The following is a 115343-nucleotide window of genomic DNA, read 5'->3' as shown; positions in this document are numbered from 1 at the left end:
ATATGACAACAGTTTGATAGAAACCCCGAATATTGATAGAATTGCCGAAATGGGCATGTTGTTCACCAATGCCAGTGTCACTAACTCTATTTGTGCTCCATCCCGAGCAACAATTCTAACAGGAAAACACTCTCATGTAAACGGAAAAGTGGACAATGTATCCCCTTTCGACACCACTAACGTTACCTTTCCTCAGTTATTGCAAAAAGCAGGGTATCAAACTGCCATGTTTGGCAAGTTGCACTTTGGCAACAACCCAAAAGGATTTGATCAGTTTAAAATACTACCGGGACAAGGTGCTTACTATAACCCCGATTTTATCACCAAAAATGAAGGAGAAATCAATGTTAAAGGCTATGTAACCGACATAGTTACGGACATGACCCTTGATTGGCTGGACAACGAACGCCAAGCAGATAAACCCTTTATGCTGATGTACCTACACAAAGCCCCGCACCGCTCTTGGTTTATGGCGGAAAGACACATGCAAGAATACACTCAAAAAACCTTTGAAGAACCCGCAACTTTGTTTGATGACCATGAAGGGATGCCCGCCGCCAAGGTTGCCCAAATGAAAATTGACGGCAATATGGGCTGGGCCAACGATAGCAAACTATACCCCGAAGTTATGGATCAATTAGGTTTGGAAGAAGTTATTGGTTTTGACAAGCTTAGGTTCGAGAATGCTTTAGGAAGAATGGATTCCACCCAACGAGCCAATTTTGATGCAGCCTACGAAAAAGTAGCCAAAGAATTTGTAGAGGAATACCCCAGCATGTCGGATAAAGACCTTGCCAAATGGCGTTACCAACGCTACATGCAAGATTATCTGGGCACCATAAAATCAGTTGATGAGAATGTTGGCCGCGTTCTGGATTATTTGGAAGCCAATGACATGATGGAAAATACCATTATCGTGTACACCTCGGACCAAGGATTTTATTTAGGAGAACATGGTTGGTTCGATAAAAGATTTGTTTACGACGAAAGTTTAAAAACACCGCTATTGGTTTCATGGCCAAATAGGATCAAACCAGGAAGCGTATCCGATGAACTTGTTCAGAACTTGGATTTTGCACAAACATTTCTCGATGTGGCAGGGGCTCCCCAGCCTAGCGATATGCAAGGAAAAAGTTTGGTTCCCGTACTAACCGGCGATTTGGACAATTGGGAAAGAGATGCTGTATATTATCATTATTACGAACATCCTTCGGAACATAATGTAAACAGACATTATGCAGTCATCACAAAAGATTACAAATTGATACACTACTATTTTGACCTTGATTATTGGGAATTGATCGACAGAAAAAAAGACCCTTTGGAACAACATAATTATTACGATGACCCGGCCTATGCCGAAATTCAAAAGGACTTGCACCAAAAGCTTGATGCCTTGCGAGAACAATACGGTGATTCCACGGCACTGAGCCAACAATACATAGATGAATTTATGCCACTTGCAAAAGAAGGCAAAGTATATGGTGTTGAAGATGATATTTTGAAACCCATTATTGAGAAATGGGAAAGTTCCAAGGAGAAAGACTGATCCCAATACAAAACGTTGCAAAATTTATTTTCATACCTTTTCAACCTTAACCGAATCAAACCTTAAAAAATCATGCATATAAAACCGTTGGGAACAATCTTCCTTCTTGGATTGCTCTTTGTCGTTTCCTGTCAAAAAAAATCATCAAAACCAACCGAAACCCCTGTAACAATCGAATTGGACTCGGCCTACCTCAACAACGAGGTTACTGAAGCTGAAAATATGGGCTCTATTCAACTTGCAGACGGGCTCCAACTCAACCTTTGGGCTCCCGATACCCTTGCCCCCGACCCTATCGCTATGGATATCGATGCACAGGGCCGCATCTTTTTTACCCGGACCAACCGCCAAAAAAACTCAGAATTTGATATTCGTGGTTATAGGCACTGGATGACCGCTTCCAACAGTTTTGAAACAGTAGCCGACCGAAAGGCATTTTTGCACGAAACCTTTGCTCCCGAAAAAAGTGAAGAAAATTCATGGCTGACCGACCTCAACAACGATGGCAGTCACGATTGGAGGGACTTAGCTGTAGAAGAGGAAGAAGTATGGCGCTTGGAAGATACCAACAACGATGGGCTTGCAGAGAAAGCAACTCGGGTAGTACACAATTTCCACACCGAAGTAACCGATGTAGCAAACGCTTTGGCCGTAGATGGTGAAAACTTGTTCGTCGGGGTCGCCCCAGATATGTGGCGTATGGAAGATACCAACGGTGATGAGGTTTTTGACACCAAAACCTCTCTTGCTACTGGGTTTGGGGTTCATATTGGGTTTGGCGGCCATGGTATGTCCGGTGCAATAATGGGCCCCGATGGCAAACTCTATTGGGGCATAGGCGACATTGGAGCCAACATTACCGACAAAGAGGGGAATCGGTATCCCTATTCCAATCAAGGCGTTATTGTACGTAGCAATCCAGATGGGTCCGATTTTGAGGTTTTTGCCCATGGTCTTCGTAACACCCATGAGTTTGTTTTTGACAAGTATGGCAATATTATTTCTTCTGATAATGATGGAGATCACCAAGGTGAAAGTGAACGTTTGGTTCATATTGTTGAAGGTTCCGATGCGGGATGGCGCTCCAACTGGCAATATGGCAAATACACCGACCCAAAAAACAACGACTATAAGGTTTGGATGGACGAAAAACTATACTTGCCCAGATGGGAAGGGCAGGCTGCCCATATTATCCCTCCTATTATGAATTATCACAACGGTCCTACGGGAATGCTATTTAACCCAGGAACCGCTTTGGGTTCGGATTGGGTGGATAAATTCTTTTTGGTCGAGTTTGTGGGCGACCCATCGCTATCGCATATTTGGTCTTTTGACCTTAAACCAAAAGGAGCCTCGTTCGAACTCGATTCCGAAGTGGACATGTTGAGCGGCATTTTGCCTACCGCCATAAAATTTGGCCCCGATGGAGCCCTTTATCTTGCCGATTGGATCAACGGTTGGAACACAAAAAATTCAGGCCGGGTTTGGAAACTGGATGTAACCGATTCGGAAAACGATTTGGCTGAAGAACGGGCTGAAACCCAAAAATGGATGACCACGGACTTTGCTGGGCTGGACAATGATGAACTCGTGGAATTGCTACGCTATCCAGATATGCGCATCCGTCAAAAAGCACAATTTGAATTGGCTAAAAGCACCTTTTGGGGCCATCGTAAATTAAAACAGGTTGCTCAAGAAGACGAAAATCAATTGGCCCGAATTCATGCAATCTGGGGAATAGGTCAACAAGCTGGAAAAGATACAGATAAAGCAGACCTTTTGGTGGAGCTTTTGAATGATGATGACCCAGAAATCATTGCACAAAGTTTAAAAGTTTTGGGAGACGTGCGTCATTCTGAAGGAAGTGATAAAATGATAGCCCTACTTGATTCCGAAAACCCACGGGTACAGTTTTTTGCTGCTCAAGCATTGGGAAGAATCAAAGTGGAGAATGCCGTTCAACCCCTATTGGATATGTTGGCGGAAAATGCTGATGAGGATGTTTATTTGCGTCACGTTGGAGTTTTGGCTCTATCAAGAATTGGAAAGTACCAACCTTTGGTTGAGTTGGCCAATAGCGAAAACCGTTCCTTGAAAATCGCTTCGGTTTTGACTCTTCGCCGAATGAAACGCCCAGAAGTAGCTATATTCCTGAGGGATAGTGATGAATTTATCGTTACCGAAGCTGCACGAGCCATAAACGATGATAAGGGAATTAAAGAAGCACTTGCAGATTTGGCCGCACTCTTGGAAAATCCAAAATTCAGTTCCGAACCGCTAATGCGACGCGTTATCAATGCCTCCCTCAGAGTAGGTGGCGAAAAGCAGTTGGATAATTTGATCAACTACGCCAAGAACGAGAATATCCCTTCGGAATTACGCGGTGAGGCCTTGGCCGCGCTGAGTACATGGTCCTCTCCATCGGTAATGGATCGTGTGGACGGGTATCATTTGGGAGCAAAAGAAAGACCTTTGGAGCCCATTCAAAATAAAGTAACGGGAAGTATGTCAGATTTTTTGTCTGATGAAAACCCAGAGGTATTGGTAGGGGCACTAAAACTATTGTCCGCCTTGCAATTAAAGGGGCATGAAGACCGATTGATTCAGCTCCTACGCACCCATGCTTCGCCTGAAGCCAGGGCTGAAGCGTTAACCGCATTGGGCAATACAGCTTATGAACAGTTGGCACGAGCAATGCGTATGGGCATGAGCGATGAAAACGCACAAGTAAGACGAACCGCCGTAACTTTAATAGGTGAACTTTCGTTGACAAAAGAAGAATTGCCAAGCATTGTAAACCCCATATTCAGCAAAGGTGGTGTTGGCGAACAACAAGCACTGTTAGAAGTCTTGGCAGAGATGCCCATTGAAAAAAGCGAAGTGGTACTTTCTGACTTATTGAATCAGGCTGCTCGTGGTGGTATTGATGAAGCTGTTATGCTCGATTTGATAGAAGCCGCCTCCGACAACAACTCCGAGATGCTTAAAAATGAACTTGCCTCATTAAAAAGTCAAGGCTATGGCACCGATGCTTATGCCGAAACCCTGTACGGAGGAAGCTGGTGGGCCGGACAAAGTGTTTTTGTTAGCAACCCAACGGCCCAATGTGTTCGCTGTCATGCAGTAAAAGGCTCAGGCGGCCAAGTAGGCCCTCCCATGGACGATATCGGCAGCAGATTGACCCGTGAGCAAATTTTGGAAGCTTTGATCGAACCTTCCAAGCGAATTGCTCCAGGTTACGGAAGCGTAGTGTTGACCTTGACCAACGGACAAGAGGTTACAGGACTATTGGTAGAAGAGAACGAAGAGGGACTGGTTCTCCGCACTTCGGATGCTGAACCTTTAGAAGTGGCCCATTCTCGAATTCAAAAGAGAAGAAACTTGCCGTCGGGCATGCCTGCCATGGGCAAAATGATCAGTAAGCGTGAATTACGTGATTTAATAGAATATTTGAGCAATCTTAAAACTGAGGGGTAATCCAACCCTAAAAACGATAAAAAGGTCTAATATGAAGAAAATCGACATGTTAGACCTTTTTTGTTTAGGTTGGTGAACTCATCTATTTATTACCATGCTTTTTTTAAAAAACATTGCCCAATGCATTGCTCATTTTTTTCCAGCCAGAAGCGTTTTTACGCAGTTTTGGCTTAGCTTGTTCAATATGAATAAACCTCCCAGTTGTATTGCTAGCTGAAGTGCTGCATGGGTCAGGGAAACTATTGATAAATCTCCCTTGTGTATTGGTAAAGCCCCTTAATCGAGTCCAATCCGTATCAATATGGGCAATTTTAAAAGTCAAGGTTTTATCCTCATCCAAAAGAGCATCCCTGATCAAGGAGGCATAATCTGTGTCTGGGGTTTCCGTAGTTCCATTGCTCATTATAACATCGGGATCTCCATCATCCTTGCCAAAACCATGCAATTGTACAAATATCGTATTTGGCAACGTTGTAGCTATAACCTCGGTCGCTTCTTGAAAAGCTGAGTTTGTATTATGTGCCATGTCAGAAATACGGTAGGCCCCATTTGACCCACAAGCGGAAGTTGTTCCGGAACATTCCGACCTTTCGGTGCTATTGCACCTGTGCGTACCGCTTAAAAGAAGTGCTTTGGCCACATTGTTCCTAAAGGAATATACTGCCTCAAAACCCGTATTGGTATCGTACTTAATGTGGGGAGCCATCAATACCAAATCTTCCTTGTTAGGTGTTTTGCTAAAAACATAGATGCCCCAATAATTGGATTGCGAACTGTATTCGGCCAATACATAGAACACTTGGTTTGGTGATAAATCGGTATCTGTAAATTCCGTAATTTGATAATTGAAATCAACAGCTTTGGAAACAGCATCTGAAATATTGTCGCTCAACAGATCGTCGATGACCTGGTTCCACAAATCCAAATCATTATCAGTGGGTATTTCATAACTGTTTTCGCCACTGCCCGGTACATTATTTATCAAATTTTGCAGGTACGTATCAATATTTCCCGATGCATATTGTAGTTCTGCCTCAATTGCACTGACTGTTGTTACCTTCAAAGCTTCACTTAATGAGGATTTGTTTCCTGCCGCATCGTTTGCCAGTACCTGATACTCGTACATCTTGCCTGGCTCTAAATTGTTCAACACGTAAGATGTTTGACCGGAACTTGCCAAATAACTACCATTTTGGTAAAGAGAATAATTTTTAACCCCTACATTATCGGAAGCAGCATCCCAGTTCAATTCCACCGAGGTTTGTGTTATATTATCGCCCGTTAAGCCAGTAGGGGCCGATGGGGCTTGTATATCTGTTTCTACAGAGGTGTCGTCGTTGCTACCCTCACTTGAAGAGCAGGCTACAAACAACATTAAAACCATGATGATGATTTCCTTTCCGAAGGAAAAACCTGTTATAAAATTTATAGTTTTCATTTTTGTTTCTTTTTGGAAGTACCCATTGATTTTTCACCAATGAATTTTTCATTTCCTTGGCTATTTTTTCAACATTCTTCCGTTTAGTTTTTCTGTGAATTCACCTTCCTCTATGGATAGTTTTCCATTTATGATGCTATATATCAACCCTTCAGAAAGCTGAAACGCATCCAAATAGTTTGCTTTATCCGTAAAGGCATTTGGATCAAAAATTATAATATCGGCGTAGTTGCCTTCTTGAAGAGTTCCCCGTTTTGGAAGTTTTAGGATTTTGGCTGTTTTTGAGCTACTTTGATTAATAAAAGAAGCTAAATCCAATACATTGTCCTCTTTAACAAACTTGCGGTATTTATAAGGAAAAGTCCCATATTTTCTAGGATGCCCCGAACCTCCATCCGAACCTGTTACCACCCATGGTTGGACCATAAAGTTTTCAATATCGTACGGGTTCATGTTGAACGAGGCTATTTTAATGTAACCCAGTTTTAAAATATCGAAAACAGCTTCTTCGGGCTTCTTTTTCAAATCTTGGGCTATTTCCAACAGATTTTTTCCCTGAAGCAAGGTGTCCGGTGCTTGTATGATAAGTAATTTCTCCGGTCCTCCCCTTCTTGCTATATTGGTTTGGGTCTGTTCCAAAATCTTACTCTTTAACCCTGTATCATTAAAACGTATCAACAGGGAATCCTTTCCTCCACTTTCTGCCCATCGGGGAACCACGGCAGCCTTTAAACTTGTGGCGGAGGCATTATACGGGTATTGGTTGGCTGTAACATGAATTCCTTTGTCCTGTGCTTCTTCAACAATTTTGATGATGGAATCGCTTTGTTTCCAAACATCTACACCCAAACATTTTATATGGGAAATATGCACGGGAATATTTGCCCTTTCCCCTATTTCGATGGTTTCTTGCACTGCTGGTATCAATCCAATGGAATAGGTGCTTTCATCTCTCATATGGGTGTCATAAATGCCATTGTTCTTGGCCACAACCTCTGCCAATGCCACAACTTCGTCTGTTGTTGAATAACTACCCGGTGCATAAAACAATCCTGTGGACATGCCAAATGCTCCTGCATTCAACTCTTGCTGCATTAATTGCTGCATTTTAACGAGTTCTTCTTTAGAAGCTTCGCGATCACTTTCCCCCATTACTTGTTTTCTAATGGTTCCGTGACCGACCAGCGTAACTACATTGGTGCCCACACCTAGTTCTTGGCACTTGTCCCGGTATTCGGCTAAAGGATAAGGGCTACTTCCATCGTTACCCACGGTTACGGTTGTTACCCCTTGAAAAAGAAAGGGTTTGTTATGTGAGTGTTCGGAATTGTCCAAATCGTTAGTGGCATGTGTATGCGGGTCAATAAAGCCGGGAGAGACAATAAGTCCTTTTGCATCTATTGTTTTGACAGCGACCACCTCTTTATCATTTTGATGACCGACCCAAACAATTGTATCGCCTTTTATCGCTATGGAAAGTGATTGGGACATTGCCTCGATTCCGTCGTAGACTTCGCCGTTTACAATCAAAATATCCGCTTCTATTTTGCTCTTGCCGTTACATGCTGCCAAAAGGGCAACAAGAACAAGGAGACCTATGATTTTTCTTTCCATAATGATGTTTTTCTTTATTGAATGTCAACCCCAAAAAACGGGGTTGACATTTTTAATGCACATGAGAACAAAGTTATTCCCAAAGATCAATCAAAAAATGACATTAATCTTCAGATTCGTATATAATCACATTGTCAATATCAAAAGACTCCGGGGTTGCCCCAGATTGTATTTGAATCACCAACTGATAGGAACGGACTCCTTTTAGATAACCACTATTGATTTCATACCACTGACCAGCTACAGCTTCAACATCATCGCTAAAGATGCTAGCCAATTCAAGAACTTCTGTACCCGAATCTGTGACAATATTGGCATAGGCATGTAAGCCGTCCAATTCTTCCCAGCTTGAATCTCCAAAAAACACCTGAAAAGAAACCCCTGAGTTTTCTTGCCCTTCTGGAACCTCAACGGTATCAAAAGTGATACGGATGGCCCCATCCGCGTCTTCTGAATGAAATCCTTGTGTTCCATCTGGGTATGCTTCGTAGTCTTCCAACAGCGAGAAAACCCCGATACGCTCTGCCGAAAAGCCCAAACTACTGCTACTTATATCGGTAATGGCTATGTATTCGGAATCAAAACCAAGTTCATTATCCACGCCGTTGCCCTCCGCAATGTAATCTACATAAGGAGGTACTCCTCCATTGATCAAATCCAAGGTTTCATCGTTACTTCCATTTCGGTCGTAAGTAGCGTCTTCTGCTCCAATGGGAACTTCTTCAAATGAGGTTCCCCTGATTTTTTTACCAGCGGGTTGAAAAAAGGATATGGAAAATTCCATGGCCTGGTTTGGAAAATATAGTTTGGACCTATCCGTGGTGTCACCTCCTTCGTTATCATTGTTATCATTTAAATCTGGAGAGGCACCGCTAAAGGTCCCATTCGGACTGGTTACCGTTCCCACAAAGGACATGGTGGACCCCAGTTCGATGTCATCCTCAGTCAGACCGAGCGCATCAATAATATCACTGATGGAAAGTTCCAATTGATAAGGAAACTCTGTTACTGTGATGATATCCTCTGCTGTTGCATCTCCGTAGGTCACGGAGAGGGAATAACTTATTGCGTTCCCATTGGAGTCCACCAATTGTGCACTGATTACATCGGAATCCAAGCTGAGCACGCTATAGCTGAGTTCGGGAGTTTCGTCGAACGATACAAACCCTCCTCGATCGGTAATATCTTCGAGCGTATTGTTCTCTTTGGAACAGCCTATCAAAAATAACAGTCCCAATAGAAATTGTATGCTTATATTATTTTTCATAATAGAAATCGTTTTGCTGTTTATTTAATGAAACTATCAGGGTTGGTGTCCCAGAATACCTTGTCATAGTTATTTTTCTGTTCAAGGGACAGATTTCGCTGTACTTCCAACCTGGATAATGGAAAACTTCTTGGAAATACGGGATTGTCATCATCTATGGGCACCTGCATGTCGGATGGATATCCCGTTCTTCGGTAGAAGTTATAAGACTCTATGGAGTTTCCGTAAGCGGCCAAATAGTATTCCTTCATTACAATATCCAATCGTGCCTCATCGGTGGTGGCATTTGAATAATCCTGTATGACCTCATCTACATAGGCGTCCACATCGGCAGCTGTGGGTTGAAGATCAGAGGTTACCCCTCCGAATGCCATTACTTTGGACATGGAGTTGCGAATTCCAGTCTCAAGCAATGTTACAGGGTCGTCATTGGTTCCAAGGGTCAATGCTGCTTCGGCACGCAAAAAGCTAACATATGAAGAGGTCAATAAGGGCAGGATTCCCGCTCCGCCCAAATTATCGGTAGTGCTGGGTGCGCCAACGAATTGGTCCTCATCAAAGCTGCCACCGCCCGGGTAAACCCCGTAAACGGTTCTCAGCAGATTGTCCCCTCTTCCTACGCGGCTTTCCCCATGGTCGTAGCCCCAATATTGGTCGCCAATGTAGCAATAATCTACGTCCGGATCTCCTTGACAAGGTAGGTACGGAGGTCCACTGAAAGGATCTTCGTTGGACTGTCTGTAGAGGTAATAACGAATCCTTGGATCTGGATTGTTTTTGGATTCCTTGAGCTGGTACATAAAATAGTTCCCGATATATTGGTCAAAACCGCTCACATAGGCTCTTTGAAAGTACAGATGTCTACTTTCCGGTTCCTGTACGGTACTATAGGACCATTGAAAATCCTCTTCGCCCGAATCAATCAAGTTTTGAGACAATAGGGCATTGATTTCGGCTTGTATATCCACTATGCCTATATTGGTACTTGCCAGTCTTGCTTGTACGAGCATTCTCAGCTTTAAGGAATTTGCAAAGGCTATCCATTTGTCTTTATCACTTTGATAAAAAAGATCAGTAGAAAAGTCAAAGTTGGCCTCTTGAATCTGTGTAATGGCTTCATCAATATCACCGAGTACCATTTGATAGAGCTCTGCTCCACCATCGAGTTCGGGATTGGGGTACTCTGCATTGTTCACGGCCTGTGAATACGGTATTGCGCCAAGATAATCCACCATGGTCACGGTCATATAGCCCATCAAGAGCTTGGCGATACCGCTATGGAAGAGCAGGGTTTCATCATCCTCCGCCAGTGCCTCAATAGTCCGTACATTGTTCAATGCCTCATAATAGGTATCCCATTCTTTACTGGTATCCCCATCCATAACACTGGTAGGGACCACATCTCCGTAGGTGTCGGTCATGGCTTCATATCTCATCACATCATCCGTGTTGACGATCATCCATTTCATGTAATGCTGGAAGAGGTACTGTACCTCGTTGAGCATGTATTCCGGGTCCGCACTATCGGGTGTCAGATAATTGGGGTTCTCCTGTAGGTCGAAATCTGAGACCTCGCAACCCATAAAGAGCAGTAAGGCCAGTGTGCTTATACTAAAGTATCTTACTATATTTTGCATGTTATTTCTTTTTAGGTACGATTAAAATGTTGCGGTTATGCCCAATGCAATCCTTCTGGTGGAAGGGACTGTACTGTTTCCTTCCAGTCCATCACTTTCTGGATCATAATTGGTATACCTTGGGAAATTCGGTGCCCTGTACCATAGGTTTCTTCCAGAAAGGGTAAAGTTGATGCTCTTAAAGGGGAGTGATTGTCCTTTTTGTGTTGTTAAGGTATACCCCAAAGAAACCTCCCGTATCCTAAATATGGAAGTATCCCACATGGCAAGGTCATTGGCATTGTAGTAATTGGAATACGATATCCTACCGGGATTCATTTGAAAGGTGTTGGGAATCTCGTTCCCATTTGCATCCAACAGTGGCTCTCCGGTGGCATCGTCCGCCAGATATCCGGGTATTACAAAAGCACCATCTCTATCCTCGGTATCCCTAGTGACCCCTCGCTGTAACATGTTCCTTACGGCCGTTGAATATATTTCGCCTCCATGTCTGTACTCAATTTGGGCAGATAGCCTAAAGCCTTTGTAGCTAAAGGAATTTATGTTGGTGAGTCGCCAATCGGCATTGGGATCTCCGATGACCTTATCATCAAACCCGACATCGCTACTGGTAATCACTTCACCTACCCTTGTACTGGAACCGTTTCCACTTATAAGCAGGTTCCCATTGTCATCTCTAAGGGCATAATCCCCCATGATAACTCCAAAAGGCTGACCCTCTACAGCAAACCTGTCGTCCGTAGAGCTAAGGTTGATGTTGGCCCCCGTGTCTGTAGTCTTGACAACTAAAGATTCGTCCGCGGTGAAAATATTGCGGAAATTCCATTGAAAATTATCGTTCTTGAACAAATCTATGCCGAGGTCAATTTCAACACCTTTATTATCAACTCTACCTAGGTTGATATACTGCGTGTCAAAACCTGAAGACCCTGCCAAGGGCGCACCTACAATCTGATCTTCGGAAATTCGTTTGTAAACGGAAGCCTCCAAGGTCAATCTATTGTTGAACATATTGGTCTCCAATCCAAGCTCGAACTCACGGTGCAGCTCTGGTGCCAGATCTGGATTAGCATACCTTGTACTGTACCTATTGGTTACCGGGTACGACCCATCGGCAGCTGCAAATCTGAGGTTATCTATCACCAAGGTTCCCCTGGTCCTGTATGCACTCGGATACCCTGAAGAGGTTGCATAAGCCCCCCTGATCTTTAAAAAATTGATTACATTCCCCCCAAAATCAAAGGCAGAGGTCGGCACAAAAGATAGGGACGCCCCTGGATAGAATAGGGATTGATTGGCTTTTTCGACCGTACTCCCCCAATCGTTTCTTCCCGACAGTGTTGCATATAAGTAGCGCTTGTAAGCGAACTGGAACTGTCCAAAAACACCGGCTAAATTCTCATCTTCCGACTCGTATTCCGCTTCGGTGGTAACGTAATTACTGGGTCTTAAAAAACCATACACCACCTGTCCATCGGAATCCGATGACCGACTCTGGTACCTCGTTATTCTGGAGTTTGCCCCAATCTGTGCCTCCAAATTTAGGTCTTCCGTAATATTCTTATCAAACCCAAGTATTACGGTCTGGTTGACATCCACATCTCTTTCGCTATCCAAACGCAGGTATCCAATTTTAAAAGTATTGTCGTCGTATCCTCCTTTATTGGAGTATTCAAAACCACTAAAATGCCTACTATCATAACCTGCTCTGTAAGTCAGATTAAAGTCATCGCTCAATTTGTAATTGGCATTGACGGTACCGTAGACGTGTTCGACAATATCGTTGGTCCCGGTATTGTGCAACATCCACAACGGATTTGTATCATTTCTGTAATACACGGATTCCCCGGTCAATGGATTCTGATAGGGAAGCTCGGTCAAATCAATCCATCGAGGCTGATAGTACACTACATTGAAAATACTTTCACCGTAAACCCTATTTACTTTTCGTGACGAATAGTTAAGGGTAGCGCTAAGGTCCAACTTGTCGGATATCTGGGCACGCCCTCCGACACTGATATTAAACCTTTTTAAATCGTTATGATCTATAATTCCTTTTTCATCCGTATAGCCAGCGGTAATATTGAAACCGACCTTTTCCTGCGATGTGGCCACGGTCAATGAATGTGTTGTCCCGATCCCTGTCCTGAATATATTCCGAACATTATCCGGTTTGGCGGAAATGTTCATAGTTGCGCCTTCGTATTGTGGAAAAATATCGCTCAAAGGAGCATACGGATGGTCAATTGTACCGATATCCGAAAATGCAGGACCCCAATTGGAAAGGTAAGTAGGCTGGAACTCGCCCTCTCCTCCGTTGGAATATGTATTCTGAAATTCCGGCAATTGTGATACCGTATTGGTATACACGGTAGTAGAATAACTAGCCGTAGTCTTTGCCTGTCCCGTTCTAGCAGAGCCACTTTTGGTCTGGATCAGGATAACCCCGTTCCTACCCTCGCTACCATAAAGTACGGAAGCATTGAAACCTTTGAGTATGCTCATACTTTCAATATCGTTGGGGTTGATGTCCCTTAACAATCCATTGAAAGGTACATCGTTTACCACGATCAAAGGGTTGTTGGAGCCGGTTATCGATACATTTCCACGTATTCGTATAGGGGAATCGGAACCGGTCTGTCCATCGGCGGGAGTAATGACCACACCCGCAATCTTACCTTGTAGAGTCCTTGCCAAATCCGCTTCGGGACGCTGCTCGACCTCTTCTGATTTTACTTGTGAAATGGCATAACCCAAGGCTTTTTTGGATTTTTTGATACCTTGAGCAGTAATCACGACCTCTTCCAAGGCTTGTGCCGTTTCTTTCATTACAACGTCTATCGTAGCTTGGTCACCTACTTTTACCTCCTGTGTCTCGAACCCCATATGCATAAATTGGAGCACGTTTTCCGGATAAGGCACGGTAATGCTGTAGTTACCATCAAAATCCGTTGTGGCCCCCTTGGTGGTTCCTTTGATCAGAACGGTTACATTGACCAACGGGAAGCCTTCTTGGTCGGTAACTGTACCGGAAACGTTGATCTGTGATCGTCGGTTGCGTGAATCCGCCTTTTTCACCATTATGGTGTTGTCCGTTGTCAGAACAACATTCAAGTTTCCGGGCTCCAAACTTTTTTTGAGCAATCTATTGGTGCTTATCCTTCCTCTTTTTACAGGAATGGTAGGATAATCATCAAACATTCCAACCTCGTAGATAAAACTATAATCGGTCTGACTCATTATAAGGTCAAAGACTTCATCTACCGTCATGGATTTATCAAACTCTATTTTAATGCTAGAGTTCTGCGAAACGAGGTCGTTTGGGGTGAAGCTAAATACAGTTAGACAACATAAAAAAATAAATGTTCTCATAAGTAGTAGTAGAAGTTGGCTCCTGATCAGAAATCCAACTTTTGTTAGTTTAGTTTTCATAAATTTGATTGTTATTAGTTAGTTTCTAAACAATTAATTAATAATGGTATAAAGGGGATGGTGTTATTTAACTTTGGCGAGTATAGCCCATCCCCACTTTTTAGGTTTTTCTCTTCATTGGCAAGTTTTTGTTATTGAGTTTTCTTGAGTTATCATCTACATTTATTTTAAAATCACAGTTTTATCCTTTATTTCATAGCTATCCAAAGAGCTGGACATGATTACGGAAAGTACATCTTCAATACTTTGATTTTTTCTCAACACTCCTTTGAACTTTTTGTTTTCCAAGGATTTATTTTCAAAAACCACTTCCATATCATACCATCTGGAAAGTGTTTTCATAATATCCTTCAATGGTTTTTTCTTGAAGCTAAAAACACCTCTTTTCCAAGAGGTTTCAGAAAGTACATCTACTTCAGAAACTGTTATGGCACCCGTTGTTGTGTCCAGTCTCGATTGTTCACCCGGTATTATTTTCAATGTTTTCTCTTCATGCTTTACCGCAACTTTTCCTTCGACCAAGGTGGTAAACACATCGTGCTCGTCCTTATAAGCCTTTATATTGAATTGTGTTCCCAAAACCTGTATTTCCTGTTTCTTATGGAACACTTTAAAGTCCATTCCTTGGTGTTCGGTACTCGATGAAACATCAAAATAGGCCTCTCCATAAACCAAATGAACTACTCTACTCTTTCCTTTTATAAAATGCACGGGGTACTTTAATTTGGATTCTGAGTTTAACGAAACAACAGTCCCGTCCGAAAGGGTGAGCGAAAATTGCCCACCCCTGGGTACGGTCAAATAATTATATGCAACTTCTTTTATGTGTTCCTCTTTAGAGGAGTAAACTATTTGGTCCTCTTTTGCACTTAAGGTTTGTGTTTTGTAATCAGCTCCTTTGCCCAGGGTAACGTTCTCTCCATCTTCCAACGTAAGAACAGCAGTGTTTTTGCCTGGTTGTATTTTATTGTTTACAATGGTTGGGGCCACAGGAGTGGAGGGTTCCTTCGAAGTCAGCATCCTGTCCTTAAAAACAAACGTTGCCACAGCCAAACCAATAATTACGGCCGCATATTTAAATACTTTAAAGTAATTGGGCTTAGTCCTTGTGTTTTTGATTTGATCTAAAAGCTCATCATTATACTCAAATGATTTTTTAGCATTTATATAATGGTTGATTTCAACAAACTCATTGAAATAATCAAGATTTTCCTCCGATTTCAACCAATCCAACAATTCTGTGGATTCTTCCTCCGAAATCCTGTTTTCAATTAATTTTAGAAGTAATTTATCAACCTTAGTTTGATTCATATTTAATAATTATTTAATCTTATGACGTGGGAAGCTTTTAATCCCCCCCTTCAAAAACCAAAAAGTTTTAATTTTTTATCACTTTTTCAAAAAAGAGCTCCTTTTGCAACATAAAAATGAAATATTCCTAATAAAATCTCTAAAAAAGGGGGATAAAAGAACCTTTGAGCATATTTATTCGGAGTACTACAAGAAGTTATGTGTTTTCTTGCTCAGTTATTGCCATGATCGCACCATTATCGAGGATGTTGTACAAGATGTGTTCCTTAATCTTTGGACAAAAAGAAAGAGCATAAACATTACATCGTCCTTAAATGCATTTTTGTACAGGGCCGCATATAATAAGTTGATGGATAAATACCGCCACTTAAAACTCAAGAACGATATGTTATCCTCTTACTACTATACTGCCGTGATGCTCGCTTCGGATGTGGATTCCGAAATATCCCAAAAAAAAGTAAAATTGTTGGAAACCTGTATGGAGGAACTTCCCGATAGATGTAAAGAAGTTTTTTATGCAGATAAAATTCAAGGTTTTAACTATAGAGAGCTTTCAGAAAAGTTCCAAATTTCCCTAAAAACGGTGGAAGGGCACATTTCGAGGGCATATAGAATTTTAAAGGAATGTATGCAATTGGACAAAAGTAATTAGGAAGCAAATAGCTCATCTCGAAACATTCGCCATAATTTTTAAATTAATTTAATACAAACCCTTATCCCTTTCCCAACAAGCATCAGTATCTTTAAGGAAGTATAGTTGCTAACCTTAAAATACTCCAGATATGAAAAAAATTCTTTTCCTAACAGGTGATTTTGCCGAGGATTACGAGACCATGGTCCCTTTTCAAATGCTTTTGATGGTAGGTTACGAAGTGCATGCCGTATGCCCCGATAAGAAAAAGGGCGAGACCATTAAAACCGCTATTCACGATTTTGAAGGCGACCAGACCTACACCGAAAAACCAGGCCATAATTTCGCCTTGAATTACAGTTTTTCCGACGTAGACCCATCCGACTACGCAGGATTGGTCATTGCTGGTGGTCGTGCTCCAGAATATCTTCGCCTAAACCAGAAGGTGTTGGACGTCGTCAAGCATTTCTTTGATGAAAACAAACCCGTAGCCGCTGTTTGTCATGGTATCCAAATTCTAACTGCAGCAGGAGTGGTAAAAGGTCGAAAGCTTACCGCATACCCCGCTGTTGGACCAGAAGTAACCGTAGCGGGTGGCGAGTTTCAAGACATTCCTGTGGACGGAGCCTATGTGGACGGTAACTTGGTAACATCCCCTGCATGGCCTGCACACCCGGCCTTTATTCGTGAGTTTTTAAAAGTGATGGGAGCCAAAATATCCATCTAAAATTAATCCATTAAAATAATTACGGACGGTATTACCAAAATTATGTTTGGCAATGCCGTCTTTTTTAATGCATTCTGGAAAGCTGGTTATCTATTAAACGGTTTCTCTAAATTTGTTATCAGAACTTAATCTACATGAAATTGAGATTGTTTCTATCGCAACCCTTTTATTATTTCGATAGTTCACGGAACAAATGGATATATATCCTTAGCTCCACCCTTTTTGTTTTTATCTTTCTAGTTCTGTTTCAACCCTACGGTATTTCCGAAGAAGTAAACAATCCGATAAATTCCAACCCAGAGATTTTACTTTTCTTTTTTTCCATTTCCGTAAGCACTTTTGTAGGGTTATCGCTTTCGCAGTTTGTTTTGAGACCGCTATTGTTTAAAAATAGTATGAGCAACGGTAGTTATGCTTTATGGTTGCTATTGGAGGCTTTAATCATTACTTCGATAATGTTTTGTCTCTCACTTGTAATCCCCGATTTGGGAGACGATTTTGAAATTGAACTGGATCTATTGTTCCAATTGCGAAACTATTTTCGATGTCTTATCACCTTGTTGTTCCCATTTTTTGGCAGCTTGGTTTTTGTACTGGTCCAAAAAATGAATTTTGAAATAAAGGAACTCAGTCATCAAATAAAACATTACGCCGATCACTTTACCTCGGAACAAAAAGCAGAAACCGTTCACTTGAAAGATGAAAATGGGCAAGTGGATTTTTCTGGCGAGCTAGATAAGATACTATATCTGGAATCGAGCAATCAATATGTGCTGATTCATTATTTGGACAAAAACAAGATCAAAAAGCACATCATTCGAAACCGAATGAAAGCTATTTTGGAGCAGAGCAAAGGCCTTTCCTTTCAAAGGTGCCATCGCTCCTTCGCCATTAATCTGCTAAACGTAAAATACATGTCCAAAAACAACGATAAAGAGTTTCTTGTCATCGACACGGATCCTGTTATCCAAATTCCAGTTTCAAGATCTTACCTCAAAAAAATAAAGGAGGAACTTACATCGGTTTAAAATTTAACCTAAAATTATGTTCCATCGTTTGACGTTTCACTCCATTTTGCCCGTAATTCACTCCAAAATGGCAAAAAGACCATCATTTTTACCAGACCCATGTTTTCTTTGCCAACAAATTAATCGAATTATCCTAAAATAAATTTAATATCATTAGTCATCAATCAACTATGAAGAACAAATTGCTAACCTACTTACTCCTGTTGCTAGGTTTTACGGTTATGGCACAGGAAAAATACACCCTACGTGGCACCGTAAAAGATAACGAGAATGGCGAAACGCTTATTGGAGCATCTGTTTATTTACAAGGAACTGAATACGGTGCCATAACCAACGAATATGGCTTTTATTCGCTTACCGCACCTGCAGGCTCCTATAAATTGTTCATTACTTACATTGGTTACGAGGCTATCGTCCAAGAGGTTGACTTAAATTCCGACCAAACCATTGATTTGGAGCTCTCCCCAAATGCAACCGCCTTGGATGAAATCGTTGTGTCGGCTGACGATACCGAAAAAATAAACCTAAAAACACCCCAAATGGGCGTGGCCCAACTAAAAACCCAGACCATTAAGGAAATACCTGCCGTTTTGGGCGAGGTGGATGTAATCAAATCCATTCAGATGCTGCCAGGCGTATCTAACAACGGCGAAGGCAGTACAGGTTTCCATGTTCGGGGCGGAGCTGCTGATCAAAATTTGGTGCTGTTGGATGAGGCCATCATCTACAACACCTCCCACTTTTTTGGTTTTTTCTCGGTATTCAATGCAGATGCCATCAAAGATGTAAAATTGTACAAAGGAGACATACCTGCCGAATTTGGCGGAAGGGTATCTTCCGTGTTGGATGTTCGTCAAAAAGATGGAAACAGTAAAAACTTTGCCCTCAGTGGCGGTATTGGTATTGTTTCGAGCAGGTTAACGGCAGAAACACCTATTTTCAAAAATAAGGGGTCGATTCTAGTTGCGGGAAGAACATCTTACGCCCATTTGTTTATGAAGTTCATAGATGATCTGAAAGATGATAAGCTAGCTTTTTACGATCTCAATCTAAAGGCCAATTACGAAATCAATCAAAACAACAGAATCTATCTTTCTGGATACTTTGGTAGGGATGAATTTATTTTGGCCAACCTGATAACAAACAATTATGGGAACGCAACTGGAAACCTTAGATGGAACCATATTTTCAATGATCGCCTCTTTGCAAACCTCTCCCTGATCTATAGCCAATATGATTATAGGATAGTTTTGGATTTTATTGGCCTGGATTGGGTCGCCGATATCGAAAATTACAATCTAAAATACGGGCTCAACTACTATGTGAACGATAAGTTCAAGCTCAACTTTGGAATAAGCAGCATTCTGTACGATCTAAATCCTGGCGAAGTAACACCCTCCAACGAGACTTCTTCCATCAACTATTTAAAGTTAGATCAAAAAAGAGCATTGGAATCTGCGGCCTACATTGGTGCCGAAAACGAAGTTACCGACAAACTTACCGTACAATACGGGCTGCGACTCAGTCATTTTTCAAGGTTGGGCGGTCAAAGCATCAATCAGTACGCAAACGACCTGCCCGTGGTCTACAACGAGGAACTCGGCATTTACGAAGCTGGCGAAGTGGTCGGGGAAACATCTTACGACAAAAACGAGAGCATTAAAACCTATGCGCAGCTCGAACCCCGATTGGCACTCTCCTATCAACTTAACGATATTTCATCCGTAAAAGCTGGTTACACCCGATCTGCGCAATACCTCCATCTTCTGTCCAACACAACCGCAGTAACCCCTTTGGATGTTTGGACACCCAGTGGAACTTTCATAAAACCACAACTGTCCAACCAATACTCGATGGGTTATTACAGGACTTTTGCCGACCAAAAGTACAGTCTTGAAGTAGAAACGTACTACAAGAACATTGACAACCGCATTGACTATATCGATGGCTCCAACCTCATTGGAAACAATACCATTGAAACAGAAATCCTTAACGGAGAGGCCCGTTCCTACGGAATGGAACTGTTGTTGCGAAAAAACACGGGTAAATTAACAGGATGGCTGGGCTATACCCTATCCAAATCTGAACAACGCACGCTGGGCGGCCGTGCAGGAGGGTTGGGCATTAACGATGGGAATTGGTACAACGCACCCTATGACCGCACCCACGATATTTCCTTGACCGCAACCTATAAATTGAATGAAAAGTGGAAATTCAGTTCCAATTTTGTGTTCCAAACAGGTCGCCCCGTTACTTACCCCAACGGACAGTATGAATACGAAGACCTGTCCATAGCTAGCTATTCCAACAGAAATGCAGATAGATTGCCCGCCTATCACCGATTGGATATATCGGCCATTTACACGCCAAACAGGAAACCCGATAAAAAATGGAAAGGCGAATGGGTTTTTGGTATTTACAACGCCTACAACCGCAGAAATGCTGCATCAATCACGTTTGGACAAAATTGGCAAACAGGTCAGAATGAAGCAACCCGCACAGCCATTTTCGGTATAATGCCAGCGATTTCCTACAACTTCAAATTTTAATACCATGAAAAATTATATATCCCTCATACTCATAACATTGTTAGTGCTTACTTCTTGTACCGATGTGGTTGAAATTGATGTTCCAACAGCAGAAGCAAGATTGGTGGTCGAAGCCTCCTTGGATTGGGAAAAAGGCACCGATGGAAACATTCAATCCATTGAATTGCGTACCTCCACCCCCTATTTTGATTTGGATTCCGATACTGCTGTGGATGGAGCCCAAGTAAGCGTGACCGATTTGGACTCTGGAGATGAATTGCTGTTTGAAGGACAAGGAAATGGCCTATACACAACCTCTAATTTTATTCCAGTTTTGTACCATCAGTACCAACTAGAAATCATTTATGACAATGAAACCTATTTGGCCACGGAAACTTTATACCCCGTTAGTGACATTAAATCGCTTACCCAATCCACCGATGGTGGTTTTGATGATGAATTTTTGGAACTGAATCTCTATTTTGATGATCCTGAGGAAGAAGAAAACTTTTATCTGATCAGATACCAAGAAGAAGGCGATCCATTTCCTGATCTAGAAGACCAATCTGATGAATTTACCAACGGCAACGAACAGCACGACTTTTACGAAAAGGACGATGATGAGGACAACAATGAACAACCTTTTGAGCCCGGCGATACGGTTTTTGTGGATCTATATGGAATTTCGGAACAGTATTACAACTACATACGCTTGCTGATAGAACAATATTATAGCGCAGGTGATCCATTTGGCGCCGTGCCCGCACCTATTAAAGGGAATTGTATCAACCAAGACAATCCAGATAATTTTGCCTACGGATATTTTAGGGTAACACAGGTTTCAAGAAGCTCCTACACATTTCAATAAAGCCCAAAACAATGCAGTATTATTTAGTAGTTTTACGTAAAACGCCCATTTTTTGAGGCAAGAACCACTAATTTTAAGAGATGGGAACATCAAAAGATCTCAAAATACGATGCTGGATAGATATTGACGGGAAAAAGTTTTTTGGTACTGGACGAGCGCAATTACTGGTGTTAATTGACAAAAATGGTTCTCTGTCCAAAGCAGCCAAGGAAATGGGGATGTCCTATCGTAAAGCTTGGGCCATGGTGGAAGATATGAACCAACGGGGGCAACAACCTTACGTGGAACTTCACAAAGGTGGAGCCCAAGGCGGTGGTGCCGAATTAACGGAGACTGGTAAAAAAGTATTGTCCACTTTCCAAAAAATGAACGATAAAATCACTCAGACCGTACAGCAACATACAGATGAAATGTTGGGTTTGATTTAAATCTTGATTCCAAATCCGTGCAACAGAATCAGTCGAAAACCCACGTAAAGGACCAAAATACTGGTGAGCACACCCAAAAACTTAAGGTTGAACTTTTTGTTGGATAGGTAAGAACCGATACTCCCTCCTATTACTACGGCAACGATAAGTTGAAGCATCAATTCATTGTTCAGCTTGAAAGTGCCCGCCACATTGAGGCCAATCAAGCCCGAAATGGAATTTACCAAGATAAAAACAGAGGCCAATGAAGCAATAGTTCTAGGGTTGGCCCATTTTAAAAGATTCAATACGGGCGACAGGAAAATACCTCCTCCTATCCCAGATATGCCCGAGAGCAAGCCTATACTCCCTCCCAACAAGAGTTTTTTAGGATTGGAAAACTCCTTGGTGTCCATTTTTTTCTTTACAAAACGCAATAGCATGAAAATACCTGCCAAAACCAAGGCACTACCCAATATTAAAAAGAAAGAAGTTCTGGAAAGTCGTAACTGCGCTCCGAGATAGGCCAATGGAATACTTGCCGCCAGAAAAGGCCAAAACTTTTTTAGATTAAATACGCGATTCTTGATAAAAAACAGCGTTCCAATCGTGACCACACAGATATTTAAAACCAATGCCGTGGAGCGGATTTCGTGAAAATCCGTCAAGAAAAGACTTAAAATAGCCAAATAACTCGACCCGCCCCCAAATCCGACCGAGCTATAAAACAACGCAATTAGAAAAAAGACAATGGGCAGATATTCAACGCTCATCGATTAAGATATTAGCATACATTTTATCAGGTCACCTTCTGCAAGCTTCTCTCCTTCATCAACAAAAGCAAGTGCGTTTCCTTTGGCCATGGATTGGATCATGGAAGAGCCTTGACCGTCCAAAACTTCTACTTTTCCATCCACAACAGCAGCTTTTAAAAAAGAGGGACGTCCAAAACGGTTTTCGTAAGCATGCTTTATCGGAAATTGATAGGTCAGCAAACCAGTTTTTGAATACCCCGATAATTTTTGAAGCAACTGAAGTACATACACATAAAAGCAGGTAAGCGAAGATGCTGGATTTCCTGGCAAGGCAAATACAAATTGATTTTCCTTTCTTCCAAAATAAAGCGGTTTCCCTGGTTTTTGAAACACCTTGTAAAACAACTCATTAACCCCATTATCTTCGAGGGATTGTTTTACAAAATCGTAATCGCCGACCGAAATTCCGCCAGAGATAATCAGTACATCGCAAGACTCCAACGCAGTTTTGATACCGGTTTTTGTGGCCTCAAAATCATCTTTTATCTCCGTTTTTTGATGATGCTGAAATCCAAATTGCTGAAGTGCCCCAGAAATCGCGTAGCTGTTGGATTCGTATATCTGCCCTTCTGACTTTGGCTGCCCAGGTTTCACGAGCTCATTCCCCGTAGTGATGATATTGATTTGTGGTTTGGAAAAGACTTCCAATTGCGACAAACCCAAACTGCCCATTAAAGCCAAGGAAGGCGGGTTTAATACGTGGCCCTTTTCAAACACTGGTTGTCCTTCGGTCAACTGACCGCCCTTTTTTCGGATGTTCTGACCAATTTTGGGCATTTCATCAAGAAACAACGTGCGCTCTTTAACCGAGGTTTTCTCCTGCATCATTACGGCAGAAGTATTTTGGGGAACTTTGGCTCCCGTAAAAATGCGAACGGCTTCGCCATCATTCATCAAAATTTCCTTGGAATCACCTGCAGTTACTTCTCCCACTAATTTGTATTCCTGATATAGTCCGCGCAGGGCATAACCATCCATCGCGGAATTATCAAACTCGGGCACATCAAAAGGTGATACGATGTCTTTTGAAAGCGCATAGCCAAGTGCCTCTTCAAGTGGCTTTGTTTCACTTTTTAAAGTGATTTTTTGGTCTTTAATAATGCGGAGTGCTTCCTCAATTGTAACCATTAGCCTCCTATTGAAATCATTGAACGGTTTTGCTCGTAGTGGTCGGCGTCCATTTTAACATCCATGCCATCACGGGAATGTTTTTTCGATTTAATGGACTCCAAAATGGTGCTTTCAATCTTTTCCCCATTACGAAAAGGTGTCAATAAATCGGTTTCTGAATTCGCGAACAGACAATTTTTCATTTTGCCATCGGCCGTTAAACGAATACGGTTGCATTCATCACAAAACGGATTGGTAATCGTACTCACAATGCCAAAACTGCCTTTGTGTCCCTTTACCCTAAAGTTGGTGGAAGTGCTGTGTTTTGGATTGTCAAGGGTCTCGATTTCCCCGAACTTATCACCAACGGTCTTTAAGATTTCTTCTTTGGAAACTCCTTTGCTCCAGTCCCATTTATTGCCCTTGAAGGGCATAAACTCAATGAACTTGGGTGTAATCTTTTTATCCTTGGTCAATTCGATAAAATCATTGATTTCCTTGTCGTTCACACCTTTGATCAACACGATATTGAGCTTGATGTCCATATCCATATCCAAGGCCATATTTAGATTTCGCATAATGCGCTCGTAATAATCCCGCTTGGTAATAAATACGGATTTCGCTTTGTCCAGCGTATCCAGACTGAAATTGATTTTGCGCAGGCCGATTTTATCGAACAGGTCCAAATATTTGTCCAGTATGATTCCGTTGGTGGTCAATTTTAGGGTTACGCCCAATTTGGCCAACTCTTCGACCAAATAGCCGAAATTCTTACGAACCAAAGGTTCACCGCCTGTCAACCGCACCGTATCCACGCCCAAATCCCGAAATGTCCGTGTCATTTCAATGATTTCCTCCAGCGTCATGATACTTGGTTTTTCCATCAACTCAATGCCTTCTTCGGGCATGCAGTAAAAGCACCGCAAGTTGCATCGGTCCGTCAACGAAATGCGCAGATAGGTATGTGGCCTACCAAAATTGTCTACTATTTGTGGTTTTTTGTCAATCATGTCTTTTTCCTTCTATCACTTTAAATGCGTGCAGCACGTGGGGAAAAATCGCATCCATCGATTCCGCCGCTCCTTTGGTGGAACCCGGCAGTGCCAGAATGAGTTTGCCGTCCTTGATGCCCGCGATGGAACGCGAGAACATCGCATATGGCATCCGATTTTGCCCGTAGCTTCGCATTTGTTCTTCTACTCCTTTTAGTTTGATGTCCAACATAGGTTCCAAGGTCTGTGGAGTGACATCCCGTGGCCCCACACCCGTACCTCCCGTAAAAATCAACAAATCCGCAGTAGTGTGTTCCACTTTTTTGATGATTTCCTCAGCTTCATCGGGAATTATGCTTTTTTGGGATGCTACTCCCAAAGCCTTCAATTTTTCGATAATTGCCTCTCCTGCCTTGTCCTCACCTTTTCCTTTGGAAATGGTATCGGAACAAACAACAACATCGGCCGTCAACCCTTCCGAATTGATTTTGAAAGAGGATTTTCCTCCTTTTTTCGATTTGAGGCGAATGGTGCTGATTTCAACCTTTTTGTCAATCGGTTTGAGCATATCGTACATGGTAAGAGCCACAACACTGGCGCCATGCATTGCCTCCACTTCTACCCCTGTTTTGTAAATGGTCTTTACCGTCATCGAAATGATGATGTCCAAACCATCGATTTTATAATCGATACCCGTGTATTCAATGGGCAAGGGATGACAATCGGGCAAAAGGTCCGGCGTTTTTTTGACGCCCAACAAACCAGCGGCCTTGGCCATTTCAAACACATTCCCTTTGGGAACTTCATTGTTTTGTAACGCATCAATCGTAGCCTGACTACTCGTTTTCACGATAGCTTCCGCGGTTGCTTCCCGCAAGGTGGTCACTTTATGTGTAATGTCTACCATTTACTTGTTTACTTTCCATTGATGGGTTTCGTCCTCAAAAATCTCTTTGCCGAATACAGGCACTTTCGCCTTTATCTCCTCTACAAAAAAGTTGGTGGCCTCTATGGCTATTTTTCGATGTGCCGATGATGTGAACACGAACAGGCACAACTCTCCTACCTTCACTTTGCCCAAACTGTGATACACATGGGCACAGGTAATGTCGAACTTGGCAAAAGCCGCTTCGCGAATTTCGTGGAACACTTTCTCGGCCATTTCTTCATAAGCTGTATAATCGATGGCTGTCACGGTTTTGCCTTCCACTTCGTCGGCCCTGATCTGTCCCAAAAAAATACTGTGTGCACCAATATTCGTCTTGCTTTGGTGGTTGGCCACCGAATTGGCTATTTTTTCGGGAGGAATCGCTCCTTGTACAAATACTTTTTTTGGTTTCTTCTTATCCATCAATAATTGTTTCTATGCCGCCTTCCACATTTTTCAAATTGTGAAAGCCAAATTCATTTTTAAGTATTTCTATGGCGTTCTTACTTCGCTTTCCTGACTGGCAGAACACAAAAACTTCCTGATTGTTCGGTATCTCTTGGTAGCGTGATGTCAAATCATTCAAAGGAATACTCAGTACTTTTTTGCCTTTTGGTTTGGGCTGCTCGAACACTTCGCGTACATCAAGATACCACTGCTCTTTATTTTTTAAATCGCAATCAATGTAAACAGGGGATATCCCGTTCTTGCGAATTTTTTCCACTTCTTCGGGGCGMTTGTTTATGTTGATGGTCTGCTCACTGGCCTGCATCATGTTGATAAACTTTAGCTTACCGGATAGTACCTTACCGGCCCCAAAAATAATCTTAAGGACTTCAGCTGCCTGCAGCGTTCCCAAAATGCCAGGCAACACGCCCAACACCCCTGTGGCCTCACAGCTGATGTTCTGTCTCGTACTTTTCGGAAATACACAGCGATACGTAGGTCCATTCTGGTAATTGAAGACTGACAATTGCCCCTCATTCTTATAAATGGAGGCAAAAACCCAAGGTTTATCAGTCAATATGCACGCATCATTGATAAGGTACTTGGTTTCAAAATTGTCCGTACCATCCAAAACAACATCGTATTGATTGATGATGCTTTGGGCATTTTCAAAGGTCAACGGCTCTTCATAAACCTCAAACTGTACCTCGCTGTTCTGTTTTTCCAAACGTTCCTTGGCAACAACGGCCTTTGACCTTCCTACATCCGATTCTTGAAACAAAACCTGTCTATGCAGATTGGACATATCGACTTTATCATGGTCCATCAAACCTATTTTACCTACTCCAGCACCTGCCAAATACATGGCAGCAGGACAGCCCAGTCCCCCAACACCAACTAGCAATACTTTGGCATGGCGAAGCTTTTTTTGGCCTTCCGGCCCAACTTCCGTGAGTTTTATTTGTCTGTCGTATCTACTCATCCTCCTGCGAACGGTGGCAACAAGGCCACTTCGTCTCCGTCCTTTATCGTTATTTTATCATCCAAATTTTGGTTTACGGCTATCTGTACGGACTCTTTGTCCGCTATAGCCAAGCCGTTCAAGCATTGTGCCTTTAGTTCTGACGCGGTAAGTACTCCATTGAGTTCCAAAACCTCTTCGGACTTATCGGCAGCTTCCGCTACCAGACCAAAATATTTAACGGTCACTTTCATTCTTCCATTTGTTTTAGTTGCTGAACATCTTCTTGGGTATCCACATCAAAACCGCCCTTTTTAAAGGTTTCCGTACAGTAATTAAAATCTTCTAACCGAGTTAGTTTCTTAGCCCCTTCGTCTCCCACCAATTCCAACAACAATGGAAATGCTTCCTTACTAAAAATGGTTGGCACTCCAATATTATCCCCATATTGGGAATAGGTCGCTTTTGGATGTTGCGTAAGTTGGGTATGCACCAGTTTGATTAAGTTGGCGCGTTCCAAAAAGGGTTGGTCGGAAACCAAAAACAAAACATGGTCCAATCCTTCTTCCTCTGCCATCGCAGCTTCCAGCCCAACCTTGATGCTAGATGCCATTCCTTGCTCCCAATGGGTATTAACGACCACTTTAAAGTCGTTGGAATCAATTTTATCGATAATTTCCTCCCGCTTGGCGCCCAGAACCAAGATCTTGGTCTGGAAACCTAGTAAGTCCACTTTGTCCATGGTATGGTCCAAAAGTGTTTTTCCTTTGAATTCCACCAACTGCTTGGGTCGCCCCAAACGCGTGGAGCCACCTGCTGCCAATACAACCACCGCTATGTTTTCTTCTGCACTCAAAGGGTTATTTTTTGAAATTGATTCTGTTTTGTATCGTGAATCGGCTCGGTTTTTTGCTTTAAAGGTCGAGCTCCTTTGTTGGTCAGTACACTTTGTATTTCTGCCAAAATGGACAATCCGATTTCGGCGGGCGTCTCCGCCCCTATTTCCAATCCTACGGGTGCATTAATCTTGGCCAAATCCGCTTTCGATACTTCTACCCCTTCATCTGCCAGCTCGTTGAGCATGCGCTCGTATTTTTTCAATGGTCCCAAAATACCAATGTATGGTGTCTCCGGATTCCCAAGAAGCAATTTGAGCACTGACAAATCGTAACTATAATTATGGCTCATTAGCACAAAACAGGTTCGGTTATCTATATTGATGTTCTCCAGTGTTTCTTCTGGCTTGGTTACAATGACTTGGCAAGACCCCACAAAACGTTCTTTGTTGGCGTGTGTGGGGCGCCCATCCGCCACGGTTACCTTCCATCCGAGCATATCGGCTTGTTGTGCCAAAATTTGGGCATCGTTCCCTGCCCCTACCAAAACCAATTTTACTGGTGGTTGATGCATCTGAACAAACACATAAAGCTTATCGCCATCCAACTCTACCTCTCCAAAACAGGGATTTTCTTTTTCAACTACTTCTGTTCCTTTCAAAAGCAAGGCTTTTTGCAAATTATCAGGTATTTGCTTACCTGCAACGGCTCCTTTTCCATCAGCAATCAAAATGGTCCCAAGCTGTTTCTGGGTTTTATCCAAATCAAAAACAATTGAAATGGACGTCGGGACTTCTTGTTCGGCAACGACTTTCAAAAGCTCGCAAGGATTATTTGAATCCGTATAATCCATTGGCTCAAAAAGCACCTGAATGATGCCGTTGCAGCCCAACTGAGCTCCGATTACCGCATCATCCTCATCACTAGTATCATAGGTTACCAATTTGTTTTCTTGTCTATCCAATGCAAAAAGAGCTTTTCGGAGCGCATCGCCCTCCAAGCAACCTCCACTGATAGCTCCTGTGATGTTTCCGTATTCATCCACCAACATCCGTGCGCCGGCTCTACGGTACGATGAACCCTCAACGTGCACCACGGTAGCCAAAATACACCGTATGTCTTGTGCTTTAAGCTCCTGATATTTTTTTATGATAACATCCAACTCCCTCATACAGTGATGCTTTTTAGTTGGTTGACGGCTTTTTTGATTTCAAACACGGCTTTTTCAATCTGCTCTGGAGAAGTGTTTTGCCCTGTGCTGATGCGCAGACTGGCCAAAGCCATCTCATCTTCGACTCCCATCGCCTTTAACACGTGGGATGGGTTCACCTGATTCGAGGTGCAGGCGGAACCGCGGGAAACAGCCAAGTTGTTCAAATAACGAAGTAACTTGCTGCCATCCACACCTTTGAATGATACATTTGTGGTATTTGGCAACCGCTCTTCATTTTGGCAATTGATGGTTGCTCCTTCAATGGTCAAAAGTTCTTGCTCCAGTAGGTTTTGAAGGGTTGTTAGTTTTTGATGATTTTCTTCCAAGCTGGTTTGCGCAATGCTGCAGGCTTCGCCAAAACCAACAATCCCAGGAACATTTAAAGTACCTGGTCGGGTTCCTTTTTCGTGCTTTCCGCCAAAAAGATGTTTATCAATGGAGATATTATTGCTTTTGTTTAAATAAAGTGCACCAACACCTTTGGGTCCATACAGTTTATGTGAAGAAAAAACAGCCATGTCGATTCCCAAATTTTGTAAATCGACTGGAATTTTGCCCACTGCCTGCGTTATATCGGACATTACAGCTACGTTTTGGGAATGCGCTATTTCGGTTATGGTTTTTAAAGGATGAATCAAGCCAGTTTCATTATTGGCCAACATCAAGGAAACCAAAATTGTAGACGACTTTATAACTTCCTGCAATTCACCCAAATCAATGTTTCCTTGCCTGTCCACATCCAAATAAGTGACTTCAAAACCATCTGACTCCAACGCTTCCAGTGTATCGAGTACCGCTTTGTGCTCCGTTTTGCAAGAAATGATATGATTCCCCTTGCCCCTATTCTTTCTACAAAATCCGAACAAGGCCAAATTGGCCGCCTCCGTAGCACCCGAGGTGAAAGTGAGTTCCGTTGGTCTACAACTCACAAGCCTTGCCACCTGTTCTCGCGCCGTTTCTACAGCGTCATCGGCATACCAACCAAAAGAATGGTCACTACTTGCATTGCCAAAATACTCGGTAAAATACGGCAGCATAGCTTCAACCACCTTTGGGTCGGCAGGTGTGGTTGCATTATAATCCAGATATATTTTTTCCGTTAGCGACAAATTACAATCGTTATGTTTGTGTGTGCATAACGCAATTTAATAAGAATGAATCAGTATTCACCTATGTTTTTCAAACCATTTAAGAAATAAAATCAAATAAATTTTTTGGTAGTTAAGCTATTTATCGTAATATTGCAATGAATAAATTAAACTGATGGGTCTTACCAAAACAGAAATATTTACCGATAAGCAAAACCAGATTGCTCAGTATGCAAAGGTACTGGGCCATCCTGCACGAGTTGCCATTTTACAGTATTTGTACAAATTGAATGCCTGTGTTTGTGGAGATTTGGTAAATGAAATCGGTTTGGCACAACCTACCATTTCCCAACATTTAAAGGAATTGAAGCATCTAGGTTTGATTAAGGGAAACGTTGAAGGCACCAGTGTTTGTTATTGTATTGATGCCGACAACTGGAAGAAAATGAAGACAGTTATGTCCGAGTTTTTGGACCAAGACCTCAATCAAAAAGAGTGTTGCTAAAAAAATTTGAAACAATTAATCGTAATATTACAATAAACAGAGATAGTTATGAAGTTAGAAGAAGTTAAATCAACATTGTCCGAATTGGACACTATAGCGTTCCAATTGCCCAACGGAGATTTGGTTCCGAACCATTTTCACGTGACCGAGGTTGGAAAAATCACAAAGCACTTTATTGATTGTGGTGGCACTGTGCGGAATGAGGAAGTTGTCAATTTTCAGCTTTGGAACGCGAATGACTACGACCACAGACTTCATCCTGAAAAGTTGGTCCACATCATTGAACTGTCTCAAAAAACATTGGATATAGGTGATTTGGAGGTTGAAGTGGAGTATCAAGGTCAGACCATCGAAAAATTTGCTCTTGATTTTGATGGCACCAACTTTCTGTTGACCACCAAACAAACGGATTGTTTGGCGAAGGATAAATGTGGGGTTCCGGCAGAAAAACCCAAAGTAAAATTATCCGGGTTGCAAAGCTCCGAATGTTGCACGCCTGGCAGTGGTTGTTGCTAACCTTAATCAACATATATTATGTCACAATACAAGGTTTTGAACGATTTTATCTCAACGCTTGAAACAGCATCCATTTCAAAAGAAAGAAAAGAAACTTTATCATCCCTTGTGGAGTACATTCAGGGAAAAGTTGATGACAGGGAATCCATCCAGCTTAATTTTATATGCACACACAACTCCAGACGCAGCCATTTGTCCCAAATTTGGGCTCAAACCATGGCGCATCATTTTGGGATTGAGCATGTGAGTTGCTATTCTGGGGGAACGGAGGCAACCGCCCTATTTCCAATGGTGGCTTCTACCTTGGCGAATACAGGTTTTGAAGTGCTGACGCTTTCCGAAGGAAAAAACCCCGTTTATGGAATCAAGTTTGCGGAAAACGAACATCCCGTAATCTGTTTTTCCAAACGGATGGATGATGATTTCAACCCAAAATCTGATTTTGCAGCTATTATGACCTGTTCGCAAGCTGATGAAGGCTGCCCGTTTGTTCCCGGGGCCGAAAAATGGATTCCCATCACCTACGAAGACCCAAAGGCTTTTGACAATACCCCTCAACAAGCTGAGAAATATAGTGAGCGTAGTACACAAATTGCCACTGAAATGTTTTATGTCTTTTCCCAAATTCAGAACTAATGGCCATCAAAAAATTAAGCTTTTTAGATAAAAACCTGACGCTTTGGATTTTTGTAGCCATGGCTCTCGGAGTCGGGATTGGTTACTTTTTTCCCGATTTTCCCGATTTTGTCAATTCCTTTAGCAGTGGCACCACCAACATTCCAATTGCCATTGGGTTGATCTTGATGATGTACCCGCCTTTGGCCAAAGTGAAATATTCTTTGTTGCCCAAAGTATTCAAAAACACCAAAATTTTGTCCATTTCCCTTCTTTTGAATTGGATTATAGGGCCTATTTTAATGTTTGCTTTGGCCATTATCTTTTTAAGGGATTATCCAGACTACATGGTCGGGCTTATTTTAATTGGTTTGGCCCGTTGTATTGCCATGGTGCTGGTCTGGAACGATTTGGCTGAAGGCAGCAGCGAATATGGGGCTGGGTTGGTGGCGCTCAATAGTATTTTTCAAGTTTTTGCTTACAGTTTTTATGCTTGGATTTTCATCACCATTCTTCCACCCTATTTTGGATTTGAAGGAGCCATAGTCGATATTTCCATAGGGACCATTGCTGAAAGCGTAGCTATTTATCTTGGAATTCCTTTTTTGATGGGCATTTTGAGTCGTCAAATTCTAGTAAAACTAAAGGGAGAGACTTGGTATACCGAAAAGTTTATTCCCACCATTTCGCCAATGACCTTGATTGCCCTGTTGTTCACAATTGTAATCATGTTTTCGTTGAAAGGTGAATTGATTGTGCAAATACCTATGGATGTGCTGATTATAGCAGTTCCTCTTTTGGTCTATTTTGCTTTGATGTTCATTATCGGTTTCTTCACCACAAAAGCGATGGGCGCTGAGTACGACAAAACAGCCTCCGTAGCCTTCACGGCTGCCGGAAATAATTTTGAATTAGCCATCGCCGTTGCCATTGCCGTATTTGGATTGAATTCTGGACAAGCTTTTGCCGGGGTCATTGGGCCTTTGGTGGAAGTGCCTGCGCTGATTTTATTGGTAAAAGTGTCTTTTTGGTTCCGAAAGAAATATTTTAAGCTAAATAAAGCGAAGGCATAGGCAAAATACGATTTCAAAAATTCGAAGAGTTTAGTAACTTCAGCCTTGCAAAAAAATTAACACAAACTAAACGCATTATGGTTAGAGGAGTTACCTTTCTAGGAATTTTGGCATTACTGTTGTTGTCCTGCAATTCAAAAAAGAACGATACCCAGCGTGAACTTGGCTTGGTTTACAATGTTTTAAGGGATTTTGACATTGAGAATTATGAGATTTTTTCAATGAACCTCGATGGGTCCAACAAAAAGAACATTACAGACCTGTACCCTGTGGATTGGACCTATTATTCCTACGGAGACACCTTATACTTTATTTCCGATAGAGGAGCCTGCAAACGTTGCTACTTTTTGTACAAGAGCAATTTTAAGGGCGAAAACGTTCAAAAAGTCAACAACTTGGAGCTGGCCGATAGTTGGATGAGCAGCAGAAAGGACGGCACCGAGCTTATCGTAAAGCCAAAATTGATTACGGAATCGACCTTTTATGTTCTAAATCAAGAAGGTGAAATCATAGATCGACTGGACACAAAGCTTCCTTTTGCAGCGGACCCCTTGTTTGTAAATGATGGAAAGCAGGTCGTTTTTAGAGGAGGAAAAACGGTCCGTAAAGAAATCAACGGCTTCGACGAAGAGCTTTACATTATTGATGCGGATGGCAAAAACAGAAAGCAACTTACCCACTACCCCGAAAAAGATACAACAGCAGGTAAATATGAATACAGGGCGGGTGCCCCAAAACTCCATCCTACAGAAAACTTTGTGTCGTACCAAAGCAAGCAAAATGGAAAATACAGCTTATATGCCGTTAGTTTGGATGGAAGCAAAACATGGAAACTAACGGAAAACGAGCAAAACGAAGGATGGCACGATTGGAGTCCCGATGGCAAATGGCTAACCGTTGAACTTTTCGACGATGAACAATCACAGTTTCATATTGGTTTAATGAATTGGGAAACCAAGGAAATGGAAATTTTAACCGACACCACCTTTCAATATCAACAAGCTCCCCACTTTATCTACAAAAATTAATGTTGCGGGATAAAGCATTCCTCATAAGGTTTTAAAGCGCTTTTTACCGAAAAAAATACTTTTTTTAATTAAAAAGTAGGGTTTTTTAACCTTTGGTTGTTTTATACATATAAAATCAGAACAGGGATAGTTATGCCCTGAAAAATTTAAAAACCCCATACTATGAGAACAAAGTTTTTTTTTAGTTTACTAATGGCAATGGCTCTAATAATAATGAGCTGTTCAGACGGTAACGGTGAAGGATCTGGAAGTGCTGAAGACACTGGCACATTATCCGTACAATTGACAGATGCCCCATTTCCTTACGAACTAATGGCCGAGGCCAATGTTACCGTATACAAAGTTGAAGCTCGCCTTGTGGACGGTGATGACATGGATGATGACTCCGACGATGATTCTAACGATGATTCAGACGATGACATGGATGATGACTCCGACGATGACGATGGTTCTCCATTCATCACACTAATGGAAGAAGAGATCGATGTTAATCTATTGGAACTTACCAACGGATTAACACAACAATTGGCAGAGATAGATGTTCCTGCTGGATCCTACGATCTTATTCGTATTTATGTTAAAGGTGTAAATGTAGTATTGACCGATGGAACTGTTTTTAATCTACAAGTTCCAAGTGGTGATGCTTCAGGCATCAAAGTTTTTGTAGACCCAGCCATTACAGTTGCCGGTGGCCTCTCCTCCGACCTGTTGTTGGATTTTGATGTAAGCCAATCGTTTGTTGCCAAAGGAAGCATTGACACGCCAGCGGGTGTGAGTGGATTCAACTTTAAACCAGTGATCAAGGCAAGCAACCTATCTACATCTGGTACGCTTTCTGGTAATGTAAGTACCATTGTAGAAGAAGAAAACGTAGGTTTGGAAGGTGCCCAGATCTCAGTAATCGCCGCCGACACATTGAACACAACTTCTTTTGCAGATGTTGACGGAAACTACTCCATTCTTGGTCTAGAAGCCGGAATGTACGAAGTTGTAGCTGAAATGGAAGGTTACTTGGCAAGTGATACCTTAAGCGTTCAAATTGATGCGGCCAACATTACTACCCAAGATTTTGTACTTGATGTAGACCCAGCTACTGAAGAAGACAATACAGATGATGGTACGGACGATACCGGCGACGGTAACTAAGGAACAATAATCATTTAAATATTTGAAGAGGGCGTCTAAAAAGTATTGAAATACGTCATTCTGAATTTATTTCAGAATCCTATCATATTGATAAACAAATCATTATGAGAACCTGAAACAAGTTCAGGTTGACGAAAACCGACTTTTTAGACACCCCTTTTTACGTGGTATTATTGGCGCACCATATAATCATCCACAAAATCAACTAAATCTGTTCCGTGTAGATTTTTGGTCAGCACCCTGCCTTCATCATCCAGTAAAAAATTTGCAGGAATGGTATTCAAGCGAAGAGCATCCATAAAAGGATTTTTGTCCCCCTGCAAATGCGAAGCGTGCAACCAGCGGTACGCCCCATCCTTTTCAATGGCATTGCTCCATGCCTTTTCACTGCTTTCCAATCCGTATGCTATAATCTGAAAACCATTAGCATGGTGTTTTTCCCATAGCGGAACCAAAACCTCCCTGTTCTCAATTCTGCAGGGAGCACACCAAGAGGCCCATACATCCAGCAAGATTAATTTCTTTCCATTGATTACTTCTTGCAATGAAACATCCTCCCCATTCTTCATAGGGAATTGTAGATCAGTAATGGTATCTCCGGTCAAAATGGGAAGCTCTCCCTTATCGGTCACGGAAACAAGTTCCCTTACCCAATCATGTTCAGGGAATATGGCATTCCATTTTTGGGCCTGTGCATAAACAGATTCAGCAATGCGTTCATAATCCCCTTCGGGACTTGCCCACCGCAAGGCCATCAAAGCTGGTAATAATTCTTCAGTGGAATCCGAAAAATGGATTAACTCTTCTTGATAAGAACGGAGATTTTTTTCGCGCTCCAATAAATTGTCATCAAAATTTTGTTCGCTTGCTTTCCCTTTTAAATACTTTTTGAAAGCGGCCATTCGCTGGTCCCTTAATTGCAGCATGGCTTTATTTGCCTGAGACGGCTGCTCCAAGGAAAAAGAACTTTGAAAATTAGCGATATCTGCATCGATTTTAATTTTAGCATTGGGTTCGTAAACCAATGGAAAATAATTATCTGTTTCAGGGTTTTGGTTAATCAACCTATTGGGAAACTTTTCGTTTTTTCTTTGGACCACGACTTTAAGCAATACTGACTCTTGAAATCCCGGCGAATTCACAAATTGAAATTGGCCATTGCCATTTACTTTTGCCGAATCCAAGACTTTAGCTGTAAAGCTTTGGGCGATTTCATTAAATCTTTCAGGTTGCACCAAATATACCATCGGCTTCCAATCAGTTCCATCAGGTATGTTTAAAGTGCCTGTCAACCACGCTTCCTGCGAGCAGGACATCAAAAAAAATACAAGCAATATTGAGACTCTGAACAAATATTTCATGTCGATAAAATTAACTTTTAAAAGAATGGACCTCTAATTTACTGCCTTTAAAAATTGCTTTTGTTTCCTCACACTTCTTGCATAAAGGTTATTTAAGCGACAAAATAACGACCAATTCATCAAACAAACTAATCAGTAACATTATGACACCTAAATCCATAGCAACTACAATTTTGAGGATGGTTCCCGCTGTAATCTTATTACAAACCCTGTACTTTAAGTTTTCCGCAGCCCCGGAATCCGTTTATATTTTTGAAACATTGGGACTAGAGCCTTGGGGACGAATAGGCTTGGGCATATTGGAACTTGTAGTGGCCATTCTTATTCTTGTTCCTAAAACCACATGGCTGGGCGCGTTGTTGGGTATTGGTATTATGGGCGGTGCCATTTTTTCGCATTTTACCAAATTAGGGGTGGTTGTCCAAAACGATGGAGGCACATTGTTCCTTCTTGCTTGGATTACTTTTGTTTGCTGTGTGGTTTTGGTTTGGCTGCACCGCTCCCATATTCCTCTCAATAAAAATTATTCTGATTTATAATACCCTTGAGCCTGTCCTTTTTACCTTTGGGATAAAATTATTTGAAAGTGGACAAGAAAATACCCAACGAATTATCTTGGAGTGACTTTGCAAAAGTAGAGATGCGAATAGGAACCATTATTGAAGCTGAAATTTTTAAGGAGGCGAGAAACCCTGCCTACAAAATGCTCGTTGATTTTGGCGACATCGGTAAAAGAAAAACCTCTGCGCAGGTCACAAAGCTATACACCCCTGACGAACTTTTAGGAAAACAAGTAGTGGCCGTGGTCAACTTTCCCCCTAAACAAATAGCCAATATAATGAGTGAGTGCCTTGTTTTGGGAGGTGTTGGCGAAAATGGGGAGGTAACGCTAATCCAACCGGAAAGGAAAGCGAAAAATGGAACAAAAATCGGGTAAGTTTATTCAGCTCACTTTACGCAGAGTACATCCTCTGGGCAAATCATATGGCGGCCTTCGGGCATGGGCCGCTTGCATATACGGCAAATGCCAAAATTCGGTTAGTTGACCTTCAGCACCAATTTCAGTTTTCTTTAGTGCTGTTCGGTCTCCCGAAGAGCTGCATCGTTCACACTGTTATTGTTTGAGACAGCCACCCACGTCTTATTCCAAGACATTGACATTGATCATCTTGTCTGCCTTTATCAACAGCTTGTGGCTGGCACTTGATAGATTGGTAATATATACCTTTTTGTCCACCTTGTGGTACCGTTCGGTCAGCTTGTTCACCGCCTCGATTGCGGACATATCCACAATACGGCTTTCCCTAAAGTCAATAATGACTTCCTTTGGGTCGTTGAGCACATCGAACTTTTCGTTGAACATTTTTATGGAACCAAAGAACAGGGGACCATAAATTTCGTAGTGCTTGATGCCCTTTTCGTCGATTCGTTTTCTGGCTCGGATGCGTTTGGCGTTGCCCCAGGCATAGACCAAGGCTGATATTATAACACCTATCAAAACGGCAAGTGCCAAGTTGTGCAAAAATACCGTTACAAGTATCACGATGACCATAACGATGATATCCGATTTGGGGTATTTATCGAGCACTTTAAAGCTTACCCACTCAAAAGTTCCGATGGCCACCATAATCATTAGCCCGGTCAAGGCAGCCATGGGCAATTTTTCGATCAAAGGTGCACCAAACATAATAAAGATAAGCAGGGCCACTGAGGCAACAATTCCTGATAGTCGAGCACGCGCACCGTTGGATATGTTGATCAAACTTTGTCCCAACATGGCACATCCGCCCATTCCTGAGAACAGTCCAGAGGCGATATTTGCCACCCCTTGTGCAACAGCCTCTTTGTTTGTGCGCCCCCTTGTCTCGGTAATCTCGTCGATAAGTTCCAAGGTCAGCAAACTTTCTATCAAACCAACACCGGCCACAATGGCCGCATAGGGGAAAATAAGCATCAAGGTTTCCAATGTGAAGGGAATTTCAGGGATGTGGAACGGAGGGAATCCACCTTTTATAGATGCAATGTCCCCAACGGTCTTGGTATCTATCCCAAAAGCGACCACAATACCAAAAACCACCAAAATAGCGGCCAAGGATGCGGGGAATGCCTTTGTGATCTTGGGTAGCCCCCAGATAATCAACATGGTCAACACCACAAGCCCCAAAATAATGTACAGTGCATTGCCAGTGAGCCAATTACCCGAGGGGTCTTTGAACTGGTCCAATTGGGACATAAAGATGATGATGGCCAGACCATTTACGAAACCATATACCACAGGTAATGGCACCAATCGCATTAACGTTCCCAGCCTTAAAGTTCCTGCAAGAGCTTGTATAATACCCGCCAATACCACAGTGGCAAAAATGTATTCCACACCATGACTGTTCGCCAGTGTAACGATAACCACTGCAACGGCTCCTGTTGCCCCAGAGATCATCCCGGGCCTACCACCAAAAATAGAGGTCACCAATCCCATAACAAAAGCGGCGTACAGCCCAACCAATGGGGACAGGCCAGCAATAAAGGCGAAGGCTACAGCTTCGGGAACCAATGCTATGGCAACGGTAAGCCCTGAAAGCACCTCGGTCTTATAGTTTACTTTCTGTGAAAAATCAAATAGTTTTAAATATTGTTTCATAATGATTGTGGATGATGGTCAAGGCCAAATGGTCAAAACCGTATGAGGTAAAAAATATTATACTGAAAATGCTTTGGACGACAATGTCCAATAAGGGGAAGGCTTCAGGGCGGAGTCGCCACTGGCAATACAAAATGATATGTAACGGAGGTCTTGCTCATTTTTTGAAGCTGCAAATTTAATACAATTAATAGATTGTCAAAATAAAAACTACAAATGCTATGCTGTGTAAAGAAAAATCAATCCTCGATGTCATCCAATGCTTCAGAATTGGACAATGAGAGTGAAGCATGCACTTTCTCCAAGATCTCAGGTTTGTCCGTAAGCACCACCAATTTATCATTTGCCTTTATCTCTGTTAACCCATTTGGGGTAATGTAATTGCCATCACGTACTATCATAGCAATGATCGCTTTTTTGGGAAAGTTCAGGTTTACGATTTTCTCCCCAGTGACCGGGCACGATTCCCCAATCGTAATTTCCTTCATAATTGCTTTGGGATGTTCGGACAATAGCTCGTCTGTTGGTGAAAGGGGCTTGGCACTTTCCGGAAGTCCAACATGCAACCATTTTGCGACAATGGACAACGTACTCCCTTGAATCAGTACCGAGGTCAAAGAGACAAAAAAAACAATATTGAATATAATGTTGGCCTTTTCAATGCCCGCCAAAAGCGGATAGGTGGCAAATACAATCGGGACTGCTCCACGCAAACCTACCCAGGAAATATAGAATCTTCGCCTTAACTTCATCTTAAAAGGAGACAGGGAAATAAAAATCGCCAACGGACGGGCGACAAAAATCAGGAAGAGTGAAATCAACAAACCTATTCCCATGTACGGTACAATTTGAGTGGGAAACACCAACAATCCCAATGTTAGGAAAAGTACAATTTGCATTAACCAAGCCAAACCATCAAACATTCGCATAATGGTTTTCTTGTGAATCAAATTTTGATTGCCCAAGTAAACCGAACATATATAAATGGCCAAGAAACCATTGCCTCCTATAAAATCCGTTGCGGAAAAGGTAATGAACATTAGGGCTATGGTAAGCACGGGGTAAAGTCCCTCAAAATCCAGCTTGATTCTATTGATTATGATCTTACTCAGCTTTCCGAAAAGAAAACCAGCACCCCCGCCAATGGCCATTTGCATAAAAAACATGGGCAAAACGGACAAAACGTTTTTTTCGGGGAACTGCACAAGCGTCAAAAAAGCAATAGTGAGCACATAAGCCATAGGGTCGTTGCTTCCGCTCTCCAACTCCAACGTAGGTCGCAGGTTCTTCTTTAGTGCCAGATTCTTACCTCTTAAAATGGAAAAAACCGCAGCAGCATCGGTAGATGATACAATGGCACCCAACAACAAACTTTCATAAAGGCCAAAGTCGGTAATCAAATAAACAAAGTACCCCAGACCTACCGCCGTGAGCAATACACCTACGGTTGAAAGTGCAATTCCTTCTCGAAGTACGGGTTTTACCGATTGCCAGTTTGTGTCCAGCCCTCCGGAGAAAAGAATGAAGTTCAAGGAGACCACGCCGATAAACTGTGCGATTCTTGGATTATCAAAATAAATACCTCCTATACCGTCCGATCCGGCCAACATCCCAATAATCAAAAACAATAATAAGGTAGGAATACCAAAGCGATAGCTCGTTTTACCAGCCAAAATACTGATTAGTAGGAGTACAGAACCGATTAAGATGATATTTTCAATGGTAATATTCAATGGAGGGATTATCTAGGTTTGAGGTTGCATTTAAAAAGTTTATGAAAATAGCTTCCAAATAATAGAAGGTATTTATCAAAAAAGCGAAGTTAATTCAATTTGTATGATTTAAAATGCAAAAAAATGTCGTGAATACCATCCAAATACATATATAATACCTTAATATTAACAACATTGACCTTTAATTCCCTATAATTAAAATCAGTCCGTTAAAACACACAAAAGAACGTTTAAATGTATTTTCAATGGTTAACACATGTTAAACGCCGAAAAAATATTCGTTGAAATGCACTTTTTAGTCGTTAAAAGTAAAAACCTATGAAAAATTGATAAGTATTCGCTCCGATTGTTTTTGATCTTTGTAATGTATTAACCCCCAAATCTATACATCATGACACGATTTATTATTTACAGTCTGCTTGTTACAGGAACAATACTAGCCAGTCAACCTACTTTTGCACAGGCTAATGAAAAAATAATCAACGACACTATGAACGGTAGTGTTTCCACGATTGATGGGTATGTACCAAACATGTCCATTACAAAAGATGGAAAAACAGCTTACTTTAGTAAGGGTACCTACGAAAAGCCCCTTTATGGTCTGTTTTCCAAAAAGGAATTGGTGTATCATGTATACCGTGCCGAAAAAGTAAATGGTGAATGGACCAATGTTACCCAATTGGATGTATGTCCAAAATACTATTCGGCCAAACACCCAACAGTTACTGCCGATGGATCTCGTTTGTTCTTTGCGTCCAATATGAAAGGAACTTTTGGAAAATACGACATTTATGTGGCCGATATTGCTGCAGATGGGAGCCTTGGTGTATCTAAAAATCTTGGACCAAAGGTAAACACCAAAGAAGACGAGCTTTACCCTAGCATATACAACGAAACCCTATTGTTCTTTGCCTCCGAAGGAAGAGATGGATATGGCGGATTGGACCTTTATGCTTCTCAAGTGGTCCAGAACACGCTTACCACATCTGTTAACCTTGGTGCACACATCAACAGCAATAGCGATGAGTATGCCATTCAATTGAGTCCAGAGAAAAAAATGGGCTTCGTGGTATCCAACAGAGGATTCAACAACACCATATCACAATATACTGTTGCTTATGGGCGTTCAAAGAAGCAGAATCAATACAATGATGTTGTCAAGAACGATGAGGAACTAGAGACTGTTATGAATAATGAGGCCTATGAATATGTAGGTACCTCATTCCAAGACGAAGAGTAAACTACTTATTGGAATCGGTCAATAAACCTGAAAAGTGTCTTATGATGTTGTTTCATAGCCGAACTTAGAAACACTCATGACCATGATAAGAAAGACAGGGGGAAACTGACAGACTATCATAGAAAGCGGGTTGTATTATTTCAATCTGACCGATTTACACCAAGAATAGGATGCTGATGGGACGGCATCCTATTTTTTTATGTAAAAAATTGAAATACAATTATTTACATAAAAACATCAATCTTCTACGTTCCACCATTCCAGATAAAATGGTTTATATCAAAAGTGCATTTGAACGAAAATAACTACAAAAATTACTCTCAATTGTTAAAAAATTCTAAATTCACTATTGAAATAATACAATCCCAAATCTATTATGTCATGAACAAGAATTACAACACTCGAAAAAAAGGCGTCCCAAAACCTCTTTTTACCTTACTTTTTTAATGAGGCAACACCTCAACTAAACACAAATTATAGCACTTAATCCCTTTAGGGATTACACCCGTTTTTGAAGTAAACTTAAATGGAACTATGATTGTTTTTGCTCCAAGGCGCAAAGCAATGGTTTTCCATTTGTTTATCCCAACTTCAATAATGTGGAACAGGACATTATGTCCTAAAACTTAACCTACTATACATTATGTAAAAGTATTAATCCCCCTAATCTTTCTTATCATGGAAAAAAAACCATTAAAAATTGCCATTATCGACAATGATGATGCTATCGGCGGCATTTACAAGCAGTATTTTGAGGAAAACGAAGTTTACGAACTTCTCGGTACTTTCAGTTCGGTTCAAGGCTTGTTGTCCAATTTTGGACGTTCCCATCCGGATATTATCATCTGCGAGGCCATGCTCAATGGAATTTCGGGCATAGATGGCCTAGAATATTTTTATCGCAAAAACAAAGACCTCAAGGTGTTGATGATGAGCCGAAAAAACGATTTCAAACTCATTAAAGAGTCGTTTAAAAAAGGGGCCAGCGGCTACCTTATAAAACCTGTGACCAAAGAGCGATTATTCAATGCTTTGGACACCTTAGGCCAACACGGTATTGCTTTGGAGCTGGACGTAGCAAAGAAAATCATTGATTCGTTCCAGACCAAGTCGTTTGATGTGTTCTCAAAAAAGGAAAACGAAATCATTGAGCTCCTTACCCAAGGGTTTACCTATAAAATGATTGCGGACAAACTTTTTGTGACCCCCAGTGCGGTCAATTTTCACATTCAGAACATTTATGTAAAGCTTAATGTAAACTCAAAATCGGAAGCTTTGCGGAAAATCAAAGAAATGGAGATGCAACAGTTGAACGCAGCGTAGATTTGTTAGAGACTCGCCACAAAAAAAGGCTGTCTAAAAAATATAAGAGACTCGTCATTCTGAATTCCTGCCTGCCGGCAGGCAAGGTATTTCAGAATCTCATCGTTTTGGTGTACAAATAATTATGGGAACCTGAAACGTGTTCAGGTTGACGACAATTGATTTTTTAGACAGCCTTATTTATTTCTCGCTCGAATGATATTCAAAATACTTTACCAGACGCTCCTATTTTTCCATCCACAGAAATCGCACTGGCCTCAATCCTAATTGAAGGAACATCTCGAGGTATCGGTATTGTAATGATAGCCGCACCATCTTCATCTGTTTGTAAATTTGGATTCCAGTATAGTAAGTCCATCTTGTCTTCTTTTCTTTTTGATAGTCTTTCTTTGTACGCATTGAAATCCATGGCAGCACTGTAACCTTCAAAAGTCAATTGGGCATCCTTTCGGGGAATATACTCCAGTTCGTTCCCCGTTCGGGTATATATGATAAATACGCCGCCAGACCCCCTACTGCCAAATATGGAAGCCTCTGGCCCCTTTAACAATTCTATGCGCTCTATATCTCTATCTGTGGCCATTGCCATAATTTCGCTCAAAGGGCTTGATGATGCAGTACCCAAATGTGTACCCCCTGTTTGATTTAAAGGAAAACCATCCAAAACCCATAAAATCGGTCCAGAAGCACCCAATATAGCTGCAGACGGATTTAAAGTTCCAACACCACTTACCATAACACCTGGCAACTCCGCCAACAACTGGGGCAAACTTTTAGGCTTATCAAAATCTTGGAAGTTTACCCGATTTGGTGGCACTTCAATCCCATAAAGTGATGGGGTTAGTTTCTTTCGTTCCATATCTTTTTCAACCACTTCGACCTCTTCCAGTTCAATGGTTTTTCCCGATGCATCACTATTAAAAGGTTTCTGAGCAATGGTTGGGTCATTGGCTTTTTGCTCTTGCGGATTCATCACGTAGGGAACCAATACATTTTTCTTCTTTTCCACCATATTAAACGGAACAATCTTGACCAATCTGGATTTAACATCCTCGCCCTTTGTCCTGGCAACCAATGTTGCTTTGCCCTCTATCTGAATATCCTTCAGTTTAATTACTCCTTGGGCATCTGTCTGGGCCTCCCCGACCCAAACACCTTTCTCACTTGTTGCAACCAATTGAATTTTTGTATTGCTCAAAAGATTGTTGTTCAAATCGTAGGTATGGCCAATTATTTCCAATCCTTTTTGAAACGGAAATTTGACATCAGAGATATTATTTTTATCTAAAAATGATACATCGGATTCGGTTTTGGACGACAAGACATATAAATCCTTTAGGAACGATTCTTTTCTGTAGGATGAAATTTCGCTCTCTTCGGAGATATTGGAAAACGCAAACAAATCATTTTGCTCAAAAATATCTGAATCAAAATTCTTTTTAACTTCCAAACCATATTGATTCACGCTCAAGGCCAGTTGCGACTTCACAGGTCTATTGTTGCCATCGGTTACCTTGATTTTATACGATCTCAAATCCGTTTCGTCATCCGAATCAATCGGTTCAATATCAATTTGAAGCTTTTTGTGTGCTATCCAAATGGGCCTTTTTGCCAATTCAGTGCCAAGATGGTCCACCAACTTTAAGTTAAAAGTGCCTTGAGGAAAATTCCTTTTGGAAAGAACCATATCCAACATATTTTCTTTTCCAAAACTCAACTTCTTTTCAAAGTATTTTATACCTCCCGACTCCCCTATCAACACTACATCTTGTTCTTTGTTGGATATGGTAACACGGACTCTTGCGTTATCCTTATCCAAATTGTTCGCATGCAAAAGATACCCCTCCTTTTTAGCTTTTGGAACCGGAGAAAGGGTTCCATCTGCTAATTCCAAATAATACTCCTCCCCTTTCCTTGGTTCAAAAACGGCTGTTCCCAAACCTGATGAATAAAAAGAAACCTCAGCTACTTCTTGTTTGTCTTTATTTACTATTCTTCCATCTCCATTTTGATTTTTTGGAGTCTGCACAATAACCCTATTTTTGTGACCGCTCAAAAGCGTTCCTCCCTCGGGTATAATTGAAATTCGAGAAGTTGTATTTTCCTTATTTTCAAAAGTCTCTATATCCCCTATTTGAATCTGCTCCCGTGCGACAAAATCAGCACCATAATTTTGGGACCAGCGGGTGTACGCCTTAACCGAATAATTTCCGGGCGCAACCTTCCGCGGAAGTTCAAGCTGTCCTTCAACCGCACCGTCAACTATCTTGTGGAATTGTCTTTTCAGCAAAACTCCATCATCATCCAATAACTCCAAGTGTAAAACTCCGCTCTTACTATACATTAAAGGTTGACTCCCCGAGAAAAGGTATACTTTGAAAAAAATAGGGTTATCACCGTTGACATTTTTATTGGCAATTTGAAGCAACACCCGTTCAGGCCATAAAGCCAAAGAATCTTGAAAATTTTGTTGAAAGTTGAACGAAAACTCCTTCCAGCGCTCACTATTAAGATTATAAATTGAGTTTTGGGCGAAAACTGTGAAGAAAGAAAAGAATACAATACCTAACAAAAAGTATGCTCTACCATAATTTTTCATAATATCGATGATGTGGGTTTACCATATGGGAGAACTTTTCACGAATTGGAGTAATAAATTAATCCAAGGGTATTCTAAAAATACAAAAAATAATGTAGGTGTTCACTGTCAGCTTAATTTTTGATGATTAAGTTGTATCAACTTAGCTACCAAACAAAAAACCCTGACCATATGATCAGGGTTTTTCTATTTATATAAATTAAGTGAGCTTATTTCACTTCCTCGAAGTCTATCCTTCGACTTCCTGCCCGTCCGGCAGGCGGGCACTCAGGACAGGCTACTTGACTTCTTCGAAGTCTACGTCTTCCACGTTGTCTCCTTCAGAGGCTCCCTTTCCAGCGCTATCGCCACCGGTTGCGTCTCCCCCAGCAGCTCCTGCTCCTGCAGCGCCACCCTGTGCTTCGGCTTGGGCTTTGTACATTTCTTCGGAAGCTACTTTCCATGCTTCGTTGATTTTTTCCAAAGCTGGCTCTATAACCGCTAGGTCCTTGCCTTCAAAAGCCTTTTTCAATTCTTCCAAAGCATCTTCGATCGGCTTTTTCTTGTCGTCGGACAATTTATCGCCGAACTCGCTCAATTGCTTTTCAGTTTGGAAGATCATGGCGTCGGCCTCGTTCAACTTATCAGCAGTTTCCTTGGCTTTCTTATCCGCCTCGGCATTGGCCTCAGCTTCCGCTTTCATCTTTTCGATTTCTTCTTCCGTCAATCCAGAAGATGCCTCGATTCGGATGTCTTGCGATTTGCCAGTGGCTTTATCAGTCGCAGAAACCTTGATGATACCGTTGGCATCAATATCGAAGGTTACTTCAATTTGGGGTGTACCTCTTGGCGCTGGTGGAATTCCATCCAAGTGGAACCTACCAATGGTCTTGTTATCTGCCGCCATTGGACGCTCCCCTTGCAATACGTGGATTTCAACCGAAGGTTGATTGTCCGCTGCTGTGGAGAATACCTGTGATTTCTTGGTTGGGATGGTTGTGTTTGCCTCAATCAATTTAGTGAACACGCTTCCCATGGTTTCGATACCCAAAGAAAGTGGGGTAACATCCAACAGAAGTACATCTTTTACGTCTCCTGTCAATACACCACCTTGGATAGCGGCACCAATGGCCACAACCTCATCTGGGTTAACCCCTTTGGATGGTTTTTTGCCGAAGAATTTCTCAACGGCTTCCTGTACCGCAGGGATACGGGTAGAACCACCTACCAAGATAATTTCATCGATATCGCTTTTGGAAAGTCCTGCGGACTTCAATGCTTTCTCACAGGGCTCGATTGTTCTTTTTACCAAATCGGCGATCAATTGCTCAAATTTGGAACGGGACAATGTTCTTACCAAGTGCTTTGGTCCTGAAGCAGTAGCTGTAACGTAAGGCAAGTTGATTTCTGTCTGTGCAGAAGAAGACAACTCGATTTTTGCCTTTTCAGCAGCTTCCCTCAAACGTTGCAACGCCATTGGGTCTTCACGAAGGTCCATATCTTCATCCTTCTTGAACTCTTCGGCCAACCAATCAATAATTTTTTGGTCAACATCATCACCACCCAAGTGGGTATCACCATCCGTGGCCAATACTTCAAACACTCCGTCACCCAATTCAAGAATGGAAACGTCATGTGTACCACCACCAAAGTCAAATACCACTATTTTCTGGTCTGTGTCCTTTTTATCGAGACCATATGCCAAAGATGCAGCAGTTGGCTCGTTAATGATTCGTTCCACGGTAAGACCTGCAATTTCGCCAGCTTCTTTGGTGGCCTGTCTTTGTGAATCGTTAAAATATGCTGGAACTGTAATTACCGCTCTGGTTACATCTTGTCCCAAATAATCCTCAGCAGTCTTCTTCATTTTCTGAAGAATCATGGCAGACAATTCCTGTGGTGTGTACATACGTCCGTCAACATCCACTCTAGGAGTATCGTTGTCTCCCTTTACCACTTTGTAAGGAACCCTTTTGGCTTCCTTGCTGGATTCTGAGTACTTGTTACCCATAAATCGCTTAATGGAATAAATTGTTTTGTGAGGGTTGGTCACGGCTTGTCTTTTTGCGGGATCGCCGACCTTGATCTCCCCACCTTCAACAAATGCAATCATCGATGGAGTGGTACGTTTACCCTCGGCATTTGGAATTACCACAGGTTCGTTACCTTCCATTACAGAGACGCAGGAGTTGGTCGTACCTAAGTCTATACCTATAATCTTGCTCATCGTATCTAAAGTTATATCTGTTTAAAAATTCGTTTTCGTTTCGCTCTTAAAATGTCAATGATTATGCCACGACCAAGAATATGACAAGCTGTCATACAATCATCAAAACCTTTCAAAATCTCAGTAAAAATTGCAGGTATTCTAATCAATTTTGAAAAAACTATTTGGATATATAAATATTCGCATTTTATCCCGTTTAGCTTCCTATATTTGAGACTGTAAATTGAGTTTATGGAGTGCATAAGTTTGTTTGATATGCTTAAGATCGGTGTTGGGCCTTCCAGCTCCCACACCTTGGGCCCTTGGCGTGCCGCCGAACGTTGGATAGCCGAGCTTGAGGAACAAGCGGTTTTTGATGATGTCCAATCCATTAAGGCGTATCTGTACGGGTCGCTTTGCCTCACGGGAAAAGGACACGCCACCGATATTGCAGTGGTAATGGGATTGTTGGGCACTGACCCTGAAACTGTTGACATTGACAGTATTTCAGGAAGAATAGACGGCGTCAAGGTCGAAAACAAACTCAATTTTGGTGGAAAGCGAGAGATTCCGTTCAGTTTTATGAATGACATTGTGTTCAAGAAAGAGTTCCTTCCTTTTCATGCCAACGGTATGCGGTTTGAAGCCGAACTGACCAACGGAGAAACAATCTCCGAAACCTACTACTCCATTGGTGGTGGATTTGTGGTTAAAGAAGAACTCGTTCATGCCAAAGAAAACAAAGAGACCTTTAAAACCTTTCCACATCCCGTAAAAACCGGAGAGGAACTGCTTCAACACTGTAATGCTCAAAACAAGTCCATCTCTCAAATTGTGATGGAAAACGAACTTTCTCTGCGCACCGAATCAGAAATAGATAAAGGTATTGCCCGCATTTGGAAGACCATGCTGGAATGCCTGTACGTTGGCTGCCACACCGAAGGAAAGCTACCGGGTGGTTTAAACGTAAAGCGACGCGCCTATGAGATGCATCAAAAACTGAAAGGGGACGTCCCCTACTCCAATCCGCAGGAATGGTTGGAGAGCATCCGGGATACTGAAGTTAAATTCCGACAAATCATTAAATGGGTAAGCTGTTTTGCACTCAGCGTTAATGAAGTGAATGCTTCCTTGGGTCGAGTGGTTACTGCTCCAACCAACGGTAGCGCAGGGGTTATCCCCGCAGTTTTAATGTATTATATGGTCATTGAAAACCACGATGCCAATTTTGATGATGTAAAACAATTTTTGTTGGTTGCCAGCGAAGTGGGAAGCATCTTTAAAAAAGGAGCTACCATTTCCGCGGCCATGGGTGGCTGCCAAGCGGAAATCGGTGTGTCATCGGCCATGGCCGCTGCGGGGCTCACCGAACTTATGGGTGGTTCTCCCGAACAAGTATTGATTGCTGCCGAAATTGCCATGGAGCATCACTTAGGTTTGACTTGTGACCCTATCGGTGGTTTGGTTCAAGTACCCTGCATAGAACGTAACGCCATGGGGGCCATTAAAGCCATAAACGCGGCAGAACTGGCATTGGATACCGACCCAAGTGAAGTAAAGGTACCGTTGGACAAAGTGGTAAACACCATGTGGGAAACCGCAAAGGACATGAGCTCCAAATACAAAGAAACCTCTGAAGGAGGACTTGCCGTAGGCGTATTTTTGAGTGATTGTTAATCCATACAACCTTCCTTGCCCCTGGTATCTATCAGGTAGATGATTTTCCATTCTCCATCAAAATTGATGAGTTGGAAGGAATTGATGCCACAGTGACTGAACTCCCCGTTGAGCCAAAATTCGTATCCTACCCAGGCATTGGCCATAGTTCTGTCCACCTGAATGGAGAAAGAAGTAAGTTTTTCCTCAAACTTTGTCGTTTCTGGAATACCTACAATGGATTTTAAAAATTTTGAAAACTCTTCCGTCTTAAAAAGTGTCTTGCCTTCGGGATTTCTTCCCGTGGTTTGAAGCACGATTTCGTTGGCCACGGTACTTTTTATGATGGTTGAATCTTGCTTGTGGAAACCTTCAAAAAAGGTTTCGACCACCTGTTTAACCTGTTCTTTGGCTTCTTCATTTGAAGGATTTGGGCCTTGAGCATATCCAAACACACCCAAAGCAAAAAATACTACGCAACTTAACAGTTTTCTCATGGTATTAGTTTTTTGATTGAAGCCTAAATTAAACAAATCTGCTTACTTTTAGCCATCAAATAAAATTACGATGTCTACAGCTAAAAAAGAATATAAAAGGGTAACGGTAAAATCCTTGGTGGATATGAAAAAGCGTGGTGAAAAAATAAGCATGCTTACCTCCTACGATTATTCGATGGCCAAAATCGTGGATGGCGCCAATGTAGATGCCATTTTGGTAGGTGATTCCGCCAGTAATGTAATGGCTGGGCACGAAACCACTTTGCCCATCACCCTAGATCAAATGATCTATCACGCTACTTCTGTAGTTAGGGCCGCCAAACGGGCCTTGGTTGTGGTGGACATTCCTTTTGGGAGCTACCAAGGAGACTCCAAGGAAGCTTTGCGCTCCGCCATCCGAATTATGAAAGAAAGTGGTGCACATGCCGTAAAAGTTGAAGGAGGGGAGGAAATTAAAATATCCATCAGCCGAATTTTGGAGGCGGGAATTCCTGTGATGGGCCACTTGGGGCTTACCCCGCAATCCATCTATAAATTTGGCACCTATACGGTTCGTGCAAAGGAAGAAGAAGAGGCAGAAAAACTAAAGTCTGATGCCAAATTGTTGGAAGAATTGGGCTGTTTTGCTATTGTTTTGGAAAAAATTCCAGCAAAATTGGCCAAAGAGGTAGCAGAAAGCGTTTCCATTCCCATTATTGGAATCGGTGCTGGAAACCATGTGGACGGACAGGTGCTGGTTGTGCACGATATGTTAGGAATGACCCATGAGTTCCACCCCAGGTTCTTGAGAAGATATTTGAATCTGTACGATGAAATGAGCAATGCCGTTTCCCAATATGTAGATGATGTAAAAAGTCAGGATTTCCCCAATGACGAAGAATCGTATTAATTAACAATAATCAATTGTCAATTACCAATTCCCTACATTCAAATCCATCGAATCTTCAAGTGCTCTATGAGGACAACCACTTAATTGTGGTCAATAAACGCGTAGGCGATATTGTTCAAGGAGATAAAACAGGTGACGATCCCCTCAGCGAAGTCGTAAAGCAATACCTTAAAGAAAAGTATAACAAACCTGGCAATGTGTATTTGGGTGTAGTGCATCGATTGGACCGTCCTACATCAGGAATTGTGCTTTTCGCCAAAACATCCAAAGCCCTGCCCCGACTCAACAAAATGTTCGCCGAAGGGGAGACAAAAAAAGTGTATTGGGCGGTAGTAAAAAATGCACCTCCACAGGAAAGCGGAACTTTAGTTCATTGGTTGGTGCGCAACCCCAAGCAAAACAAATCCTACGCCCACGAAAAGGAAGTTCCCAACAGCAAAAAGGCCGAGCTGGACTACAAAATCATAAAAAAACTGGATAATTATTTCTTGCTGGAAATTGATTTGAAAACGGGCAGGCACCATCAAATTAGGGCGCAATTGGCAGCCATAGGTTGTACCATTAAAGGGGATTTAAAATACGGTGCCGACCGCAGTAACAAGGATGGCGGCATCCACCTACATGCTAGAAGTTTGGTAATTGTACACCCCGTGCAAAAGGAACCCATGTCATTTTTGGCGCCTCCACCTGAAGATCCCGTCTGGAGCGCCTGTGCTAGCGAGTAATTGTCAAGGCTTTTTCCCTGATTATCTGTCCTACGGGCTTGTTCTGCAAGTGGCTTTCCAACCACGAAAGAATATCCAAATACAAGAATGCCCTTTTCTCGTAAGGATGGTTCTCGTATTTCTTTAACTCATTGTACAACTTTTGGAACTCCCCTTTTAAATCGGTAGGGTAAATGTTTCCAAGGTTTCTTAGAAACTTAATCATTTCTTTCTGAACCTCGTGCAAATCGTTCATTTTCAGTAAGAACTTGTACGTGCTCTTAAGCTGTACTTCCAAATGATAATCCATTCCCGCTTCATAATGTGCCACAAGGCTCAACACTCTTGCAAAACACATTAAATCCTCGCGCATCTTTAATTTTTTGTTGGAAATAATTTTTTTGAGGTAAGCGATACAGTTTTTGTTGTCCCCATTTCCAAAGTACAAACAAGCAATTTTATAATAGAGCAACATTACATGATGTTCATCTATTTGTTGTCGGTGTTTTTTAATGCCATATTCAATAATATTGACCAGGTAAATGCCTTTATCAAAAGTACCTTCCAAAAAATGAAGGTTTAATTTATTAGTATTGATATACAAAAAGGCAAGTGAACTTATATTGTCGTTTTTAGGAAAACCGGAATCTTGAACTTGCTCTTCCAAGCGCTCCAAAGTTTGTCTAAACTGCGATGCGTATTTTACAAAGAAAAGCGATTCCAACAAGTAATGATTGCCCTTTAAAAAGAACACAGGGTTCAGCGGAATCATGTGTTTGTTTTCGTAAAACAAGTCCACCCATTTACTGGCATATTTGTAGGCTGACAAAAAGTCTTGAATCAAAAGGCTATACCACAAATGTGCCTTGTACAACCATAATTTTTCACGGAAACCCAACTTTTCAATATCATATTTGGGCAAATGCTCGTCAAAATAACTCTTTACTTTTTGAAGATCCTCATCACTTCTCACATATCCCACTTTCAACATCATTCCATATAACTGCAACGAAAGATTGGAAAGCTTGCTTGTCATTACGTTTAGTGCAGAAAGTTCTTTGGCTTCAACCGCGAGTTCATCCGCCCTATCCGGAATACTTCGGGTAATGTATTGGGTTTCAATCACCTTTTCCAGTTCCACGATTTCATACGCCACATTCTTTTCTTCATTCTCAATGGCGAAGCTTTTCGCCTTCTCCAAAATCTTCAAGCTTTGTTTGTAAAGTCCCTTTTGATAAAGGATGGTGGCAAAATCCAGTTGTTCCCTAATTTGAATCCGGACATTTTGGTTCACGGGATTCAAGCGTAAACTCACCAAAACTTGCTTGTATAAATGTGCCTTTAGATTGGAAAGCTGTGATTTTTTGACAATGCCACTGTCCAAAATTTGACGCTCATCGTACTTCCGCATCTTATCCAATAAATTAAACAGCGCCAAAAATTTAGCGTCCGTATTGACCCCCAATCGGCCAACATAGAGTTTAAATTGCCGCTTTTCTGATTTGGAAAGCGATTTTATCAGTACAAACAAAGCGTCCTTGTGGGCATTTGTCATCGTAAAAAATATTGTTTAAACTATTGTTTTTCAGTTATTTAAATCACACCAAAAGCAGTTTAACGTTGTAACATGCTCCAAGCTGTTTTTCGTCTTCAGCCTTCCTTTACTACTTTCGTTAGCCATAGTAAAAAACAGGTTGAGATAATGGGTAAAGATAAGGTAGAAATTTTTGACACAACACTAAGGGATGGGGAACAGGTACCAGGTTGCAAACTGGATACCAAGCAAAAATTAATCATTGCCGAACGATTGGATGAACTCGGAGTTGATGTGATCGAAGCAGGGTTTCCCATATCCAGTCCCGGTGATTTCAAATCGGTGAACGAAATTGCCAAATTGGTCAAAAATGCAACGGTCTGCGGATTGACCCGTGCCGTAAAAAAAGACATCGAAGTAGCCGCCGAAGCCATCAAAGATGCCAAAAGACCTAGAATACACACGGGAATCGGAACTTCCGAGTCGCATATCAAATATAAATTCAACTCAACCCAAGATAAAATTATTGAGCGGGCCGTTGATGCCGTGGCTTATGCCAAAACCTTTGTAGAGGATGTTGAGTTCTATGCAGAGGATGCCGGCCGTACCGACAATGAGTTTTTAGCGAGAATCTGCGAAGCGGTAATTAAAGCCGGAGCAACCGTACTTAACATTCCCGATACTACAGGTTATTGCCTTCCAGAAGAGTATGGTGCCAAAATGAAATACTTGAAAGAAAACGTAACAGGCATTGATAAAGCTGTTCTTTCCTGTCACTGCCATAACGATCTTGGTTTGGCCACAGCAAATTCAATTGCAGGCGTAATCAACGGAGCACGTCAAATTGAATGTACTATCAATGGTATAGGCGAAAGAGCCGGCAATACTTCTTTGGAGGAGGTTGTAATGATTATGAGGCAACATCCGCATTTAAACTTGGACACCAATATCAACAGTCAATTATTATGGGACACCAGCACCATGGTTTCCCAAAAAATGGGAATGCCGGTACAACCCAATAAAGCCATTGTGGGCTCCAATGCATTTGCACACAGTTCTGGAATCCACCAAGATGGTGTAATCAAACGTAGGGAAACTTACGAAATCATCGACCCTAAGGATGTTGGTGTAAGCGAATCTTCCATTGTATTGACTGCTAGAAGTGGACGTGCCGCCTTGGCCTACAGAGCTAAAAAAGTAGGTTACGAACTCACAAAGCTTCAATTGGACACTGTGTATGAAAACTTCTTGAAATATGCGGACGTGAAGAAGGAGATTTTGGATGAAGATATCCACGAGATTGTTGAAACCAGCAATGTCGGAATGAAAAGTTTGGCGTAACACACCTATCGTATGACATTGAAAATTGCATTGCTTCCAGGAGATGGTGTGGGTCCCGAGGTCCTTGCCCAGGCTGTAAAATGTCTTGAAGCTGTTGAAGAAACCTTTAATCAGCATTTTATATTTAGAGAGGCCCCAGTAGGTGCCATCGCCATTGACAAAAAAGGAACTCCCCTGCCCGGTGCCACCCTAAAGCTTTGCAAAGAATCGGATGCCGTCCTTTTTGGCGCCATTGGCGACCCAAAATATGACAACGACCCAGATGCCAAGGTGCGACCCGAACAGGGTTTGCTTCAATTACGAAAAGAGCTAGGACTTTTCGCCAATATCAGACCTGTATTGTCCCACCCAACTTTGTTGGACAAGTCGCCTTTAAAAAAGAGAGTAATCAGCGGTACCGATTTTGTAATCTACCGTGAGCTCACAGGAGGAATCTATTTTGGGGAGAAAAAATTGAATGAGGAAGGCACAAAAGCTTCCGACCTTTGTGAATATAGCGAAGCTGAAATAAGCCGTATCGCACATTTGGCCTTTAAAGCGGCTAAAGGAAGAAAAAAGAAACTTACTTTGGTGGACAAAGCGAATGTTTTGGAATCTTCAAGGCTTTGGCGCAAAGTTGTTGCACGAATCGGTGAAAGTTATCCGGAAGTGGCGTTGGATTTTTTGTTCGTGGACAATGCTGCCATGCAAATCATACTCAACCCCAGACAATTTGATGTTATTTTGACAGAGAATATGTTCGGGGACATTATTTCCGATGAAGGTAGCGTTATTGGTGGTTCTATCGGATTGTTGGCGTCAGCTTCTATTGGTGAGGAAAATGCATTGTTCGAACCTATTCACGGTTCGTACCCTCAAGCAAAGGGGAAAGATATTGCCAACCCGATAGCTTCCATACTATCCGCAGCTATGCTGTTGGAGCATTTTGGACTTACTGAAGAGGCCTGGGCCGTAAAAAAGGCAGTGGATAAATCACTTAAAAAAGGAATCGTTACTCCCGATTTAAAGGAGAACAGTCAATACGGCACCAATCAAGTTGGGGATTTTATTGCCCATAATATTGTGGATATTGAAGATGACTCCCTTATGAATGATGAGAACATCGACTTGGGCAAGTCCACGATTATTTAATGTCCTTATCAAGTGCAAGCTCAAGTGTCAAGTTCAAGAGCAAACGCAAATAACAAGTGCTCAATTCCAAACACCAAACAACAAAACTCCAGACTCCCGACTTCGTGCTTCCGACTTCTGACTTTCTCAAGTGCAAGCTCAAGCTCAAAACTTCCGACAACAAAATAATAGGCGTAGCGGTAACCGAATAACTCATTAACTGAAGCTCTAAAAGTCTTGGGGATACAGGTCTAGCATCTTATGTCACCTATGACACGAATTTCACTGATTTTCGCGAATAAGCTTTGTGTCATTTCAAACTGTCATCCTGAGCGCAATCGAAGGGGATAGTGAGAAATCCCGTCACCCTGAACTTGTTTCAGGGTCTCACTCGTAAGGGATTCCGAATCAAGTTCGGAATGACGGCTTGGTAAAAGGTAAAAAGGTTTTGACACGAATTTCACCAATTGCTCGAATTAAGTTTAAGTGTCAAGTTAGGAGTTCAGAGTTACGAAGTTATTGGGTTATTGAGTTACTGACCCCCGACTTCTGACTTCCGACAACAAAACAACCAGAGTAACGGAATAAACAGTTGACTGTAACAGTAGGCAATCATCAAGTGCAAACCCAAGTGTCAAGTGCAAGTGCAAGCTCAAGAGTCAAGTTCAAGTTCAAACCCAAGTGTCAAGTGCAAGCTCAAGAGTCAAGTTCAAGTTCAAACCCAAGTGTCAAATTCAAGAGTCAAAACATAGGACATCGTGCTTCCGACCTCCGACTTATGACAACAAAATAATCGAATAACGCAGTGGCAGTCCACAATATTTTACTAGCTCTCAGTCAAAGGCACTTCAGAGGTCAGCTCTTTGATTACTTTATTGAATTCCTTTTTAAATTCGACAAACTTATCACCCGTTGCCGGCCCATTAAAGCCCGTGTGTATTTTGCGGACTTCCCCGGTTTTATCAATATAAATTGTAGTAGGATAAGAAAGGATATGGTTCAGCATCGGCAGTTTTTCGTTGGCCTTTTGCTTGTTAGATGTTCCGTATTGTGCCAAAAGGATTGGATAAGGCACCTCCTCTCTTTCTTTGAGTCTTTTTATGCCCTCAAAGGCTTTCTCCTGGGTTTTTGCGTATTCGAACGCCAATCCCACAAATTGCAAATCCAAATCCGGATTGTTTTTGATAAAATCCACATAAAACCTTGTTTCGTCCAAACAATTGGTGCACCAGGTTCCCATAATCTGAATCAGTACCGGCTTTCCTTGGAACATAGGGTCATCCAAACCTATCATTTGCCCTTCGCTGTTCGGGAAAGTGAAATCAAATTTATCATAGCCTTCACGTAAATAGGTGAGTTCATTGGAGTCAGGAAGCTCAAAAGCTTCGTTTCTGGCTCCTAAAAACTCCTGAATGGAATGTTGTCCAGAGTAAAACTTTCCGTCCAAAGTACTATCGGTCACTTGGGCCAAAAATAGAAACACGTGGGAACCATCAAAAGCGGACAATTTCATACTATCCCCTGTCACCACTCCTTCCAAATAGCGATAATCTCCTGTGTTGGTCCTAAAAGTTCCCTTTACCTCATTGCCGTTCTGCATAAAAATACCCTTGGCAGGATACTCATCTTCAGTATTTACCTTAAAATAAGTTTCCCAAATACCCGAAATATTAACCGCGGCATCCTTTTCTGCCTCAAAACGTTCCTGAGCACCATAAGTAGCCCTAAAAGGGACCATGCGCCCTTTACTTTCTTCAATAAACTCACCAGTTATCTCATTTGCAGTATAAGTGCCCGAAATATGTCCTTCAAAAATGGGCATACGGATATCGATGGAATCTCCGTTAAAGGTAAACTCATCAATGGTGATAACTTCTTCTGCATTGAATACTTTCATCTCATATCCGCCATCTTCATTTTGTGAAAGTGTAAATTCAAAAGGCAACTGTTGCGATTCTGAAACTTCAATTTTTCCCAGCCAATCGCCCACATTCAATTCATTTTTTTCATCATTTACACATGAAGTCAATATAAGTGCAAGTCCTACTATTGCCAACCCTATCTTATTCATAAATTGAAAGATTTTACCTAAATGTAGGAAATACATTTTAAAACAAATCATTGCTTACGGCTTAAGGTCATTATTATCGTTGAATCTGTTCCCCTATTGTTATATATTTGTGCCCTCTAAAAACGGGGTATGAAGATTTCTTACAACTGGTTAAAGCAATTTTTGCAAATTGATTGGGATGCTCAAAAAGCAGGCGAACTTTTAACGGATTTAGGCCTGGAGGTTGAGGGTATATCGCAATTTGAATCAGTTAAGGGTGGTTTAAAGGGCATTGTGGTAGGGCATGTGCTCACATGTGAACAACACCCAAATGCGGACAGATTAAAATTAACTACTGTTGATGTGGGCCAAGAAGCCCCGCTACAAATTGTTTGTGGAGCACCCAATGTTGCGGCGGGACAAAAAGTGCCCGTGGCCACTGTTGGCACTACCCTCTACACCAAAGAGGGTGAGGCTTGGGTAATAAAAAAAGGGAAAATCCGAGGCGAGGTGAGCCAAGGAATGATCTGTGCCGAAGACGAAATAGGTCTTGGAGAAAGCCATGATGGCATCATGGTACTAAACGAAGAGTTGGTTCCCGGCACCCCTTGTTCCAAAGTTTTTGATATTGAAAATGACGAGGTCTTTGAAATAGGCCTTACTCCCAACCGGGCGGATGCCATGAGTCATTTTGGTGTGGCTCGCGACCTTAAAGCGGGGTTGGAACAAAAGGAGATTCAAAAGGAGTTGGTAACACCTTCGGTTAGTAATTTTTCTATTGACAACCGCTCGTTAAAGGTTGATGTAGAGGTTATGGAAAGTGACCTTGCCCCAAGATATTGCGGGGTTACGATCAGTAATCTTGTAGTTCAAGACTCTCCAGATTGGTTAAAAAACAGATTGAAGGCGATTGGATTGGCCCCGATCAACAATGTTGTGGATGTTACCAACTACGTACTTCACGAATTGGGTCAGCCGTTGCACGCTTTTGATGCATCCAAAATAAAAGGAAGCAAAGTTGAGGTAAAGACCTTGCCTGCCGGAACCAAGTTCACGACCTTGGACGAAGTGGAGCGCGAATTGCATGAAGATGATTTGATGATCTGCGACGCAGGTAGCCCTATGTGTATTGCCGGTGTTTTTGGCGGACTTCACTCAGGAGTTACAGAACATACAACTTCCATATTTTTGGAAAGTGCCTATTTTGACCCTGTTTCCATAAGAAAAACAGCTAAAAGACATGGCTTGAATACTGATGCCTCCTTTAGGTTTGAAAGAGGTATCGATATCAACATGACCAAATACGCCCTAAAAAGGGCTGCTCTTTTGATTAGGGAAATCGCAGGCGGATATATTACTTCAGAAATTGCCGATTTATTTCCCAAAAAACCACAAGAGAGACAGGTATTCTTGACCTTCAACAAAATCAACTCTTTGATTGGACAGGAAATCCCGCAGGATACCATAAAATCCATACTTTCTGCATTGGAAATACGAATCAACAACGTTACGGAATCCGGACTGGGCCTTACCATACCAACATACAGGGTAGATGTTACCAGAGAGGTTGATGTGATCGAGGAGATTTTAAGGGTTTATGGTTACAACAATATTGATTTTAAGGAAAAACTGAACGCCTCCATTGCCAAATCATCACGTTTTGAAAACTACAGGATTCAAGATGTGATCGGAGATACATTGGCCGCCAAAGGGTTCTTTGAGATTATGACCAACAGTTTGGTCTCAGTAGATATTGCCTCAAAAGATGAAAGCGCCGTGCAGATGTTGAATCCGCTGAGCTCCGATTTATCGGTTTTAAGAACTTCCATGCTACATTCCGGTCTTCAAACGGTTAACTACAACCACAATAGACAAAAAACTGACCTTAAACTGTTCGAGTTCGGTAAAACCTACCACAAAGTGGACGGTGACCATCAAGAAAAGCAGCACTTGGCCATTTTCATTTCTGGGGAACGCACACAAAGTAGTTGGGCCGTTGCTCCAAAAAGATCTGAGTTTTTCTACTTAAAAGGTATTGTAGAGAATGTTTTTGAGCGTTTGGGCATAAGGGATATTGACACAAAGCCACTAACGGACTTGGATTTTGCCGAGGGGGTTTCCTATATAAAAAACGATAAGGTCTTGGTGTCTTTAGGATTGGTCGGCAAAGCCGCCCTTAAACGATTCGACATCAAGCAAGAAGTATTTTATGCCGATTTAGACTGGGATGCCATTCTGGAATGTATAAGCACCCAAAATATAGCTTTCAAGGAAATTCCCAAGTTCCCAGAGGTAACAAGGGACTTTGCTTTGTTATTGGACGATTCTGTTTCTTTCCAAAAGGTATACGATATTGCTTGGAACACAGAAAAAAAACTGCTTAAAAAAGTAAACCTGTTCGATGTGTACACCGGCAAAAATCTTCCTGAAGGGAAAAAATCCTATGCGGTGAGCTTTACCTTAATGGATGAGAAAAAGACTTTGACAGACAAGCAGATTGAAAAGATAATGGGTAAACTATTGTCGCAATACCAAAAGGAATTGGGGGCGGAACTTCGCTAATTACATTTGGGCGGGCAGAATAACATTGTCTATTTCGTGAACCACACCTTCATTCTCCAGATTAAGGTCGGCCGCCGTTATTCTTGCGGTATTGCCAATGGGGTCGGTGAGCACAATATCGTATCCATCCAGGTGTGCAGTTAATTTTTTGCCTTGAACGGTTGTAAAACTGGCCATTCCATTACCTCTTCCAATGGCGCGCAACATACGGGAAGCAGTAAGTTGCCCCGCAACAATATGGTAAGACAACAAAGATTTCAAGGCTTTCTTATCTTCCGATTTGATCAATTCCGCTATTTTATTGTTCGAAAATTTCATAAAGGCGGCATCTGAAGGTGCAAAAATGGTAAATGGTCCTGATTTTTGAAGCAAAGCACCCAATTCCGTGGCATTTACCGCACTCAATAGAATTTTATGATTGTCCAGCTTACTGGCGTATGATAATGCGTTGGATGTATTTTGAGCAGTAGTTGAATAAATAGAGAAAGCCAAGCAAAAGCCAAGCAAATATTTGGTTACGGGGGTATTCATGAGGCTGGTCAAAATTTTTAGGCTTGTTCGTTTAGTATAATTATACGATTAACTACAAAAAACCTCGATAAGATACATCTTTTTTAATGATATCATTCACATTTCTCACCCCTAAAACCCATTTAACACAAACTTAACATTGTGTTTTTCTGACAAATGTCAGCATCGAAAATTCAATTCCTTAAATTTGAGTGTATTACTAAAAAAATGCACGATTTTGAAAGGAATAAACATAGAACGCAAACTTCAAAACAGGAGAGATAAGAAATGGGATAGCGAGCAAATTCTGGCCGAAGTCCAGCAAATTTTGAGCGAAGATTCCAAGAAAGAAGAGCAAATTGCTCATCAATTGGGCTCAAAAACCAATGTTAGCGCCAATGATTTTGATTTTGACCTATTGGAAACGGAAAAAATCTTTCATATTGATCAAATCAAAGAAATTTGCATTGATTACCGGCTGCGCTTTTTGAACAGTTCTTATTTTAAAGGCGAAATTCCACAAGAAGCTATTTCCAAAATCAAGCAACTGGAGGCCACCCATAATACCAAGGTCAAAGGCTTCAAAATTATGGCCCCTTCCAAATTGTTTAAGCTGGAAGATAAAGATGACCCGCTTCTCTTTGCCCCTATTGGAAACGATTATTACTATTTGATCCACAAATGGGGCAACGATTTACATCCGCTTCGAAAGTTATTCGCGTGGCCCTTTAAGAATATTGCCAATCTGGTCGTTGTGGTTCTTTTGATCAGTTACTTGGTTACACTTATGGTTCCCGAAGGATTGTTCTCCAAAAAAAGTACCACAGCAGAGTTTTGGATCATTTACTTTTTTATGTTCAAATGCATAGCATCCATAGTTATTTTCTACGGGTTTGCCCTGGGCAAAAATTTTAATCCAGCTATTTGGAAAAGCAAATACTTTAACGCTTAAGCAGTTACAGCGTACATTTTTTCGCGCTGTTCTTTTATGGACTTGTCGGACATATAATCGTCAAAGCTCAAGTAACGGTCTATGGCTCCATTTGGTGTCAACTCAATGATCCTGTTTGCCACTGTGTTTACAAACTCGTGGTCATGGGTAGTGAGCAAGATGGTGCCCTTAAAGTTTTTCAATGAATTGTTGAAAGCGGTAATACTTTCCAAATCCAAGTGGTTTGTGGGCTCGTCCAACATAAGCACGTTGGCACGGAGCATCATCATTCGGCTGAGCATACAACGCACTTTTTCCCCACCGGAAAGCACAGTACATTTTTTCAAGGCTTCTTCTCCGCTAAAAAGCATTTTGCCCAAGAATCCTCTAATGTAAACCTCTTCCCTTTCCTCTTCGGTCTTGGCCCACTGGCGTAGCCAATCCACAAGGTTGATATCTTCTTGGAAATAGGATGAGTTATCTGCGGGCAAATAGGACTGCGTAGTGGTCACCCCCCATTGGAATTTACCGCTATCGGGCTTGATTTTATCAGCAATAATATCGTAAAAAGCAGTGGTAGCCCGCGAATCTTTGGATAGAATGGCCACTTTATCTCCTTTGGCCAAATTGATGTTCACATCTTTGAACAGCAAATCTCCATCCTCAGAAGTGGCGGATAGTTTTTCTACATTCAATATTTGATCGCCAGCTTCTCGCTCCCGGTCAAAAATAATTGCAGGATACCTTCTGCTCGATGGTTTTATATCCTCTATCTTAAGCTTGTCCAGCATTTTTTTACGGGATGTAGCCTGCTTACTTTTGGCCACGTTGGCACTAAAACGCTGAATAAACTCATTGAGTTCCTTGGCTTTTTCCTCAGCCTTTTTGTTCTGTTGCGCACGTTGACGGGCAGCCAATTGACTACTCTCGTACCAAAAAGTATAGTTACCAGAAAATAGGTTGATTTTTCCAAAGTCGATATCTGCGATGGTAGTACAAACGGCATCCAAAAAGTGCCTGTCGTGGGAGACCACGATCACCGTGTTGTCGTAGTTGGCCAAAAAGTTTTCCAACCAGTTGATGGTATCATAATCCAAATCGTTGGTAGGCTCATCCATGATTAGCACATCCGGGCTACCAAACAAGGCCTGGGCCAAAAGTACGCGCACCTTGAGCTTGGAATCCAGATCGCCCATGTTGGTATAGTGGAGGTCTTCCGTGATTCCTAGATTGGAAAGCATGGCAGCGGCATCACTATCGGCGTTCCAACCGTTCATTTCCTCGAACTTCACCTGTAACTCGCCAATTTTTTCTGCATTCTCATCGGTATAGTCTGCGTACAGGGCATCAATTTCTTTTTTTATTTCGAACAATGGCTTGTTTCCCATCACCACAGTCTCCAAAACAGGATACTCATCGTAGGCATTGTGGTTCTGTTCCAAGATGGACATTCTTTTTCCTGGTTCCAAATGCACATGGCCCGAAGTAGGATCTATCTGTCCAGATAATATTTTAAGAAACGTGGATTTACCAGCGCCATTGGCGCCAATGATGCCGTAACAATTCCCTTGGGCAAAGGTTACGTTAACTTCATCGAACAAAACTCTTTTGCCAAACTGTACGGATAAATTCGATACTGATAACATGCAACTATCTTTATTTTTTGCAAAAGTAGCTAAATGTGATTCGTAATTCTAATTTTAAAACGCATATTTAAACGATGTAAAATAACCGTTAAGCAACATTTAACTACCCCTTAACAAGTTTAGCTTCATGGGTTGCTTACTTTTGATTGTCAAATGAATCGTTCCCTGTATATGGTAAGATTTTTACTCGGCCTCACCTTAATGTCCACAATATCATCGTGCTCTGATTCCTCGGAGAGCGGTTCTTCTGTATTTTTTGGCGGTGAAATTGTAAATCCGACTAGCGATTATGTGGTACTCTACCACAACGATTCTTTTGTGGATTCAGTAAAGCTCGACGATAAAAACCACTTTTCTTTCGAACTGAATAACATTGAAGATGGGCTCTATCATTTTGACCATGCCCCGGAACTTCAGTACGTATACTTGAGCCAAGGCGACAGCCTATTGGCCCGCTTGAACACTGTAGAGTTTGATGAATCCTTGGTATTCTCGGGAACAGGTAGCGAAATCAATAATTTTTTAATCGAGATTTTCTTGGCCACCGAAAAAGAAGAACCGATCATAAAAAGCTATTACGGTTTAGATCCTGAAGATTTTAGTAAAAAGATAGATTCCTTACATGCCCTAAAAGTCAAACAGCTCGAAGAGTTATCAAAAGACAATGTGCTCTCGACCAAAGTTTTGGCCATGGCAGAGGCTTCCATAGATTACAACACCTATATCAATAAAGAAAAGTATCCGTTCTATCACAAAAAGGAAACTGGTGAAGAAACCATTCATGAACTTGGGGATGATTTTTATGGTTACCGAAAAAGAATAGACTTTAACAATAAGGACCTTACCTATTTTAGGCCCTATTTTGATTTTATGAAGTGGCATTTTGGCAATATGTCCTACATGACTTGTTTGGAAGGTTGCTCCACAGATAAAAAACCTGTAAGCGACCGCCTGCATTTTAACAAACATAAACTTGCCCTTGTGGATAGTTTGGTTAATCAAACAGAGCTTAGGGACATTCTTTTTAGGAACGTTGTCGTGGACTATCTACTACGGGAACACAACCCTAGCAAAGAAGCCGTTGTTTTTATTGATAAGTTCAAATCTCTCTCCACCAATGAGGAACACAGGGAAGAAATTGAACTGCTGTACAATGGTATCAAAAACTTACAGCCGAACACGACACTCCCGGACATCACGGTCAAAAATTTTAATGACGAAGATATCTCTCTAAAAGATTTGGCCAACAAAAGAAAGAGCACCGTATTCTATTTTTGGACTGCTGGTCAAAAGAGACATTTTATCAACGTTAACAAACACATTATCTCTCTCGAAGAAAAATATCCGCATTACAACTTTGTAGGCATTAATATAAGAACCAGTCACTCTCAATGGAAACAACTTATGGACGAGTACAAACTGGACAAGAACAAGCAGTTTTACGGGGAAAACTTCAAAGAACTACAAATGGCCATGATCATTGACGGGCTTAATAAGTGTGTTATTGCAAAGGACACGGTGGTGGTTGATGGCTTTGCCAATCTTTTTACTTCTTTATAAATAAAAAAAGCCCCGAATTTGCATTCAAGGCCTCTTTTAAGTTTTATTCAAATTCCTTTTTAGGAATTGCCTTTTTTGTAGTCTTCCAAGAACTTGGCAAGACCAATATCCGTCAATGGGTGCTTCAACAATCCATCAATAGAAGATAACGGTCCTGTCATAACATCGGCACCCAATTTGGCACAATCGATTACGTGCATGGTATGGCGGATGGATGCAGCCAATATTTCAGTTTCAAATCCGTAGTTATCATAGATCAAACGGATTTCCGCTATTAGGTTAAGGCCATCTGTGGAAATATCGTCCAATCTTCCCAAGAAAGGGGAAACATAATTGGCTCCAGCTTTGGCCGCCAAAAGTGCCTGACCTGGCGAAAACACCAAAGTACAGTTGGTACGGATACCTTTATCTGAAAAATATTTCAATGCTTTTACGCCATCTCTGATCATGGGAACCTTCACTACAATTTGATCATGTAGTTCCGCTAGCTCCTCACCTTCTTTAACCATGGCATCAAACTCCGTGGCCACTACTTCGGCAGAAACATCTCCATCAACAATATTGCAAATGTCCACGTAGTGCTTTAAAATATTATCTTTTCCGGTAATACCCTCTTTCGCCATAAGGGAAGGATTGGTGGTCACACCATCCAACACACCCAGTTCTTGGGCTTCCTTAATTTGATCAAGGTTGGCAGTATCAATAAAAAACTTCATTTCTAAGTATTTATAAATTGTTCACTAATACGTGTAAAATTACAACTTATAATGGTTGAGGAGTAACTTTTCGTAGACTTTGTCGGGTAAAATCTTCTTTAACCTAAGGGAAAACTTTTGCAAAAATGCTCCGACGGGGTTATGCACCTTCGGTTTTTTCTGGTTGATGATCTTATAAACCGCCTCTGCCACTTGTATCGGATCCCCCCCACCATCCACATCCTCGTCGATTCCTTTTAGCGTTTGACCGTATTTTTCCTCGTAGGCAGAACCCGTTATCACAGGGGAATGGTACCTGCCCGATGCAATATTGGTGGCAAAATCTCCCGGAGCTACATTGGTTATCTTTATACCAAAATCCTTGGTTTCCATTCGCAATGCTTCGGTAATGAGTCCCAAAGCACCTTTGGTGGCGGAATAAAATCCGCGATAGGGCAACCCCATATAACCAGCAATGGATGTTATATTGATGATGGCTCCACTACCCTGCTTGCGCATTTGTGGCAAAACGGCCTTCATCACATGTACGGGGCCATGGAAGTTGGTGTCAAAAACATGAAGAATCTCCTCGTGCGGTGTTTCCTCAATGGGTCCTGTAATGCCAACACCGGCATTGTTGATGAGTACATCCAATCTGTTTTCTTTGGAAACTACATAGGAAACTGCCTTTTGAATGCTTTCCACATCCTTTACATCCAATTGAACAAGTTCAAACTCCTTAAAATTTGGGTGATTTTTTGGATTGCGCGTAGTACCATAAACGGTAAATCCTTTTTGGGTCAAATATGTTCCGATGGATTTGCCAATACCTGAAGAACCGCCGGTGATCAGTACAACTTTTTTATCCATGATCATCTGATTTTTGGGTACAAAAAAAGGCAAGCTACCTACATCGCACCGCTACGACCACATACCCTTGCTGCGTTCCCGCCCTGGGGGATTCTGCAGGAGCTGGTCGTGTAGGACTTGCCCGGCTGCAAATATACGACCTTTTATATTTGTGGCAATCCCAATTCCTTCTTAATTTCGGTGTTTTGGATTAACAACTTATGACACAAGCATTGAGAACAATGGGCAAACTTTTTTCTATAACCGGGGCACTGCTCTTCTTTTTGGGCTGTGGCGGAAGTGCCGATCCTGCCAAGCACTTTTCCATTCAGTTGGAAAACAAAAACATACAGCAAAACCAGCAAGTGGGTGTTACACTGAAGAACAAAAAGGACATTGAAATTTCCGACCTTCGTTATTATATGGACGGGAAAGAATTGCCCGTTGAAAACGGAAAACTGACCTTAAATCTACCAACTTTGGGAAACAAAACCTTGGTGGCCAAATTCAATATTGAAGAACAAGCCGTAGAAGTTGAAAAAAAACTAAGATTATTGGCTGCCGCTGCCCCGGAAGTATATACCTACGAGATTGTGAACAGTTATCCGCACGATACGGGTGCTTACACACAGGGGCTTGAGTTTTACAAGGGAACACTTTATGAAAGCACTGGTAAACGAGGTGCTTCAACGGTAAGGAAAGTAAATTTTGAAACGGGCGAAGTCCTTCAGCAAATAAATATGGACGATTCCGTATTTGGAGAGGGAATCACTATAATGAACGACAAATTGTACCAACTTACTTGGCAAAGTGGTATGGGGTATGTGTACGATATCTCCAACTTGGAAAAGATAAAAAACTTTACCTATGGCAATAGTCGTGAAGGCTGGGGGCTCTGTAACGATGGCGAAAAAATATTTAAAAGCGATGGTACTGAAAAAATATGGTTCCTAGACCCAGATACCTTAGAAGAACAAGGTTATATTGAAACAGCTACCAACAAATCCATTTTTAATATGGCCAACGAGTTGGAGTACGTAAACGGTAAAATCTACGCCAATGTCTACCAAAAGGAAAGCATGATGATCATTGATGCCACTTCCGGTGCTATTGAAGGGGTCATCAATTTTGGTGGCCTTAAAAACAAAGTAAACAAGGGACCTGAATGGGACGAAGGAAATTCCGTGCTAAACGGTGTAGCTTATCACCCAGAAAGAGAAACTTTTTTTGTTACCGGAAAAAACTGGAACAAACTCTTTGAGGTGAAAATCCGTAAAAAGGAATAAGAGCATGTTTAAAAACAATTCAATTGGCTAAAAAAATGCCCTTTTTGCCCCTTATTCGTCTTTTTATCACCTCATAGCTACGGCTATGTGATTCAAAAAAGCCTTCATATAAAACAAAAATTATCATTTTTCACTTCAATCAATCTTTTTTAAACATGCTCTAATGAAAAACTACTCCGATGTTTTTGATGTGGTTCCCGATGACCTGGACGACCTTGACCATGTAAACAATATAAGGTATGTGGAGTGGATTCAGGATATTTCCAAAAAGCACTGGACGCAGGTCGCTCCCAAAGACATTCAACAATCCATGATTTGGGTGGTCCGCAACCACAACATTACATACCACAAATCTGCCGTTTTGGGCAACACCATTAAAATAAGCACTTATATTAAAAGCAACAGAGGACCTATTTCTACCCGTGTGGTAGAAGTTAAGAACAATAACACTGATGAGCTATTGGTCAAATCAGTTACCGAGTGGTGCTTGTTGGATGCAAAGACTTTCCGCCCCAAAAGGGTTCCCGAGGAAATACAATCGCTTTTTGTGTAAAGGAACACCTGTTTTGCGTTATGCTTAAAATTCGTTATTTCGAGTGATTTTTTGATGGTTGGGCGAAGTCGAAACCAAAGAAAAACCACTCGAACTGGCACTCTTTCTATTGAAATCTCCAAAACACCCAACAGACTAAAAAAACTACCGGCGTAATCCTAAAGGTTAAACAAAATCAAAGTTTTGAAAAGCTGTTTTCGCATTTTTAATAAAAAACCTGTGCATTTCATCGAATTTTAAGCGAATCTTTAAAAAAGCACCAACCAAAATTTTGATGCCCACGCAACAAATTGTAATATAGTACATAGCCAAAACACAAACTAAACCTATTTGTTGAACCAATTAAACCCAAAACATCCCCTTTTTACATTTTATATTTCCCTTGATTTGACTCTTTAAAAAACAGTTCCCTTTTCGCGATTGAATATGATGTGGAACAAGCACACTAAACTTTCAAATTTGGTGCTGTCATCCTTGTTTTAACGATTTTTTATAAAGAATTGTAGGAAAAAAGCCCATTTTAGGAAGAAACCCATAGTTTTTTTAAGGGAAAACTGCAATGAGTTTTTTTTCTACGTTAGTAACTTGCAATCAGCATTTTGCACATGGAATACACCTATAACATAATCGACTCGGATGCCTCCTCAAAGCTTCAGTTGCAGCTTTATTTGGAAGAGTATGATGACTTGGTTTGTGCCGGGGTGGAAACCAATGCTTCGGCAGGACTCAATTCCATTTTAAAATACAATCCGGACCTTGTACTTGTAAATCTTGGGGAAGGTGGCATGGATTACTTTCAAATGGTTACCGAACTCAACCAGTATATGCAAAGCCTTCCTATAATAATAGGATATGCAAAATCCAAAAAATACGCCTATAATGCCATTAAAAGCGGTTTTTTTGATTATTGGATCTTGCCGCACAACGAGTTCGATATACGCAAAACAATGCTGCGCTTAAAAAAATTGCACCCAAAACAGGAGACTCCGTCCACGATTTGCTTAAAATCTTACAAGGATTACCGGTATTTGGACACCAAAAACATCCTTTACCTAAAATCTGACAACAACACCACGGATTTTTTTATGAAAGATGGCAGTGTAATAAGCGCCTTTAAAACCTTAAAATCTTTTGAAGATAAGCTCCCCAAGGACTTTATCCGCGTGCACCAGAGTTACATTCTCAATAGCCGCTATGTATCGCGGATCAATTATGGAAAATCCATTTGCAGTTTAAATTATGGGCGCGAGGAAGAGCTTCCTTTCTCCAAAACCTATAAAGATAAGATAGACAGCTTAAAGGAAATGCTCTCCAAAACGGCAACAAAGGCCCTTAATTAGCAAAATTCTTGCAGATCATACAAGAATACTAGCAGACTACACAAGAATACTATCCCCTTCCCAAAAATACCCGAACCACAAAAAATGCCACATACTTTAGCGGTATAAACTTAACATTCATACCTAAAACCTAACATTATGAAAAAAGTATTTAGCATTTTAGCCATGGCATTATTAACAGTTGGTTTCTACTCTTGTGAAACCGAAACCGATGTGCAAGAAACCGAAGCCATGTTCGAACAAATAACCGTGGATCAAAATGCTACGGATGATGATGAGATTACCCCTGACGGACGTGGAGATGATGAATAAACAAAATGAATTTTAATACCTTAACCAACTTAGTACAAAATATAGCTTCAATCTCTATTTTGTTAATAGTGTTTTCTTATCACAAGGATGAACCAACTACACAAGATAAGATTACATCTACACATCAAAATGAACAGCTAAAGCGTTATCAAAAAAAGTTACTTAAATATCGAGTGCATGTGGGTTTTTTAAAAAACAGTGCAATTAGATTACAGCAAACTACCCATGATGGTCGACAACTTTGATTGGTCTTGAACATACAACTCAGCCCCAAACTTTAAAAATTTTGGGGCTTTTTTTGTTACCTTGGATATATAAACGAACCAAATCAGTTTGAAAAACGGAACCTTAATATTTTTGCTATTTTTATTTTTAGGGTGCTCTCAGGGTAAGACCAAAGGAGAAAATGCTTCCAACCCCGAGGTAGATACCATCCAAGAATTATTGAATATAGCCAAAACCTCCAAGGAATTGTCTCTCGAAGATCGGAAAGCTTATTTAAGAGATGCCGAAGCCAAAGTATTGGCTATGCCACAGGATACCGCCAAACTAGAACAGCTCTCGCAGGTTTCACTGGCCTATATGAAATTGGGGGACTCTTTGGGCTTTAGAAAATCGAATGCTGAACTCTTAAGGTTGTCCAAAAAAGCCGAGGCCAACAAAATATTGGGGTACTCCTATTGGGACCTTGCCACTTTTATGGAAAGTAAAGGAGTCATGGACAGCGCTTTTTTTCATTACAAAAATGCTCTGGATAATTTTGAAGAATTACCGAAAGATTCCACATCACAATCTCTTAAAGGCAGAATGCTTTATGGTATGTCACGAATTCAAGATTCCTATAAAGATTATTTGGGTGGAGAAATAAGCGCTACTGCCGCAGTAAAGATTTTCAATGAATTAGAAGACAACTACAGATTACATCTTGCTTATAACATGTTAGGTGTTCTTGGCAATGGCATGGGTAACAGTGAAAAATCTATAGAGTCCTACAATAAAGCTCGAGAATATTTGATGAAATCTGAAAGGGCCGATAAAACTGAGCTTTTATGGAAAATTAAAAATAATATTGCTAGCATATATCTTAACTCAGGTGATTATCTAGGGGCTAAAAATTACTATAAAGAGTTGCTTTTGGATAATCAGTTGAAAGCAAAAATGCCAGGACTATATGAAAAAGCTCTAGGAAGCTTAGCCTATTCCATTCTCAAGATTGATAGCGATACTGAACAAGCTGAAAAGCTTTTACGAGAAGCATTTGACATCAACACTCAAACCGGAGATCTATATGATAAAGCTAGGCTACATTACTTTTATGCAGAGGTATTGGCCACCAAAGGAGATACCGTACAGGCCATTGCACAGGCAAATGAGTCCTACGCCATAGCAAGGGAAACCTATAACAACGACCGTTCATTGGATGCGCTAAAATTGTTGACGAAGCTTGATAACACCAAAGCATCTGCCTATGCTGAAGAATATTACCAATTGAACGAGATTATCAGCGAGGAAGAACGTACCAAAAGGGACAAATTTGCACGGATACGACTGGAAACTGACGAAATTATAGAGGAAAACCAAATCCTTACCAAAGAAAAACAAATTTGGGTGGGGGCTTCCCTACTGCTCGTTTTGTTTGGGACAACCGCTATGATCATTGTTTCGCTCTATGTAAGCAACAACCAGCTAAAATTTAAACAGAAACAGCAAGAAAGCAACCAAGAGATCTACAACTTAATGCTTTCGCAACAAGGAAAACTGCAAGAAGGGAAACAATTGGAGCAAAAACGTATTTCCGAAGAACTGCACGATGGTATTTTAGGTGAAATGCTCGGGATACGGTTAATATTGAGCGGTTTAAACGAACGCGAAGATCAAGCTTCCATTGAGCAACGGGCAGCCCTTATCGAGAAGCTACGGGAATTGGAGGAAGAAATACGGACCATTTCCCACGAGCTGAACCACGCTTCGTATGAAAAATTTCATAATTTTATCGTGTCGTTGGAAGATATGATCCAGGGCATAGAAAAATCTTCTGGCATTTCGTGTTCCTTTACCTACGATAACAAGGTTCCATGGGACAATTTGTTGGGAGACATCAAAATCAATGCTTACAGGATCATACAAGAGTCGCTCAAAAACTGTGTCAAGCACGCAAAAAGTCAACATGTGTCCATTTCGTTTCAAGCCATGGACAATCAGTTAAAACTCGTTATTACCGATGATGGTGTTGGGTTTGACATCAACAGGAAAAAGAAGGGAATTGGCCTTAGAAACATTATTTCGAGAACAAAAAAGATAAAAGGAGTCTTGGATATTGACAGTGAATCCGGAAAAGGCACAACAATTAAGGTAACCATCCCCGCCAAATACGTGGAATTACAAATTCCCGAGAAAACAAATGCATTAAACGCTTAAATCCCCCAAATAAAGCAATAAACCTACTATGAAAACACTGAGAATATTAGCCATAGATGATCATGAAATGACCATGCTCGGGTATAAATTTATACTCGAAGGCATTGATTTTGAAGGCCATAATATTATTGTGGATACCGCCACATCTTACCAAACAGGCAAAAAGCTTATTGAGGACTCTGTAAATACGTTCCAATACGATATTTTGTTCCTGGATGTGCAATTGTTCGCACCAAACGAAGAACAACCCTACACAGGGGAAGACTTGGGTATATTGGCCCGGAAAATTGTTCCTGAAAGCAAGATTGTGTTCATGTCGTCTTTCAGTGATAATTTTAGGATAAACAGTATACTAAAATCCGTTGACCCCGACGGTTATCTGGTAAAAACGGATATAGATCCCAAAACTCTGGAAGATGCGGTAAAGACCATTATGCTCGACCCTCCCTATTATTCATCCAAAGCACTTGGTGCCATTAGAAAGAAAATGGCCAACGACATAGACATAGACGAAAAAGACAAACAGATACTTTACCACCTTTCCAAAGGAACCAAGAACAAAGACCTGGAGAAATTTATCAGGCTCTCCCCCTCCTCCATTGAAAATAGAAAACGGCATTTAAAAACCTTGTTCGGCACAGAGAACGAAAATGATCTAGCTCTAATATTGGCTGCCAAAAACAGAGGCTTTATTTAATGAATATGACAATCGTCATATAACAAAAAGGTGTTTGTAATTTGTTTAAACCTAAGTGATAGTAAAAATCTTACAAATAAAAGAAAAACCCCAGAATTTTTAAGGATTATCTGCAATCCTAAAAAAAAGATTCATCCTAACTTTATGTTGAAAGAAAATTAGAATTCTATCAACATGGCTGTCCCCAATAAAAATAACGGTAAAAACAACAATCTGGGCCCAAAGGTTTTTCAGGCCACAGAAGGTTTGGATGATTTTATAAAGGATCTGGAAAGATACTTTTTTACAACTGTGAAGCTTAAATGCAAACAGGATGTTGTGCACAACCGCCTAGATCTGGTGGTTGAACTACATTTTAATTTTAGTATTTCCGATTGTCTTCGCCATTTTAACAACGGTGATTGGAGCGGTTACAGTATTCCGGAAGATAGTAAGTCCGATATGTGCATGACTATGGCAAATGCATTGAAAAAATTAAACGAAAAAAGCACCTACCCCGCCGATATTATGGAAACATCCCTTCATTTTACGGATACTTCCATTGTCATATCCAGACTCCATCCAAATAGCATTCCAGAACATTTGGGAAAAATAATATCAACGATCAATCAACACTTTATATATTTTACCAAAGGGTTGTCAGAGATGCCCTATGAAATTTTTGTTCCGATTTTTGAAGATACTTCCATACTTTCCAAACAACCAAGAATAAGCAATAAATGCGGATATTATGATTATTGGGGATTATATTTCGATAAAGGACAGGAACATGAAGCCCTAATTTACTCCCTTAGCAAAAAGAAATTTTACGAAGAAAATATTTTCCTCTTTGAATAAAATCCGCTAGCAAATACTAAACACTGAACAAAGGTCGCGATTTCATCAAGTCGTTGACCTTTTGTTTTATTTCAGCTACCTTCTTCTCGTTCTCGGCATCGGTGATGATTTCATCAATAAAGCCCACAACAGTCTCCATATCCGCTTCCTTAAGGCCTCTAGTGGTAATGGCTGAAGTACCAAAACGGATTCCCGAAGTTATAAATGGCGATTTATCATCAAAAGGCACCATGTTCTTGTTAGCAGTAATATCTGCTTTTACCAGTACTTGCTCCGCTTCCTTGCCCGAAATATCCTTGTTTCTAAGGTCTATCAGCATCATATGATTGTCCGTACCTCCGGAAATTACTTTGTAATCCCTGTCCATAAAAGCTTTGGCCATGGCAGCAGCGTTCTTTTTCACCTGAACCATGTAGTGTAAATAGTCGTCGGTAAGTGCTTCTCCGAATGCAATGGCCTTGGCAGCGATGATGTGCTCCAAAGGTCCGCCTTGGTTTCCTGGGAACACCGCCAAATCCAACAAAGCTGACATTTTTCTCAAGTTTCCGTTCTTTAGTTTAATACCAAACGGATTCTCGAAGTTTTCGCCCATCAAAATAAGGCCTCCACGAGGACCGCGAAGGGTTTTGTGGGTAGTCGTGGTCACAATATGGCAATGTGGAATGGGATCGTTCAAAATGCCTTTGGCTATCAACCCGGCAGGGTGCGAAATATCGGCCAACAAAATAGCACCGACACTATCAGCGATCTCACGGAATCGTTTAAAATCCATATCCCTTGAATAAGCTGAAGCACCGGCTATGATCAATTTGGGCTTTTCCTTATCCGCAATTTCCTGAATTTTGTCGTAGTTCAACATGCCGGTCTCCTCATCAACCCCATAAAAAACCGGATTGTACAATTTCCCGGAGAAATTTACGGGTGAACCGTGGGTCAAATGCCCTCCATGTGACAAATCAAAACCTAAAATTTTATCCCCTGCGTTAAGGCAAGCATGGTACACCGAAGCATTGGCCTGTGAACCCGAGTGAGGCTGTACATTGGCATAAGCTGCCCCAAAAAGTTCCTTGGCACGATCAATGGCTAATTGTTCCACTTGGTCAACAACTTCGCAACCGCCATAATAGCGCTTTCCAGGATATCCTTCGGCATATTTGTTCGTAAGCACGGAGCCTGCGGCCTCCATTACTTGCGGACTTACAAAGTTTTCGGAAGCTATTAGTTCAATACCCTCCAACTGTCTTTCCTTTTCTTGTGCTATAAGTTCAAAAATCTTCTGGTCTCGTTGCATGTTGCCCATTGTTTAATTAAGGGCGTAAAATTACGAATTGAAAGGGGATTTCCATCTATAAAAATAAGGTTGAGATGTAATTTTATTAAACGGCAATTAACAATTCTGTGAAAAAAACAAATCCTGTACAGCCCTCCATTTAAAAGGGTTTTTGTTGAAAATATACTACAATAACACCTTTTTCGTTAATAGGATGAGGATTTTTGGCATAGCTATTGAATTCCCCTAATACAACCATAAAGTTGACCAGTATGAAAAGATTTCTACTCTTAACCACTATCATTGTTTTAAGCGCTTGTAGTGGCGTAAAAAAAACACAAGAAGCCTTGAATACGGGGAATTATTCCACCGCCATGAACAAGGCTATTAAGAATTTGGCCGAGAACAAGACCAAAAAAGGGCATCAGGAATATATTCTTTTGCTGGAAGAAGCATTTGCCAAGAATACGGCCAGAGAACAACAGGAAATTACATTTCTTCAGAATGATGGAAACCCGGCCAACTTGGAGACCATCTACAACAAATATTTGCAGTTGAAACAGATTCAACAACGCATAAGACCTTTGCTTCCGTTGTATATAAATGATGAAGGCAGAACAGCCGAATTCAATTTTGTGAATTACGACAATAAAATCCTCAATACCAAGGACGATCTGTCCGAACATCTGTACCAAAACGCTTCCAATCTGTTGGCATCGGCCAAATACAAAGCGGATTATAGAGCCGCCTACGAAGATTTAAAATATTTGCAGGAAATAAATCCGGGGTATAGGGAAACAGTATCCAAAATGGATGAAGCCTATAATAAAGGACTGGAATTCGTAAGAGTAGAAATTTCAAACCAAACGCAACAGATTATCCCGGAGCGTTTGGAAGCTGAACTATTGGACTTCAATGCCTTTGGAATTGACAACTTTTGGTTGCAATACCACACCAACCCGCTTCAAAATGTAAAATATGATTACGCCATGAACCTTGATTTTATGGAAATCAATGTCTCCCCAGAACGAATCAACGAAACACAGGTTATCAAAGAAAGACAGATCAAAGATGGTTGGGAATATCTTTTAGACCTTGATGGCAACGTGGTCAAAGACAGTTTGGGCAACAAAATTAAGGTGGACAAGATGCGAACCGTAACCTGTAAGTTGTTCCAATTTACCCAAACCAAAAGCGCACAAATTGGGGCCAAAGTTAGTTTCACAGACTTGAGGAACGGGCAGGAAATCAATTCCTATCCCCTATCCAGTGAGTTTGTCTTTGAACACATTTTCGCCAATTACCAAGGTGATAAAAGAGCTTTGGAAGATGACTTAATGCTATACTTGAACGCTCGGGAAGTTCCCTTCCCATCCAACGAACAAATGGTCTACGATGCAGGTGAGGACCTTAAGCTGCGCCTCAAGGGCATTGTCTCAAAATATCAGTTTAATTAGCAAAAAGAGGGTGTCTATAATGTCGATTTTCGTCAACCTGAACTTGATTCAGGTTCTCATAGTGATTTGTTTATCAGGATGATGAGATTCTGAAATAAACCTGCCTGCCGGAAGGCGGGTTCAGAATGACGTGTTTCAATGCTTTTTGGACAACCTCTCTTTTTATTTTATAAGTACTTCGTAAAATCCGTATCCGAAATGGCGCCATGTGAAGTATGAAAAACCACCTCGCCGTTCTTGATTACCAATAATTGAGGTGACTCGTGCCGAACCCCAAACTTATCCTCAATTGCATTCGACACATCCCTATGGTTTTGGATTGTTAAAAAATAGAGTTCGATGTCCAAATCCATATCATAAGATTCAGAAAACATATTCAATACCATCCTACTTATGCCGCAGGTACTGGAGTGCTTATAAATTACCTGGGGTTTATCTTTGGAGTTCTCCGCAACCGCTTCCAACTGATCCATAGACTCCAATTGAATCCACGGCAATTCTTTCCTTTCTTTCTTTGTTACTTCCTTCTTTCCGAAGACGCTGTCAAATATTCCCATAGTACAAATTTATGGGATAAGTCGTGAGCAAACAAAAAGCTTACATCTGACTAAATGTCTTACTGTTTCTGGATTTATCGGACATTTTGACGGTGATAACGTATTGGTAGGATTGTTGACATAATAGAGAAAAACAACGACTATGAACTTTAATAATTTTACCATAAAATCACAAGAAGCCATACAAAGGGCCCAGCAATTGGCCCAAGAATTTGGGCATCAACAAATCGAGAACGAACACTTGTTCAAGGCCATTGCCGAGGTCGATGAAAACGTGTTGCCTTTCATATTGAAAAAATTGAACGTCAACACCAATCTCATCAACCAAATATTGGACAAGGAACTCCAAAGCTTTTCAAAAGTATCGGGAGGTGAAATCATGCTTTCCAGAGAAGCCGGAAAAACAGTAAACGAAGCGAGCATCGTAGCCAAAAACATGGGCGATGAGTACGTTTCCGTTGAGCATTTGTTACTCGCTATTTTCAAATCCAAGAGCAAAATTGCCCAAATCCTAAAGGATCAGGGCGTGACCGAAAAAGATTTGAAAGCAGCCATCGAAGAACTACGCAAAGGCGGTAAGGTAACCTCCCAAAGTGCAGAGGAAACCTATAACTCCTTGGATAAATATGCGAACAACCTCAACCAAATGGCCGATAGCGGCAAATTGGACCCCGTAATCGGACGGGACGAGGAAATCCGTAGGGTATTGCAGATTTTGTCCAGACGTACCAAGAACAACCCGATGTTGGTAGGTGAACCCGGTGTGGGTAAAACCGCCATTGCCGAAGGTCTGGCACATCGAATCATTCAAGGCGATGTACCCGAAAACCTCAAGGACAAAGTCATTTATTCTTTGGATATGGGAGCACTTATCGCAGGTGCCAAATACAAAGGTGAGTTCGAGGAGCGTTTAAAAGCCGTAATCAAGGAGGTAACCTCTTCCGACGGAAACATTGTGCTCTTTATTGATGAGATTCACACCCTGGTAGGTGCCGGTGGCGGACAAGGCGCTATGGATGCCGCAAATATCCTAAAACCTGCTTTGGCCCGCGGTGAGTTGAGAGCTATTGGAGCCACTACCTTGGATGAATACCAAAAGTATTTTGAAAAAGACAAAGCCTTGGAGCGTCGATTCCAAAAAGTGATGGTAGATGAGCCCGATACCGAGAGTGCCATTTCCATACTTAGGGGAATTAAGGAAAAATACGAGGCACACCACAAAGTTCGCATCAAGGATGATGCGGTAATCGGTGCCGTGGAGCTATCGCAACGCTACATTACCAACAGGTTCTTGCCCGATAAGGCCATCGACCTTATGGACGAGGCCGCTTCCAAACTTCGCATGGAAATCAACTCCAAACCCGAAGAATTGGATGTGCTCGACCGTAGAATTATGCAGTTGGAGATTGAGTTGGAGGCCATCAAAAGGGAGAACGACACTTCCAAATTGAAAACCTTGAACTTGGATCTTGCCAATCTTAAAGAAGAACGGAACGAAATCTTTGCCAAATGGGAAAGTGAGAAAACCGTGGTGGACAATATCCAAAAAACCAAAGAGGATATTGAAAACTACAAGCTTGAAGCAGAACGTGCTGAGCGAAATGGCGATTACGGCAAAGTTGCTGAGTTACGTTACGGGAAAATAAAAGAGGCCCAAGAACGATTGGAAAAACTCCAAGATGAATTGGCAGAGCAGCAAACAGCCGGCACATTGATCAAAGAGGAAGTAACTTATGAAGATATTGCCGAGGTGGTCGCCAAGTGGACCGGTATTCCCGTGAATAAGATGATGCAGAGCGAACGCGAAAAACTCCTGAAACTGGAAGATGTCCTGCATAAACGGGTAGTTGGTCAGGATGAGGCGATAATCGCCGTATCCGATGCCATCCGTAGAAGCAGGGCGGGATTACAAGATGCCAAAAAACCCATCGGTTCGTTCCTATTTCTGGGTACAACAGGTGTAGGTAAGACCGAGCTGGCCAAAACCTTGGCAGCCTATCTGTTCGATGATGAAAACGCCATCACACGGATAGATATGAGCGAATACCAAGAGCGTCATTCTGTGAGCCGATTGGTGGGTGCACCTCCAGGGTATGTGGGTTATGATGAGGGAGGTCAGTTGACCGAAGCCGTGAGAAGGAAACCCTATTCCGTCATCTTGTTGGATGAGATTGAAAAAGCACACCCCGATACCTTCAACATACTGTTACAGGTGTTGGACGAAGGTAGGTTGACCGACAACAAAGGTCGCGTGGCGGATTTCAAGAACTCCATCATTATTATGACGAGTAACATGGGCAGCCACATTATACAAGAGAAGTTTGAAGATGCCGTAGACTTGGAAAGTGCTTCAGAGACAGCACGGGTAGAAGTGTTGGGATTGCTCCGCAAGACCATCAGGCCCGAGTTCCTCAACCGTATTGATGACATCATCATGTTTGCGCCATTAAGCAAATCGGATATCAAGGATATTGTGGGACTGCAGTTGGAAAACTTGAAGAAAATGTTGGCCAAGCAGAACATTACCCTCGATGCCACCGAAGAAGCTATCGCATATTTGGCAGCAAAAGGTTTCGACCCGCAATATGGTGCACGCCCCGTTAAACGATTGATTCAAAAAGAGGTTTTGAACAACCTTTCCAAAGAGTTGTTGTCTGGAAAAATAACCTCCGACAGCATAGTGCTCTTGGATTCCTTTGATGATCAATTGGTGTTTAGAAATCAAGACGAACTTGTAGAGTAAGTTCTCAAAATACATTTCAGTCAGGAAATGTCCTTCCCTAGTTTTATTTAAGGGAAGAGCATTTACAATAGTTGAGACTTAACCTGACAATCTTACTTAACAAATTGGCTTATCGCCAAATCAGTCGAAAAAATAGCGGGGACATCCCCGCTATTTTCCGTTTATAGACTTCATGAGGCAGTCCTAATCAAATATAAATTTGTTTAATGTTTTTAGTTTTTTATTAAACATTATCATCTTATCTTTGTACAAAAGAATTTTAATGCAGCTGTATCAACTAAAGTCGAAACAACTACTCCCCATTACTATAAAGGAGGCTTGGGATTTTCTATCAGACCCAAAAAATCTGGCAGTGATAACTCCGGAACACATGGGTTTCCATATTTTGGCCGGAGCGGATAGACCCATGTTCCAAGGTCAAGTTATTCAATATATAGTAAAACCGTTTCCTTTTGTTTCCACAAAATGGGTAACTGAGATAACCCATGTTAAAGAAGGCGAATATTTTGTGGACGAGCAGCGTTTTGGCCCCTACTCCCTTTGGCACCACAAACATTTTTTAAAAGAAGTTCCCGAAGGTGTGGAAATGGAGGACATCATTGATTACAAATTGCCCTTTGGTTTGTTGGGACAACTCACCCACCCTTTGTTGGTAAAGAAACAACTGCAAAAGATTTTTGAATTTCGAGAGCAAAAACTTGCCGATTTATTCGGACAAGTAGATGGAAAAGAAAACTATTTAGGCATCAGAAAGGTATAACATGAAAAAGAATATATTATTGATTGGTGGCTCTTATGGCATAGGTTTGGAGATGGCAAAAATGCTTTCCAAAGAGAATGAGGTATTCATTGCCAGTAGAAGTAACGAACACCTTTCAAACATTGACGCCACTCACATCCCTTTTGATGCCCTAAATGAGGATATTAGCGACAAAGCCATTCCTGAAACACTGGACGGTTTTGTGTACTGTCCTGGAAGCATCAACCTGAAACCGTTTAAAACAATGGGAATCGACACCATTCAAAATGATATGGAAATCAATTTCATTGCTTTGGCCAGAACGGTCAAATCCATCATCAATAGAATGAACGAAGGTTCTAGCATGGTTTTTTTCAGTACTGTGGCCGTGGGGACAGGAATGCCCTTCCACACCAGTGTATCGGCGGCTAAAGGAGCTATTGAAGGTTTTGCCCGAGCCTTGGCGGCGGAATATGCTCCTAAAATTAGAGTGAATGTTATTGCCCCATCTTTAGTGGACACTCCCCTATCGGAACGACTGCTGAGCAACGATAAGAAAAAAGAGATGATGTCCGAAAGACACCCCATGAAAAGAGTCGGCAGCGCAACGGATATAGCTAATATGGCCGTCTTTTTATTGAATTCCGATAATTCATGGATTACAGGGCAGGTTATTGGGGTCGATGGTGGAATGTCCAGCTTAAACGTGAATTCATGAAAGATAAAATCAATATTTTTTGGTTTAGGCGTGATTTGCGTCTGGATGATAACGTTGGACTATATCAGGCGCTTCAAGATGATGTTCCCGTTTTGCCAATATTCATTTTTGATACCGAAATACTGGAAAATCTCCCAAAAAATGATGCTAGGGTGACCTTTATCCATGAACAACTACAAAAATTAAATAATCAGCTAGGTGCCAACCATGATAGCGGAATTGCCCAGTTCTACAATACCCCAAAAAAGGTCTTCAAGCAATTATTGAAAGAATATAAGATTGAAGCCGTATACACCAACCATGATTACGAGCCATATGCCAAAAAGCGTGATGGTGAGATAAAATCATTTTTGGAAGAAAACAAAATGAAGTTCAAGACTTTCAAGGACCAAGTGATTTTTGAAAAGGACGAAGTGGTGAAGGACGATGGCGACCCGTACGTGGTATACACGCCATTCATGAAAAAATGGAAGGAAAATTTTAATCCGTCTATTCATTTAGTGGAGTATGATACATTGAGTGACCTTGGTAAAAACTTGTATCCATCCAAAAATCTACCACAACTTTCGCTAAAAGATATGGGGTTTGAGGAGTCTTCCATAAAAGTTCCCGATTTTACCGTCACTTCCGATTTGATTCAGAAATATAAAGACACACGGGACTACCCCGCCAAGGAAAAAGGAACCTCCCGATTGGGTCCCCACTTACGATTTGGTACTGTTTCCATCAGAAAAATGGTAAAAAAAGCCATTGATGAAAAGAACGAAACCTTTTGGAACGAATTGATTTGGAGAGAGTTTTTTATGCAGATTCTGTGGCACTTTCCACATACCGTTAATGAGGCATTTAGAGCCAAATACGACAGGATCGAATGGCGAAACAATGAAGAAGAGTTCGAAAAATGGAAAAATGGTGAAACAGGTTATCCTTTGGTAGACGCAGGGATGCGCGAGCTGAATGAAACCGGTTACATGCACAATCGTGTGCGTATGCTCGTGGCCAGTTTTCTCTGCAAACACCTGTTAATCGACTGGCGGTGGGGCGAAGCCTATTTTGCCGAAAAACTCCTTGATTATGAAATGGCCAGCAATGTGGGCAACTGGCAATGGGCCGCTGGCAGCGGTGTAGATGCTGCCCCCTATTTCCGGATTTTCAACCCCACTACACAGATAAAGAAATTCGATAAGGACAAAAAATACATCAATAAGTGGGTGCCAGACCTTCAAGAAATGAATTATCCCGACCCTATTGTTGACCATAAAACAGCCCGCGAGCGATGCTTAAAAACATATAAAGAAGCGGTAAGTTGAAGCTTTTTCGTTAATTTTAGTTCTCTGTTGGGATGATTTTGTTTTATCTCAAAAAAACTAAATCAAATCAACGGAACATAACTAACTCAAAACCTTTAAAATGAAGAAACTTTCAACCTTACTCCTTTTGGGGCTGATGTCGCTTAACCTAGCGGCCCAAAAGATGTCCAAGGACAAAAAAGCGGTAGTAGCTTCCGTAGAAAAGCACAAAGAAAACCTTATCAAAATCAGCGATTCCATTTGGGCGTTGGCCGAAACTGCTTTTGAAGAATCCATTTCTGCCGAATTGCTTGCCGATTATGCCGAAGAAAATGGGATGACCGTTACTCGTGGTGTGGCCAATATCCCAACAGCTTTTATAGCAACTTATGGTTCGGGTTCTCCCGTAATCAGTGTATTGGGCGAGTTTGATGCACTTCCTGGCCTTTCACAAAATACCGTCCCCACCAAAGACCCAAGAATCGAAGGTGAACCAGGTCACGGCTGCGGACACAATATGTTCGGTGCTGCCAGTTTGGGGGCAGCCATCGCCATTAAAGAGCAAATAGAAGCCGGAAACATTAAAGGGACCGTAAAATTCTTCGGAACCCCAGCAGAAGAAAAGTTTTTTGGCAAAGTGTGGATGGTAGAGGCCGGACTTTGGGACGATGTAGATGTGAATGTAAGCTGGCATCCATCCGCAGAAATTGAGGCCGATGTACAGAGTGGACTTTCTTTAATTGACTTTATGATTGAATTTTATGGTCAAGCCGCTCATGCTTCTTCCGATCCTTGGAACGGTCGTAGCGCTTCCGATGCATTGGAACTATACACTACGGGAATTAATTATTATCGTGAACACATCAAACCAACGTCACGTATCCATTATCATATCCAAGATGGTGGACAAGTGGTGAACGTTGTTCCCGATTATGCCCGCTTGTGGGTCAGGGTCCGTGATCCAAAAAGAGATGTAATGTTACCAACCTTTGAGCGTGTAAAGGCCATGGCTGAAGGTGCTGCTATTATGGCCAATGTAGATTACAAATATTCATTGATTTCCGGTATTTACGAGACTTTGGTGAACCGTGAAGGCGGTAAAATCATGCAAAATAATTTGGAGCTTTTGGGCCCGATCACTTATACCGAGGAAGAGATTACCTATGGTAAAGCCATTCAAGAAGCTACTGGAAAACCACAGGTTGGCATGGACGGCGAGGTGCATCCATTGAAAGAAACCGAAGAACTTCCAGGTGGAGGTTCCACGGATGTTGGCGATGTAAGCTGGAACGTTCCAAACATCAACCTTGGGGTAACCGTAGCACCAAAAGGAACTCCGTGGCACTCTTGGGCAGTTGTTGCCTGTGGCGGAATGAGCATTGGCCACAAAGGAATGATCTATGCATCCAAAGCAATGGGAATGACCATGTTGGACCTTTTTGATGATCCTAAATTGGTAGAAAAAGTAAAAGAAGAATATAAGACCAGAAAAGGTGATGTAAAATATGAGGCCATGATCGATGGTCCCCCACCAATCCCTGGCAAATAAATTAAATTACAATTTTATTGAAAAGCCTGCCCTTCGCAGGCTTTTTAATCTTGAAAAATTAAACATTACGCTATGAAAAATCCTATTATTCAAACCTTTCCGTTAAGCTCCCCTTGGCAAACCCTTGACCCTTTTTTGTTCAGTGTGTACCATTTGGACCGTTTTCCAAAAGGGAACGGAGATATGGGGCCAGATAAATCTTTGCTGAAAGGGCGAAATCTAGGTAGTGATTTTAACCCCAATGCCGAATGGCGTATGTACCACGGTCAGACGATTCCTGGGTTCCCTTTCCATCCACACTGCGGTTTTGAAACGATTACCATCGTCAACAAGGGGTTTTGTGACCATTCCGATTCCCTTGGTGCGGCCGGTAGATTTGGCAAGGGCGATGTACAATGGATGACAGCAGGAAGAGGCGTACAACATTCAGAAATGTTTCCATTGTTAAAAGATGATGAGGAAAACACATTGGAACTTTTTCAAATCTGGTTGAACCTTCCCAAAGCCGGAAAGTTTGTGGATCCACACTTTAAAATGCTATGGAATGAGGATATTCCGATTATTGAAGAAGAGAATGCGAAAATCAAAGTGGTAGCAGGTACTTACAAAAATGTGAACCCTATTGACCCTGCTCCGGATTCATGGGCAGCCAATCCCGAAAACAAAGTAGCGGTTTGGAACATTCAAGTGGATGCAGATTCAGAATATACGCTGCCAAAGGCAAATTCTTCTGAAGTAAACCGTGTGCTCTATTTTTATGAAGGTGATGAAATTTATATCGAGGACAAAAAAATCAATCCAAATTTTGGAATTGTTCTGGACCCAACTCAAGATGTCAACATCAAAATAGGTTCTGAAACAGCTCATTTTATGATTCTGCAAGGAAAACCCATCGGTGAACCCGTTGCCAAATACGGTCCTTTTGTAATGAACACGCAAGCCGAAATCCAAAAAGTGATGGAGGAATACCGCCTTACCCAATTTGGTGGATGGCCTTGGCCACACCCAGACAATGTCCATGATAAAAATAGAGGACGTTTTGCGCTTTATCCGGATGGTAAATTGGTCGAAAAGTGATTAGAATTAAACCCTAACAATATTGGCCCCGATGGCACGTAAACGTTCATCAATGTTTTCATAACCACGGTCGATCTGCTCAATATTATGAATGGTGGAAGTCCCTTTGGCGGACAATGCCGCAATCAAAAGGGATACCCCTGCCCTAATATCGGGAGATACCATGGTGGTGGCCTTTAATGTTGATTTAAAGTCATGCCCAATAACTGTGGCCCGGTGTGGGTCGCAAAGAATAATTTTTGCCCCCATATCAATAAGTTTGTCCACAAAGAACAAACGGCTTTCGAACATTTTTTGATGAATGAGCACTTCTCCCCTAGCTTGTGTAGCCACAACCAGAATGATGCTCAACAAATCCGGGGTCAATCCAGGCCATGGCGCATCGGCAATGGTCAGTATAGATCCATCGATAAAATTTTGGATTTCGTAGCCATCTTCGTGCTTCGGGATAAAGATGTCATCATCCCTTCGCTCCACGTTTATTCCCAACTTTCGGAAAACCGTTGGAATCTGACCTAAATCGTCCCAGCTCACATTTTTTATGGTAAGCTCACTTTGCGTCATAGCAGCTAAACCTATCCAGCTACCAATTTCGATCATATCGGGCAACATGGTATGCTCTGTTCCCTTCAAGGAATCCACACCTTCAATAGTCAACAGATTTGAACCAATTCCGGAGATTTTAGCCCCCATGCGGTTCAACATATTGCATAATTGCTGTAAATAAGGCTCGCAAGCGGCATTGTAGATGGTAGTTGTACCTTCGGCCAAAACAGCGGCCATCACAATGTTGGCCGTACCGGTTACCGATGCTTCATCCAAAAGCATGTAGGTACCCTTCAGTTTATCGGCTTCTACCCCGTAGAAATACTCTTCTTTATTGTATCGGAACTTTGCCCCAAGCTTGATAAATCCTTCAAAATGGGTGTCCAGTCTTCTTCTGCCAATTTTATCACCTCCAGGTTTTGGAATGTATCCCTTGCCAAATCTTGCCAATAATGGGCCAACCAGCATAATGGAACCCCGCAGCCCCCTCCCATCTTCTTTGAACTTGGCAGATTGTAAATAATCCAAGTTGACATCGTTTGCCTTGAAGGTATAAGTACCTTTTCCCTTTTTCTGGATTTTTACACCCAAATCTTCAAGAAGGGCAATCAATTTATTGACATCGACAATGTCCGGTATATTGTTTATGGTAATTTTCTCTTCTGAAAGCAACACGGCGCAAAGAATCTGAAGTGCCTCGTTCTTTGCTCCTTGGGGAGTAATTTCACCATGCAATTGGTGTCCACCCTCTATTCGAAATGTACCCATCTATTCCTTTGGAATTTAATATCGTTTTTTGCGACTTCTTTGCCCTTTTTTACCTCTGTTATTGTTGCTACTGGACCTAGTGCTGGGTCTATTTTTAAGGAACTGTCCGCTTTCCGTTAAGCTTTCCTCGCTCTTGGCCAAATCTATTTGTCCATCACTAAGCTCCTTTAGGTGATTAAAGATTACGGAGTCTTCCACGGTATCCTTGTTCCAAACCAAGTAACATTTTTTCATGTGGTTGGCAATGGCATATTCCAAACCGGACCTCATATCCCCTTCTTCCCATTTCACGGCAACATCAATCATTCTTTTGATGTTATTGCCGTAAAAACGGTATTTTGGATGGTTTTGAGGATATTCCAAAGGTTCTGGTCGTTGTTGCAAAACTTCTTTTGAAGTAATCGGGAAAGGCGAATCCACGTCCAATTTAAAATCGGCCATGATAAATAATTGATCCCAAAGTTTGTGCTGAAAATCCGGGACATCCCTTAAGTGGGGCTGCAAATTCCCCATTACACTTATAATGGATTTTGCCACTCTATTACGTTCGTCTCGGTCTTCAATGGAAACAGCGTAATCTACCATTTTCTGAAAATGGCGGCCATACTCGGGTATAAAGAGTTTTGGACGCTCTGTATTGTATTCTAAGTTGTATACTTCGTTCAAATTAATGTATTTAGAAACTTGATTATTGGAAAGTCAATCGTGATAACGACTGCAAATTAAGAAAATTATCGCAAACAATGGGATTACAGGGAAATTACACCTTCCACCACGGAAACTTCTTTGTATTTTTTTATTACCTCGTCGGGATTTTTTAAATGTACCATAATGGAAAGGCTGGTGTATGTACCCTTTTTTGACTTTTTGGATTCAATAACCGCACCGGTGTTATCAAAAATCTTATTTATCTGGGCAATGCGCTTTTCATCCGTAGGTACTATAAATTTATAGAGATAATCGGATGGCCAATTTGTGGTTTCCAATAATTTTTCCCTAAGCTTTGTATAGAACTCCTCCGTACTTTTTTTATCCATGCCACATTTTTCTACAAATATATGGCTTAACCTACAATTTTTTTTCCTTCTGGCGATTTCATTACTTTGCATTATTAATTCAAGGTCTTTGGGCAAGAGCAAAGTAGTTATAACGGGAGCACCCGGAACGGGAAAAACATCCATAGTAAATGGATTGGAAAGCAAGGGTTTTCATTGTTTTCACGAAATTATTCGGGATATGACCTCCAAAGCCAAGCAAGAAGGGCAGTCCGAAGAATATATTTCCAACCCTTTGGTTTTTGTTGACGATGCCATGCAGTTCAACAAAGATTTGCTTCAGGGCAGAACAGCACACTACCAACAATCCTTAAAAATAGATGTTCCCATAAGTTTTTTTGACCGAGGAATCCCAGATGTCTTGGCCTACATGGCCTTTTTTGGTCAAACTTACGATCAAGATTTTATCTCACATTGCGAGAACCATAGATACGATTCTGTTTTTATTGTTCCCCCATGGCAAGAAATATATGTTTCTGACAATGAAAGATTGGAAACCTTTGAGGAAGCTGAAAGTATCCATCATTTCTTGATGAAAACATACACCCAATTTGGCTATAACCCCATCGAAGTGCCAAAAGATGCAGTCCCAAATCGGATTGATTTTATTTTGGAAACACTTAAAAAATTATAGTGCATAAGGACACCACAAGCATTTTAAAACAATTTTGGGGTCATGATGGTTTCAGAGGGTCCCAAAAAGAAATTATAGACAACGTACTTTCTGGCAAAGACGTTTTGGCCTTGATGCCCACAGGTGGTGGTAAATCCATTTGCTACCAAGTTCCGTCTTTGGCCATGGAAGGCATCTGTATTGTGGTTTCACCTTTGGTGGCCCTGATTCAAGATCAAGTGGCGCAACTAAAGAAAAGGGACATTAAAGCTGTTGCCCTAACTGGCGGCATTCCCCCAGATGAGCTAAATGATCTTTTGGATAATTGCCTTTATGGCAACTACAAATTCCTGTACCTATCGCCCGAAAGGTTGCAACAAACCGTTGTACAGGAGCGCATCCCACAAATGAATGTTAACCTTATTGCTATTGATGAGGCCCATTGTATATCGCAATGGGGAAACGATTTTAGACCCGCCTACCTCGAATGTGCCATTTTAAAAGAACTGGTGCCCAATAAACCAATGATCGCCCTAACGGCAACAGCGACCCCACGAGTGGTAAACGACATTGTGGAAAACTTGGAATTGGAAAATGTAGCGATCTTCAAAGATTCTTTCTCCCGCTCCAACATTAATTTTAGGGTAAAGCGTTCCGAAGACAAATTGTATCAGCTTAAAAAATACATGGACAAAATCCCTGGAAGTGCCATTGTCTATGTTCGCTCCAGAAAAATGTCCATTTCCTTGGCCAATTTTTTAGTCAAGAATGGTATTTCTGCTTCATTCTTTCATGGTGGAATTCCAAAATCCGATAAAGAAGAAAAGCTTAACCTTTGGTTAAGCGGCAAAGTTAGGGTGATGGTGGCCACCAACGCTTTTGGAATGGGAGTGGACAAACCGGATGTTCGGTTGGTGGTTCATTATCAAATACCCGACAGTTTGGAAAGTTATTTCCAAGAAGCCGGTAGAGCTGGACGTGACGGGGAGCCATCAACAGCAATCATCATCACTTCCAACGAAGATGAAGATAAGGCCAAACAGCAGTTTCTATCCACCCTGCCCGATGTGGCCTTCGTTAAAAAAGTATATTCCAAACTCAACAACTATTTTCAAATATCGTATGGTGAATTGATAACGGATGCATTGGCCTTCAAATTCAATGAGTTTTGCAAACGGTACGAGTTTAACCCAAATGTGACCTTTAATGCCATCCGCATTTTGGATCAGAATTCCGTGTTATCGCTTGCTGAAAATTTTAAGGAGAAAACCAGCCTTCAGTTTGTAGCCTCCAAATCCGGGATATTTGAATATTTGGACAAAAACAAGAAAACTGCCCCGATAATACAGACCATTTTGCGCACATACGGGGGCATTACAGAATACGAGACCAAAATTAACCTGTACATGTTGTCCAAAAAAACTGGGGCGAGCGAGGAGTACTTAAAAAAAATACTCCAACAACTGGCGGATGATGGCATTGCAGCGTATCAAAACAGTACCAGCGATCTAGAGATTACTTTTCTGGTACCCAGGGAAGATGACCATACCATTAACCTATTTGCCAAAAAAATCAAGGATTTCAATCAAGTGAAGCAGAACAACATGGCGGCCATGCTGGGATATGTTTCCAATAAAAAGGTATGCCGTAGTGTTTACTTACTGAATTATTTTGGAGAAAAGACCACTGAAAAGTGCGGTACATGCGATATTTGCACCAAGAAAGAAAAGATAGCATCTCCCTATGATTTAGAGAAAAGAATCATGGAGCTTTTGGAAATTCGTCCCCACAGTTCCCGACAGTTGGAAAAAGCAATTGGGGCAAACGAAAAAGAACTTTTAAAAACATTGGAAAGACTACTGGAAGATGAGCTGGTCTCCCTAAATTTTAAGAATGAGTACATCAAAAAATAATTCCCTGCGTATCGTATTTATGGGCACCCCGGATTTTGCCGTGGGCACTCTCAAAAAGATTTTGGAAGCCAGCTTCGATGTAGTTGGTGTAATTACCGCACCGGACAGGCCCGCAGGCCGTGGCCGCAAAGTCCAGGAATCTGCCGTAAAGCAATTTGCGGTGCAACACAATCTAAAGGTATTGCAGCCCACCAACTTAAAGGACGAAGCTTTTTTGGATGAGCTCAAAAACCTCGATGCCAATTTGCAAGTGGTCGTGGCCTTTAGGATGTTGCCCAAAATAGTTTGGCAAATGCCCGAGCACGGCACCTTTAACCTTCATGCTTCCCTCCTTCCTCAATATCGCGGCGCAGCACCAATCAATTGGGCAATAATCAACGGAGAAACGGAAACAGGTGTTACTACCTTTTTTATTGATGAAAAAATTGACACGGGAAACATCGTACTTCAAAAAACAGAAAAAATACTGCCTAATGACAGTGCTGGAACCTTGCACGATAGGTTAATGGAGCTCGGTGCCGATTTAGTGGTGGATACCTGCAAGCAGATTGAAGCCGGAACCGTAACAAGACAAGCACAAGATGAAAGCCTGGAACTTAAACCTGCACCAAAAATCCATAAGGATACCTGCCGAATTGATTGGAATGCCCCTATAAAGGATATTTATAATCATATTCGAGGATTGAGTCCCTATCCTGGAGCTTGGACACAATTTGTAAATGATGGAAAGGCCGACCAAATGAAGATTTTTAAAACCAAAATGGAACAGGCCGAACACAATCACGACATTGGAAAACTGTTGGCAGAAAAAAAATCGTTGAAAGTCGCCGTAAAAGAAGGCTATATTTCTTTGTTGGAATTGCAACTTCCGGGAAAGCGAAGAATGCAAATAATGGAGATTTTGAATGGGTTGAATCTTGATAAAGAAGCGCATCTTCGCTAAAGCCTTGCTACAATTGGGCTGGGAAAAGTTGTCATTTTTTTCCGACTTTATCAACAAACGTTTCAAGTTATCAACAAAAACCCCTATTTCCCTTGGTTTTACTTGCGTGACTGGCAAATCCATATAAATTTGTTCAGCATTAAAATTATATTAACAACAATTAATTTAATTCCATTATGAACAAAACAGAATTAATCGATGCTATGGCAGCTGATGCTGGCATCACTAAGGCAGCAGCAAAAAAAGCATTGGAATCTTTCTTGGGAAATGTAGAAGGAACGCTTAAAAAAGGAGACAGAGTTTCCTTGGTAGGTTTTGGTTCTTGGTCAGTTTCCAAAAGAAGCGCTAGAGAAGGTAGAAATCCACAAACTGGAGCTACAATTAAGATTGCCGCTAAGAACGTTGTAAAGTTCAAAGCAGGTGCTGAATTGAGCGGTGCAGTAAACTAATCAATTATTTATTTAATATACGAAAGCACTCCTTTTCGGGGTGCTTTTTTAGTTTATATGCGTTGTGTTTTTTGCATATGTAGAATAATATGTTAAATTTAAGTACAAGAAAAAATGTAAATGGTAAGTCAAAAGCCTAAAAAAGGGAATTTACTTGTTGCAGAACCGTCACTTACGGGTGATATTTCTTTCAATAGGTCGGTAGTACTTATCGCTGAGCACAACAACGAAGGCTCGGTAGGCTTTATTTTGAACAAACCTTTGGACTATACCATTTGCGACCTTATTTCTGATATTACAATCCCTTTTCAAGTATTTAATGGCGGGCCAGTAGAGCAGGACAACCTATACTTTATCCATAAAGTGCCAGAACTTATTGAAAACAGTATTGAGATTTCTGATGGTATTTTTTGGGGCGGTAATTTTGAAATGACCGTAGAACTCATCAATAGTGGAACCATCACCGAACAGGATATCCGATTTTTCTTGGGGTATTCTGGCTGGGGCACCAGTCAATTGGACCAAGAACTTTCTTCCAAATCGTGGGTAGTGCTCCCAAATGAGTACGAAAGCAATATTCTGGAAAAATCTGCCTATGCATTTTGGAAAGAAAAAATGGTAGAATTGGGCGGAGACTATTTGTTGTGGTCCAATGCTCCCGAAAACCCCTCGCTCAACTAAACTATCCTATCCGAGCTTTGGCATTTAACTTTCCTACCAAACTCTTGGCCACTTTGGTATCAAATTTCTTTTTCCTGTATTTGCTGACGGGTTGTATGCCCACAATAGAATTGGTAATAAACAGTTCATCCACTTTTTGAAGTTCGAAAGGGGAAATGGATGCTTCCACCAAATCAAGTTCCTCGGAACCCGCAATAATTTTCATAAGGTTTTTTCGAATAATGCCATCCAAACAACCATCGCTCAAAGGCGGGGTTTTTACCTCATTGCCCTTCACAAAAAAAAGGTTTCCATTTATGGCCTCGACCACCTTTTTGTCGGTATTCACCAATAAACAGTTGGCATACCCATTTTCTTGGGCATAAACTCCCGCCACTACATTCAAAATTTTGTTGGTGGATTTTAGATTGGACAACATGTCCTTGTTTACATAATAATCCTTGAACAATTCAACCTCGTAGTCACCCTCTTCAATAATGTAAAAAGGGGACTCCATAGGGCTTGTCTCAATAAGGTAGGAAACATTGTTGGTGCTTGGGGTGTACAAGCCTCCCTCGTTTCTAAAAACCGTTAAGCGAACACGAACCGAACCATTTTCTTGTCCGTTGGCTTTAATGGTATTTTTAATTTCCTCCTCCAAAAACTCCATGGTAAATTCCATGGGAATTTCCATTCGCAGAATACGCATAGAGGCCATTAACCTAAAGTAATGATCTTCCCAAAAAAAGAGGGTTCCGTTCACATACCGAACCGTTTCAAAAAGGGCGTCGCCATATTTGAGGGCTCTATTATTATGCGTAAAAATTGCCTTGTCTTCCGCTAAAAGTGCTCCGTTACAATTGACCATAAAAAAGTCCCGATTTTTATCGGGACCAAATATACGGTTTAGTTGAGAATCGGACTAGGTAGAGCCAAGAACCTGTTTAAGGTCGGATACTTGGTTTTCCCACAGCATTTTAGATTCATCTACTTCGTCTTCCTCTGCAAAATCTGTTATAAAAAGAGATACATCTTTAGTTATTTCGTCAACTATAATGCGCATTTCAAAATAGGAATCATCTTCACTTTCTTCCCATGCCAATTTTACAAATTCCTCACTCTTACGCTTGAGCATTTTTGCTCTCTCTTCTGCACCATCCCAAATAAATGTGAATATTTCCCCACGGGAATTAACATTGTCGGCATACCATTCAGATAGTCCCGAGGGTGTGGAAATATATTGGTAAAGCAACTGAGGTGAAGCCTGGATCACAAACTCCAGTTCAAATTTAACCTTATCACTCATTGTCGTGTTCTTTAAATCGTTTTTTCAACTTTAGTATAGTTTGGGAAGATATAAAAATAAATGTCAAATAATAAATTAATCCTGAATTTTGATTCAGCGAAAATTTAAACATATATTTGCACCCGCTTAGCAAAACCATGGCGAGGTAGCTCAGCTGGTTAGAGCGTCGGATTCATAACCCGGAGGCCGGGGGTTCAAGTCCCCCTCTCGCTACAAATTTCAAAGTCATTTAACTGTATTTCAGTTGGATGACTTTCTTTTTTTCCAATACTCTTTTTTTCCTAACTTCATGCATTTAAACCAACCTTGTAATGAATTACTTCAAAAAGTTAGGAACGGCCAATCTGTTGATGCTGATTTTATGCGCATTGATCATTTTTGTAGCAGAATACTTGTTCCTTAGTGGAAATCCCGAACATGGCCTATTTGTTGGCCTTTGGGCACCGACCCTTTTAGGGGTCATGATTTACTTAAAGCTTGTGGACAATGACAGCAAATGATATCGTTTTATGGTTTTCCATTGTTGTTATTGTACTCGTTGCCATTTGGGCCATACTTATGATACGGGCTTACAACAAGGCTAGCGATTGAAAATAAAGGTATTGGAGCAACCAGTTTTATTTTATTCAGGACAGTGTAATTGTTCCGATTTCCCTTAATTTAAGCCTACCATGAAAAACACCATCTCCGAGCGCATTGCCGACTTTCTAAAAAACTACCCTCCCTTCAACGCTATGGAGGTGAAGCAGTTGGAACAGTTGTCCATAGAAGTGGTGATTGTCCACAAGGAAACCAATACCTTGGTTTTTTCGCAGAGCGAAAGTCCGCACGCCTATTTTTATGTGGTAAACAAAGGTGCTGTGGCCTTGTCCAAAGCTGGGTCCAGTCAAATTTTGGATATATGTGACGAAGGTGATGTTTTTGGACTTCGCCCCCTTTTGGCCAACGAAAGCTACAAATTGGAGGCAAAAGCTTATGAGGAAACCATTCTCTACGCCATTCCCATCAAGGACTTTAAGCCCTTGGCACTCGAAAACAAGCGTATCGGAAATTTTTTGATCGAAAGCTTTGCTTCCAATACAGGCAACCCCTACTCTATTAAACATCGTGGAAAATTGTATGGTGCCAGTAGCGATTCCAATCAATACTCCAGTGATAAAATATTGGATCTACAGCCCATAAAATATTCCACGGACCTTATCACCTGCAAAAAAGGCACGAAAATAAAGACCATTGCCAACAAAATGACCAAGCACAACGTGAGCAGTATTTTGGTGGAAAAGGATAACCTGCCCGTTGGTATCATAACCGATAAGGACATTCGTAAAAAAGTAGCCACGGGACTCTTTCCCATCACCGCTTCGGCGAAAAAAATCATGTCCTCCCCCATTATCACCTATCCAAAAGGGCTTACATTGGCACAATCGCAAATGGCCATGATGAAGAGCAATATCAGCCACTTGGTGCTTACGGAAGATGGGACTACGGATACAAAATCGGTCGGGATTTTATCCAAACATGATATTATGGTAGCCGTCGGAAACAATCCTGCTGTACTGATGCGAGCCATTAAAAGAGCAACCAGTGCCAAAAGACTTCGGGGTATTCGCCATGGCATCATGAACTTGTTGCAAGGGTATTTGGACCAGAATATCCCTTTGGGATTGGTATCCAAAATCATTTCAGAACTAAATGATGCCTCTACCAAACAGGTCATACAAATCGCATTGTCCAAAATGGAAGAAGAACCTCCTGTAAAATTTACGTGGCTTAGTATGGGCAGTCAAGGACGTGGGGAACAACTTTTGAATACGGACCAAGACAATGCCATTATTTTTGAAGATGTTCCTGAAGAGCAATTGGAAACGACACGAAGCTATTTTTTAAAACTAGGTGAACGCATTTCCAAAGGGTTGAACACCATCGGTTTTGAATATTGCCCAGCGGATATGATGGCTTCGAACCGCTCTTGGTGCCATAGCTTGAGCGAGTGGAAACAAGTAACAGCACATTGGATCCATAATCCTGGACCAGACGAGATACTCTTATCCTCCATCTTTTTTGATTACAATGTAACCTATGGGGAGAAGGCTCTGGCAGATGAGCTTTCCCTAAGTATTTTTGATCAAGCCAACCACTATCCGCAATTTTTCACCCATTTGGCCAGCGGTGCTTTACAAAACCCTTCGCCATCAGGTTTTTTTAGGGATTTTTTGGTGGAACAAGATGGGGAACATAAGGATTTCTTCGATTTAAAGTTACGCGCCCTTATGCCCATTATCGATGCCGCTCGGGTACTTATATTGTCACATTCCATCAAATCCATAAACAATACAGCCGAACGCTACGAAAAACTGGCCGAACTGGAACCGAACAACAAAGAGCTTTACCTAGCTTGTTCCTACGCCAGCAAAGCGTTGCTCAAATTTAGGACAAGACAGGGCTTGCTGCACAACGATTCGGGTCGGTATATCGCGTTGGACAAATTGAACAAGGAGGAGAAAATCAAACTAAAACGAACCTTTAAAACCGTTAAAGAAATCCAATCGTTGATCGAGGTAAGGTTCCAGGTAAAAAATATGTTGCGCTGATGTGGCCCTTTTCTAAAAAGAAACCTTTGGAACTTCCCGATTTTTGGTGGGAGTACGAGGAGCATTTCAAAGAAAAGCTTCCAGATGACATCCATGCAAATACTTTTGTGGTGCTGGATACGGAAACAACAGGCTTTAGCTTGACCAAAGACCGTATGCTTTGCATTGGGGCACTAAAACTATTGGACAACAATATTGTGGTGAAGGATAGTTTTGAAGTGTACATTCAGCAGGACCACTATGATTCGGATAGTGCAGAAATCCATGGAATTCTAAAGAAAAGTAAACGGGATAGCATCTCCGAGCTTGAAGCCTTGAAACAATTTTTGGTGTACGCCAAAAGCCATGTGCTTGTGGGGCACCATGTAATGTTTGATGTGAACATGATCAATGCCGCGTTAAAAAGAAATGGGCTGCCCAAGCTCAAAAACAAAACTTTGGATACCGAATCACTCTACATTAGAACATTGTTGGTATCTACCGTAGTTCAAAAAAAAGAAAGATACTCCTTGGACGATTTGGCCAAAAAGTTCAGTATTTCCCGAAAGGATAGGCATACGGCCTTGGGCGATGCCTTTATCACTGCTATTGCTTTTTTAAGAATCATTGAAAAATTGAAACCCAAAAAAATAAAGGATCTCCTTAAAAAATAAGAAGACCCTTTTTTTTAATAAAGCTGAACTATTTAAAGGCTTTCCTTTATAATGTTCTCTACAACTTCTGGGTTTAACAAGGTTGAAGTGTCTCCCAAATTGCTGGTATCTTTGGAAGCAATCTTTCTAAGGATTCTCCTCATGATCTTACCACTTCGTGTTTTGGGCAATCCTTCTGTAAACTGAATCTTATCCAGTTTGGCGATGGGTCCAATGTGTTCGGTAATCAATTGATTGATTTCTTTTTTCAGGTTATCGCGATTACGCGTTTCTCCTGTTTCCTTTAAAATAATGTATCCGTACAATGCATTTCCTTTAATGTCGTGCGGGAATCCAACAATTGCCGATTCTGCTACGGCCGGGTGCTCGTTAATGGCGTCTTCAATCGGTGCGGTACCCAAATTATGACCAGAGACAATGATGACATCATCTACCCTACCGGTGATTCGGTAGTACCCGACCTCATCCCTCAAAGCTCCATCCCCTGTGAAATATTTTCCTTCAAAAGCAGAGAAATACGTGTCCTTGTACCTTTGGTGGTTGCCCCAAATGGTTCTTGCAATAGCAGGCCATGGGTATTTGATGCACAATCTTCCATCTACTTGGTTGCCTTTGATTTCCTCACCATTTTCATCCATAAGTGCGGGCTGAATTCCCGGCATGGGCAAAGTGGCGTATGTAGGCTTTGTGGGCGTAGAAAATGGTATGGGCGAAATTAAGATGCCCCCTGTTTCTGTTTGCCACCACGTATCCACAATTGGGCATTTTTTATCACCCACATGATCGTTGTACCAGTGCCATGCCTCCTCGTTGATAGGTTCTCCAACGGTTCCCAAAACCTTCAAGCTGGAGAGGTCGTGATTGGTAACAAAGTCCAAGTTTTCTTTGGCCAAGGCCCTAATTGCCGTAGGAGCTGTATAAAACTGGTTTACTTTGTGCTTTTGCACAACATCCCAGAACCTTCCAAAGTCAGGATAAGATGGTACCCCTTCAAACATTACCGTTGTGGCACCGTTCGCCAATGGCCCATACACAATGTAGGAGTGTCCCGTAATCCAACCAATATCTGCAGTACACCAATACACATCTTCTTCGCGGTATTGGAATACGTTTTTAAAGGTATATGCGGTATAAACCATATATCCCCCGGTAGTATGCACCATTCCCTTGGGGCGACCTGTTGAACCCGAGGTATATAAAATGAACAATGGATGTTCGGCGTCCACAATTTCGGGAACACAATCCGAATATGCCTTATCCAAAAGTGGCTGAACCCAGATATCGCGACCTTCTTTCATGCTTACTTCACCACCCGTACGTTTGGTGACCAGTACGGTCCCTACATCCGGACAGTTTTCCAAAGCTTCGTCCACAATGGACTTTAAGTCGATAACCTTGGTTCCTCTAAAAGAACCATCGGAAGTTAGTACCATTTTGGCGCCACAATCATTGATCCTGGTTGCCAATGCCGTTGATGAAAATCCAGCAAATACCACAGAGTGTATGGCCCCTATACGGGCACAAGCTAAAACGGATATGGCCAAATCTGGAATCATTGGCAAATAAATAACTACCCTGTCTCCTTTTTCAACACCCTTTTCCTTTAGCACATTGGCATACTTACAAACGCGTTCGTGAAGTTCGCTGTATGTAATATGTTCTGCTTCTTCATTAGGATCATTGGGTTCAAAAAGTATGGCAGTTTTATCACCTCGGATTCTTAAATGGCGGTCAATACAGTTTTCGGTAATGTTCAACTTAGCACCTTTGAACCAACTAATCTCTGGCTTGGTAAAGTCCCATTCCAAAACTGAATCCCATTTTTTACGCCAGTGAAAGTGTTCTTCGGCTACTTCTTCCCAAAATCCTTCGGGGTTTCTTACGGATTTGCGATAAACTTGAAAATATTCTTCCAAATGTTTGATGTGGTAGTTACTCATTGGGTTTGATAAATTTTTATGCGGCTTAAAAATAGGAAAAAGAGTGCAATTATAGGCCTGAGTCTATATCCAATGTGCCTTTGTGGACATGCATATGACCCAGTCTTAAAATAATTATCATATTGGTTATATTTATGTTTTGAATGAAGCATAACCGAACCATACTTTCATTGTTATTTTTCTCTTGGCTGGCCGTGGCTCAGGCTGAGCAACTACAGGGTGGCAACATTGTTCCATACACGCTCTTTAAAACCAGTCAAGACACCATTTCTATTACAGAAGCAAGTACGCTTTCGTACCAAGATAAATCTTTGGTTACCAAAACACATCCAAATGACATTTATTGGGCCAAGCTGGATTTTTCCCAGTACGATTCACTGTTTTCGAACGAAAATTGGATTTTGCAAGTTGGTTACCTTAACAAAGCAGAGATTTTTTATCGGGAGTCAAATGGCGACATAGCGTCTAAAATAATGGGTGCATTTCAGCTTAATAAGGATTTTACCGGTGAATTTGCTTTTGATAAGGATAACTTGATAGATGGTCGGTTTCTCTACCTTAAATTTTCAATCGTTAGCAAGCGCGTTAGTCTGGCGTACAAAAATATTTTTTTCTATAAAGAAGAGCTACAAGATTACTTAAGGGACAAAATCTTATATACTCAAAAATCGACCGCTACAAAAATATCCCAGTTGTTTTTGGGCAGTGCCTATCTCGTGATTATCATGACCATCATTTTTTATCGTACGCACCAACGGCGCGAGTATATATATTATGCCCTGTACGTGTTCTTTTTAATATTGTATCTCTGCCGAATCTCTTCTGACCTTTACGAGGAACATATTGGCGTATTTTCACTTCTCAATTACACTCTGAACACGGTTCTGGAGATGGCGGCCATCATTTTTTACCTATTATTTACGCGGTATTTTTTAAACACAAAGGAAACGTACCCTATAATCGACAAAATTATTACTGTTTTTACTACGCTTCTACTTTTCTTAATCGTTTTTGATAGCTCTATTTTACTTTTAGAACATTACCAACTGCATTTAATTCTTCTGGATTTTAGAATGATAGCACTCTCTTTAATGGAAATATTCGGAGTGACTTATTTGATTTTACAAAGAAAAAACAAGCTTACTTGGTTTATTATTATAGGATCCCTCTTGTTCAGCATTGGGTCTTTGATGTCTTTTCTTTTATCCAATTTCAATTATTTAAGAATTGCCTCATTGGCCGAAATTTCTGTTTTCTTGCTCGGTTTAGGGTACAAAATCCGAACAGAGCACGAAGAAAAATCACGCATTCAGGAAGTTTCCATTCAAAACTACCGTAAGTTATTGCGTGCACAGATAAACCCGCATTTTATCTTTAATTCTCTCAACTCCATTCAAAACCTAGTGACCACCAATAATAAGGTTTCGGCCATAAAATACCTCAGCAAGTTTAGCAAGCTTTTGCGACAGACGCTGGAAAGCTCCATGGAAAACCGTATTTTGCTTTCTGAGGAGATTCAATTTATAAACCGCTATCTTGAGTTGGAATCCCTAAGGTTCGAAGACTCGTTCCAATACAACATATCTGTGGACGAAGACCTTTCCTACCAAGACATTGAGATTCCTCAATTGATGATCCAGCCATTTGTGGAGAATGCCATCCTTCACGGATTGCTCAACAAAAAAGAGGGAGAAAAAATATTGAACATTTCCTTCGCAAGAAATAATGGTTTCTTGGAGTGTACCATAGACGATAACGGCATAGGTAGAAAAGCATCAAAACAATTCAAAAAAAACAAAACATCACGCGGTATGGAAGTTACCCAGAAACGTATAAACTCCTTATTTGCCGAAACTATTGAGCAAAAACTAATGACAATAACCGATAAGATTGATGCCCAAGGTAAACCAAAAGGAACTACCGTCACTATAAAGGTTCCTATAACCAGCTAATATTAATATGCTCGGGGCTTTTTAGAATTGGTACAATTTCCCATGTTAATGCCCAACAGCATCTCCTGTCCCGCTGGGAACACGAATGTTCTCAACAATTTCTTGTACCTCTTCGGGCGGTTCGGCAGTAAATTGGTTCACCGCAATGGCAACAATAAAGTTGACTAGCATTGCTATAGTTCCAAACCCTTCGGGTGATACACCAAACCACCAGCTTTCTTGTAGGTCGGAGACAGCTTCTTTACCTCCATCAAAAATTCCAAATTTGAATTTCAGCATATAAAAAAGCATCAGGCAAAGTCCTACGACCATCCCCGAGATAGCTCCTTTACTATTCATCTTCTTATAAAAAATCCCAAGAATAATGGCTGGGAAGAATGATGCCGCAGCAAGACCGAAAGCCAGGGCGACCACGGCCGCCACAAAGCCTGGCGGGTTGATACCGAAATACCCCGCAACAACAACGGCAAGGGCTGCGGAAATTCGCGCTGCCCAAAGCTCTCCTTTTTCCGAAAGGTCCGGTTTAAGCACGTTCTTGATCAAATCGTGGGAAACCGAGGAGGAAATCACCAATAACAACCCTGCTGCGGTAGATAAAGCTGCTGCCAGCCCACCAGCAGCAATCAAACCAATGACCCATGCGGGCAGATCTGCAATCTCAGGGTTGGCCAATACCATAATATCCCGATCAACCGTCAATTCGTTTACTTCGGGTGCGGCAACATATTGAATTTTACCATCTCCATTTTTATCCTCGTGGGCTATCAATCCTGTTTTTTCCCATCGGCTAAACCATTCAGGCATATTTGTGTATTCTTTTCCGCTTACCGTTTCAATAAGATTAGTTCTTGCAAAAACTGCCACGGCCGGTGCCGTGGTATACAGAATGGCTATGAACAATAATGCCAATCCTGCCGATTTTCTGGCATCACGTACTCGTTTTACCGTAAAAAAGCGAACAATTACGTGAGGTAATCCTGCGGTACCCACCATTAAGGCAAGGGTAATAGCAAATACATCAATCGTACTTTTAGAGCCATCCGTATAGGCTGCAAAACCGAGTTCTTCGGATAGACCATCCAGTTTATCCAAAAGATAGGTTCCGGAACCATCGGATAAGGTGTCACCAAATCCGAGTTGCGGAATTGGATTGCCTGTCATTTGAATGGAAATAAAGATTGCAGGCACCATAAAGGCAAATATCAGAACGCAATATTGTGCCACTTGGGTATAGGTGATTCCTTTCATTCCTCCGAGAACGGCATAAAATAAAACTATCACCATACCGATAACAACACCTGTATTGATATCAACTTCCAAGTATCGTGAAAACACAATGCCAACACCGCGCATTTGTCCTGCCACATAGGTAAAGGAAACAATTAGGGCACAAAAAACCGCTACAACACGGGCTGTTTTGGAATAGTAACGCTCTCCTATAAAATCGGGCACGGTAAATTTTCCAAACTTTCGAAGATAAGGTGCCAACAACAAGGCCAAAAGTACATAGCCACCTGTCCACCCCATCAAATATACAGCGCCATCGTAACCAGCAAAGGAGATAATCCCAGCCATCGAAATAAAGGAAGCCGCTGACATCCAATCCGCTGCCGTTGCCATACCGTTGGCCAATGGGGAAACCCCTCCACCAGCTACGTAAAATTCTTTTGTTGAACCAGCTCTAGACCAGATGGCAATTCCTATATAAAGTCCAAAGGATAGCGCGACCAAGACATAGGTCCATATTTGTACATCATTCATAAGTTTTGGGCATTTGGTTGGTTAATCTTCGTTGTAGCCGTATTTCTTGTCCAATTTGTTCATTAGGCGTACATACACAAAAATGAGGATGACAAACACATAGATAGATCCTTGTTGTGCGAACCAAAACCCAAGTTTAAATCCGCCCATACGAATGTTGTTCAAAGCATCTTTGAAGAGAATACCTGCTCCATAGGAGACCAAGAACCAAATACTCAACAATATGACTAGGTACTTTAAGTTTTCTCTCCAATAGGCCGTAGCCTTTTTTTGTTTTTCAGACATGATTTGGTGGTTTGTTTAGTTAATTCGTTTGTGCCAGGTCAATATATCAATTTAGTTTTAAGATTTATTACTATTGAGGCAATAAAAAAAGGGAATTCACAGAATTCCCTATAATTTATTAGTTAGGTAACAAGTAAGTGATGACTATTTTGCCAAGTACGCTGTTACATTGGATAAAATTCTTTCCTGTAGATCAGAGATATCACTTTTTACAAATTTTTCTCCAGTGATATTCTCATAAAGTTCGATATATCTGTTCGAAACCGATTCAATATACTCGTCTGACATTTCGGGAACCGATTGCCCCTCAAGCCCTTGGAATCCATTGGAAATCAACCATTGTCTAACAAATTCTTTAGACAACTGTTTTTGAGGCTCCCCTTTTTCTTGACGCTCTTCGTATCCATCGGCATAAAAATAGCGTGATGAATCAGGAGTGTGAATCTCATCGATCAATACAATTTCCCCGTCTTTGGTCTTACCGAATTCGTATTTCGTATCTACCAAAATAAGACCTCGTTTGGCCGCGATTTCGGTTCCTCTTTGAAATAGGGCTCGGGTATACTTTTCCAAGACTTCGTAATCTTCTTTGGATACAATACCCCGTTTTAAAATATCTTCTTTGGAAATATCCTCGTCGTGGTCTCCTTTTTCCGCTTTGGTGGCAGGTGTAATGATGGGTTCTGGGAATTTATCGTTCTCCTTCATCCCTTCGGGCATTGGTACACCGCAAAGCAATCTTTTGCCTGCTTTGTACTCGCGTGCAGCATGGCCGGACATATAACCCCTAATTACCATTTCCACTTTAAAAGGCTCACAGGCCTTGCCCACAGCCACATTGGGGTCGGGAGTGGCCATCAACCAATTGGGAACAATATCTTCGGTATCCTTCATCATTTTGGTGGCTATTTGATTTAGAATCTGACCTTTGTACGGAATTCCTTTGGGCATTACCACATCAAAAGCGGAGAGGCGATCTGTGGCCACCATCACCAAAACATCATTTTCTAAGGTATAGACCTCCCTTACTTTTCCTTTATAAACTGATTTTTGCCCAGGAAAGTTAAAATCCGTGGACATAAGCGTATTCATTCCCATAATTTTCTCTAGAATTGATTCTGGTGCTCTATATTTTTATAGGCATCAATCACCTTTTTCACCAATTTGTGTCGGATCACATCTTTATCATCCAAATAGATAATGCTGATGCCATCCACATTCTTCAAAATAAGTAAAGCTTCCTTTAGACCTGAAATCACCCTACGTGGCAAATCAATCTGGCCCGGGTCACCCGTCAACAAAAACTTGGCGTTCTTTCCCATACGGGTCAAGAACATTTTCATTTGGGCGTGGGTAGTGTTCTGGGCCTCGTCCAAAATCACAAAGGCGTTGTCCAAGGTTCGACCACGCATAAATGCCATTGGTGCAATTTGAATGGTGCCGTCCTCAATATATTTTTCGAGTTTTTCCGAAGGAATCATATCCCGAAGAGCATCGTACAAAGGCTGCATGTAAGGATCGAGCTTTTCTTTAAGGTCACCTGGCAAAAAACCAAGGTTCTCCCCTGCTTCCACAGCCGGACGCGTAAGGATTATACGCCTTACTTGTTTTTCTTTCAGGGCTTTTACGGCCAAAGCTACACCAGTATAGGTCTTACCGGTACCTGCAGGGCCAATGGCAAAAACCATATCGTCTTTTTTACAGGCATCCACCATGCGTCTTTGATTAGCGGTCTGGGCTTTGATCAATCTGCCGCTAACCCCGTGCACCAAAACATCGCCACTGCTTTTTGATGATGTATATTCTTCTTTGCTGGTACTGGTAAGTACACGCTCGATCATATTTTCATCAAGTTTGTTGTACTTAGCAAACTGACCAGTGAGTTCGTCAAAGCGTTTGTCGAACTCCTCTAAAAGTTCTTCGTCTCCAAATACTTTGATCTTGTTGCCCCTCGCTACAATCTTTAGCTTAGGAAAGTATTTTTTAAGCAACTCAATATTCGAGTTTTGCTGTCCAAAAAATTCTTGGGGGCTGATTTCCGTAAGTTCTATTACAAGTTCGTTCAAAAATTGTGAGGTGTTACAGTTGTTTTTGAAGAATTTTATTCTTTCTTTTTTGACTAATTTTACAAACAAACTTAACTAAAAATCAATTTGGACGCGGAAAAACATATCAACAGTATTGTATGCCGATCATAACCTTAACTACCGATTTTGGATACAAGGACCACTTTGTGGGTGCTGTAAAAGGGGCAATACTGAGCAATCTCCCCGATAGTAACGTTGTTGATATTTCGCATGCCGTTAGTCCTTTCAATATTCAGGAATGCGCCTATATCCTTAGGAATGCCTACCGTTCGTTCCCAAAGGGAACGGTCCATATTGTTGGGGTCGATTCGGAATTGTCCCCTGAAAACGAACATATTGTTGTGCAAGTGGATGGACACTATTTTGTGAGTGCCAACAGCGGGGTCATTTCCTTGATAACTTCCGAGGTGCAACCTGAAAAAGTCGTGGAAATCAACCTGCCCAATGCAGAGGCCGGTGCCTTTCCAGTGCTCAATATTTTTGTTCAAGTAGCCTGCCATATTGCGCGTGGCGGTAAGTTGGAGGTAATTGGCAAACCTTTGGAGCGTTTGAAGGAGTTACGTGATTTTGAACCACGCATCACCAACGAGGGCAAAACCATTACAGGTAACGTTATATATATTGATAACTATGGAAACGTGGTCACAAACATTCAGAAAAGCCTGTTCGAAGCATACCGCAGCGGGCGTGATTTTGAAATCATTGCACGGACCACCAAAATACGGCAGGTACACCAGAGCTATAACGGCATCATAAATTATGATTTGGAACGGAACCAACGAAAAGGGCCTGGTGATGCCTTGGCCCTGTTCAATTCGGCAGGATACATAGAACTTGCTATTTATAAAAGTGACCTGAACTCCGTTGGGGGCGCCTCTTCTCTCTTGGGGCTGAATTATAGGGACACAGTAACCATAAATTTCCTATAAATGTTGATACGCATTGTAAAACTGACTTTTAAACCCGAAAATATTGCTAGTTTTGAGCGAATCTTTGAAGAAAGCAAAAACGGTATTTTGGCTTTTGAAGGTTGTAATATGGTAGAATTGTATCAAGACATTACAAATTCAAATATATTTTTCACCTATAGTTATTGGGATACGGAATCACACCTGAACAGTTATAGGAATTCCGATTTCTTTAAAGAGGTTTGGGGCAACACTAAAAAATTGTTCGCCGATAAGCCTGAAGCTTGGAGTGTTCATAAAATTCAATCAACAAACCCATCTTAATGTTCGCAATTTTTAAGAGAGAGGTACGGTCTTTTTTTACATCGCCCATCGGTTACTTGATCGTAGGTTCGTTTTTACTGCTCAATGGACTTTTTCTGTGGGTCTTCAAGGGCGATTACAACATTTTTGACTACGGTTTTGCCGATTTGAGCAACTTCTTTTTGCTGGCCCCTTGGATTTTTATTTTTTTGGTGCCCGCCATCACAATGAAAAGTTTTTCCGAAGAACGAAAAATGGGCACACTGGAATTGCTGTTGATAAAACCTATCTCCATCTGGAAATTGGTACTAGGCAAGTTTTGGGGCGCCTTTCTTTTGTGCGTTATCGCAGTAATCCCGACCATAATATATGTTTTTGCCATATCGGGACTGGGAATGATAGAAGGAAATTACGACCTCGGCGTCGTACTGGGTTCGTATTTTGGATTATTGTTTTTGATGGCCTGTTATACGTCCATCGGGATATTTGCTTCTACGCTATCGGATAATCAAATTATCGCCTTTTTGGTGGGGATTTTGGTCTGCTTTCTGATTTTTAACGGGTTTGATGCTGCATCTTCACTTTTTACGAATGGAGAAACGCAACAAACCATACAATCACTCGGGGCAAAAGCACATTTTGATAGTATTGCAAGAGGTGTGATAGACACCCGAGATTTGGTCTACTTCATCTCATTGACCTTATTGTTTTTGTATCTCACTTTTCAACGTTTAAAACAATTGCCAAGGTAATGGGGAAGTTTTTTATATCCATCGTAAAAGTGATTGTAGCCGTGGTGGCCATCAACCTATTGGCCAGTTTTGTCTATACCCGTTTCGACCTTACCGAGGATAAGCGCTATACGCTTTCGGAGCCTGCCGTAGCAGTGGCCCAAAATTTTGAAACGCCCGTAATTGTGGATGTATTACTGGATGGAAACATTCCTGCAGAGTTCTCCAAATTGAAAGCTGAAACCATTCAATTGTTGGAATCATTTGGGTCCAAGAACAGCAATATCAAATATAATTTGGTGGACCCCATGGAGGATAGCGAAAATCCACAGGAAACGGTCGCCCAATTACAAAGCTTGGGATTACAGCCCGCCAATGTTACCGTTGAGGAGAACGGAAAGGTATCCAATGAGCTGGTTTTTCCTTGGGCCATGGTCAATTACAACGACCAGACGGTAAAAGTGCCTTTACTGAAGAATAAATTAGGCTCCACGGCCGAGGATCGCATCAACAATTCGGTACAACAATTGGAATATGCCTTTGCCGATGCATTCACCAAACTTAGCATTAAAGAAAAAAAGAGCATAGCCGTTATCAAGGGAAATGGCGAACTGGATGATATTTTTATTGCCGATTACCTTACAACCATTCGCGATTATTACAACATAGGTGCCATAACGTTGGATTCGGTGGCTTCCAATCCACAAAACGTTTTGGACCAGCTAAAAAACTTTGACCTCGCCCTTATCGCCAAACCTACAGAGGCGTTTACCGACCAAGAGAAATACGTGATGGACCAATATATGGTTCAAGGAGGCAAATCCATTTGGATGCTAGATCAGGTAAATATGGAAATGGATAGCATTTATGCAGGTGGCGGAGAGGCCATTGCCGTTCCCAGAGACCTTAATTTGAAAGATTTGCTCTTTAAATATGGAGTGCGCATCAATCCAGTTTTGGTCAACGACCTGTATTTTACCCAAATAGTTTTGGCCACGGGAGAAGGAAACGATTCGCAGTACAATCCCTTGCCTTGGTTTTATTACCCAATGGTTTTTTCGCAGAACAATCATCCTATCAATACTAATATTGAAGCGGTACGTTTTCAGTTTACCAGTCCAATGGACGTATTGGAAAACGATTATCAAAAAACCATCTTGTTGCAGAGTTCGCCACTTTCCAAAACGGATGGAATCCCGAGAGTAGTGAGTTTGGATATGATCAACCAACAGCCCGATCAAGCAACGTATAACAACGGTAATTTGCCATTAGCCGTCCTGATCGAGGGCAGTTTCACCTCTATGTACAAAAACAGGATAAAACCTTTAAAGCTACAAAACACGATGGAAGAAGGTCCCGAAAATAAAATGATCGTGATTTCGGATGGGGACGTCATCAAAAACCAACTACGCAACGGCAGACCCTTGGAATTGGGCTACGATAAATGGACCAACAGCTTTTATGGCAACAAGGAATTCTTGGTGAACAGCACAAATTACCTGTTAGACAATAGTGGGCTTATTAACATTCGGAACAAGAAAGTATCCATCCCGCTCTTGGATGTCAAAAAAATTGCAGAACAAAAAAACAAGTGGCAGCTTGTAAACATTGGATTACCAGTCGTTTTAACCTTGTTGTTCGGCCTGTTTTTCAGCTACTACAGAAAGCGTAAGTTTACCGTCTAACTGTTGATAAATTTGTTTCTCTGCTAAATCCATTTGGGATATATTTGTTTTTATTGATTTTATACGCCCTTTTTGAAGGGAAATCTGCTAAAAGAGCAACTATACTAAAGTATTTCGTTGATGAAGTTTATTGTATCCAGTACATATTTATTGAAACAGCTTCAGGTTTTGGGAGGAGTTATCAACAATAGCAATACCTTGCCCATCCTGGACAATTTTTTGTTCGACCTTAAAGAAAGTAAACTTACAGTTTCCGCCTCGGACTTGGAAACGACCATGAGTGCCGTTTTGGAAGTGGATTCCGATTCGGAAGGTACCATTGCCGTGCCAGCACGTTTATTGTTGGACACCTTAAAAACTTTTCCCGAACAACCATTGACTTTTGTGGTTGAGGACAATAATACGGTAGAAATCAGTTCCAACCACGGTAAATATGCCTTGGCATATGCCGATGGGGCAGAATTTCCAAAAGCGGTGGAAGTTTCCAACCCGAGTTCCACTACCCTAATGGGCGATATTTTGGCAACAGCCATCAACAAAACCATTTTCGCCGCCGGAAACGATGATCTTCGCCCAGTGATGAGCGGGGTGTTTTTCCAGTTTTCTCCAGAGAATTTGACTTTTGTGGCCACTGATGCCCATAAATTGGTAAAATATCAACGTCAAGATGTAACTGCTTCCGAAGTGGCAGAATTCATCATGCCCAAAAAACCATTAACATTGTTAAAAGGTATTTTGGCAGGTTCCGAATCAGAAGTGACCATCGAATACAACGATAGCAATGCCAAATTCTATTTTGACAATACTGAATTGGTTTGTCGGTTGATAGATGGCAAATACCCGAACTACGAAGCGGTGATTCCCAAGGAAAACCCCAACAAGTTGACCATTGCGAGAAATCAATTTTTGAGCTCGGTCAGAAGGGTTTCCATTTTCTCCAACAAGACCACGCACCAAATACGTTTAAAAGTTGCCGGTGCCGAACTTAATATTTCTGCAGAGGATGTAGATTACAGCAATAAGGCAGAAGAAAGATTATCGTGTTCTTACCAAGGTGACGATATGCAAATTGGCTTCAACTCCAGGTTTTTATTGGAAATGTTGAACAATTTGTCTTCCGATGAAGTTTCTTTGGAAATGAGCTTACCAAACCGTGCAGGTATTCTTACTCCTATTGATGGACTGGATGAAGGTGAGCATGTGACCATGCTGGTGATGCCCGTGATGCTGAATAGTTAAATTAACTACCCAACCATAATCGAAAAAGCTGGAGCAAATTGTTCCAGCTTTTTTGTTTTTACGATATAAACCTAATCGTCATAAAATGTGATGGAGATTCACCATTTGCAGCCTTGACCGCATTAACAATAGGTAATATAAACCCAAGGATTCCCGCTCCTATCAAGCCCAGTATACCCAAGCCCAAAAGAAGAATGGCAGGAATACTAATGATGATGTAAAGTATCAGACTGATCTGGAAATTGATAATGGCCTTTCCATGTTCGTTCATTCCCTCCACCTTATCTTTTGAGGACAACCAAATGATTAAGGGTATAATCAGGCTTCCAAATCCTGTAACATACGATAAAAGTTGTGTAAGATGCGTCACGGCCAACAAGGTATTGTCCGTCCTAACTGCTTTTTGATTGATAACTTCCATTTTTGATTGATTTTGATGATTCATCTTATTAGTATACAAATCACTAAAAATGTTACAAACACCAGCTAATTTGTACTTTTGTCCCTATGTCGTACACAGATAACATTGTAGCCTTGGCAACACCCTCGGGAACAGGGGCCATTGCAGTGATAAGGGTCTCCGGACCAGATGCCATAACCCTAGTGGATACCCTTTTTAAATCCATTAAGGGAAAGAAACTGGCCCAACAGAAAAGCCATACCATTCATTTGGGCCATATTGTGGACCAAGAAAAGATTTTGGACGAAGCTCTTGTTTCTATTTTTAAAGGACCACACTCTTATACCGGTGAAAATGTTGTGGAGATTTCCTGCCACGGCTCCCCGTTCATCCAACAACAGATCATTCAGCTTTTGTTGCGAAATGGTTGCCGTTCGGCATCGGCAGGTGAATTTACACTACGAGCATTCCTTAACGGCAAGATGGATTTAAGTCAGGCTGAAGCTGTGGCCGACCTGATTGCGAGTGACAGTGAAGCTGCCCATGATATTGCCATGCAACAAATGCGGGGTGGATTCAGCAATGAAATCCAAGAACTGCGACAAGAACTGCTGAACTTCGCTTCGCTTATTGAACTGGAACTCGATTTTTCCCAAGAAGATGTGGAGTTCGCAGACAGAACCCAGTTCAACGAACTACTCAACCGCATTAGTGAGGTACTAAAGAAATTAATTGACTCCTTCGCACTCGGAAATGTGATAAAAAATGGAATCCCCGTAGCTATTGTGGGGCAACCCAATGTAGGCAAATCAACCCTGCTCAATGTACTGCTTAATGAAGAGAGAGCTATTGTGAGTGAAATTGCGGGGACAACAAGAGATACGGTCGAGGACCATATCAGCATAAAAGGCATCAATTTTAGGTTTATTGATACGGCAGGAATCCGCGAAACCGTGGATGTAGTGGAAAAAATAGGGATTGAACGAACCTTTGACAAAATTGAAAAGGCACGGCTCATTATTTACTTATTTGATGGAATGGATTTTGACAAGGCGGAATTGGATCAAATCCAGAAGCGCTACCCCAACAAACAGTTGTTGCCCATTTGTAATAAAATGGATCTCCTAAACCCAGGGCAGAAAGAAAAGATAAAATCAGAAATTCCCAATGTACTTTTTCTTTCAGCTAAATTTAAAGAAGGAATTCAGGAGTTGGAAGCAAAACTCCTTTCTTTAGTGGATTCAGGAGCGTTGAGCGGTGATACTACCATCATCACGAATAGCAGACACTACGATGCATTGCTAAAAGCCTTGGAGGAAATCCAAAAAGTAAAGGAAGGGTTGGATATGGAATTGTCCAGCGATTTGATGGCCATCGATATCCGTCAAGCCCTTTATCACTTGGGAGAAATTACAGGAAGCGTGACCACAGATGATTTATTGGGCAATATCTTTTCTAACTTTTGCATTGGAAAGTAATTTCAATTTCATTGAGGCTTAAGGAAAAAGTAAAATTTTAAGCATTTTTAGTTTTTAGAAATTGGTAGAATACATAATTCCTCTATTATTTTTAAACGCTACATGTTGGACCGTCCCAGCTCCTTCAAAATGGATGCTGAGGCCAACGATTTTTTTTGGAATATCGGGCACTTTAAATGAGAATATGGGTTGTTTGTCCATTACAATATCCAGTTTCCCGTCCTTTGAAATACATTTCACTTCGACAAAATCGGTAAAATCCACACCAAAACCGGAAAGATCTGTTTTCTTTCCATCTATGGTCTTATCAAATGCGTACAGCATAATATCGGAAATGCAGCCTTTGTCGGTCAGCATAATACTTATTGGTCCATCCTCGTGAACAATCACCAATTGTGCAGTTTGACATTGACTCTTACCGGATTTGAAATCGTTCCGGATTGAAGCTGTCATTTCAAAATCGGTAGTATATAATTCCCCAAAGTCCCTAATTTGATAGAAGCCGACGGGAGTTCTTGATGCTCGTGGATCCACCCCATATTTCTTTAGCGAGCTGGCTTTTATGGATAAGGATTTTTCCGAACGATAGTCCTCCCTGTCCAAATAAATAGGTACAGAATCCGTCTCAATGACCCCCACCCAATCCGGCGTGGGAATCAAAATACCTTTTTCTTTGACAATGGTTTCATCGACCACGAGTTTGGATTTAAAATATCCTGGCCGGTAATAAATGCTGGTGGAAACACTGTCATTTTTATTGACGGGTACCCGCTTGCTTTCGTCCCAATCCTGCTGGATCTCTATTTTCGCTTTTTCTTCTGCGGCAGATGCATCGTACCTGAAAACAACAGAATTTGGAAGCCCCATGGTGACCGACTTGCCATTAAAAGCAAAATCATCAGGATTATAGGTGATATCTTTTTTCCTGGCTGCCAAAAATACGGATGAAAAAAGCGCAATACCAAGCAATAAAAAGACTATTAAAGATTTCATCGGTAAATTAGCGCTGCTCTTTTTTTCCTCTTTCACAAACTTACCATCACAGTAATTGGAAAATGCGCCCCAGTCCTTAAAACCAATATAGTTGGCCAGTGCATTCAAAGTGGTCTTGTTCGGGTGAGATGCATAGTTTACCTTTCCACTAAGTCGTTTTAGTGTGGATACGCTCAACAATGTGCCCGTTTCTTCCTGAATGCTCTCGCTAAGGGCCTTAAAATCATGGGTGTCCCACTTGCTGCAAGATTCCTTGCCCAATTTTTCTTCAATTCGTTGAAAACAGGCTTTGATATGTTTCCTAAACTTCTCCATTTATAAATCCATGTCGACTATGAACAAACTTGAACAAAGATGAACAACCAATGCACCTAAAAACTTTGCAGGCAACCTTACATTGGTATACCGTAAGTCGATTACATCAAAAATAGATCATTTCATGAAAAACAGCATTCGAAACCTCTTGATACTTGCCATAGCCATTGTTCTAGTATCATGCCTCCAAGAAAACAAAAAGAACATTATTGCCCAAGAATTTGCCTTTACCAAAAACAATTGGCAGATTGAAAATATGGACGGTTCTACGGATACGTTGAAAGTTGTGGACCATCAGGGAAAATATGCGATGTTCTTGGAGCCAAGCCAAAAAGCTTATCTCAAGGACAAAGATTTCAAAAATTTCCAATTGGAGTTTCATTGTAATGGCCAAGTTCCGGGATTGGGCTTTAGGGTTCAGGATAAAGAAAATTATGAATACCTGTACCTGAGAATGATGATGAGCGGAAAAAAGGATGCACTACAGTACATTCCCATCTATAATGGGAGTTTGCCTTGGCAACTCTATAACTACCCCAAGTATGAAGGCAATGCTGAATACCCGAGAAAGGAAGTGGCCATTTTATCACCCTCCTTGGAGAATCAACTGGTCCAAGGGAAAGTGAGCGATAAACTTTTAAAGGCACTGGAGGAGAAAGGTATCATATTCTCGGAGGAATCGTTCTTGGACTTTCCCGATGAGACCATTTCCTATATTTACGACCCTCAAAGCAATAAAGCACTGCTTTTCGAGAAACGGGAAGATGGTATAGTATTTTTGGACATAAGTACTTGGGTCCATGTAAAGGTGGAAGTCATTGAAGACAAAATGTCCGTTTATGTTGAGAATATGGATACCCCGACCTTTGTTGTTGATAACCTAAAGCGTGATTCCAAGAAAGGTGGTATAAGCTTGTACAGCACCTTTGGCCAGGTTTACTTTAGCGATGTATCCATTCGGGAAATTGAAAGTTCCAATGTGCCAAAACAACGGGATACCGAAAAGGTGATTTCTCCGAATTATTTGACCAAGTGGCAAATATCGGAACCCTTTGCCAAGGATTCGGTGAATTTTATGGCCCAAGTGGATTCCCTATTCGATTACAGAGAAAAATTTAAAACGGTAACTGCCGACATGGATGGCATTTTAAACATCAGTCGCTTTTATGATGATATGGACAAAACGGTCACTCTGACCTGTAACATAGTATCTGATTCCGATAAGGATGTCAAACTAAACTTTGATTACGCTGACCACTTGGTGATCTTATTGAATTCCGAAGTCCTGTTCGATGGGGGAATGAACTTTAGGCCACTTCCGGAAAAGGGTATGGAAGGTAGGGTTTTTGTGGATGATGAACAGACCGTGCTGAATTTATCCAAAGGCTCCAATGAACTGACCTTTGTACTGTCGGGCGATAACCGCCAGAAATATAATTGGGGATGTGTGGCCAAGTTGGAAGATTTAAATGGTATTTCAATAGAATGAGCATTTGCATATTCTAATACCAATCCCAAAAACGAACTTTTTGGGAAGCACTGGGATGTATTGGAGTGCCGTTGACCTGCCTTACCTGAACCTGTTTTTGCTATCATATATGGTAGGGCTTGGCAACCAAGGGTTCACACTTCTTCAATTTAACAAGAATGAGAAACTTTGATTTTTGTCCTAATAGGTTTGGTACAAGCAAAAGGGCTTCGGAAATCTAAAATCTCCGAAGCCCTTTATTTACTAGCTTTCGCCTTGCTTATGTTTTGTAACTAACCGAATTACAGGCCACTTTTGGTAATCTCTTTCCTAAAAAATAAAATTAACGAAAAATATTAAATAGTGTTAAGTCCAATATGAGGGTAAGACTCATTATAATTTTTAATTTTTCATCAAACCAAACATCTCTGCAACCGTTGTTGTTCAGTCAAAAAAACGGTAACTAACGCTAAGTCCTAAACATAGTATTCATTCAGGTCTAATTTCGAGCAAGTGTTCTGCATGTATGAGCTTGAAAAAATCATCCTCATTAGGCCAAGCCCGACTACTAGTCCACCATAAGCTACATTTCAATTATAAAAAAAGTTAATTAAAAATATGAAATACCTAAAAAGACCATTCCCATTACATCTGTGATG

The 115343-nt window shown here is 41.4% G+C and carries 99 protein-coding genes, 1 tRNA gene and 1 other RNA gene (2 of these 101 cut by a window edge); 57 read left to right on the top strand and 44 right to left on the bottom strand.

The window, feature by feature from the left end; all coding sequences use genetic code 11:
- Both GO009_RS11575 and GO009_RS11570 read left to right on the top strand, forming a co-directional pair.
- On the top strand, positions 1-1549 hold the 3' portion of the coding sequence (locus GO009_RS11575; RefSeq protein WP_313790221.1) for a sulfatase. Its footprint begins 137 nt before the window's first position; only the last 1549 of its 1686 coding nucleotides appear in the window; the start codon falls outside the window, past its left edge; its stop codon occupies positions 1547-1549.
- A gap of 72 nt (positions 1550-1621) precedes the next feature.
- On the top strand, positions 1622-5026 hold the full coding sequence (locus GO009_RS11570) for a HEAT repeat domain-containing protein (protein ID WP_203532439.1): 3405 nt from the start codon (positions 1622-1624) through the stop codon (positions 5024-5026).
- 103 nt (positions 5027-5129) lie between these two features.
- Here GO009_RS11570 and GO009_RS11565 read toward each other — a convergent pair whose 3' ends face one another.
- From GO009_RS11565 to GO009_RS11540, 6 genes are all read right to left on the bottom strand, one after another.
- Entirely contained in the window at positions 5130-6464 is a 1335-nt protein-coding gene (locus tag GO009_RS11565; RefSeq protein WP_163626361.1) for a fibronectin type III domain-containing protein, read from the bottom strand.
- 60 nt (positions 6465-6524) lie between these two features.
- Positions 6525-8078, bottom strand: a complete 1554-nt coding sequence (locus GO009_RS11560; RefSeq protein WP_163626360.1) for an amidohydrolase family protein — start codon at positions 8076-8078, stop codon at positions 6525-6527.
- Between the two features lie 103 nt (positions 8079-8181).
- Positions 8182-9345 carry a hypothetical protein gene (locus GO009_RS11555; RefSeq protein WP_163626359.1) on the bottom strand — a complete coding sequence of 388 codons (1164 nt, stop codon included), beginning with the start codon at positions 9343-9345 and terminating at the stop codon, positions 8182-8184.
- 20 nt (positions 9346-9365) lie between these two features.
- Positions 9366-10982 carry a SusD/RagB family nutrient-binding outer membrane lipoprotein gene (locus GO009_RS11550; protein WP_163626358.1) on the bottom strand — a complete coding sequence of 539 codons (1617 nt, stop codon included), beginning with the start codon at positions 10980-10982 and terminating at the stop codon, positions 9366-9368.
- Positions 10983-11003: 21 nt separating this feature from the next.
- A complete protein-coding gene (locus GO009_RS11545; RefSeq protein WP_163626357.1) occupies positions 11004-14354 on the bottom strand; it encodes a SusC/RagA family TonB-linked outer membrane protein in 3351 nt (1116 codons plus the stop codon).
- A gap of 222 nt (positions 14355-14576) precedes the next feature.
- Entirely contained in the window at positions 14577-15725 is a 1149-nt protein-coding gene (locus GO009_RS11540) for a FecR family protein (RefSeq protein WP_163626356.1), read from the bottom strand.
- Positions 15726-15828: 103 nt separating this feature from the next.
- Between GO009_RS11540 and GO009_RS11535 the strand changes: the two genes are divergently transcribed.
- The 6 genes from GO009_RS11535 to GO009_RS11510 all read left to right on the top strand — a co-directional run bounded on the left by GO009_RS11535 (position 15829) and on the right by GO009_RS11510 (position 21935).
- Complete coding sequence (locus GO009_RS11535) at positions 15829-16377, top strand: RNA polymerase sigma factor (RefSeq protein WP_163626355.1); 549 nt, start codon at positions 15829-15831, stop codon at positions 16375-16377.
- Positions 16378-16507: 130 nt separating this feature from the next.
- Positions 16508-17083, top strand: coding sequence for a DJ-1/PfpI family protein (locus GO009_RS11530; RefSeq protein WP_163626354.1), 576 nt, complete (start codon positions 16508-16510; stop codon positions 17081-17083).
- A 134-nt stretch (positions 17084-17217) separates the two neighbouring features.
- On the top strand, positions 17218-18111 hold the full coding sequence (locus GO009_RS11525; protein ID WP_163626353.1) for a LytTR family DNA-binding domain-containing protein: 894 nt from the start codon (positions 17218-17220) through the stop codon (positions 18109-18111).
- A 170-nt stretch (positions 18112-18281) separates the two neighbouring features.
- Positions 18282-20660 (top strand): TonB-dependent receptor, encoded by a 2379-nt coding sequence (locus GO009_RS11520; RefSeq protein ID WP_163626352.1) that lies wholly within the window; start codon positions 18282-18284, stop codon positions 20658-20660.
- 4 nt (positions 20661-20664) lie between these two features.
- Positions 20665-21507 carry a DUF4249 domain-containing protein gene (locus GO009_RS11515; protein WP_163626351.1) on the top strand — a complete coding sequence of 281 codons (843 nt, stop codon included), beginning with the start codon at positions 20665-20667 and terminating at the stop codon, positions 21505-21507.
- Between the two features lie 80 nt (positions 21508-21587).
- Positions 21588-21935, top strand: coding sequence for a winged helix-turn-helix domain-containing protein (locus GO009_RS11510; RefSeq protein ID WP_163626350.1), 348 nt, complete (start codon positions 21588-21590; stop codon positions 21933-21935).
- On the opposite strand, the gene GO009_RS11505 is transcribed toward GO009_RS11510, so the two are convergent.
- From GO009_RS11505 to GO009_RS11460, 10 genes are read right to left on the bottom strand one after another with little or no spacing between them, the layout of a single operon-like run.
- Positions 21932-22687, bottom strand: coding sequence for a sulfite exporter TauE/SafE family protein (locus tag GO009_RS11505; protein WP_163626349.1), 756 nt, complete (start codon positions 22685-22687; stop codon positions 21932-21934). The genes GO009_RS11510 and GO009_RS11505 overlap by 4 nt on opposite strands.
- A 3-nt stretch (positions 22688-22690) precedes the next feature.
- Positions 22691-23857, bottom strand: coding sequence for a molybdopterin molybdotransferase MoeA (locus tag GO009_RS11500; RefSeq protein WP_163626348.1), 1167 nt, complete (start codon positions 23855-23857; stop codon positions 22691-22693).
- A complete protein-coding gene (gene moaA, locus GO009_RS11495; RefSeq protein WP_163626347.1) occupies positions 23857-24849 on the bottom strand; it encodes a GTP 3',8-cyclase MoaA in 993 nt (330 codons plus the stop codon). The genes GO009_RS11500 and moaA overlap by 1 nt, the downstream gene beginning before the upstream one ends.
- Positions 24842-25738, bottom strand: coding sequence for a bifunctional molybdenum cofactor biosynthesis protein MoaC/MoaB (moaCB, locus tag GO009_RS11490; protein WP_163626346.1), 897 nt, complete (start codon positions 25736-25738; stop codon positions 24842-24844). The genes moaA and moaCB overlap by 8 nt, the downstream gene beginning before the upstream one ends.
- Positions 25739-26182: a molybdenum cofactor biosynthesis protein MoaE gene (locus tag GO009_RS11485; protein WP_163626345.1), complete on the bottom strand. Its 444-nt coding sequence runs from the start codon at positions 26180-26182 to the stop codon at positions 25739-25741. It abuts the gene before it with no gap.
- Entirely contained in the window at positions 26175-27188 is a 1014-nt protein-coding gene (locus tag GO009_RS11480; RefSeq protein ID WP_163626344.1) for a HesA/MoeB/ThiF family protein, read from the bottom strand. The genes GO009_RS11485 and GO009_RS11480 overlap by 8 nt, the downstream gene beginning before the upstream one ends.
- Complete coding sequence (locus GO009_RS11475) at positions 27185-27421, bottom strand: MoaD/ThiS family protein (RefSeq protein WP_163626343.1); 237 nt, start codon at positions 27419-27421, stop codon at positions 27185-27187. Before GO009_RS11475 ends, GO009_RS11480 begins: the two co-directional genes overlap by 4 nt.
- On the bottom strand, positions 27418-28023 hold the full coding sequence (locus GO009_RS11470; RefSeq protein ID WP_163626342.1) for an NTP transferase domain-containing protein: 606 nt from the start codon (positions 28021-28023) through the stop codon (positions 27418-27420). The genes GO009_RS11475 and GO009_RS11470 overlap by 4 nt, the downstream gene beginning before the upstream one ends.
- On the bottom strand, positions 28020-29174 hold the full coding sequence (locus GO009_RS11465) for an XdhC family protein (protein ID WP_163626341.1): 1155 nt from the start codon (positions 29172-29174) through the stop codon (positions 28020-28022). Before GO009_RS11465 ends, GO009_RS11470 begins: the two co-directional genes overlap by 4 nt.
- A complete protein-coding gene (locus GO009_RS11460) occupies positions 29171-30325 on the bottom strand; it encodes a cysteine desulfurase family protein (RefSeq protein ID WP_163626340.1) in 1155 nt (384 codons plus the stop codon). The genes GO009_RS11465 and GO009_RS11460 overlap by 4 nt, the downstream gene beginning before the upstream one ends.
- A gap of 154 nt (positions 30326-30479) precedes the next feature.
- On the opposite strand from GO009_RS11460, the gene GO009_RS11455 reads away from it, so the two are divergent.
- From GO009_RS11455 to GO009_RS11430, 6 genes are all read left to right on the top strand, one after another.
- Positions 30480-30809 carry a helix-turn-helix transcriptional regulator gene (locus GO009_RS11455; protein ID WP_163626339.1) on the top strand — a complete coding sequence of 110 codons (330 nt, stop codon included), beginning with the start codon at positions 30480-30482 and terminating at the stop codon, positions 30807-30809.
- A gap of 48 nt (positions 30810-30857) precedes the next feature.
- Positions 30858-31325: a DUF6428 family protein gene (locus tag GO009_RS11450; RefSeq protein ID WP_163626338.1), complete on the top strand. Its 468-nt coding sequence runs from the start codon at positions 30858-30860 to the stop codon at positions 31323-31325.
- Positions 31326-31343: 18 nt separating this feature from the next.
- Positions 31344-31961: a low molecular weight phosphatase family protein gene (locus GO009_RS11445; RefSeq protein WP_163626337.1), complete on the top strand. Its 618-nt coding sequence runs from the start codon at positions 31344-31346 to the stop codon at positions 31959-31961.
- On the top strand, positions 31961-33013 hold the full coding sequence (gene arsB, locus GO009_RS11440; RefSeq protein ID WP_163626336.1) for an ACR3 family arsenite efflux transporter: 1053 nt from the start codon (positions 31961-31963) through the stop codon (positions 33011-33013). Before GO009_RS11445 ends, arsB begins: the two co-directional genes overlap by 1 nt.
- Positions 33014-33090: 77 nt before the next feature.
- A complete protein-coding gene (locus tag GO009_RS11435) occupies positions 33091-34041 on the top strand; it encodes a PD40 domain-containing protein (protein WP_163626335.1) in 951 nt (316 codons plus the stop codon).
- Between the two features lie 213 nt (positions 34042-34254).
- The gene (locus GO009_RS11430) at positions 34255-35187 is read left to right on the top strand and encodes a DUF4382 domain-containing protein (RefSeq protein WP_239057447.1); all 933 of its coding nucleotides are present in this window, start codon (positions 34255-34257) and stop codon (positions 35185-35187) included.
- A gap of 170 nt (positions 35188-35357) precedes the next feature.
- Here GO009_RS11430 and GO009_RS11425 read toward each other — a convergent pair whose 3' ends face one another.
- Positions 35358-36503 (bottom strand): TlpA disulfide reductase family protein, encoded by a 1146-nt coding sequence (locus GO009_RS11425; RefSeq protein ID WP_163626333.1) that lies wholly within the window; start codon positions 36501-36503, stop codon positions 35358-35360.
- A 188-nt stretch (positions 36504-36691) separates the two neighbouring features.
- Here GO009_RS11425 and GO009_RS11420 point away from each other — a divergent pair, with 188 nt between their 5' ends.
- On the top strand, positions 36692-37087 hold the full coding sequence (locus GO009_RS11420) for a DoxX family protein (RefSeq protein ID WP_163626332.1): 396 nt from the start codon (positions 36692-36694) through the stop codon (positions 37085-37087).
- Between the two features lie 47 nt (positions 37088-37134).
- Positions 37135-37485 carry a tRNA-binding protein gene (locus GO009_RS11415; protein ID WP_163626331.1) on the top strand — a complete coding sequence of 117 codons (351 nt, stop codon included), beginning with the start codon at positions 37135-37137 and terminating at the stop codon, positions 37483-37485.
- Between the two features lie 204 nt (positions 37486-37689).
- On the opposite strand, the gene GO009_RS11410 is transcribed toward GO009_RS11415, so the two are convergent.
- Complete coding sequence (locus GO009_RS11410; RefSeq protein ID WP_163626330.1) at positions 37690-39186, bottom strand: SulP family inorganic anion transporter; 1497 nt, start codon at positions 39184-39186, stop codon at positions 37690-37692.
- A gap of 239 nt (positions 39187-39425) precedes the next feature.
- Complete coding sequence (locus GO009_RS11405; RefSeq protein ID WP_163626329.1) at positions 39426-40919, bottom strand: potassium/proton antiporter; 1494 nt, start codon at positions 40917-40919, stop codon at positions 39426-39428.
- Positions 40920-41310: 391 nt separating this feature from the next.
- On the opposite strand from GO009_RS11405, the gene GO009_RS11400 reads away from it, so the two are divergent.
- Positions 41311-42159 (top strand): PD40 domain-containing protein, encoded by an 849-nt coding sequence (locus GO009_RS11400; RefSeq protein WP_163626328.1) that lies wholly within the window; start codon positions 41311-41313, stop codon positions 42157-42159.
- Positions 42160-42837: 678 nt separating this feature from the next.
- Entirely contained in the window at positions 42838-43482 is a 645-nt protein-coding gene (locus GO009_RS11395) for a response regulator transcription factor (RefSeq protein ID WP_163626327.1), read from the top strand.
- Positions 43483-43684: 202 nt separating this feature from the next.
- On the opposite strand, the gene GO009_RS11390 is transcribed toward GO009_RS11395, so the two are convergent.
- Both GO009_RS11390 and dnaK read right to left on the bottom strand, forming a co-directional pair.
- Positions 43685-46081: a TonB-dependent receptor gene (locus tag GO009_RS11390; RefSeq protein WP_163626326.1), complete on the bottom strand. Its 2397-nt coding sequence runs from the start codon at positions 46079-46081 to the stop codon at positions 43685-43687.
- Between the two features lie 277 nt (positions 46082-46358).
- The gene (dnaK, locus tag GO009_RS11385; RefSeq protein ID WP_163626325.1) at positions 46359-48287 is read right to left on the bottom strand and encodes a molecular chaperone DnaK; all 1929 of its coding nucleotides are present in this window, start codon (positions 48285-48287) and stop codon (positions 46359-46361) included.
- Positions 48288-48518: 231 nt separating this feature from the next.
- On the opposite strand from dnaK, the gene GO009_RS11380 reads away from it, so the two are divergent.
- Positions 48519-49943, top strand: a complete 1425-nt coding sequence (locus GO009_RS11380) for an L-serine ammonia-lyase (RefSeq protein WP_163626324.1) — start codon at positions 48519-48521, stop codon at positions 49941-49943.
- Here GO009_RS11380 and GO009_RS11375 read toward each other — a convergent pair.
- The gene (locus GO009_RS11375) at positions 49940-50419 is read right to left on the bottom strand and encodes a nuclear transport factor 2 family protein (protein ID WP_163626323.1); all 480 of its coding nucleotides are present in this window, start codon (positions 50417-50419) and stop codon (positions 49940-49942) included. The two genes, GO009_RS11380 and GO009_RS11375, sit on opposite strands and share 4 nt — an antisense overlap.
- A gap of 70 nt (positions 50420-50489) precedes the next feature.
- Here GO009_RS11375 and panB point away from each other — a divergent pair, with 70 nt between their 5' ends.
- On the top strand, positions 50490-51308 hold the full coding sequence (gene panB, locus GO009_RS11370) for a 3-methyl-2-oxobutanoate hydroxymethyltransferase (RefSeq protein WP_163626322.1): 819 nt from the start codon (positions 50490-50492) through the stop codon (positions 51306-51308).
- A gap of 20 nt (positions 51309-51328) precedes the next feature.
- Positions 51329-52033 (top strand): RluA family pseudouridine synthase, encoded by a 705-nt coding sequence (locus tag GO009_RS11365; protein WP_163626368.1) that lies wholly within the window; start codon positions 51329-51331, stop codon positions 52031-52033.
- On the opposite strand, the gene GO009_RS11360 is transcribed toward GO009_RS11365, so the two are convergent.
- Positions 52023-53567, bottom strand: a complete 1545-nt coding sequence (locus GO009_RS11360; RefSeq protein WP_163626321.1) for a hypothetical protein — start codon at positions 53565-53567, stop codon at positions 52023-52025. The two genes, GO009_RS11365 and GO009_RS11360, sit on opposite strands and share 11 nt — an antisense overlap.
- 147 nt (positions 53568-53714) lie before the next feature.
- Between GO009_RS11360 and GO009_RS11355 the strand changes: the two genes are divergently transcribed.
- Positions 53715-54887: a 2-isopropylmalate synthase gene (locus tag GO009_RS11355; RefSeq protein WP_163626320.1), complete on the top strand. Its 1173-nt coding sequence runs from the start codon at positions 53715-53717 to the stop codon at positions 54885-54887.
- Positions 54888-54899: 12 nt separating this feature from the next.
- On the top strand, positions 54900-56018 hold the full coding sequence (gene leuB / locus GO009_RS11350; protein WP_163626319.1) for a 3-isopropylmalate dehydrogenase: 1119 nt from the start codon (positions 54900-54902) through the stop codon (positions 56016-56018).
- Between the two features lie 805 nt (positions 56019-56823).
- Here leuB and GO009_RS11345 read toward each other — a convergent pair.
- Positions 56824-58068 carry a peroxiredoxin gene (locus GO009_RS11345; protein WP_163626318.1) on the bottom strand — a complete coding sequence of 415 codons (1245 nt, stop codon included), beginning with the start codon at positions 58066-58068 and terminating at the stop codon, positions 56824-56826.
- Positions 58069-58197: 129 nt separating this feature from the next.
- On the opposite strand from GO009_RS11345, the gene pheT reads away from it, so the two are divergent.
- A complete protein-coding gene (pheT, locus tag GO009_RS11340) occupies positions 58198-60609 on the top strand; it encodes a phenylalanine--tRNA ligase subunit beta (protein WP_163626317.1) in 2412 nt (803 codons plus the stop codon).
- Here pheT and GO009_RS11335 read toward each other — a convergent pair whose 3' ends face one another.
- A complete protein-coding gene (locus tag GO009_RS11335; protein ID WP_163626316.1) occupies positions 60610-61140 on the bottom strand; it encodes a fasciclin domain-containing protein in 531 nt (176 codons plus the stop codon).
- 217 nt (positions 61141-61357) lie between these two features.
- Between GO009_RS11335 and GO009_RS11330 the strand changes: the two genes are divergently transcribed.
- Positions 61358-62071 carry a hypothetical protein gene (locus tag GO009_RS11330; protein WP_163626315.1) on the top strand — a complete coding sequence of 238 codons (714 nt, stop codon included), beginning with the start codon at positions 61358-61360 and terminating at the stop codon, positions 62069-62071.
- On the opposite strand, the gene GO009_RS11325 is transcribed toward GO009_RS11330, so the two are convergent.
- Entirely contained in the window at positions 62068-63696 is a 1629-nt protein-coding gene (locus GO009_RS11325) for an ABC-F family ATP-binding cassette domain-containing protein (RefSeq protein WP_163626314.1), read from the bottom strand. The genes GO009_RS11330 and GO009_RS11325 overlap by 4 nt on opposite strands.
- A 171-nt stretch (positions 63697-63867) precedes the next feature.
- On the opposite strand from GO009_RS11325, the gene GO009_RS11320 reads away from it, so the two are divergent.
- Entirely contained in the window at positions 63868-65256 is a 1389-nt protein-coding gene (locus tag GO009_RS11320; protein WP_239057446.1) for a peroxiredoxin family protein, read from the top strand.
- Between the two features lie 59 nt (positions 65257-65315).
- Here the strand turns inward: GO009_RS11320 and fsa are convergent, their stop codons facing one another.
- The 3 genes from fsa to ffs all read right to left on the bottom strand — a co-directional run bounded on the left by fsa (position 65316) and on the right by ffs (position 66944).
- Positions 65316-65972: a fructose-6-phosphate aldolase gene (fsa, locus tag GO009_RS11315; protein WP_163626312.1), complete on the bottom strand. Its 657-nt coding sequence runs from the start codon at positions 65970-65972 to the stop codon at positions 65316-65318.
- Between the two features lie 39 nt (positions 65973-66011).
- Entirely contained in the window at positions 66012-66821 is an 810-nt protein-coding gene (locus tag GO009_RS11310) for an SDR family oxidoreductase (protein WP_163626311.1), read from the bottom strand.
- 24 nt (positions 66822-66845) lie between these two features.
- Positions 66846-66944, bottom strand: an RNA gene (ffs, locus tag GO009_RS11305) — signal recognition particle sRNA small type.
- A gap of 98 nt (positions 66945-67042) precedes the next feature.
- Here ffs and GO009_RS11300 point away from each other — a divergent pair.
- The 7 genes from GO009_RS11300 to GO009_RS11270 all read left to right on the top strand — a co-directional run bounded on the left by GO009_RS11300 (position 67043) and on the right by GO009_RS11270 (position 74243).
- Positions 67043-68086, top strand: a complete 1044-nt coding sequence (locus GO009_RS11300; RefSeq protein WP_163626310.1) for a glutaminyl-peptide cyclotransferase — start codon at positions 67043-67045, stop codon at positions 68084-68086.
- 163 nt (positions 68087-68249) lie between these two features.
- Positions 68250-68639, top strand: coding sequence for a thioesterase family protein (locus GO009_RS11295; RefSeq protein WP_163626309.1), 390 nt, complete (start codon positions 68250-68252; stop codon positions 68637-68639).
- Between the two features lie 605 nt (positions 68640-69244).
- The gene (locus tag GO009_RS11290) at positions 69245-69979 is read left to right on the top strand and encodes a LytTR family DNA-binding domain-containing protein (RefSeq protein WP_163626308.1); all 735 of its coding nucleotides are present in this window, start codon (positions 69245-69247) and stop codon (positions 69977-69979) included.
- A 138-nt stretch (positions 69980-70117) separates the two neighbouring features.
- Positions 70118-70291, top strand: a complete 174-nt coding sequence (locus GO009_RS11285) for a hypothetical protein (RefSeq protein WP_163626307.1) — start codon at positions 70118-70120, stop codon at positions 70289-70291.
- A 333-nt stretch (positions 70292-70624) separates the two neighbouring features.
- Positions 70625-72709, top strand: coding sequence for a sensor histidine kinase (locus GO009_RS11280; protein ID WP_163626306.1), 2085 nt, complete (start codon positions 70625-70627; stop codon positions 72707-72709).
- Between the two features lie 28 nt (positions 72710-72737).
- On the top strand, positions 72738-73406 hold the full coding sequence (locus GO009_RS11275; RefSeq protein WP_163626305.1) for a response regulator transcription factor: 669 nt from the start codon (positions 72738-72740) through the stop codon (positions 73404-73406).
- Between the two features lie 174 nt (positions 73407-73580).
- Positions 73581-74243, top strand: a complete 663-nt coding sequence (locus GO009_RS11270) for a hypothetical protein (protein WP_163626304.1) — start codon at positions 73581-73583, stop codon at positions 74241-74243.
- A 16-nt stretch (positions 74244-74259) separates the two neighbouring features.
- Here the strand turns inward: GO009_RS11270 and glyA are convergent, their stop codons facing one another.
- On the bottom strand, positions 74260-75534 hold the full coding sequence (gene glyA / locus GO009_RS11265) for a serine hydroxymethyltransferase (RefSeq protein ID WP_163626303.1): 1275 nt from the start codon (positions 75532-75534) through the stop codon (positions 74260-74262).
- Positions 75535-75785: 251 nt separating this feature from the next.
- Here glyA and GO009_RS11260 point away from each other — a divergent pair, with 251 nt between their 5' ends.
- Complete coding sequence (locus GO009_RS11260) at positions 75786-76970, top strand: hypothetical protein (protein ID WP_163626302.1); 1185 nt, start codon at positions 75786-75788, stop codon at positions 76968-76970.
- Positions 76971-77137: 167 nt separating this feature from the next.
- On the opposite strand, the gene ytxJ is transcribed toward GO009_RS11260, so the two are convergent.
- Entirely contained in the window at positions 77138-77527 is a 390-nt protein-coding gene (gene ytxJ, locus GO009_RS11255; RefSeq protein WP_163626301.1) for a bacillithiol system redox-active protein YtxJ, read from the bottom strand.
- A gap of 142 nt (positions 77528-77669) precedes the next feature.
- On the opposite strand from ytxJ, the gene clpB reads away from it, so the two are divergent.
- The 6 genes from clpB (at position 77670) to GO009_RS11225 (ending at position 85642) form a co-directional block, all read left to right on the top strand.
- Positions 77670-80270 carry an ATP-dependent chaperone ClpB gene (gene clpB, locus GO009_RS11250; RefSeq protein WP_163626300.1) on the top strand — a complete coding sequence of 867 codons (2601 nt, stop codon included), beginning with the start codon at positions 77670-77672 and terminating at the stop codon, positions 80268-80270.
- Between the two features lie 262 nt (positions 80271-80532).
- Positions 80533-81030, top strand: coding sequence for an SRPBCC family protein (locus tag GO009_RS11245; RefSeq protein ID WP_163626299.1), 498 nt, complete (start codon positions 80533-80535; stop codon positions 81028-81030).
- 1 nt (position 81031) lies between these two features.
- Positions 81032-81727 carry an SDR family NAD(P)-dependent oxidoreductase gene (locus tag GO009_RS11240; RefSeq protein ID WP_163626298.1) on the top strand — a complete coding sequence of 232 codons (696 nt, stop codon included), beginning with the start codon at positions 81032-81034 and terminating at the stop codon, positions 81725-81727.
- Positions 81724-83037, top strand: coding sequence for a deoxyribodipyrimidine photo-lyase (locus GO009_RS11235; RefSeq protein WP_163626297.1), 1314 nt, complete (start codon positions 81724-81726; stop codon positions 83035-83037). Before GO009_RS11240 ends, GO009_RS11235 begins: the two co-directional genes overlap by 4 nt.
- Positions 83038-83137: 100 nt before the next feature.
- Positions 83138-84565, top strand: coding sequence for an amidohydrolase (locus tag GO009_RS11230; protein ID WP_163626296.1), 1428 nt, complete (start codon positions 83138-83140; stop codon positions 84563-84565).
- Between the two features lie 72 nt (positions 84566-84637).
- Positions 84638-85642 carry a pirin family protein gene (locus GO009_RS11225; RefSeq protein ID WP_163626295.1) on the top strand — a complete coding sequence of 335 codons (1005 nt, stop codon included), beginning with the start codon at positions 84638-84640 and terminating at the stop codon, positions 85640-85642.
- Between the two features lie 6 nt (positions 85643-85648).
- On the opposite strand, the gene murA is transcribed toward GO009_RS11225, so the two are convergent.
- From murA to GO009_RS11210, 3 genes are all read right to left on the bottom strand, one after another.
- Positions 85649-86956: a UDP-N-acetylglucosamine 1-carboxyvinyltransferase gene (gene murA, locus GO009_RS11220; protein WP_163626294.1), complete on the bottom strand. Its 1308-nt coding sequence runs from the start codon at positions 86954-86956 to the stop codon at positions 85649-85651.
- Positions 86957-86971: 15 nt separating this feature from the next.
- Positions 86972-87622: a DUF4290 domain-containing protein gene (locus tag GO009_RS11215; protein ID WP_163626293.1), complete on the bottom strand. Its 651-nt coding sequence runs from the start codon at positions 87620-87622 to the stop codon at positions 86972-86974.
- A gap of 83 nt (positions 87623-87705) precedes the next feature.
- Positions 87706-87993 (bottom strand): DUF493 family protein, encoded by a 288-nt coding sequence (locus tag GO009_RS11210; protein ID WP_163626292.1) that lies wholly within the window; start codon positions 87991-87993, stop codon positions 87706-87708.
- Positions 87994-88081: 88 nt separating this feature from the next.
- Here GO009_RS11210 and GO009_RS11205 point away from each other — a divergent pair, with 88 nt between their 5' ends.
- The 5 genes from GO009_RS11205 (at position 88082) to GO009_RS11185 (ending at position 92610) form a co-directional block, all read left to right on the top strand.
- Complete coding sequence (locus GO009_RS11205; RefSeq protein WP_163626291.1) at positions 88082-88645, top strand: AAA family ATPase; 564 nt, start codon at positions 88082-88084, stop codon at positions 88643-88645.
- The gene (locus GO009_RS17915; RefSeq protein WP_163626290.1) at positions 88645-90537 is read left to right on the top strand and encodes an ATP-dependent DNA helicase RecQ; all 1893 of its coding nucleotides are present in this window, start codon (positions 88645-88647) and stop codon (positions 90535-90537) included. The genes GO009_RS11205 and GO009_RS17915 overlap by 1 nt, the downstream gene beginning before the upstream one ends.
- Positions 90518-91480, top strand: a complete 963-nt coding sequence (fmt, locus tag GO009_RS11195) for a methionyl-tRNA formyltransferase (protein WP_163626289.1) — start codon at positions 90518-90520, stop codon at positions 91478-91480. Before GO009_RS17915 ends, fmt begins: the two co-directional genes overlap by 20 nt.
- Before the next feature lie 176 nt (positions 91481-91656).
- Entirely contained in the window at positions 91657-91929 is a 273-nt protein-coding gene (locus GO009_RS11190; protein WP_014034238.1) for an HU family DNA-binding protein, read from the top strand.
- Between the two features lie 120 nt (positions 91930-92049).
- Positions 92050-92610: a YqgE/AlgH family protein gene (locus tag GO009_RS11185; protein WP_014034237.1), complete on the top strand. Its 561-nt coding sequence runs from the start codon at positions 92050-92052 to the stop codon at positions 92608-92610.
- A 1-nt stretch (position 92611) separates the two neighbouring features.
- On the opposite strand, the gene GO009_RS11180 is transcribed toward GO009_RS11185, so the two are convergent.
- The gene (locus GO009_RS11180; protein ID WP_163626288.1) at positions 92612-93457 is read right to left on the bottom strand and encodes an aminotransferase class IV; all 846 of its coding nucleotides are present in this window, start codon (positions 93455-93457) and stop codon (positions 92612-92614) included.
- Positions 93458-93511: 54 nt separating this feature from the next.
- On the bottom strand, positions 93512-93895 hold the full coding sequence (locus GO009_RS11175) for an START-like domain-containing protein (protein WP_163626287.1): 384 nt from the start codon (positions 93893-93895) through the stop codon (positions 93512-93514).
- 139 nt (positions 93896-94034) lie between these two features.
- Here GO009_RS11175 and GO009_RS11170 point away from each other — a divergent pair.
- From GO009_RS11170 to GO009_RS11155, 4 genes are all read left to right on the top strand, one after another.
- Positions 94035-94108: transfer RNA gene (locus GO009_RS11170), tRNA-Met, on the top strand.
- Positions 94109-94206: 98 nt separating this feature from the next.
- Positions 94207-94395, top strand: a complete 189-nt coding sequence (locus tag GO009_RS11165) for a hypothetical protein (protein WP_163626286.1) — start codon at positions 94207-94209, stop codon at positions 94393-94395.
- A 171-nt stretch (positions 94396-94566) separates the two neighbouring features.
- Positions 94567-96486, top strand: coding sequence for a DUF294 nucleotidyltransferase-like domain-containing protein (locus GO009_RS11160; RefSeq protein WP_163626285.1), 1920 nt, complete (start codon positions 94567-94569; stop codon positions 96484-96486).
- Positions 96486-97139: a PolC-type DNA polymerase III gene (locus GO009_RS11155; protein ID WP_163626284.1), complete on the top strand. Its 654-nt coding sequence runs from the start codon at positions 96486-96488 to the stop codon at positions 97137-97139. Before GO009_RS11160 ends, GO009_RS11155 begins: the two co-directional genes overlap by 1 nt.
- Positions 97140-97171: 32 nt before the next feature.
- Here the strand turns inward: GO009_RS11155 and acs are convergent, their stop codons facing one another.
- On the bottom strand, positions 97172-99079 hold the full coding sequence (gene acs, locus GO009_RS11150; protein ID WP_163626283.1) for an acetate--CoA ligase: 1908 nt from the start codon (positions 99077-99079) through the stop codon (positions 97172-97174).
- Positions 99080-99222: 143 nt separating this feature from the next.
- On the opposite strand from acs, the gene GO009_RS11145 reads away from it, so the two are divergent.
- Positions 99223-101031, top strand: coding sequence for a sensor histidine kinase (locus GO009_RS11145; RefSeq protein ID WP_163626282.1), 1809 nt, complete (start codon positions 99223-99225; stop codon positions 101029-101031).
- A gap of 45 nt (positions 101032-101076) precedes the next feature.
- On the opposite strand, the gene GO009_RS11140 is transcribed toward GO009_RS11145, so the two are convergent.
- From GO009_RS11140 to GO009_RS11125, 4 genes are all read right to left on the bottom strand, one after another.
- Entirely contained in the window at positions 101077-102792 is a 1716-nt protein-coding gene (locus tag GO009_RS11140) for a sodium:solute symporter family protein (protein ID WP_163626281.1), read from the bottom strand.
- Positions 102793-102813: 21 nt separating this feature from the next.
- Positions 102814-103077 carry a DUF4212 domain-containing protein gene (locus tag GO009_RS11135; RefSeq protein WP_163626280.1) on the bottom strand — a complete coding sequence of 88 codons (264 nt, stop codon included), beginning with the start codon at positions 103075-103077 and terminating at the stop codon, positions 102814-102816.
- 144 nt (positions 103078-103221) lie between these two features.
- A complete protein-coding gene (locus GO009_RS11130) occupies positions 103222-104169 on the bottom strand; it encodes a phosphoribosylaminoimidazolesuccinocarboxamide synthase (protein WP_163626279.1) in 948 nt (315 codons plus the stop codon).
- A 14-nt stretch (positions 104170-104183) separates the two neighbouring features.
- Complete coding sequence (locus tag GO009_RS11125) at positions 104184-105143, bottom strand: PhoH family protein (RefSeq protein ID WP_163626278.1); 960 nt, start codon at positions 105141-105143, stop codon at positions 104184-104186.
- A 119-nt stretch (positions 105144-105262) separates the two neighbouring features.
- Between GO009_RS11125 and GO009_RS11120 the strand changes: the two genes are divergently transcribed.
- The 5 genes from GO009_RS11120 (at position 105263) to dnaN (ending at position 110030) form a co-directional block, all read left to right on the top strand.
- Complete coding sequence (locus GO009_RS11120) at positions 105263-106093, top strand: S-adenosyl-l-methionine hydroxide adenosyltransferase family protein (protein ID WP_163626277.1); 831 nt, start codon at positions 105263-105265, stop codon at positions 106091-106093.
- Complete coding sequence (locus GO009_RS11115; RefSeq protein ID WP_163626276.1) at positions 106094-106396, top strand: antibiotic biosynthesis monooxygenase family protein; 303 nt, start codon at positions 106094-106096, stop codon at positions 106394-106396.
- Positions 106396-107127 carry a gliding motility-associated ABC transporter permease subunit GldF gene (gene gldF / locus GO009_RS11110; RefSeq protein WP_163626275.1) on the top strand — a complete coding sequence of 244 codons (732 nt, stop codon included), beginning with the start codon at positions 106396-106398 and terminating at the stop codon, positions 107125-107127. Before GO009_RS11115 ends, gldF begins: the two co-directional genes overlap by 1 nt.
- Positions 107127-108791 (top strand): gliding motility-associated ABC transporter substrate-binding protein GldG, encoded by a 1665-nt coding sequence (gldG, locus tag GO009_RS11105; protein WP_163626274.1) that lies wholly within the window; start codon positions 107127-107129, stop codon positions 108789-108791. The genes gldF and gldG overlap by 1 nt, the downstream gene beginning before the upstream one ends.
- Positions 108792-108911: 120 nt before the next feature.
- Positions 108912-110030: a DNA polymerase III subunit beta gene (gene dnaN, locus GO009_RS11100; protein WP_163626273.1), complete on the top strand. Its 1119-nt coding sequence runs from the start codon at positions 108912-108914 to the stop codon at positions 110028-110030.
- A 58-nt stretch (positions 110031-110088) separates the two neighbouring features.
- Here the strand turns inward: dnaN and GO009_RS11095 are convergent, their stop codons facing one another.
- Entirely contained in the window at positions 110089-110451 is a 363-nt protein-coding gene (locus tag GO009_RS11095; RefSeq protein ID WP_163626272.1) for a DUF4870 domain-containing protein, read from the bottom strand.
- A gap of 86 nt (positions 110452-110537) precedes the next feature.
- Between GO009_RS11095 and mnmE the strand changes: the two genes are divergently transcribed.
- A complete protein-coding gene (gene mnmE / locus GO009_RS11090) occupies positions 110538-111908 on the top strand; it encodes a tRNA uridine-5-carboxymethylaminomethyl(34) synthesis GTPase MnmE (RefSeq protein WP_163626271.1) in 1371 nt (456 codons plus the stop codon).
- Between the two features lie 54 nt (positions 111909-111962).
- On the opposite strand, the gene GO009_RS11085 is transcribed toward mnmE, so the two are convergent.
- Positions 111963-113216, bottom strand: a complete 1254-nt coding sequence (locus GO009_RS11085; protein ID WP_163626270.1) for a hypothetical protein — start codon at positions 113214-113216, stop codon at positions 111963-111965.
- A gap of 124 nt (positions 113217-113340) precedes the next feature.
- On the opposite strand from GO009_RS11085, the gene GO009_RS11080 reads away from it, so the two are divergent.
- On the top strand, positions 113341-114705 hold the full coding sequence (locus GO009_RS11080) for a hypothetical protein (protein WP_163626269.1): 1365 nt from the start codon (positions 113341-113343) through the stop codon (positions 114703-114705).
- Positions 114706-115329: 624 nt separating this feature from the next.
- Here the strand turns inward: GO009_RS11080 and GO009_RS11075 are convergent.
- Positions 115330-115343: the 3' portion of an N-acetylglucosamine kinase gene (locus GO009_RS11075; RefSeq protein WP_163626268.1), read on the bottom strand. Its footprint extends 823 nt past the window's final position; the window shows 14 of its 837 coding nt (coding positions 824-837); the start codon falls outside the window, past its right edge — the gene reads right to left on this strand; the stop codon is at positions 115330-115332.

It is taken from the genome of Allomuricauda sp. TY007 (assembly GCF_010468565.1).
Taxonomy (GTDB): domain Bacteria; phylum Bacteroidota; class Bacteroidia; order Flavobacteriales; family Flavobacteriaceae; genus Flagellimonas.
This window is presented reverse-complemented; position numbering and strand designations above follow the sequence as displayed.

Coding starts and splice junctions, on each gene's coding strand:
- GO009_RS11570 (WP_203532439.1), top strand. CDS start 1,622: ATGCATATAAAACCGTTGGGAACAATCTTCCTTCTTGGATTGCTCTTT.
- GO009_RS11565 (WP_163626361.1), bottom strand. CDS start 6,464: ATGAAAACTATAAATTTTATAACAGGTTTTTCCTTCGGAAAGGAAATC.
- GO009_RS11560 (WP_163626360.1), bottom strand. CDS start 8,078: ATGGAAAGAAAAATCATAGGTCTCCTTGTTCTTGTTGCCCTTTTGGCA.
- GO009_RS11555 (WP_163626359.1), bottom strand. CDS start 9,345: ATGAAAAATAATATAAGCATACAATTTCTATTGGGACTGTTATTTTTG.
- GO009_RS11550 (WP_163626358.1), bottom strand. CDS start 10,982: ATGCAAAATATAGTAAGATACTTTAGTATAAGCACACTGGCCTTACTG.
- GO009_RS11545 (WP_163626357.1), bottom strand. CDS start 14,354: ATGAGAACATTTATTTTTTTATGTTGTCTAACTGTATTTAGCTTCACC.
- GO009_RS11540 (WP_163626356.1), bottom strand. CDS start 15,725: ATGAATCAAACTAAGGTTGATAAATTACTTCTAAAATTAATTGAAAAC.
- GO009_RS11530 (WP_163626354.1), top strand. CDS start 16,508: ATGAAAAAAATTCTTTTCCTAACAGGTGATTTTGCCGAGGATTACGAG.
- GO009_RS11525 (WP_163626353.1), top strand. CDS start 17,218: ATGAAATTGAGATTGTTTCTATCGCAACCCTTTTATTATTTCGATAGT.
- GO009_RS11520 (WP_163626352.1), top strand. CDS start 18,282: ATGAAGAACAAATTGCTAACCTACTTACTCCTGTTGCTAGGTTTTACG.
- GO009_RS11515 (WP_163626351.1), top strand. CDS start 20,665: ATGAAAAATTATATATCCCTCATACTCATAACATTGTTAGTGCTTACT.
- GO009_RS11510 (WP_163626350.1), top strand. CDS start 21,588: ATGGGAACATCAAAAGATCTCAAAATACGATGCTGGATAGATATTGAC.
- GO009_RS11505 (WP_163626349.1), bottom strand. CDS start 22,687: ATGAGCGTTGAATATCTGCCCATTGTCTTTTTTCTAATTGCGTTGTTT.
- GO009_RS11500 (WP_163626348.1), bottom strand. CDS start 23,857: ATGGTTACAATTGAGGAAGCACTCCGCATTATTAAAGACCAAAAAATC.
- moaA (WP_163626347.1), bottom strand. CDS start 24,849: ATGATTGACAAAAAACCACAAATAGTAGACAATTTTGGTAGGCCACAT.
- moaCB (WP_163626346.1), bottom strand. CDS start 25,738: ATGGTAGACATTACACATAAAGTGACCACCTTGCGGGAAGCAACCGCG.
- GO009_RS11485 (WP_163626345.1), bottom strand. CDS start 26,182: ATGGATAAGAAGAAACCAAAAAAAGTATTTGTACAAGGAGCGATTCCT.
- GO009_RS11475 (WP_163626343.1), bottom strand. CDS start 27,421: ATGAAAGTGACCGTTAAATATTTTGGTCTGGTAGCGGAAGCTGCCGAT.
- GO009_RS11465 (WP_163626341.1), bottom strand. CDS start 29,174: ATGAGGGAGTTGGATGTTATCATAAAAAAATATCAGGAGCTTAAAGCA.
- GO009_RS11455 (WP_163626339.1), top strand. CDS start 30,480: ATGGGTCTTACCAAAACAGAAATATTTACCGATAAGCAAAACCAGATT.
- GO009_RS11450 (WP_163626338.1), top strand. CDS start 30,858: ATGAAGTTAGAAGAAGTTAAATCAACATTGTCCGAATTGGACACTATA.
- GO009_RS11445 (WP_163626337.1), top strand. CDS start 31,344: ATGTCACAATACAAGGTTTTGAACGATTTTATCTCAACGCTTGAAACA.
- arsB (WP_163626336.1), top strand. CDS start 31,961: ATGGCCATCAAAAAATTAAGCTTTTTAGATAAAAACCTGACGCTTTGG.
- GO009_RS11435 (WP_163626335.1), top strand. CDS start 33,091: ATGGTTAGAGGAGTTACCTTTCTAGGAATTTTGGCATTACTGTTGTTG.
- GO009_RS11430 (WP_239057447.1), top strand. CDS start 34,255: ATGAGCTGTTCAGACGGTAACGGTGAAGGATCTGGAAGTGCTGAAGAC.
- GO009_RS11425 (WP_163626333.1), bottom strand. CDS start 36,503: ATGTCCTGCTCGCAGGAAGCGTGGTTGACAGGCACTTTAAACATACCT.
- GO009_RS11420 (WP_163626332.1), top strand. CDS start 36,692: ATGACACCTAAATCCATAGCAACTACAATTTTGAGGATGGTTCCCGCT.
- GO009_RS11410 (WP_163626330.1), bottom strand. CDS start 39,186: ATGAAACAATATTTAAAACTATTTGATTTTTCACAGAAAGTAAACTAT.
- GO009_RS11400 (WP_163626328.1), top strand. CDS start 41,311: ATGACACGATTTATTATTTACAGTCTGCTTGTTACAGGAACAATACTA.
- GO009_RS11395 (WP_163626327.1), top strand. CDS start 42,838: ATGGAAAAAAAACCATTAAAAATTGCCATTATCGACAATGATGATGCT.
- GO009_RS11390 (WP_163626326.1), bottom strand. CDS start 46,081: ATGAAAAATTATGGTAGAGCATACTTTTTGTTAGGTATTGTATTCTTT.
- dnaK (WP_163626325.1), bottom strand. CDS start 48,287: ATGAGCAAGATTATAGGTATAGACTTAGGTACGACCAACTCCTGCGTC.
- GO009_RS11380 (WP_163626324.1), top strand. CDS start 48,519: ATGGAGTGCATAAGTTTGTTTGATATGCTTAAGATCGGTGTTGGGCCT.
- GO009_RS11375 (WP_163626323.1), bottom strand. CDS start 50,419: ATGAGAAAACTGTTAAGTTGCGTAGTATTTTTTGCTTTGGGTGTGTTT.
- panB (WP_163626322.1), top strand. CDS start 50,490: ATGTCTACAGCTAAAAAAGAATATAAAAGGGTAACGGTAAAATCCTTG.
- GO009_RS11360 (WP_163626321.1), bottom strand. CDS start 53,567: ATGACAAATGCCCACAAGGACGCTTTGTTTGTACTGATAAAATCGCTT.
- GO009_RS11355 (WP_163626320.1), top strand. CDS start 53,715: ATGGGTAAAGATAAGGTAGAAATTTTTGACACAACACTAAGGGATGGG.
- leuB (WP_163626319.1), top strand. CDS start 54,900: ATGACATTGAAAATTGCATTGCTTCCAGGAGATGGTGTGGGTCCCGAG.
- GO009_RS11345 (WP_163626318.1), bottom strand. CDS start 58,068: ATGAATAAGATAGGGTTGGCAATAGTAGGACTTGCACTTATATTGACT.
- pheT (WP_163626317.1), top strand. CDS start 58,198: ATGAAGATTTCTTACAACTGGTTAAAGCAATTTTTGCAAATTGATTGG.
- GO009_RS11335 (WP_163626316.1), bottom strand. CDS start 61,140: ATGAATACCCCCGTAACCAAATATTTGCTTGGCTTTTGCTTGGCTTTC.
- GO009_RS11325 (WP_163626314.1), bottom strand. CDS start 63,696: ATGTTATCAGTATCGAATTTATCCGTACAGTTTGGCAAAAGAGTTTTG.
- GO009_RS11320 (WP_239057446.1), top strand. CDS start 63,868: ATGGTAAGATTTTTACTCGGCCTCACCTTAATGTCCACAATATCATCG.
- fsa (WP_163626312.1), bottom strand. CDS start 65,972: ATGAAGTTTTTTATTGATACTGCCAACCTTGATCAAATTAAGGAAGCC.
- GO009_RS11310 (WP_163626311.1), bottom strand. CDS start 66,821: ATGGATAAAAAAGTTGTACTGATCACCGGCGGTTCTTCAGGTATTGGC.
- GO009_RS11300 (WP_163626310.1), top strand. CDS start 67,043: ATGGGCAAACTTTTTTCTATAACCGGGGCACTGCTCTTCTTTTTGGGC.
- GO009_RS11295 (WP_163626309.1), top strand. CDS start 68,250: ATGAAAAACTACTCCGATGTTTTTGATGTGGTTCCCGATGACCTGGAC.
- GO009_RS11290 (WP_163626308.1), top strand. CDS start 69,245: ATGGAATACACCTATAACATAATCGACTCGGATGCCTCCTCAAAGCTT.
- GO009_RS11285 (WP_163626307.1), top strand. CDS start 70,118: ATGAAAAAAGTATTTAGCATTTTAGCCATGGCATTATTAACAGTTGGT.
- GO009_RS11275 (WP_163626305.1), top strand. CDS start 72,738: ATGAAAACACTGAGAATATTAGCCATAGATGATCATGAAATGACCATG.
- GO009_RS11270 (WP_163626304.1), top strand. CDS start 73,581: ATGGCTGTCCCCAATAAAAATAACGGTAAAAACAACAATCTGGGCCCA.
- glyA (WP_163626303.1), bottom strand. CDS start 75,534: ATGCAACGAGACCAGAAGATTTTTGAACTTATAGCACAAGAAAAGGAA.
- GO009_RS11260 (WP_163626302.1), top strand. CDS start 75,786: ATGAAAAGATTTCTACTCTTAACCACTATCATTGTTTTAAGCGCTTGT.
- ytxJ (WP_163626301.1), bottom strand. CDS start 77,527: ATGGGAATATTTGACAGCGTCTTCGGAAAGAAGGAAGTAACAAAGAAA.
- clpB (WP_163626300.1), top strand. CDS start 77,670: ATGAACTTTAATAATTTTACCATAAAATCACAAGAAGCCATACAAAGG.
- GO009_RS11245 (WP_163626299.1), top strand. CDS start 80,533: ATGCAGCTGTATCAACTAAAGTCGAAACAACTACTCCCCATTACTATA.
- GO009_RS11240 (WP_163626298.1), top strand. CDS start 81,032: ATGAAAAAGAATATATTATTGATTGGTGGCTCTTATGGCATAGGTTTG.
- GO009_RS11235 (WP_163626297.1), top strand. CDS start 81,724: ATGAAAGATAAAATCAATATTTTTTGGTTTAGGCGTGATTTGCGTCTG.
- GO009_RS11230 (WP_163626296.1), top strand. CDS start 83,138: ATGAAGAAACTTTCAACCTTACTCCTTTTGGGGCTGATGTCGCTTAAC.
- GO009_RS11225 (WP_163626295.1), top strand. CDS start 84,638: ATGAAAAATCCTATTATTCAAACCTTTCCGTTAAGCTCCCCTTGGCAA.
- murA (WP_163626294.1), bottom strand. CDS start 86,956: ATGGGTACATTTCGAATAGAGGGTGGACACCAATTGCATGGTGAAATT.
- GO009_RS11210 (WP_163626292.1), bottom strand. CDS start 87,993: ATGGATAAAAAAAGTACGGAGGAGTTCTATACAAAGCTTAGGGAAAAA.
- fmt (WP_163626289.1), top strand. CDS start 90,518: ATGAGTACATCAAAAAATAATTCCCTGCGTATCGTATTTATGGGCACC.
- GO009_RS11190 (WP_014034238.1), top strand. CDS start 91,657: ATGAACAAAACAGAATTAATCGATGCTATGGCAGCTGATGCTGGCATC.
- GO009_RS11185 (WP_014034237.1), top strand. CDS start 92,050: ATGGTAAGTCAAAAGCCTAAAAAAGGGAATTTACTTGTTGCAGAACCG.
- GO009_RS11180 (WP_163626288.1), bottom strand. CDS start 93,457: ATGGTCAATTGTAACGGAGCACTTTTAGCGGAAGACAAGGCAATTTTT.
- GO009_RS11175 (WP_163626287.1), bottom strand. CDS start 93,895: ATGAGTGATAAGGTTAAATTTGAACTGGAGTTTGTGATCCAGGCTTCA.
- GO009_RS11165 (WP_163626286.1), top strand. CDS start 94,207: ATGAATTACTTCAAAAAGTTAGGAACGGCCAATCTGTTGATGCTGATT.
- GO009_RS11160 (WP_163626285.1), top strand. CDS start 94,567: ATGAAAAACACCATCTCCGAGCGCATTGCCGACTTTCTAAAAAACTAC.
- GO009_RS11155 (WP_163626284.1), top strand. CDS start 96,486: ATGTGGCCCTTTTCTAAAAAGAAACCTTTGGAACTTCCCGATTTTTGG.
- acs (WP_163626283.1), bottom strand. CDS start 99,079: ATGAGTAACTACCACATCAAACATTTGGAAGAATATTTTCAAGTTTAT.
- GO009_RS11145 (WP_163626282.1), top strand. CDS start 99,223: ATGAAGCATAACCGAACCATACTTTCATTGTTATTTTTCTCTTGGCTG.
- GO009_RS11140 (WP_163626281.1), bottom strand. CDS start 102,792: ATGAATGATGTACAAATATGGACCTATGTCTTGGTCGCGCTATCCTTT.
- GO009_RS11135 (WP_163626280.1), bottom strand. CDS start 103,077: ATGTCTGAAAAACAAAAAAAGGCTACGGCCTATTGGAGAGAAAACTTA.
- GO009_RS11130 (WP_163626279.1), bottom strand. CDS start 104,169: ATGAATACGCTTATGTCCACGGATTTTAACTTTCCTGGGCAAAAATCA.
- GO009_RS11120 (WP_163626277.1), top strand. CDS start 105,263: ATGCCGATCATAACCTTAACTACCGATTTTGGATACAAGGACCACTTT.
- GO009_RS11115 (WP_163626276.1), top strand. CDS start 106,094: ATGTTGATACGCATTGTAAAACTGACTTTTAAACCCGAAAATATTGCT.
- gldF (WP_163626275.1), top strand. CDS start 106,396: ATGTTCGCAATTTTTAAGAGAGAGGTACGGTCTTTTTTTACATCGCCC.
- gldG (WP_163626274.1), top strand. CDS start 107,127: ATGGGGAAGTTTTTTATATCCATCGTAAAAGTGATTGTAGCCGTGGTG.
- dnaN (WP_163626273.1), top strand. CDS start 108,912: ATGAAGTTTATTGTATCCAGTACATATTTATTGAAACAGCTTCAGGTT.
- GO009_RS11095 (WP_163626272.1), bottom strand. CDS start 110,451: ATGGAAGTTATCAATCAAAAAGCAGTTAGGACGGACAATACCTTGTTG.
- mnmE (WP_163626271.1), top strand. CDS start 110,538: ATGTCGTACACAGATAACATTGTAGCCTTGGCAACACCCTCGGGAACA.
- GO009_RS11085 (WP_163626270.1), bottom strand. CDS start 113,216: ATGGAGAAGTTTAGGAAACATATCAAAGCCTGTTTTCAACGAATTGAA.
- GO009_RS11080 (WP_163626269.1), top strand. CDS start 113,341: ATGAAAAACAGCATTCGAAACCTCTTGATACTTGCCATAGCCATTGTT.